This window comes from Roseateles sp. GW821-FHT09H10, assembly GCF_059415865.1.
This window is the reverse complement of sequence record NZ_JBWKOB010000001.1, coordinates 112517-227859: the sequence shown is the minus strand read 5'-3', so window position 1 is coordinate 227859 and position 115343 is coordinate 112517. Positions and strand designations below refer to the sequence as shown.

The 115343-nt window shown below is 69.8% G+C and carries 87 protein-coding genes (2 of these 87 running past the window's edge); 46 read left to right on the top strand and 41 right to left on the bottom strand.

The features are described 5' to 3' along the window. On the top strand, positions 1–850 hold the 3' portion of the coding sequence (locus AC07OY_RS00920) for a DUF1631 family protein (RefSeq protein ID WP_495040653.1). It extends 1202 nt beyond the left edge of the window; 850 of the gene's 2052 nt are visible here — the last part of the coding sequence; the start codon falls outside the window, past its left edge; its stop codon occupies positions 848–850. 4 nt (positions 851–854) lie between these two features. Here AC07OY_RS00920 and yihA read toward each other — a convergent pair whose 3' ends face one another. Next, positions 855–1613: a ribosome biogenesis GTP-binding protein YihA/YsxC gene (yihA, locus tag AC07OY_RS00915; protein ID WP_495040652.1), complete on the bottom strand. Its 759-nt coding sequence runs from the start codon at positions 1611–1613 to the stop codon at positions 855–857. Positions 1614–1683: 70 nt separating this feature from the next. Here yihA and AC07OY_RS00910 point away from each other — a divergent pair, with 70 nt between their 5' ends. The 11 genes from AC07OY_RS00910 to AC07OY_RS00860 all read left to right on the top strand — a co-directional run bounded on the left by AC07OY_RS00910 (position 1684) and on the right by AC07OY_RS00860 (position 18361). Further along, on the top strand, positions 1684–2304 hold the full coding sequence (locus AC07OY_RS00910) for a c-type cytochrome (protein ID WP_495040651.1): 621 nt from the start codon (positions 1684–1686) through the stop codon (positions 2302–2304). Between the two features lie 68 nt (positions 2305–2372). Further along, on the top strand, positions 2373–4457 hold the full coding sequence (locus AC07OY_RS00905; RefSeq protein WP_495040650.1) for a cytochrome c biogenesis protein ResB: 2085 nt from the start codon (positions 2373–2375) through the stop codon (positions 4455–4457). Beyond that, positions 4454–5803, top strand: coding sequence for a c-type cytochrome biogenesis protein CcsB (gene ccsB, locus AC07OY_RS00900; RefSeq protein WP_495040649.1), 1350 nt, complete (start codon positions 4454–4456; stop codon positions 5801–5803). The genes AC07OY_RS00905 and ccsB overlap by 4 nt, the downstream gene beginning before the upstream one ends. Before the next feature lie 3 nt (positions 5804–5806). Beyond that, positions 5807–7486 (top strand): PAS domain-containing protein, encoded by a 1680-nt coding sequence (locus AC07OY_RS00895; RefSeq protein WP_495040648.1) that lies wholly within the window; start codon positions 5807–5809, stop codon positions 7484–7486. Continuing rightward, on the top strand, positions 7483–8130 hold the full coding sequence (locus AC07OY_RS00890; protein WP_495040647.1) for a response regulator: 648 nt from the start codon (positions 7483–7485) through the stop codon (positions 8128–8130). Before AC07OY_RS00895 ends, AC07OY_RS00890 begins: the two co-directional genes overlap by 4 nt. Before the next feature lie 224 nt (positions 8131–8354). Beyond that, entirely contained in the window at positions 8355–9956 is a 1602-nt protein-coding gene (locus tag AC07OY_RS00885; protein ID WP_495040646.1) for a response regulator, read from the top strand. A gap of 25 nt (positions 9957–9981) precedes the next feature. Then, the gene (locus tag AC07OY_RS00880; RefSeq protein ID WP_495040645.1) at positions 9982–11943 is read left to right on the top strand and encodes a response regulator; all 1962 of its coding nucleotides are present in this window, start codon (positions 9982–9984) and stop codon (positions 11941–11943) included. A 37-nt stretch (positions 11944–11980) separates the two neighbouring features. Beyond that, entirely contained in the window at positions 11981–12961 is a 981-nt protein-coding gene (locus AC07OY_RS00875; protein WP_495040644.1) for a GGDEF domain-containing response regulator, read from the top strand. Next, the gene (locus tag AC07OY_RS00870) at positions 12958–13929 is read left to right on the top strand and encodes a diguanylate cyclase (RefSeq protein WP_495040643.1); all 972 of its coding nucleotides are present in this window, start codon (positions 12958–12960) and stop codon (positions 13927–13929) included. Before AC07OY_RS00875 ends, AC07OY_RS00870 begins: the two co-directional genes overlap by 4 nt. A gap of 54 nt (positions 13930–13983) precedes the next feature. After that, complete coding sequence (locus AC07OY_RS00865) at positions 13984–14964, top strand: ABC transporter substrate-binding protein (RefSeq protein WP_495040642.1); 981 nt, start codon at positions 13984–13986, stop codon at positions 14962–14964. 142 nt (positions 14965–15106) lie between these two features. Continuing rightward, positions 15107–18361: a hybrid sensor histidine kinase/response regulator gene (locus tag AC07OY_RS00860; RefSeq protein WP_495040641.1), complete on the top strand. Its 3255-nt coding sequence runs from the start codon at positions 15107–15109 to the stop codon at positions 18359–18361. Here the strand turns inward: AC07OY_RS00860 and AC07OY_RS00855 are convergent. Beyond that, entirely contained in the window at positions 18358–19368 is a 1011-nt protein-coding gene (locus AC07OY_RS00855; RefSeq protein ID WP_495040640.1) for a sensor domain-containing diguanylate cyclase, read from the bottom strand. The genes AC07OY_RS00860 and AC07OY_RS00855 overlap by 4 nt on opposite strands. Before the next feature lie 152 nt (positions 19369–19520). On the opposite strand from AC07OY_RS00855, the gene AC07OY_RS00850 reads away from it, so the two are divergent. Further along, positions 19521–20519: a hypothetical protein gene (locus tag AC07OY_RS00850; protein ID WP_495040639.1), complete on the top strand. Its 999-nt coding sequence runs from the start codon at positions 19521–19523 to the stop codon at positions 20517–20519. 15 nt (positions 20520–20534) lie between these two features. Here AC07OY_RS00850 and AC07OY_RS00845 read toward each other — a convergent pair whose 3' ends face one another. After that, entirely contained in the window at positions 20535–21005 is a 471-nt protein-coding gene (locus AC07OY_RS00845; RefSeq protein ID WP_495040638.1) for an Lrp/AsnC family transcriptional regulator, read from the bottom strand. A gap of 111 nt (positions 21006–21116) precedes the next feature. On the opposite strand from AC07OY_RS00845, the gene AC07OY_RS00840 reads away from it, so the two are divergent. The 4 genes from AC07OY_RS00840 (at position 21117) to AC07OY_RS00825 (ending at position 27597) form a co-directional block, all read left to right on the top strand. Beyond that, positions 21117–24653 (top strand): indolepyruvate ferredoxin oxidoreductase family protein, encoded by a 3537-nt coding sequence (locus AC07OY_RS00840; protein ID WP_495040637.1) that lies wholly within the window; start codon positions 21117–21119, stop codon positions 24651–24653. A 67-nt stretch (positions 24654–24720) separates the two neighbouring features. After that, complete coding sequence (locus AC07OY_RS00835; protein ID WP_495040636.1) at positions 24721–25890, top strand: GGDEF domain-containing protein; 1170 nt, start codon at positions 24721–24723, stop codon at positions 25888–25890. 17 nt (positions 25891–25907) lie between these two features. Continuing rightward, entirely contained in the window at positions 25908–26072 is a 165-nt protein-coding gene (locus tag AC07OY_RS00830) for a DUF2256 domain-containing protein (RefSeq protein WP_495040635.1), read from the top strand. Then, positions 26065–27597, top strand: a complete 1533-nt coding sequence (locus tag AC07OY_RS00825) for a cryptochrome/photolyase family protein (protein ID WP_495040634.1) — start codon at positions 26065–26067, stop codon at positions 27595–27597. Before AC07OY_RS00830 ends, AC07OY_RS00825 begins: the two co-directional genes overlap by 8 nt. Here the strand turns inward: AC07OY_RS00825 and AC07OY_RS00820 are convergent, their stop codons facing one another. Next, the gene (locus AC07OY_RS00820; protein ID WP_495040633.1) at positions 27598–28143 is read right to left on the bottom strand and encodes a DinB family protein; all 546 of its coding nucleotides are present in this window, start codon (positions 28141–28143) and stop codon (positions 27598–27600) included. It abuts the gene before it with no gap. Positions 28144–28240: 97 nt separating this feature from the next. On the opposite strand from AC07OY_RS00820, the gene AC07OY_RS00815 reads away from it, so the two are divergent. The 8 genes from AC07OY_RS00815 (at position 28241) to AC07OY_RS00780 (ending at position 37314) form a co-directional block, all read left to right on the top strand. Then, entirely contained in the window at positions 28241–30952 is a 2712-nt protein-coding gene (locus tag AC07OY_RS00815; protein ID WP_495040632.1) for a sensor domain-containing diguanylate cyclase, read from the top strand. 218 nt (positions 30953–31170) lie between these two features. Beyond that, positions 31171–31752, top strand: a complete 582-nt coding sequence (locus AC07OY_RS00810; protein WP_495040631.1) for a hypothetical protein — start codon at positions 31171–31173, stop codon at positions 31750–31752. Between the two features lie 16 nt (positions 31753–31768). Continuing rightward, positions 31769–32593 (top strand): hypothetical protein, encoded by an 825-nt coding sequence (locus AC07OY_RS00805; RefSeq protein ID WP_495040630.1) that lies wholly within the window; start codon positions 31769–31771, stop codon positions 32591–32593. Further along, positions 32590–34680 carry a protein kinase domain-containing protein gene (locus AC07OY_RS00800; RefSeq protein ID WP_495040629.1) on the top strand — a complete coding sequence of 697 codons (2091 nt, stop codon included), beginning with the start codon at positions 32590–32592 and terminating at the stop codon, positions 34678–34680. Before AC07OY_RS00805 ends, AC07OY_RS00800 begins: the two co-directional genes overlap by 4 nt. 336 nt (positions 34681–35016) lie before the next feature. Next, the gene (locus AC07OY_RS00795) at positions 35017–35322 is read left to right on the top strand and encodes a hypothetical protein (RefSeq protein ID WP_495040628.1); all 306 of its coding nucleotides are present in this window, start codon (positions 35017–35019) and stop codon (positions 35320–35322) included. 654 nt (positions 35323–35976) lie between these two features. Further along, positions 35977–36294: a DUF5076 domain-containing protein gene (locus AC07OY_RS00790; RefSeq protein ID WP_495040627.1), complete on the top strand. Its 318-nt coding sequence runs from the start codon at positions 35977–35979 to the stop codon at positions 36292–36294. 200 nt (positions 36295–36494) lie between these two features. Next, positions 36495–36881 carry a hypothetical protein gene (locus AC07OY_RS00785; protein WP_495040626.1) on the top strand — a complete coding sequence of 129 codons (387 nt, stop codon included), beginning with the start codon at positions 36495–36497 and terminating at the stop codon, positions 36879–36881. A 16-nt stretch (positions 36882–36897) separates the two neighbouring features. Further along, positions 36898–37314: a DUF4265 domain-containing protein gene (locus AC07OY_RS00780; RefSeq protein ID WP_495040625.1), complete on the top strand. Its 417-nt coding sequence runs from the start codon at positions 36898–36900 to the stop codon at positions 37312–37314. A gap of 521 nt (positions 37315–37835) precedes the next feature. On the opposite strand, the gene AC07OY_RS00775 is transcribed toward AC07OY_RS00780, so the two are convergent. Further along, positions 37836–38279, bottom strand: coding sequence for an Lrp/AsnC family transcriptional regulator (locus AC07OY_RS00775; RefSeq protein ID WP_495040624.1), 444 nt, complete (start codon positions 38277–38279; stop codon positions 37836–37838). Between the two features lie 84 nt (positions 38280–38363). Here AC07OY_RS00775 and AC07OY_RS00770 point away from each other — a divergent pair, with 84 nt between their 5' ends. Both AC07OY_RS00770 and AC07OY_RS00765 read left to right on the top strand, forming a co-directional pair. Then, the gene (locus AC07OY_RS00770) at positions 38364–38954 is read left to right on the top strand and encodes a LysE family translocator (protein ID WP_495040623.1); all 591 of its coding nucleotides are present in this window, start codon (positions 38364–38366) and stop codon (positions 38952–38954) included. Positions 38955–39137: 183 nt separating this feature from the next. Next, complete coding sequence (locus AC07OY_RS00765) at positions 39138–40454, top strand: CHASE domain-containing protein (protein WP_495040622.1); 1317 nt, start codon at positions 39138–39140, stop codon at positions 40452–40454. On the opposite strand, the gene AC07OY_RS00760 is transcribed toward AC07OY_RS00765, so the two are convergent. The 8 genes from AC07OY_RS00760 to AC07OY_RS00725 all read right to left on the bottom strand — a co-directional run bounded on the left by AC07OY_RS00760 (position 40451) and on the right by AC07OY_RS00725 (position 53314). Further along, positions 40451–41377, bottom strand: coding sequence for a transglutaminase family protein (locus AC07OY_RS00760; RefSeq protein WP_495040621.1), 927 nt, complete (start codon positions 41375–41377; stop codon positions 40451–40453). The genes AC07OY_RS00765 and AC07OY_RS00760 overlap by 4 nt on opposite strands. Next, positions 41368–44013 carry a circularly permuted type 2 ATP-grasp protein gene (locus AC07OY_RS00755; RefSeq protein WP_495040620.1) on the bottom strand — a complete coding sequence of 882 codons (2646 nt, stop codon included), beginning with the start codon at positions 44011–44013 and terminating at the stop codon, positions 41368–41370. The genes AC07OY_RS00760 and AC07OY_RS00755 overlap by 10 nt, the downstream gene beginning before the upstream one ends. A 94-nt stretch (positions 44014–44107) precedes the next feature. Beyond that, complete coding sequence (locus AC07OY_RS00750; protein WP_495040619.1) at positions 44108–44992, bottom strand: alpha/beta fold hydrolase; 885 nt, start codon at positions 44990–44992, stop codon at positions 44108–44110. A 4-nt stretch (positions 44993–44996) separates the two neighbouring features. Then, positions 44997–48413: a transglutaminase family protein gene (locus AC07OY_RS00745; RefSeq protein WP_495040618.1), complete on the bottom strand. Its 3417-nt coding sequence runs from the start codon at positions 48411–48413 to the stop codon at positions 44997–44999. 19 nt (positions 48414–48432) lie between these two features. Continuing rightward, positions 48433–49368, bottom strand: a complete 936-nt coding sequence (locus tag AC07OY_RS00740; protein ID WP_495040617.1) for an alpha-E domain-containing protein — start codon at positions 49366–49368, stop codon at positions 48433–48435. A gap of 13 nt (positions 49369–49381) precedes the next feature. Next, on the bottom strand, positions 49382–50815 hold the full coding sequence (locus AC07OY_RS00735; RefSeq protein WP_495040616.1) for a circularly permuted type 2 ATP-grasp protein: 1434 nt from the start codon (positions 50813–50815) through the stop codon (positions 49382–49384). A 138-nt stretch (positions 50816–50953) separates the two neighbouring features. Next, positions 50954–52930, bottom strand: coding sequence for a TonB-dependent receptor (locus AC07OY_RS00730; protein ID WP_495040615.1), 1977 nt, complete (start codon positions 52928–52930; stop codon positions 50954–50956). A gap of 69 nt (positions 52931–52999) precedes the next feature. Further along, positions 53000–53314 (bottom strand): hypothetical protein, encoded by a 315-nt coding sequence (locus AC07OY_RS00725; protein ID WP_495040614.1) that lies wholly within the window; start codon positions 53312–53314, stop codon positions 53000–53002. 49 nt (positions 53315–53363) lie between these two features. On the opposite strand from AC07OY_RS00725, the gene AC07OY_RS00720 reads away from it, so the two are divergent. After that, positions 53364–54557, top strand: a complete 1194-nt coding sequence (locus AC07OY_RS00720) for a M20 aminoacylase family protein (protein WP_495040613.1) — start codon at positions 53364–53366, stop codon at positions 54555–54557. Then, positions 54536–55096 carry a DUF1415 domain-containing protein gene (locus tag AC07OY_RS00715; protein WP_495040612.1) on the top strand — a complete coding sequence of 187 codons (561 nt, stop codon included), beginning with the start codon at positions 54536–54538 and terminating at the stop codon, positions 55094–55096. Before AC07OY_RS00720 ends, AC07OY_RS00715 begins: the two co-directional genes overlap by 22 nt. A gap of 3 nt (positions 55097–55099) precedes the next feature. Here AC07OY_RS00715 and AC07OY_RS00710 read toward each other — a convergent pair whose 3' ends face one another. Continuing rightward, entirely contained in the window at positions 55100–55453 is a 354-nt protein-coding gene (locus tag AC07OY_RS00710) for a hypothetical protein (protein ID WP_495040611.1), read from the bottom strand. Positions 55454–55625: 172 nt separating this feature from the next. Between AC07OY_RS00710 and AC07OY_RS00705 the strand changes: the two genes are divergently transcribed. Continuing rightward, the gene (locus tag AC07OY_RS00705; protein ID WP_495040610.1) at positions 55626–56318 is read left to right on the top strand and encodes a response regulator transcription factor; all 693 of its coding nucleotides are present in this window, start codon (positions 55626–55628) and stop codon (positions 56316–56318) included. Here AC07OY_RS00705 and AC07OY_RS00700 read toward each other — a convergent pair. From AC07OY_RS00700 to AC07OY_RS00685, 4 genes are all read right to left on the bottom strand, one after another. Further along, positions 56315–57124, bottom strand: a complete 810-nt coding sequence (locus tag AC07OY_RS00700; RefSeq protein WP_495040609.1) for a CheR family methyltransferase — start codon at positions 57122–57124, stop codon at positions 56315–56317. The two genes, AC07OY_RS00705 and AC07OY_RS00700, sit on opposite strands and share 4 nt — an antisense overlap. A gap of 14 nt (positions 57125–57138) precedes the next feature. After that, complete coding sequence (locus AC07OY_RS00695; RefSeq protein ID WP_495040608.1) at positions 57139–57480, bottom strand: STAS domain-containing protein; 342 nt, start codon at positions 57478–57480, stop codon at positions 57139–57141. Between the two features lie 105 nt (positions 57481–57585). Then, positions 57586–59301 carry a sensor domain-containing diguanylate cyclase gene (locus AC07OY_RS00690; RefSeq protein ID WP_495040607.1) on the bottom strand — a complete coding sequence of 572 codons (1716 nt, stop codon included), beginning with the start codon at positions 59299–59301 and terminating at the stop codon, positions 57586–57588. Between the two features lie 105 nt (positions 59302–59406). Continuing rightward, positions 59407–61797, bottom strand: coding sequence for a PAS domain S-box protein (locus tag AC07OY_RS00685; protein WP_495040606.1), 2391 nt, complete (start codon positions 61795–61797; stop codon positions 59407–59409). Positions 61798–61878: 81 nt separating this feature from the next. On the opposite strand from AC07OY_RS00685, the gene AC07OY_RS00680 reads away from it, so the two are divergent. The 4 genes from AC07OY_RS00680 to AC07OY_RS00665 all read left to right on the top strand — a co-directional run bounded on the left by AC07OY_RS00680 (position 61879) and on the right by AC07OY_RS00665 (position 64860). Further along, entirely contained in the window at positions 61879–63078 is a 1200-nt protein-coding gene (locus AC07OY_RS00680) for a vanadium-dependent haloperoxidase (protein WP_495040605.1), read from the top strand. A gap of 82 nt (positions 63079–63160) precedes the next feature. Then, positions 63161–63730 (top strand): TetR/AcrR family transcriptional regulator, encoded by a 570-nt coding sequence (locus tag AC07OY_RS00675; RefSeq protein ID WP_495040604.1) that lies wholly within the window; start codon positions 63161–63163, stop codon positions 63728–63730. Between the two features lie 59 nt (positions 63731–63789). Next, the gene (locus AC07OY_RS00670; protein ID WP_495040603.1) at positions 63790–63993 is read left to right on the top strand and encodes a hypothetical protein; all 204 of its coding nucleotides are present in this window, start codon (positions 63790–63792) and stop codon (positions 63991–63993) included. A 33-nt stretch (positions 63994–64026) separates the two neighbouring features. Next, positions 64027–64860 carry an SDR family NAD(P)-dependent oxidoreductase gene (locus AC07OY_RS00665; RefSeq protein ID WP_495040602.1) on the top strand — a complete coding sequence of 278 codons (834 nt, stop codon included), beginning with the start codon at positions 64027–64029 and terminating at the stop codon, positions 64858–64860. A 42-nt stretch (positions 64861–64902) separates the two neighbouring features. Here AC07OY_RS00665 and AC07OY_RS00660 read toward each other — a convergent pair whose 3' ends face one another. The 3 genes from AC07OY_RS00660 to uvrA all read right to left on the bottom strand — a co-directional run bounded on the left by AC07OY_RS00660 (position 64903) and on the right by uvrA (position 73781). Then, entirely contained in the window at positions 64903–67566 is a 2664-nt protein-coding gene (locus AC07OY_RS00660) for a S9 family peptidase (protein WP_495041951.1), read from the bottom strand. Positions 67567–67647: 81 nt separating this feature from the next. Next, positions 67648–68040, bottom strand: coding sequence for a hypothetical protein (locus AC07OY_RS00655; RefSeq protein WP_495040601.1), 393 nt, complete (start codon positions 68038–68040; stop codon positions 67648–67650). A gap of 113 nt (positions 68041–68153) precedes the next feature. Then, positions 68154–73781, bottom strand: a complete 5628-nt coding sequence (uvrA, locus tag AC07OY_RS00650) for an excinuclease ABC subunit UvrA (RefSeq protein WP_495040600.1) — start codon at positions 73779–73781, stop codon at positions 68154–68156. Positions 73782–74005: 224 nt separating this feature from the next. On the opposite strand from uvrA, the gene AC07OY_RS00645 reads away from it, so the two are divergent. Further along, positions 74006–74518, top strand: a complete 513-nt coding sequence (locus tag AC07OY_RS00645; RefSeq protein ID WP_495040599.1) for a response regulator — start codon at positions 74006–74008, stop codon at positions 74516–74518. Positions 74519–74683: 165 nt separating this feature from the next. On the opposite strand, the gene AC07OY_RS00640 is transcribed toward AC07OY_RS00645, so the two are convergent. Then, positions 74684–75415 (bottom strand): response regulator, encoded by a 732-nt coding sequence (locus tag AC07OY_RS00640; RefSeq protein WP_495040598.1) that lies wholly within the window; start codon positions 75413–75415, stop codon positions 74684–74686. A gap of 131 nt (positions 75416–75546) precedes the next feature. Between AC07OY_RS00640 and AC07OY_RS00635 the strand changes: the two genes are divergently transcribed. Genes AC07OY_RS00635 through AC07OY_RS00610 form a run of 6 tightly spaced genes read left to right on the top strand, consistent with a single transcriptional unit; the run spans position 75547 to position 83423 of the window. Then, positions 75547–75747, top strand: a complete 201-nt coding sequence (locus tag AC07OY_RS00635; RefSeq protein ID WP_495040597.1) for a hypothetical protein — start codon at positions 75547–75549, stop codon at positions 75745–75747. A 12-nt stretch (positions 75748–75759) separates the two neighbouring features. Continuing rightward, positions 75760–76185, top strand: coding sequence for a globin family protein (locus AC07OY_RS00630; protein WP_495040596.1), 426 nt, complete (start codon positions 75760–75762; stop codon positions 76183–76185). A 46-nt stretch (positions 76186–76231) separates the two neighbouring features. Next, positions 76232–78226 carry a hybrid sensor histidine kinase/response regulator gene (locus AC07OY_RS00625; protein ID WP_495040595.1) on the top strand — a complete coding sequence of 665 codons (1995 nt, stop codon included), beginning with the start codon at positions 76232–76234 and terminating at the stop codon, positions 78224–78226. A gap of 40 nt (positions 78227–78266) precedes the next feature. Further along, positions 78267–79226, top strand: coding sequence for a Bug family tripartite tricarboxylate transporter substrate binding protein (locus AC07OY_RS00620; protein ID WP_495040594.1), 960 nt, complete (start codon positions 78267–78269; stop codon positions 79224–79226). Positions 79227–79233: 7 nt separating this feature from the next. Then, positions 79234–80739, top strand: a complete 1506-nt coding sequence (locus AC07OY_RS00615) for a malonate--CoA ligase (protein ID WP_495040593.1) — start codon at positions 79234–79236, stop codon at positions 80737–80739. A 53-nt stretch (positions 80740–80792) separates the two neighbouring features. Next, positions 80793–83423 (top strand): diguanylate cyclase domain-containing protein, encoded by a 2631-nt coding sequence (locus tag AC07OY_RS00610; protein WP_495040591.1) that lies wholly within the window; start codon positions 80793–80795, stop codon positions 83421–83423. Positions 83424–83432: 9 nt separating this feature from the next. Here the strand turns inward: AC07OY_RS00610 and AC07OY_RS00605 are convergent, their stop codons facing one another. Further along, positions 83433–83927 (bottom strand): 3'-5' exonuclease, encoded by a 495-nt coding sequence (locus AC07OY_RS00605; RefSeq protein ID WP_495040589.1) that lies wholly within the window; start codon positions 83925–83927, stop codon positions 83433–83435. Between the two features lie 32 nt (positions 83928–83959). Then, the gene (locus tag AC07OY_RS00600; RefSeq protein ID WP_495040588.1) at positions 83960–84535 is read right to left on the bottom strand and encodes a hypothetical protein; all 576 of its coding nucleotides are present in this window, start codon (positions 84533–84535) and stop codon (positions 83960–83962) included. 123 nt (positions 84536–84658) lie between these two features. Between AC07OY_RS00600 and AC07OY_RS00595 the strand changes: the two genes are divergently transcribed. Together AC07OY_RS00595 and AC07OY_RS00590 are read left to right on the top strand one after the other, a co-directional pair. Further along, a complete protein-coding gene (locus tag AC07OY_RS00595; protein WP_495040586.1) occupies positions 84659–86353 on the top strand; it encodes a methyl-accepting chemotaxis protein in 1695 nt (564 codons plus the stop codon). Between the two features lie 49 nt (positions 86354–86402). Further along, the gene (locus AC07OY_RS00590; protein ID WP_495040584.1) at positions 86403–87341 is read left to right on the top strand and encodes a 4-hydroxyproline epimerase; all 939 of its coding nucleotides are present in this window, start codon (positions 86403–86405) and stop codon (positions 87339–87341) included. A 4-nt stretch (positions 87342–87345) separates the two neighbouring features. On the opposite strand, the gene AC07OY_RS00585 is transcribed toward AC07OY_RS00590, so the two are convergent. The 3 genes from AC07OY_RS00585 to AC07OY_RS00575 are packed head-to-tail and all read right to left on the bottom strand — an operon-like array spanning position 87346 to position 89208. Next, entirely contained in the window at positions 87346–88053 is a 708-nt protein-coding gene (locus AC07OY_RS00585) for an anti-sigma factor (protein WP_495040583.1), read from the bottom strand. Continuing rightward, entirely contained in the window at positions 88050–88601 is a 552-nt protein-coding gene (locus AC07OY_RS00580) for a sigma-70 family RNA polymerase sigma factor (protein WP_495040582.1), read from the bottom strand. The genes AC07OY_RS00585 and AC07OY_RS00580 overlap by 4 nt, the downstream gene beginning before the upstream one ends. Positions 88602–88656: 55 nt before the next feature. Continuing rightward, on the bottom strand, positions 88657–89208 hold the full coding sequence (locus tag AC07OY_RS00575; protein WP_495040581.1) for a DUF3455 domain-containing protein: 552 nt from the start codon (positions 89206–89208) through the stop codon (positions 88657–88659). Between the two features lie 185 nt (positions 89209–89393). Here AC07OY_RS00575 and AC07OY_RS00570 point away from each other — a divergent pair, with 185 nt between their 5' ends. After that, entirely contained in the window at positions 89394–90155 is a 762-nt protein-coding gene (locus AC07OY_RS00570) for a cytochrome P460 family protein (RefSeq protein ID WP_495040580.1), read from the top strand. On the opposite strand, the gene AC07OY_RS00565 is transcribed toward AC07OY_RS00570, so the two are convergent. Both AC07OY_RS00565 and AC07OY_RS00560 read right to left on the bottom strand, forming a co-directional pair. Then, on the bottom strand, positions 90152–90499 hold the full coding sequence (locus tag AC07OY_RS00565; RefSeq protein ID WP_495040579.1) for a nuclear transport factor 2 family protein: 348 nt from the start codon (positions 90497–90499) through the stop codon (positions 90152–90154). The two genes, AC07OY_RS00570 and AC07OY_RS00565, sit on opposite strands and share 4 nt — an antisense overlap. Beyond that, positions 90499–93645 (bottom strand): carboxyl transferase domain-containing protein, encoded by a 3147-nt coding sequence (locus AC07OY_RS00560; protein ID WP_495040578.1) that lies wholly within the window; start codon positions 93643–93645, stop codon positions 90499–90501. Before AC07OY_RS00560 ends, AC07OY_RS00565 begins: the two co-directional genes overlap by 1 nt. A 111-nt stretch (positions 93646–93756) precedes the next feature. Between AC07OY_RS00560 and AC07OY_RS00555 the strand changes: the two genes are divergently transcribed. Next, positions 93757–95217 (top strand): peptide MFS transporter, encoded by a 1461-nt coding sequence (locus tag AC07OY_RS00555; RefSeq protein ID WP_495040577.1) that lies wholly within the window; start codon positions 93757–93759, stop codon positions 95215–95217. A gap of 181 nt (positions 95218–95398) precedes the next feature. Next, on the top strand, positions 95399–98761 hold the full coding sequence (locus tag AC07OY_RS00550; protein WP_495040576.1) for an EAL domain-containing protein: 3363 nt from the start codon (positions 95399–95401) through the stop codon (positions 98759–98761). Here AC07OY_RS00550 and AC07OY_RS00545 read toward each other — a convergent pair. From AC07OY_RS00545 to AC07OY_RS00490, 12 genes are all read right to left on the bottom strand, one after another. Further along, entirely contained in the window at positions 98749–99741 is a 993-nt protein-coding gene (locus AC07OY_RS00545) for a glycoside hydrolase family protein (protein ID WP_495040575.1), read from the bottom strand. The two genes, AC07OY_RS00550 and AC07OY_RS00545, sit on opposite strands and share 13 nt — an antisense overlap. A gap of 19 nt (positions 99742–99760) precedes the next feature. Next, positions 99761–101734, bottom strand: coding sequence for an RICIN domain-containing protein (locus AC07OY_RS00540; RefSeq protein WP_495040574.1), 1974 nt, complete (start codon positions 101732–101734; stop codon positions 99761–99763). Positions 101735–101802: 68 nt separating this feature from the next. Continuing rightward, on the bottom strand, positions 101803–103599 hold the full coding sequence (locus AC07OY_RS00535; RefSeq protein ID WP_495040573.1) for a glycoside hydrolase family 2 protein: 1797 nt from the start codon (positions 103597–103599) through the stop codon (positions 101803–101805). Continuing rightward, positions 103596–104588, bottom strand: coding sequence for a galactofuranose ABC transporter, permease protein YjfF (gene yjfF / locus AC07OY_RS00530; protein ID WP_495040572.1), 993 nt, complete (start codon positions 104586–104588; stop codon positions 103596–103598). Before yjfF ends, AC07OY_RS00535 begins: the two co-directional genes overlap by 4 nt. Beyond that, positions 104585–105520 carry an ABC transporter permease gene (locus AC07OY_RS00525; RefSeq protein ID WP_495040571.1) on the bottom strand — a complete coding sequence of 312 codons (936 nt, stop codon included), beginning with the start codon at positions 105518–105520 and terminating at the stop codon, positions 104585–104587. Before AC07OY_RS00525 ends, yjfF begins: the two co-directional genes overlap by 4 nt. Next, complete coding sequence (locus tag AC07OY_RS00520; protein WP_495040570.1) at positions 105517–106998, bottom strand: sugar ABC transporter ATP-binding protein; 1482 nt, start codon at positions 106996–106998, stop codon at positions 105517–105519. The genes AC07OY_RS00525 and AC07OY_RS00520 overlap by 4 nt, the downstream gene beginning before the upstream one ends. Continuing rightward, positions 106998–107948 carry an ABC transporter substrate-binding protein gene (locus tag AC07OY_RS00515; RefSeq protein WP_495040569.1) on the bottom strand — a complete coding sequence of 317 codons (951 nt, stop codon included), beginning with the start codon at positions 107946–107948 and terminating at the stop codon, positions 106998–107000. The genes AC07OY_RS00520 and AC07OY_RS00515 overlap by 1 nt, the downstream gene beginning before the upstream one ends. Before the next feature lie 336 nt (positions 107949–108284). Beyond that, positions 108285–111020 carry a TonB-dependent receptor gene (locus AC07OY_RS00510; protein ID WP_495040568.1) on the bottom strand — a complete coding sequence of 912 codons (2736 nt, stop codon included), beginning with the start codon at positions 111018–111020 and terminating at the stop codon, positions 108285–108287. Positions 111021–111377: 357 nt separating this feature from the next. Next, positions 111378–112688 carry an ABC transporter substrate-binding protein gene (locus AC07OY_RS00505; protein ID WP_495040567.1) on the bottom strand — a complete coding sequence of 437 codons (1311 nt, stop codon included), beginning with the start codon at positions 112686–112688 and terminating at the stop codon, positions 111378–111380. Further along, the gene (locus AC07OY_RS00500) at positions 112685–113509 is read right to left on the bottom strand and encodes a carbohydrate ABC transporter permease (RefSeq protein ID WP_495040566.1); all 825 of its coding nucleotides are present in this window, start codon (positions 113507–113509) and stop codon (positions 112685–112687) included. The genes AC07OY_RS00505 and AC07OY_RS00500 overlap by 4 nt, the downstream gene beginning before the upstream one ends. Next, on the bottom strand, positions 113506–114399 hold the full coding sequence (locus AC07OY_RS00495; RefSeq protein ID WP_495040564.1) for a carbohydrate ABC transporter permease: 894 nt from the start codon (positions 114397–114399) through the stop codon (positions 113506–113508). Before AC07OY_RS00495 ends, AC07OY_RS00500 begins: the two co-directional genes overlap by 4 nt. Further along, positions 114396–115343: the 3' portion of an ABC transporter ATP-binding protein gene (locus AC07OY_RS00490; RefSeq protein WP_495040563.1), read on the bottom strand. 138 nt of this gene lie beyond the right edge of the window; 948 of the gene's 1086 nt are visible here — the last part of the coding sequence; the start codon falls outside the window, past its right edge; its stop codon occupies positions 114396–114398. The genes AC07OY_RS00495 and AC07OY_RS00490 overlap by 4 nt, the downstream gene beginning before the upstream one ends.

Genomic DNA, 115343 nt, shown 5'->3' with positions numbered 1-115343 from the left:
CAGCGAATGGCGCGACCTGATCCGCGAGCAGATCGACCACCAGATCGCCGGCGCGCCGCTGGGCCCGCGCATGCACCGCTTCCTGCAGACGTCCTGGGTCGACGTCATCGTCGCCGCCATGGTGCGCTACGGCCGCGACTCGCGCGAGGCCCACGCCGAGATGGAGATGGTCGACAGCGTGCTCGAGAGCCTCATCACGCCGCGCGACCTCGCCGACCGCGAGGCCCTGCGCATGCGCCTGCCCGTCCTCATCGAGAGCCTGGTCGCCGGCTGCGACAGCATCCAGCTGTCCGAGGCCAAGCGCGAGCCGGCCCTGACCGAGCTGATGGGCCAGCATGCCCGCCTGCTGCGCGGCCTGCCGGCCCTGGACCCGTCGGAGCGCCGTCCGACCGCGCCGCCGGCGGCCTCACCCACGCCGGGCAACGCCGCGCCGGCCTCGGCCGACGAGATCGTCAAGCGCCTGATGGAGGAGCGCGACTCCCAGGTGCCCTCGCACTGGCTGAGCGCCGACGTCGACCGCGGCGAGCTGCCGACGGTGCCGGTGCAGCTCTACAACGAACACGATTCGCCCGATGCCCGCGCCGCCCTGCAGCGCTGGATCGACGGCCTGCAGATCGGCCGCTGGTTCCATCTCTTCATCCAGGGCGACTGGCACACGGCCCAGGTGGCGTGGATCAGCGAGGGCCGCCAGTTCCTGCTCTTCGTCGGCCGCGACTCCGAGGTGCGCCTGCCGCTGACGCGGCGCGCCCTCGAGGCCCTGCTGTCCAACGGCCTCATCACGGCGCTGGAGGACGACAACGTCGTCCAGCGCGCCGTCGACACGCTGATGAGCGACCTCGACGGGGGCTGAGGCCTCAGTCCTCTTCAGGCTCCAGCGGCTCCTGCGCCGGCTGGGCCAGCACCGATTCCGGCACTTCGCCCGGCAGCTTGTGGTCCAGCACCCATTCGCGCAGGGCCAGGGCCACATCGCCGACGCCGCTCTTCTTCAGCGCGGAGAACAGCGTCACGGCCACGTCGGAGTGCTCGGTCGTCAGGCCGGCCAGGAAGTCGGTCGTCGTGCGCAGCACGGCGTCCGCCTCCTTGCGGTTGAGCTTGTCGGACTTGGTCAGCAGCACCAGCAGCCGGATCTCGCCGGTGGCCACGCGGGCGGCGACGAACTCCAGCAACTGCCGGTCCAGGTCGGTCAGGCCCAGGCGCGAGTCCGCCATCAGCACGACGCCGGACAGGCTGCGCCTGACCGCCAGGTAGTCGGCCATGACCTTCTGCCAGCGCAGCTTGGCCGACTTGTTGACGGCGGCATAGCCATAGCCGGGCAGGTCGGCCAGCAGGGCGTCGGCCGCGTCCTTGGGGCCGAGCTCGAAGAGGTTGATGTGCTGGGTGCGGCCCGGCGTCTTGGAGGCGAAGGCCAGGCGCTTCTGCTGGGCCAGGGTGTTGATGGCCGTGGATTTGCCGGCGTTGGAGCGGCCGACAAAGGCGATCTCGGGCAGCTCGGTGGCGGGCAGGTGAACCAGCTGGCTGGCGGTGGTCAGGAAGCGCGCGGTATGCGTCCAGGCCAGGGCCAGCTTCTCGGTCAGGGGTTCCGAGGCGGAGGCCTCAGGGATTTCGTTGGTCATGGCAGGGTCGGACGCTGTGATTCAGCATTGTAAAATTCTCGGGTTGCGCCCTTTGAGACCCAATAAATCCATGAAGACTGTCGCTCTCCTCCTGTCGAGTCTGATGCTGGCCGCCACGGCTCATGCGAACGAGCCCGCCGCCGCTGCGGCCAAGCCCGACCTCGGCAAGGGCGGCAGCATCTCCTCCCAGGTCTGCGCCGCCTGCCACACGGCCGACGGTTCGCGCGGCAGCCCGGCCAATCCCATCCTGCAGGGCCAGCACCCCGAATACCTGGCCAAGCAGCTGGCCGAGTTCAAGAGCGGCAAGCGCAAGAACGCCGTCATGCAGGGCATGGCCGCGCCGCTGTCGGAAGACGACATCCGCAATGTCTCGGCCTTCTACGCCTCCAAGACGGCCAAGCCCGGCTTCGCCAAGAACAAGGACAGCGTCGCCCTGGGCGAGAAGATCTACCGCGGCGGCATCGCCGAGCGCAATGTGCCGGCCTGTGCGGGCTGCCATTCGCCCACGGGTGCCGGCATGCCGGCCCAGTACCCGCGCATCGGCGGCCAGCACGGCGACTATGTGGAGGCGCAGATGGTGGCCTTCCGCAGCGGCGCGCGCGCCAACAATCCGGTCATGACCACCGTCGCCGCCAAGATGAACGACAAGGAAATCAAGGCGGTTTCCGACTACATCGCCGGCCTGCGCTGAACCTCACGCAAGCCTCGAGGAACGAAGGCCGGTGAACTCCACCGGCCTTTTTTGTTGCTGATCCCCTGATGTCCGCCACCGCCGCCCGCTCCTCGACCGCCCGCGAACTGCTGGACCTGCTCGCGTCCATGCGCTTCGCCATCACGCTGCTCAGCGTGATCTGCATCGCCTCGGTCATCGGCACCGTGCTGCGCCAGAGCGAGCCCATGGGCAACTATGTCAACCAGTTCGGCCCCTTCTGGGCCGAGGTGTTCGGCAAGCTGGGGCTGTACACGGTCTACAGCGCGCCCTGGTTCCTCGTCATCCTGGCCTTCCTGGTGCTGTCCACCAGCCTGTGCATCGCCCGCAACGCGCCCAAGATCCTCGTCGACCTGAAAAGCTACAAGGAGGGCGTGCGCGAGCAGTCCCTGCAGGCCCACCACCACAAGGCCATCGGCGAGCTGCACAGCAACCCGCAGATGGCCCTGGCCGAGATCGGCAAGGCCCTGACCGCCCTGGGCTGGAAGGCCCGCGTGCAGCAGCGCGAGAACGGCACCATGATCGCGGCGCGCCGCGGCGCGGCCAACAAGATCGGCTACCTCGCCGCGCACTCGTCCATCGTGCTCATCCTCATCGGCGGCGTGCTGGACGGCAATGCCATGGTCAAGCTGGCCATGTGGGTGCAGGGCAAGCAGCTCTACACCGGCTCGGGTTTCACGTCGGACATCAAGCCCGAACACCGCCTGTCCACCGGCAACCCGAGCTTCCGCGGCAATGTCTCGGTGCCTGAGAAGCAGCGCCAGGGCATCGCCGTGCTCAGCCTGCCCAGCGGCGTCGTGCTGCAGGACCTGCCCTTCGACATCGAGCTGAAGAAGTTCATCGTCGACTACTACCCCACCGGCATGCCCAAGAGCTTCGCCAGCGACATCGTCATCCATGACGGCGGCACGCGGCGCGAGGCCACCGTCAAGGTCAACGAGCCCGTCATCCACCAGGGCCTGGCCATCTACCAGAGCAGTTTCGAGGACGGCGGCAGCAAGCTGGAGATCCAGGCCATGCCGCTGGCCAGCACCGGCACGCCGGTCAAGATCAGCGGCCGCGTCGGCACCAAGCTGGCCTTCGGCGACCAGACGCTGGAGCTCGACGGCCTGCGCGTCATCAACGTCGAGAACCTGGCCAATGACAGCAGCAGCAGCGCCAACGCCAGCGGCGCCGACGTGCGCAAGGTCGACCTCGGCGAGCGCCTGAGCAAGCACCTGGGCAGCGGCGCCAAGACCAGCGGCGAGAAGACCCTGCACAACGTCGGCCCCAGCTTCAGCTACAAGCTGCGCGACGCCGCCGGCCAGGCCCGCGAATACAACAACTACATGCTGCCCGTGGAGCTGGACGGCAACAAGCTCTTCCTCGCCGGCGTGCGCGACACCCCGGCCGAGAACTTCCGCTATCTGCGCATGCCCGCCGACGAGAACGGCGAGCTGGCCGGCTGGCTCCGCCTGCGCCAGGCCCTGGCCGAGCCGGCCCTGCGCGAAACCGCCGCGCGCCGCTACGCCGCCGCCGCCACGCCGCCCAACCAGCCCCAGCTGACGCCGCAGCTGCAGGTCACCGCCCAGCGCGCGCTGACGCTGTTCTCGGGCGCCGCCGCCAAGCCCGGCGACGAGGTCAAGGGCGGCCTGCCGGCGCTGTCGCAGTTCATCGAGCGCGACGTGCCCGAGGCCGACCGCCAGCGCGTCTCCGAGGTGCTGCTGCGCATCCTCAACGGCAGCCTGTTCGAGCTGCACCAGCTCGCCCGCGAGCGCGCCAGGCTCCAGCCCGCCGGCACCGACGCTGCGACCCAGGGCTTCATGACCCAGGCCGTGCTGTCCCTGTCCGACAGCCTCTACTACCCCTCGCCGGCCCTGCTGCAGCTGGACAACTTCGAGCAGGTCCAGGCCAGCGTCTTCCAGGTCGCCCGTGCCCCTGGTCAGAAGCTGGTCTATCTGGGGGCTATCCTGCTCATCATCGGCGTCTTCGCCATGCTCTATATCAAGGAGAGGCGGCTGTGGGTCTGGATCGCCCCCAGCGCCGACATGGGAGGCTCTCAGGTGCGCATGGCCATGTCCAGCACCCGCGAGTCGCCCGACAACGCCACGCTGTTCGCCCAGCTCCAGGCTGCTGTGCTCAAGGATCACGCATGAACACCACCACCTTCGATCTGCCGCGCCGCCATGTCCTGCAGCGCCGCGACATCCTCGACTGGGTCTTCGCCGCCCTGGTGCTGCTCGGCGGCGGCTATGCCTTCAGCCGCTACCAGGCCAGCATGGACGGCTACGAGCAGGGCATCCTGCTGTGCGCCATGCCGGCCCTGATCGCCTTGGGCTGGTTCTGGAAGCCGCTGCGCCTGCTCAGCCTCACGGCCGGCGCGGCCACGCTGGGCGCCATCGCCCTCTACACCCAGCAGCCAGATGCCTTCGGCGCCGACCTGGCCGCCGGCGAAAAGGTCTTCTGGCTGAAGTACATGCTGTCCAGCCAGAGCGCCATCTTGTGGATGAGCCTGTGCTTCTACCTCAGCATGCTCTTCTACTGGGGTGGCTTCTTCACCGGCGCCGGCCGCGACAGCATGGCCGAGACGGTGGGCTCCAAGCTGGCCTGGGGCGGCGTGCTGATGGCTCTGATCGGCACCCTGGTGCGCTGGTACGAGAGCCACCAGATCGGCCCCGACATCGGCCACATCCCCGTCAGCAACCTCTACGAAGTCTTCGTGCTGTTCTGCTGGATGACGACGCTGTTCTATCTCTACTACGAGCAGCGTTTCGCGACGCGCTCGCTGGGCGCCTTCGTCATGCTGGTCGTCAGCGGCGCCGTCAGCTTCCTGCTCTGGTACACGGTGGCCCGCGAAGCCCAGGAGATCCAGCCCCTGGTGCCGGCCCTGCAGAGCTGGTGGATGAAGATCCATGTGCCGGCCAACTTCGTCGGCTACGGCAGCTTCGCGCTGGCGGCCATGGTGGCCCTGGCCTATCTGCTGAAGACGGCGGCGACGCGCTCGCTGTGGATTGGCCTCGTGGCCATGCCCGTCGGCATCGTCGCGCTGATCCTGGCCGTGCGCTTCGGCGCCACGCTGGAAGCCGCCACCGTCACCGGCCTGGACGCCTGGGCGCGCAAGATCGCCGGCGTCGCCGTCTTCCTGGCCATCGCCGTCGCGCTGCGCAGCCGCCTGACGGCCCGCCTGCCCGAGCTGACCCAGCTCGACGACCTGATGTACAAGGCCATCGCCCTGGGTTTTGCCTTCTTCACCATCGCCACCATCCTGGGCGCCTTCTGGGCCGCTGAGGCCTGGGGCGGCTACTGGAGCTGGGACCCCAAGGAGACCTGGGCCCTGATCGTCTGGCTGAACTACGCAGCCTGGCTGCACATGCGGCTGATGAAGGGCCTGCGCGGCGCCGTGTCGGCCTGGTGGGCGCTGGTCGGCCTGCTGGTGACGACCTTCGCCTTCCTCGGCGTGAACATGTTCCTATCTGGCCTGCACAGCTACGGTACGCTGTAGCGCATGCCTTCAGTGCCGGACCGCGAGCCCTGGAACGAGGCCGCGCCGGCCATCGCGGCGGCCCTGCCCGATCTCGCCTTCCTGATCGGGCCCGACCTGCGCTTCACAGCCTGCAACCAACCGGATCACGCTGACCTGCATGCGCCCTGGGCCACGCTGCAGGGGCGGCCGCTGCAGAGCGTCGGGCCACCGGCCCTGGCCCAGCGCTTCGCCGCAGCCTGTGGCGCCAGCCCCCAGCGCCTGCGTTACGCGTTGCGTACCCATGGCGGCCGCATCGCCCGTTTCGAGGCCAGCATCGCGCCCCTCCCCGACGGCGGCGGCTGGCTCTGCATCGCCCGCGACCTGGGCACCGCCGATGCCGACCAGGCCCGCTATGCCCGCGCCATGCAGGGCGCGGCCGACGGCCTGTGGGAATGGGACATCGCCGCCGACAGCGAATATTTCTCGCCCCGCGCCCTGGACCTGCTGGGCCGCCCGGGGCGCCTGGCTGAAATGCTGCAGGCCGACGACCAGGGCCAGTGGCGCTCCGCGCTGCAATCCCATCTGCAGCATGGCGCGCCGCTGGACATCGACCTGCGCCTGGCGGGCGCCCAGGGCCATCCCGCGCGCTGGCTGCGCTGTCGCGGCTGGACGGAGCGCGACGCGCGCGGCCAGCCGGCCCGCGTGCTGGCCACGCTGTCCGACATCACCCTGGCCAAGTTCACCGAGCAGGCCCTGACCGACAGCCAGTCCAAGTTCCGCGCCCTCTTCCACACCGTGCCGGTCGGCATCGCGCTGATCGACATCGCCAGCGAGACCGTCATCGAGTCCAACGACGAGCTCGGCCGCCTGCTCGGCTGGCCGACCCTGTCCGTCGTCGGCCAGACGGCCAAGGTGCTGGGCCTGACACCCCTGCCCGGCCTGGACGGCCGCACCGAGATCGACGACCGCGAGCTGCACCCGCACTCGGGCTGCCGCCTGCATGCCAAGCTGGTCGCCGAGCCCCTCGAACTGGGCGGCCGGGCCCTGCTGCTCTGCGTCGTCGTCGACATCTCCGTGCAGATCGACGCCGAGGCCGCGCTGTCGGCCCTGGCCGAGCAGCTGATGGACCAGGAGAGGCGCACCACCCAGCGCCTGGCCCAGGCCCTGCACGACCAGCTCGGCCAGACGCTGACGGCCCTGCGCCTGATGCTGGACCTGGGCGCGGCCGAGGCCCGCCAGCAGGCCCGCGGCCTCGTCGACCAGGCCCTGCGCGACGTGCGCCAGGTCCTCGTCGACCTGCGCCCGCCCCTGCTCGAGGACGAGGGCCTGGCCGCGGCCCTGGACAACGAGATCGCCCAGCGCCGCGCCCTGCACCCCGGCGTGCGCCTGCTGCTGGACGCCGAGGACGAGCTGCTGATGCAGCGCTGGCCCGTGCAGGTCGAGTACGCTCTGTTCATGATTGCCCGCGAAGGCCTGGAGAACGCGCTGCGCCATGCCCGCCCCACCGAGGTCAGGATCCATTTCTACGGCTGCGCCGAGGAGGTCGAGCTCGGCGTGGCCGACGATGGCAGCGGTCTGGACGCCGACTTCGAACGCCGCCCCGGCCATCTCGGCCTCATCGGCATGCGAGAGCGTGCACGGGCCATCGGCGCGCGGCTGGAACTGGGCCCGCGAGATGGTGGCGGCACGCAATTGATCATTCGCTGGCAGGCCCCTGAATGACCCAAGCGGCCCGCATCTATCTTGTCGACGACCACGCCATGGTGCGCCAGGGCCTGCGTGCCCTGCTGACCGAGGCCGGCCACGAGGTCGTCGGCGACAGCGGCGACATCACCGCCGCCCTGGCCGAGCTGCAGCAGCTGGCGCCCGACATCGTCCTCGTCGACCTGTCCATCGGCCCGCGCTCCGGCATGGAGCTGCTGACCGAACTGCAGCGCCGCCACCTGAGCGTGCGCCCCCTGGTGCTGACCATGTCGGCCCAGCCCCGCCATGTCGGCATGGCCCTCAAGCTCGGCGCCTGCGGCTATGTGCTGAAGGGCTCGCCGTCCGAGGAGCTGCTGCAGGCCATCGAGGCCCTGCGCGCCGGCCGCCGCCACCTCGGTGCCGGCGTCGCCGAACTGGCCGCCCGGGCCCTGGCCGAAGGCGCGGGCGACGATCCTTTTGCCAGCCTGTCGGTGCGCGAGCGCCAGGTCGTGACCATGGTCGTCGACGGCCATTCCAGCACCGAGATCGCCACCGCCCTGCACCTGTCGCCCAAGACGGTGGACAGCTACCGCAGCCGGCTGATGGCCAAGCTGGGCACGCCCGACGTGACCGCCCTCGTCAAACTGGCAATCCGTCACGGCCTTGTGAGCAACGACGCCTGAGTTCGCTCTTGCGGGCCGAGCGACGGGCCGCTCCCTAGCCGGCCCGCGTTGGGCGATGTGCTTGCCGGTCGATCCGGCAAGCATCGGCGTCCCCTCGGGGGACCGACCAGGCACCGCCGCGTTCAGCGGAGCGGGACTGGGCGAGGGGTCTGCTGAAACAGCCTGACAGCCGCAATCAAGAACTCCCCGCATCGTTGGGGTGGGTGGGCACCTAAATTGCCCCCATGAAAGCTGCCGAACTCCCCCTCGACGAAGCCCTGCGCCTGCAATGCCTGGCCGAGCTCGGTCTCAGCGAACCGCCAGCCCAGCCCGAGCCTGACGCCGTGCTCGATGGCCTGGTGCGCTGCGCGGCCCATCTGCTGGGCTTTCCGATTGCGCTGATCAGCCTGGTCGGCGAGCGCCGCATGTGGTTCAAGGCCCAGTACGGCACCGAGGCCCTGGACGGCGAGCGCGACCAGTCCTTCTGCGCCCACACCATCCAGGGCCAGACCTTGTTCGAGGTGCCCGACGCCGCGGCCGACCCGCGCTTTGCCACCAGCCCCTGGGTCACCGGCGACAACCGCTGCAACATCCGGCTGCGCGCCTATGCCGGCCTGCCCCTCCGCCTGGGCGGCCTGACGCTGGGCGCCCTGTGCGTCGGCGACACGGTGCCACGCCGCCTGGACGCCGTGCAGGCCACGCTGCTGGTGGACATCGCCAAGGCCGTCGAAGCCTGGTTCGCCCACCGCCGCGAGCATGTCGACCTGCTCGCCAGCCAGGCCCGCCTGCAGGCCCAGGCCGAGCTGCTGGGCCGGCTCAGCACCGAGACGCCCGGCATGCTCTTCCAGTACCGCAGCTTTGCCGGCGGCGGCGGCCACCTCGGCTTCGTCAGCGGCCAGGGCGAGCACATCTTCGGCCCGACGGCGCCGCTGCAGGCCGAGAGCCTGCGTGCCTATGCAGAGCGCATCCACCCCGAGGACCTGCCCGGCCTGCTGGCCGGCATGCGCGAGGCCGAGGCCGATCAGCAGCCCTGGCAGCGGCTGTTCCGCGTCTGCCTGCCCGGCGCCGACCGGCCGGCCTGGCGTTCCGGCCGCGCCAGCCCGTCCCTGCAGGCCGACGGCAGCGTGCTCTGGCATGGCTTCGTCGCCGACGTCGACGAGCACATCGAGATCGAGACCCTGCGCCGCGACAAGCTCGCCGCCGAAGCCGCCAGCGCGGCCAAGAGCGCCTTCCTGTCGCGCGCCAGCCATGAGCTGCGCACGCCGCTGAACGCCGTCATCGGCTTCAGCCAGCTGCTGCTGCTCAACCAGGAGGAGGAGGCGCTCACCGCGCGCCAGCAGGAGCGCATCGAATGGGTGCTGGACGCCGCCAAGCGCCTGCACCAGCTCGTCGACGGCCTGCTCGACGTGGATCGCGCCCAGCCCGGCCGGCCCTCGGGCCCCGGCCCCGAGGCCGACGCCGAGGACGCCTTCACCCTGCTCTATATCGAGGACGAGCCCCTCAACACCCTGCTCGTGCAGGAAGCCCTGCGCGACCGCCCGGACTGGCGCGTGCTGCACGCCGGCGACGGCCGCGCCGGCCTGGCCCTGGCCAAGACCCAGAAACCCGAGGTCGTGCTGACCGACATCAATCTGCCGGGCCTGTCGGGCCTGGACGTCGTCCGGGAGCTGCGCGCAGACGCGGCCCTGGCCGGCACGCTGTGCATCGCGCTGTCCGCCGACGCGACGCCGGGCCAGATCGACCGCGCCATGCAGGCCGGCTTCGATGACTACTGGACCAAGCCGCTGGACATCCTCGAGCTCGCTGGCCGCCTGGCCGACGCGCTCGCGCGCCACGGCGGCCGCTGAACTGATTGCTTCTCAGGGAGAGAACATGATGAACGCCACCACGACGAGCCGCAGGCTCTCACCCCCGCCCACCCAGCCGCGCGTGATCTGGCGGCCGGCCGCCGCCACGGCCCGCACGCCGGCCGAGCGCGCCTGCCTCATCCACCTGCTGGTCGTCGACGACGACGTCGCCGTCATCGAATACCTGGGCCAGCTGCTCAAGGGCTTCGCCCAGGTCAGCTTCGCCACCACCGGCGAGGACGCGCTGCGCCTGGCCGAACAGCACCGCCCCGACCTGGTGCTGCTGGACGTCGACCTGCCTGGCCTCGGCGGCTTCGAGGTCTGCCGCCGCCTGCGCGCCACGCCGGGCCTGGCCGAGCTGCCCATCATCTTCGCCACCAGCCATGGCGACGCCGGCACCGAGGCCAGCGCTCTGCAGCTGGGCGCCGACGACTTCCTGCGCAAACCCTTCGACGACGTGCAGGTGCTGGCCCGCCTGCGCACCCAGCTGCGCGCCGCCGCCGAGCGGCCCGACAAGACCGAAGCCACGGCCCAGACCCGCACGCGCATCCTCATCGTCGACGACGACGCCACCAGCATCCAGCTGGTGCGCAGCCTGCTGGCCGATGTCGGCGAATGCCATTTCGCGCTGAACGGCGGCCAGGCCCTGAGCCTGGTCGGCGAGCTCAAGCCCGACCTGATCCTGCTGGACATCGACCTGCCCGACAGCGACGGCTTTCGCCTGTGCAAGCGGCTGCGCGCCGACCCCGCGCTGGGCCAGGTGCCCATCATGTTCCTGACCAGCTCCAGCACCATCGGCCACGAGGCTCGCGCCCTGGCCCTGGGCGGCGACGACTTCGTGCGCAAGCCCTTCAGCGCGCCGGTGCTGTGCGCCCGCGTGCGCCGCCTCGTCGACCGCAAGCGGTCTCTCGAGCGCTATCTCGACCAGGTCGACCACCGACACCGCCAGATCAGCGACGGCCGCGTCGCCGCCGTTGTCGAGGCCTGCAAGGACGCCATCGTCGTGGCCGACACCCGGGGCCACGTCGTCATGGCCAACGCGGCCGCACGCGCCCTGCTCGACAGCAGCGCCGAGGCCCTGGACCGCGCCCGCCTGGATGAGCTGCTGGTCAGCGATGCCCACGGCCATGACTGCGTGCGCCGCGCCAGCGGCCAGCACATCCCCGTCGAGGTCAGCACCTCCACCGAGGGCGCGGGCGCCGACGCCCTGACCGTGCATGTGCTGCGCGACACCCGCGAGCGCGACCAGGCCCTGGCCGCGGCGCGCCGCCAGACCGAGGCCGCCGCCGCCCGCCGCGCCACCGCCTCCATGCTGTCCTACATCGCCCACGAGATCGGCAACCCGGTCAACGTCATCAAGGGCTTCGCCCAGCTGATGCAGGCCGAGCGCATGAGCGCCGGCCAGGCCGACAAGCTGGCCCACATCCTGGACGCCGTCGGCCGCCTGTCCGGCCTGCTGGCCGACGTCACCGACGTGGCACGCATGGAGGCGGGCCAGTTCCCCGTCGAGCTAAAGGACGTGGAGCTGCGCGCCCTGGCGGAGCAGGCCTGCGAGCCGGCCAGTGCCCAGGCCGCCAGCGTCGGCATGCTGCTCCGCGCGCCCACGCCGGGAGCGCCGTTGCAGGTGCGAGCCGATGCCCGGCGCCTGCGCCAATGCCTGGACAACCTGCTGTCCAACGCCATCAAGTACGCCGGCGACGGCCTGTGCATCGAGGTCGAGATCGAGCATCGCGGCGACACCGTCGTGCTGGCCGTGCAGGACCACGGCTGCGGCCTCAGCGAAGAGCAGCTCGCCCACCTCTACGAACCCTACAACCGCCTCGGCCGCGACGGCGGCGCCATCCCGGGCACCGGCCTGGGCCTGACGCTGACGCGCGACCTCGTGCAGGCCATGGGCGGCCGGCTGGAAGTGCAGAGCCAGCCCGGCCGCGGCTGCCGCTTCGAGATGCTGCTGGCCGCCAGCCAGCCCACAGACAACCCGGATTGACGCCGCCTCACCGCGCGGCCCCACAATGTTCCGCGCCATGCCCTTGACCCTGCCCAGCTCCATCCCACCCGCTGCGCCCAGCCCGCTGGCCAGCCGCATCGACAGCCTGCTGCCGGCGCTGTCGGATGCGCGCGTGCTGCTCGTCGATGACGATCCCGGCATGATCCAGATGCTGGGCCGGCTGCTGTCGGGCTACAGCCAGCTGCGCTTCGCGATGGATGGCGTGCAGGCCCTGGCCATCGCCCAGACCTGGCAGCCCGAGCTGGTGCTGCTGGACGCCGAGATGCCCGTCATGGACGGCTTCGAGGTCTGCCGCCGCCTCAAGGCCGACCCGCTGCTGGCCGAGGTGCCCGTCATCTTCGTCACCCAGCACACCGACGCCCGCGTCGAATCCGCCGTCTTCGAACTCGGCGCCGCCGATTTCGTCGCCAAGCCCGTCGCCGGCCCGGCCCTGCGGGCCCGCGTCGCCATGCAGCTGCGCCTGCACCGCACCGCCCAGCGTCTGCTGCGCCTGGCCCGCCGCGACGCGCTGACCGGCCTGGCCGAGCGCGCCCAGTTCGACGAGGAGCTCGAACAGGAAAGCCGCCGCGCCCGCCGCAGCGGCCAGCCGCTGGCCCTGCTGCTGGCCGGCCTGCAGGGCCTGGCCGCCTACCGCGAGCGCCATGGCGCTGGCGCCGCCGACAACGCGCTGCGCCATGTCGGCACCCTGGCCCAGCAGGTGCTGCAGCGCCCGGGCGACCTGGTCGCCCGCCATGGCGACGACGTCTTCGCCCTGCTGCTGCCCGACACCACGGCCGCCGGCGCCGCTGCGCTGGCCCAGCATCTGCAACAGGCCCTGGCCGGCCAGTCCATAGACAGCGCGCTGGGGCTGGCCATCGGCATCGGCCTGCTGTCGGCCGACGGCGAGCCGGCCGCGGCCGCCGAAGCCGCTCTCGCCGCGGCCCGCGCCGCCGGTGCGGGCCGCGTCTACGTCAGCGCCGCCACGGCCGACGGCCACGAGCCGCCGCTGGCCGTATGAAGCTGCTCGCGCCCGAGAGCTGGCCGGCCGAGCTCGGCAGGCGCCAGAACCTCCTCCTCGTCGACGACGACGCCGCCAGCGTGCAGGTGCTGGCCCGCATGCTCGGCGGCCTGGGTGAGCTGCGCTTCGCCCTGTCCGGCGAGGATGCGCTGCGCCTGGCCCGCGAGAGCCCGCCCGACCTCGTCCTCGTCGACGCCGAGATGCCCGGCCTGTCCGGCTTCGAGGTCTGCGCCGCGCTGCGCGCCGACCCGCGCCTGGCCGACGTGCCCGTCATCATCATCACCGGCCACACCGAGGTCGCCGTCGAGGTGGCCGGCTTCGCGGCTGGCGCGGCTGACTTCATCCGCAAGCCGCCGGTGGCCGAGGTCGTCGTCGCGCGGGCCGGCACCCAGCTGCGCCTGAAGGCCCTGGGCGACGCACTGCGCGCTTCCGCCCTGACCGACGGCATGACCGGCCTGGCCAACCGCCGCCGCTTCGACCAGGACCTGCGCATCGAATGCGAGCGCGCCCGCCGCGGCCACGAGAGCGTCGCGCTGCTGCTCATCGATGTCGACCACTTCAAGCGCTACAACGACCGCTACGGCCATGTCGCCGGCGATGCCTGCCTGCGCAACATCGCCGTGGCCATCCGCGCCAGCATCCGCCGCCCGGCCGACCTGGCCGCACGCTATGGCGGCGAGGAGTTCGCCGTGCTGCTGCCGCAGACCGATGCCGCCGGCGCCCAGGCCATGGCCCAGCGCATGGTCGACGCCATCGCCGCCCTGGGCCTGGTGCATGCCGATGCGCCCGATGGCGTCGTCAGCGTCTCGGTCGGCTGGGCCGCCGCCCGGCCTGACCTGGATGCCCGCCTGGTGCAGACGCGCGGCGAATCCCTCGTCGAGACGGCTGACCGCGGCCTCTATGCCGCCAAGGCGGCCGGCCGCGGCCGTGTCGGCAGCCTCATCAGCGAGGCGCATGCGGACATCTGACCCCGAGGCGCGATTTGGCGGCGAAGATCAAGCATCGCCAGACCGGGCCCGGACATGCCGCTGACCTCCCCTTTCGCATCCGTCTTGCGCCGCTGCGCGGCCGGCCTGCTGGCGGCCTGCGCCGCCGTGACCGCCCAGGCCGCACCCCTGGTCATCGCCATCGGCGAGTCGACCCTGTTCGCGCCCCTGCAGCTCGCCGCCCAGGAGGGCTATTTCGCCGCCGAAGGCCTGGACGTGCAGGTCATCAGCTGCATCAACGGCCGGCGCTGCCTCAAGCACCTGACCGATGGCGAGGCCCAGGTCGCGACGGTGGCCGACACGCCCCTGGTCTTCGCCCTGCATGCCGGCCACCGCTTCGACATCATCGCTACCTTCGGCACCTCGTCGCGCGACGCGGCCCTGGTCGCCCGCACCGACCGCGGCATCCAGAAGCCGGCCGATCTCGCCGGCAAGCGCATCGGCGTCGTGCGCGGCACCAGCGCCCATTACTTCACCAACGTCTTCCTGCTCGTCAACGGCGTGCCGCGCGATTCGGTCAGCCTGGTCTTCATCGACCCCAACCGCGGCGCCGACCCGCTGCTGCGCGGCGAAGTCGACGCGGCCAGCCTCTACCGCCCCGCCGGCCCGCAGGCCCTGCAGCAGCTGGGGCCCAAGGGCGTGCAGCTGCCGACGCTGCGGCCCTATACCGTCATGGTCAACCTCGTCGCCCAGCCCGGCTTGAGCCAGGACACGCTGCTGCGCCTGCTCAAGGCCGCGCAGCGCGGCGTCAGCCTGCTGCACAGCCAGACGGGCCGGGCCCACGAGCTGCTGGCGGCGCGCTGGAAGCTCGATGGCCGCGGCGTCGCCAACCAGCTTGACGGCTACGAGTTCCGCCTCGGCCTCGACCAGACCCTGCTGTCCCTGCTGGAGGCGGAGTCGCGCTGGGCCATGCGCGAAGGCCTGGTGGAGAGCAAGACCGTGCCTGACTATCTCGAGCTGATGCGCGTCGAGCCGCTGCGCGCGCTGGACCCGCGCGCGATGACCCTGATCAAGTAGCCGTCATGAAGCCCCTCGTCCAAGGCATACCTTGGCCGGTCCCCCGAGGGGACGGCGATGCTTGCGGCGTCGAGCCGCAAGCACATCGCCAGTGCGGGCCGGCTAGGGAGCGGCCCGGCGCTCGGCCCGCGAGGAGCAGCTGATGCGCCTGCGTCCGGCCCTGATGACCTGCGTGATCGCTGCGCTGCTGGTGGTCGGCGCGCGGCTGACCAGCATCGAGATCGAGCGCCGGGCCTCCGAGCGCAACGACGCCCAGCGCGAGACGGTGGAGGTCATCGCCCGCGACGCCGCCGGCCTGCTGGTGCTGACCCAGGACTACGGCCTCTACCGCAGCGAACGCGCCGCGCGCCAATGGAATCTCGTGCACCAGCGCCTGAGCCGGGCCCTGGCCGACTACGCCGCCGTCGACGAACCGAGCGCCGAGCGCATCGAGGACCTGCAGGACACGGCCCGCACCCTGCCGCAGATCTTCGCGGCGCTGCGCGACGTCATCCAGCTGCCGGCGGACGCGCCCGACGGCGTGGCCCGCCGCGAGACACTGACCGACCAGCTCGTCAACGAGACCCGCCGCGTCAGCGACGGCGCCTTTGAGCTGTCGCGCGAGCTGGTCGAGCGCCGCCGCCGCGATGCCGAGCAGCAGCGCTGGCTGGCCGTCGGCACGCAGATCACGCTGCTGACGCTGACCCTGCTGCTGGCCGGCCTGCTGCTGCGCCGCGTGCTGGCACCCATCGACAGGCTGCGCAGCGTGGCCCGGGCCGTCGAGGGCGGCGACCTGGCCGCCCGCACCGATCTGAAGAGCAAGGACGAGCTGGGCCAGCTGTCCCAGGCCCTGGACGCAATGACGGCGGCCCTGCAGCACCGCGACGCGGCCCTGCGCGACAGCAACCGCCAGCTGGAACGCAACGAAGCCTTCCTGGAACGCGCCGGCCAGATGGCCGGTGTCGGCGGCTGGGAGCTGGACGTGGTCAGCGGCCAGCTGAGCTGGACGGCCCAGACCCATGCCATCCACCAGCTGCCGCCAGGCGAGCCCCTCGACGCCGATGCGGTGCTGCGCAGCTTGATGCCCGAGTCCGAACAGAAGCTGCGCGAGGCCATGGCCCGCGCCACCCGCAGCGGCGAGGGCTGGGACCTGGAGCTCGAGCTGCTGGCGCCGGACGGCCAAGTGCGCTGGCTGCATTCCGTCGGCGCCACCGAGAGCGAGGCGGGCCGCCCCGATGGCAAGGTCGTGCGCCTGGTCGGCGCCGTGCAGGACATCACCGACAGCCGCGCCGCCGCCGACGCGCTGCGCCGCGCCATGCAGGCGGCCGATGCCGCCAGCGCGGCCAAGAGCGATTTCCTGGCCAATATGAGCCACGAGATCCGCACGCCGATGAACGCCGTCATGGGCCTGAGCTTCCTGCTCGAGCGCACCGAGCTGGACGCGGCGCAGCGCGACCTGCTGGCCAAGATCAGCAGCGCCAGCCGCTCGCTGCTGGACGTCATCAACGCGGTGCTCGACCTGTCCAAGATCGAGGCTGGCGAGATGGTGCTGGAGACCATGCCCTTCGACCCGCGTGCCCTGCTGCGCGACGTCGCCAGCCTCTTCCAGCCGCAGGCCGAGGCCAAGCGCATCGCGCTGGCGCTGGAGCTGGACCCCGCCCTGCCCCGGCTGCTGATGGGCGACGCGGCGCGGCTGCGCCAGGTCGTCAGCAACCTGCTCTCCAACGCGATCAAGTTCACGGCCGAAGGCGAGGTGGCCCTGAGCGCGCGCTGCGCGAATGCCCAGGCGCGGCCGCTGCAGCTCGAGATCGCCGTGCAGGACAGCGGCATCGGCATCCCGGCCGAGGCCCTGTCGCGCATCTTCACCCCCTTCACCCAGGCCGACAGCTCCACGTCGCGCCGCTATGGCGGCACGGGCCTGGGCCTGTCCATCGTCAGGCAGCTGTGCGAGCTGATGGGAGGCCAGGTCGGCGTCAGCAGCAGCCCTGGCGCCGGCACGCGCTTCGTCGTGCAGCTGCCCTTCGAAAGGGCCCAGGGCCTGGACCTCGCCGCCCGCCCGCTGACCCTGCTGCTGGCCAGCGACGACGCCACTCAGCGCGACGCCCTGCAGCGCCTGTGCGCCGATCTCGGCTGGCAGACCGAGGCTGTCGCCGGAGCCCAGACCCTGGCCCGCCGCCTGGATCGCCCGCCTCCCGACCTGGTGCTGCTCGACCACCGCCTGCTGCAGAGCCTGCCCATGGCCGAGCAGCAGGACTTGCGCGCCCGCCTGGCGGAACTGCCTTGCGTGCTGATGAGCCGCAGCGCCGGCGTCGGACAGCTGTGCCTGCCGGCCGACGTGTCCACCCTCTTCGACGCCGTGCACGCCGCGCTGGCCGGGCGCGGCCCGATCCAGGCCTTGCTGGCCGGCGCGAGCGGCGCCACGCCCGTGCAGCGCCTGCCCGGCGTGCGCGTGCTGGTGGCCGACGACAGCGCCATCAACCTCGAGGTGGCCCAACGCATCCTGGAGCAGGAAGGCGCCGTCGTCACGCTGGCCCCCGACGGCGCCGTGGCCGTGGCGCGGCTGCGCGCCGAACCGGCAGGCTTCGATGCCGTGCTGATGGATGTGCAGATGCCGGTGCTGGACGGCCTGGCCGCCGCGCGCTGCATCCGCGACGAGCTCGGCCTGCTGCAGCTGCCCATCCTCGCGCTGACGGCCGGCGCCCTGCTCAGCGAACGCCAGCGCGCGCTGGATGCCGGCATGAACGGCTTCATCAGCAAGCCCTTCGACCCGTCGGGCCTGGTGCAGCTGCTGCGCGAGCAGGTCGAAAGCGCGCAGGGCCGCCGTCTGCCGGTGGCCGCCCGCGGCGGCGAGGCCCAGGCCGGCCCCGCCTGGCCGGCGCTCGACGGCATCGACAGCGACGAGGCCAGCCAGCGCCTGCAAGGCGACGCGGACTTCTTCGCCCGGCTGCTGGAGCGCCTGCTCGACGAGTTCGAGGATCTGGCCACGGCCCCCGACCTCGACGCGACGCAGGCAGCCGCGCGCCTGCACAAGCTCGGCGGCGGTGCCGGCCTGCTCGCCGCCGGCCCCCTGCGCGAGGCGGCCCAGCGTGGCGAGACCCGGGCCCGCGCCGGCGCCGACTACAGCGCCGACCTGGCCGAGGTGGCCCGGCTGCTGACCACCCTCGGTGCCCTGGCCCGGCCCTGGCTGCAGGGCCGCAGGACCGAGGCGCAGCCCGCCGCCGCAGGACCGCTGGACGCGCAGGCCCTGCAGCGCCTGCGCCAGGCCCTGCAGTCCCATGACCTCGCGGCCCTGGACCTGTTCCAGCCTCTCGCGCCGGCGCTGCGGGCGGCTTGCGGCGAGCCCGGGTTCGAGCGCCTGCGCCGCGCGCTGGACCGGCTCGACTTCGATACGGCGCTGGAAGCCCTCAGCGGCTGCTAGCCCTGCTGGCGCCGCGCCAGCTTGACGCGGTACATCGCCGCATCGGAATCGCGCAGCACCTGCTCGATATCGGACTGGTTGGGGTCCAGGCAGGCGACGCCGACGCTGGCCCCCGCATAGTCGACGGGGGCGTCGCCGGCCGCATGCCGGCCCACGGAGGCCAGGGCCAGACGCTGCTGTAGCAGGCGTGCGGCCGCGGCGCCGTCCTCGCCGAGCTTGGGGCCCAGGCCGATGACAACGAACTCGTCGCCGCCCATGCGCGCCAGCACGTCGCCGCCGCGCAGCGAGGCCTGCAGGCTGGCGGCCACGGCGCATAGGAAGTCATCGCCGGCATCATGGCCGCGGCTGTCGTTGATCTGCTTGAAGCCGTCCAGATCGATGGCACCGGCCAGCAGCCAGCTGCCGGTGCGCTGGGCCAGGGCGCGCAGCCGCGCCAGCTCCAGCATCAGCGCGCGCCGGTTCAGCAGGCCGGTCAGCGGGTCCGTCAGGGCCTGGGTCTTGAGCTCGGCGTTCACCCGCTGCAGCTTCTCGACCAGGCGCTCGCGCTCCACATGCTGCTCGATGAGGCGTGCGAACAACTGCAGCACATGCTCGGCGGCCGGCGTCATCGGCAGGCGCTGCGAGCTGGCCGCGCACAGCGTGCCGTAGAGGCCGCCGTCCTCGGTGCGCACCGGCGTGCTGACATAGGTCTGGATGCCGAGGTCGCGCGCCGCGCCCGAGTCGCCCCAGACGCCGGCGACGTCGTCGGTATAGGGCCGGTTCTCGTCCAGGGCCCGCTTGCACAGGGTGTCGCCCCAGGGCACGGCCAGGCCCTCGGGGATCTGCAGGTCCTTGGAGTTGCGCGCGTAGACGATGTGCTGCAGGCCCTCGGACAGGTCGATGGTCGTCAGATAGGTGGATTCCAGCCCCGTGACGGCTTCCAGCATCTCCAGCAGCGGCCGGGTCAGCTCCTCCAGCGTGCGGGCACTTGAGACGGAATCGGAAAGCTGGGCGAAGAAGGAGTCCATGGCTGCAATGGCGTCGCGACGGGCCTACTGTAGGCAGGCCGGCCGGCATCTGGCTAGGCGCTCATCCTGCGGGTTAGGGGCGGGTCTTGCCAGACCGCGGCGCGGGCGGCGCTACATTGCGCCGATGGCAGCGTGCCACTGAAGGGAAGGCCTTGGTCAAGACGCTTGGACGCCGTTCGATCATCGCGGCAGGGCGGCAGCTGGCGCTGGCGGCATCCCTGCTGCTCGGCCTGGCCGCCGGCCACGCCAGCGAGATCAGGCTGCCGCTGGACTGGCGGGCCGGCGAGACGGTGAGCTACGAGATCGAGACCATCACGCCACCGGCGCCGAATCGACCGCAAGACCTGCCCAGGCAGATTCGCGTCCTGGTGACCATCCAGGTGCTCTCGACCGGCGCCGATGGTTCGGTGCACCGCTGGACCTTCCGCTCCGCCAAACCCGATCCCGTACCCGGCAACGAGCAGGAGGCGGCCCTCGTGGCCCGCTTCAAGGCGATAGGGCCGCGCCAGGTGGAATTGCAGCTGACACCCGGCGGCGAGATTGCGGGCGTACGCAATCTGGAGGCGCTGCGTCGGCACAGCCAGCAACTCAACGATCTCGATCTCTCGCTGATGGAGGGCGTCCTGACGCCACGCCAGCTGAAGGTCCTGCGGGAGAGCCATGCGCGCAGCTCCAGCGATGCGTCCCTGATCGAGCAGTCCACCACCGATGCCGCCATCCTCTACGGCGCAGCGGGCGGCAGCTTCAGACCCGGCTCCAGGAGCCGGCAGCGCCTGAGCTACCCGGCACCGGACGGCGCGGCGGCGGTGCAGACCGATGCCAGCGTCGAGGTCAGCCCGCTGGCGGCCGACGGCACGCTGACCGTGAAGACCGTCGAGCGCATCCCGCCGGAGAGTCAGGCGGCGGCGATGGCCCAGGGTATCAACCAGCTCGCGCGGACCTTGGGGGTGGACGGCATGACGATGACGGAGGAAGAGATGCGCCAGTCCATGGGGAAGTTCAACGCCGAGGTGCGCGTTGAAACCGAACAGGTGCTGAAGCGCGCGCAACGCTGGCCGCGCCTCGTGCTGCGGCGCGAGATCACCAGCGTCGACGCTGTGACCTCGCTGAAGAGCTATCGCTTCGAGTTGAAGCCCGCGCCGCTGCCCTGACCCCGCCCAACAAGCTCAAGCGACCGGCAGGGCGGTCTCGTACTTGACCTCGCGCAGCACCACATTGCTGCGCACGCTGGACACGCCGGGCAGCTTGAAGATGTGCTGCTGCAGGAAGAGGTCGTAGGCCTTCATGTCGGCCGCGACGACCTTGATGACGTAGTCGGCCTCGCCGGTGATGGCATGGCATTCGATGATCTCGCGCCGCGTGGACACCAGTTGCTCGAACTGCTCCACCGCACCCTCGCTGTGCCGCACCAGGCTGACGTTGGCCAGCACGAGGATGGACAGGCCGACCTTCTCGCGGTCCACCAGCACGACCTGGCCGCGGATGACGCCCCGCTCCTCCATGTCCTTGACACGCCGCCACACCGGCGTGGCGGACAGGCCGACCTTCTCGGCCAGGGCCTGGGTCGACAGGCGCGCGTCAAGCTGCAGGGCTTCCAGGATCTGCAGGCTGGCGCGGTCGAACTCGTTTGTTTCCATGAAACCCCTCTTTGGAGAAGAATCATCTCATTCGGCCGGCGTCGACCCGGCATTGAGGCAAGTTCTTCCGCCGCCGGGAGGGAAGAATTTCCCGCCCAAGGAGACCGACTGATGGCCGACACCCCCGCCCTGCGCCCCTACCAGCTCAGCGACAACCTCGCCGCCGACAGCGGCGCCGTCTTCCTGACCGGCACGCAGGCCCTGGTACGCCTGCTGCTGGCGCAAAAGAAGCAGGACGAGCGCATGGGCCTGAAGACGGCCGGCTTTGTCTCCGGCTACCGCGGCTCGCCGCTGGGCATGGTGGACCAGCAGCTGTGGAAGGCCAAGAAGTTCCTCGAGAAGGCCCACGTCGAGTTCCTGCCCGCCATCAACGAAGACCTGGCCGCGACGGCCTGCCTGGGGGTGCAGCGCGTGGCCCTGGACCCGCAGCGCACCGTCGATGGCGTGTTCGCCATGTGGTACGGCAAGGGCCCGGGCGTGGACCGCTCGGGCGATGCGCTCAAGCACGGCAATGTCTATGGCACCAGCACGCAGGGCGGCGTCCTTGTCGTCTGCGGTGACGACCACGGCTGCGTCTCCAGCAGCACGCCGCACCAGAGCGACCAGGCCCTGCAGGCCTGGAGCATGCCTCTCGTGCACCCGGCCAATGTCGCCGAGTACCTGGAGTTCGGCCTCTATGGCTGGGCGCTGAGCCGCTTCTCCGGCGCCTGGGTGGGTTTCAAGGCCATCTCCGAAGTCGTCGAGAGCGGCATGACGGTGGACCTGGACGCTGTCGGCCTGAACTTCGACCACGCCGTCGACTACACCGCGCCGACCAATCTGCACATCCGCTCCGTCGACCTGCCTTCACTGGAGCTGGAATCGCGCCTGGCGCACAAGCTGGAGGCGGTGAAGGCCTTCGCCAAGGTCAACAGCATCGACAAGCACATCGTCACCAGCCCGGCAGCGACGCTGGGCATCGTGACCGTGGGCAAGGCGCATTACGACTTCATGGAAGTGCTGCGCCGCCTGGACCTCGACCCCAACGCCCTGGCCGCGGCCGGCGTGCGGGTCTACAAGGTGGGCTTGGTGTTCCCGCTGGAGCCGACGCGCATCGTCGAGTTCTGCAGCAACCTGACGGACGTGCTCGTCATCGAAGAGAAGGGCCCGGTCGTCGAGCGCCAGATCAAGGAGCTGCTCTACCACCTGCCCGACTTCCAGCGCCCCCGCGTCGTCGGCAAGACGGATGAGCATGGTTGCGCGGTGTTGAGCGCCCTGGGCGAGCTGCGCCCCAGCCGCATCATGGGCACCGTGGCCGCTTGGCTGGCGCGCCTCAATCCCGCGCTGGACCGCCGCCATCTCGTCGTCGACTTCCTGACGCCCCAGTTGCTGTCCAACGCCGCCGACGCGGTGCGCCGCCAGCCCTATTTCTGCTCGGGCTGCCCGCACAACACGTCCACCAAGCTGCCCGAGGGCTCGCGGGCCCTGGCCGGCATCGGCTGCCACTTCATGGCGAGCTGGATGGAGCGCGGCACCTCCGGCCTGATCCAGATGGGCGCCGAGGGCGTGGACTGGGCGGCGCATTCGCGCTTCACCAAGGAGAAGCACGTCTTCCAGAACCTGGGCGACGGCACCTACTACCACTCGGGCTACCTGGCCATCCGCCAGGCCATCGCGGCCAAGACCAACATCACCTACAAGATCCTCTACAACGACGCCGTCGCGATGACCGGCGGCCAGCCGGTGGATGGCCAGACCAGCGTGCCGCAGATCGCCCGCCAGGTGGAGGCTGAGGGCGTGAAGAAGCTCGTCGTGGTGTCGGACGAGATCGGCAAGTACGACGGCCACCACGGCCTGTTCCCGGCCGGCACGACCTTCCACGATCGCAGCGAGATGGACGCCGTGCAGCGCGAACTGCGCGACATCGAGGGTGTCACGGTGCTGATCTACGACCAGACCTGTGCCGCCGAGAAGCGCCGCCGCCGCAAGAAGAAAGAGTTTGCCGACCCGCCGCGCCGTATCTTCATCAACGAGGCCGTCTGCGAAGGCTGCGGCGACTGCGGCGTGGCCAGCAACTGCTTGAGCGTGGTGCCGGTCGAGACCGACTGGGGCCGCAAGCGCGCCATCGAGCAGAGCAGCTGCAACAAGGACTTCTCCTGCGTGAACGGCTTCTGCCCGAGCTTCGTGTCGGTGCACGATCCCGTGTTGAAGAAGAAAGCTGGGGCGAGCTACACGGCGCAGGACCTCGCGCGCGAGATCGCAGCGATCCAGCCGCCTGCGCCTTGGGCTTGGACGGGTCCGTTTGACCTGCTGGTCACCGGCGTCGGCGGCACCGGCGTCGTCACGGTCGGCGCCCTGGTCTCCATGGCCGCCCACCTCGAAGGCAAGCAGGCCTCGGTGCTGGACTTCATGGGCTTTGCGCAGAAGGGCGGCGCGGTGCTGAGCTTCGTGCGCGTGGCGCCGACGCTGGACCTGCTCAACCAAGTGCGCATCGACACCCAGCAGGCCGACGTGCTGCTGGCCTGCGACATGGTCGTCGGCGCCTCGCCCGATGCGCTCGGCACGGTCAAGGCCGGCCGCACCGTCATCCTCGCCAACACGCATGAGCTGCCGACCGCTGGCTTCGTGCGCAACCCGGACGCGTCGCTGCAGGGCGACTCGCTGATCGCCAAGATGAAGTTCGCCGTCGGCGAGCACGGCGCGCTGGACACCATCGACGCCCAGGACATCTCGCAGCGCCTGATGGGCGACACCCTGCCCAGCAACATCATCATGCTGGGCGCCTGCTGGCAGCGCGGCATGATCCCCGTCAGCGAGTCCGCACTGATGCGCGCCATCGAGCTGAACGGCGTCGCCGCCGAGGCCAACAAGACCGCCTTCGCGCTGGGCCGCCTGGCCATCGCCGCGCCGGACGCCATCCAGCGCCTGGCCGGCGACGTCAATGTGGTGAAGTTCTTCAACTTCGACCAGCTCGACGGCCCCGACGGCCTCATCGAGCGCCGCGCCCAGTTCCTGACCGGCTACCAGGACGCCGCCTACGCCCAGCGCTACCGCGCCCTGGTCGAGCGCGTGCGTGTGGCAGAAAGCGCTCTGGGCAAGGGCCAGCGCCTGACCCAGGCCGTGGCCCGCTACTACGCCAAGCTGCTGGCCATCAAGGACGAGTACGAGGTCGCGCGCCTGTATACCGACGGACGCTTCGAGAAGGCCATGAAGGACCAGTTCGAGAACTGGGAGCGCCTGTCCTTCCACCTCGCCCCGCCGCTGATCTCCAGGCCCGGCGCCGATGGCCGCGCGAAGAAGATCGAGCTGGGCAGCTGGACCTTCACGGCCTTCAAGTGGCTGGCGAAGTTCAAGGGCCTGCGCGGCGGCATGCTGGACATCTTCGGCAAGACCGAAGAGCGCCGCATGGAGCGCCAGCTGATCGTCGATTACGAGAAGCTCGTCGACGAGGTGTTGGCTTCGCTGACGGCGGACAACCTCAACACCGCCGTCGAGCTGGCCCGCCTGCCCGAGAAGATCCGCGGCTATGGCCATGTCAAGCATGCCAACGTCGTCGCCGTGAAGAAGCAGTGGCAGGCCCTGCTGGACCGCTTCCATGGCCGCGCGGTGGAAGTGGCGGTGCAGCCCGTCGCCATGCCGGTTCGCGTGAAAGGCGTCGCGGAACTCTGAGGCCGCCCGGGCCGGGTCCTGCGGCAAAGCCTGAGAAGATTGATCGCTTCTCACCGCCCGCCTGTCCATGGCCTTTCTCGACGCCGAGCCCAGCGCCTACCCTGCCACGCACGCCGAAGACGGCCGTGCGCGGCCGCTGCCCTGGCGCTTCTGGCTGGGTGCGCAGCCCGCGCAGCGCCGGCGCATGCGCGACGCCTGGATCGGCCTGCTGATGATCGCCGGCTGCATCGTCATCGGCTGCTATGCCGGCTGGCGGGCGGGCACGCCCACGGAGCTGGTCGCCTTGTGGGCCTCGCTGTCTTTCACCGGCCAGCTGCTGATCGCGCTGGCCCTGCGCCTGGGCTGGCAGTCGCTGGGCCCCGACCCCGCGCTGCGGCTGCCGCAGATCCTGCATGTGCTGGTCTTCACCTGCCTGATGTATCCGATGGCGGGCGAGCTGCGCGTGGTGGCCCTGCCCATCCTCATCGTGCCGTTGATGTTCGCCATGTTCGAACTCAGCACGCGCATGGCCGGCCTGCTGTCCATGCTCGCCCTGGTGCTGCTGGCCCTGGCCATGCTGTTCTCGCTCTACGTGTGGCCACGGCAGGCGGCTGCGGACATGGAGCTGGCGATGTTCCTCGTCATGGTCTGCATCGTGCCCAGCGTGTGGATACTGGCCGGGCGCATGGCCCGCATCCGTGCGCGGCTGCAGGCCCAGCGCGAGGAGCTGCGCGGTGCGCTGTCCGAAAGCGTCTCGCTGGCCGGCCATGACGCGCTGACCGGCCTCGTCAACCGCCGCCGCGCCGAGATCCTGCTGGACAAGGCCATGCGCCGCCACCAGCGCTCGGGCAGCGCCTTCAGCCTGGCCATGCTGGACATCGACCACTTTAAGCAGGTCAACGACAGCCACGGCCATGCCACCGGCGACGCCCTGCTCTGCGCCTTCGCCACCACATTGCGCGAGGGCCTGCGCGACACCGACACGCTGACGCGCTGGGGTGGTGAGGAGTTCCTGCTCTTCCTGGATGACGCCAGCCCCGACAGCGCCCAGGCCGCCGTGCTGCGCCTGCGCGAGCGCGTGCACGGCCTGTCCCTGCCTCTGGCTGGCGGCGACCGGCTGGGCTGCCGCTTCTCGGCCGGCGTCGTCACACTGCAGCCGGGCGAGACGGCCCGCACGCTGCTGCACCGCGCCGACGAGGCGCTGTACCGCGCCAAGTCCCAGGGACGGGACCGCGTGGTCTGTGGCGAGGCCGCCTAGCAGGCTGGGCTCACGCCGTGCCGCCATCGACCTTCAAGGGCAACAAGGCCCACCTCCCCAGCAAGCCTTGCGCGGCCTGTGGCCGCGTCATGACCTGGCGCCGCGCCTGGGCCAGGAACTGGCCGGTGGTGAAGTTCTGCAGCGAACGCTGCCGCCGCCAAGGAGCGCCACGGGATGCGTGACCTGGTGCTGGTGCTGGGCGACCAGCTCGACCTCGAAGCGGCGGCCTTCGACGGCTTCGACGCGGCGCAGGACGCCGTGTGGATGGCCGAGGTGGCCGAGGAGTCCACGCATGTGTGGAGCAGCCAGCCGCGCATCGTGCTCTTCCTGGCCGGCATGCGCCACTTTGCCGAGGCGCTGCGTCAAGCGGGCCGCCCTCTGCATTACCGGCGGTTGGACGATCCGGCCACTCGAGACAGCCTGGCCGCCCAGCTCACTGAGGACATCCGCGCGCTGAGGCCACGCCGCCTGGTGCTGACGCAGCCGGGCGACTGGCGCGTGCTGCAGGCACTGCAGGGCGTGGCGCGCGGGGCCGGCCTGCCCCTGGACTTGCGCGACGACCGCCATTTCTTCACCACGCCGGCCGAGTTCGCCGCCCACGCGACGGCGCGCGGCGACGACGGTTTGCGCATGGAGTTCTTCTACCGTGAGCAGCGCCGCCGCTTCGGGGTGCTGATGGAGGGCGGCGAGCCCCTCGGCGGACGCTGGAACTTCGACGCCGAGAACCGTCGCGCCTTCGGGCCGGACGGACCGGGCTTCGACCTGCCTCAACCGCCGCGCTTCGAGCCGGACGCGATCACGCGCCAGGTCATCTCGCTGGTGCGCGAGCGCTTCGCTCGCCATCCTGGCCGCCTCGACAGCTTCGCCTGGCCGCTGACGCGCACGCAGGCCTTGGCTGCGCTGCGCGCCTTCGTCCAGGAGCGCCTGCCGCTCTTCGGCCACTACCAGGATGCGATGTGGCCGGGCGAGCCCTGGCTGTACCACGCCCAGCTGTCCGCAGCGCTGAACCTCAAGCTGCTGACGCCGCGGGAGGTGGTGGCCGCAGCGCAAGCCGAAGTACGCACCGGCCGCGTGCCTCTGGCCAGCGGCGAAGGCTTCATCCGACAGATCCTCGGCTGGCGGGAGTACGTGCGCGGCATCTACTGGACGCGCATGCCCGGCTATGCCGCGTTGAATGCCCTGGACGCCCATGTCCCGCTGCCGGCCTGGTACTGGACGGGCGACACGGACATGGCCTGCCTGCGCGACGCCATCACGCAGACACTGGACCATGGCTATGCCCACCATATCCAGCGTCTGATGGTCACCGGCCTGTACGCCCTGCTGCTGGGCGTGGAGCCGGCCGAGGTGCATGGCTGGTATCTGAGCGTCTATGTCGACGCGGTGGAATGGGTGGAGCTGCCCAACACCCTGGGCATGAGCCAGTACGCGGATGACGGCCTGATGGCCAGCAAGCCCTACGCGGCCAGCGGCCAGTACATTGCCCGCCAGAGCCCGCTGTGCCGGGGCTGCCGCTATCGGCCCGAGCAGCGCTGGGGCGACGACGCCTGCCCGTTCACGACGCTGTACTGGGATTTCCTGCTGCGCCACCGCGCTCGGCTGGCCGGCAATCCGCGCATGGCCGGGCCACTGCAGCAGCTGGCCCGCCTGAACGATGCAGAGGCAGGGATGATCCGCACGCAGGCAGCCGCTCGGCGCGGCAGCTGATCAGACCGGCTCCTGCCAGCCCAGCGCGGCCATGTCCGCGACCCGGTGCTTGTCGTCCCCAAGCAGGATGAAATCATCCAGCTGGGGCGGCTTCACCGAGGTACCGGCCAGCATCGCGTGGGCCTGGCCGCGGTGGTGGGTCTGGTGCATGAAGAGATGGGCCAGCACCCGCCCCACCGGCTCGCGCGGGCCATGCTCGATACCGGCGCCGCGGTCGAAGGCGACGATGCCCTCCTCGTCGCCCGGCCTCAGCCCCGCGCAGAAGGCGATCAGCTTCTCGTCGCTCTCGTCCTGCCGCGCCGCCAGCTCGGCGGCCGTCTTCGCCGGCACATAACTCGCCCAGATGTGGCGCATGGCCGCATCGCCCTGCAGGGCGGCGATGTAGTAGTGGTCGACGTTGAGCACATGGTTGAGCGTCAGCGCCAGGCTGGGAAAGAAGCTGGTGCGCGGCGCCTGGAAGTCAGCTTCGGACAGCTGGGCCACGGCTCCCAGCAGGCGGCGGTTGGCCAGACGGTTGGCGCGGGCCTGGATCAGAAACAGGTTCATGGCGGGGCATTGTGCGCGGGCGGCCCCATCGCCGGGGCTGACGGCGCGGCCCGGACATGCTTCAATGGCTCGCAACGCCGACCAAGAAGAGACAAGCTTGCGCATAGGAGACGGCTACACCGGGCCAGAGATGGTCAGCCCGACCGCGTGGGTGGCGGCCGCTGCGGTGCTGTCCATCGGCCTGGCCCTGACCGCCGCAGCGGCCATCTGGCAGCAGCAGCGCGCCAACGCCGAGGCCCGCAGCTTGCAGGAGCGCCAGGTCGAGCGCCTGCAAGCGGATATCGTCAAGCGCCTCACCATGCCCGTCTACGGCCTCAAGGGGGCTCGCGGCGCGCTCGCGGCCATGGAAGGCAAGATGAGCCCCGCCGCCTTCGACGCCTATGTCGAGTCGCGCGACCTGCCCAAGGAGTTCCCTGGCGTGCGTGGCTTCGGCTTCATCGAGCGCGTCGAGCGCAGCGAGCTGGACGCCTTCGTCGCGGCCCGCCAGCGCGAGGGGTCGACGGGTTTCCGCGTGCATGGCTCGGGCACCGACCCGACCCTCTATGTGGTCACCCAGATCTCGCCCTTCTCGCGCAATTTCGCGGCCTGGGGCATCGATTCGGGCGCCAACCCGGTGCGCCGCCAGGCCCTCGAGCAGGCCATAGACACGGGCGAGGAGACGCTGTCCAGCCCCGTGCGCCTGGTGCAGGACCCGCTGAAGGGACCGGGCTTCATGCTGCTGGTCCCCGTCTACCGGGAGGGCCACGACCCCGGCACGGCCGAGCAGCGCCGCAAGGCCCTGCTGGGCGTGCTGTACGCGCCGCTGGTGGCCAACGAGCTGCTGCGCGGCGTGGCGGAATCCTCTTCATCGCTGCTGGACCTGAAGCTGTCGGCCCAGACCCTGGAAGGCGACTTCCAGCCCCTGCTCGGCACACGCCACGGCGAACTGCTGGCGCCGGAGGAGGCGGCCGAGTACAACCTGGCCGAAGCCGCGACGGCGGACTCGCTGCGCTTCACCGTCGCCGGCCGTGAGTTCCTGCTGGAGGCCGCCCTGACCCATGAGTCGGCCATGAAGCTGCTGGGCCTGTCCGGCGTCGGGCTGGAGCTGGGCGGCGCGCTGCTGAGCATTTTGCTGGCCGTGACGGTCTATCTGCTGGCCGCCGGCCGCTCCCGCGCCGAGCAGATGGCGCGCGGCATGACGGCCGACCTGACGCGGCTGGCCCGCGTGGCCAGCCACACGACCAATGGCGTGCTGATCACCGACCCCGAGCGCCGCATCATGTGGGTCAACGACGGCTTCACGCGCCTGAGCGGCTTCACCAGCGCCGAGGCCCTGGGCAGGCGGCCCAGCGATCTGCTGCATTCCGAGCTGACCAACGAGGACACGGTGCACGGCATGCGCGAGGCCATGAACGTCGGCCTGGGCTGCAAGGTCGAACTGATGCACCGCACCAAGGACGGCCGCGACTACTGGGTGGACATCGAGATCCAGCCGCTGCGCGACGACGCCGGCGACCTGACCGGCTTCATGGTCATCGAGTCCGACATCACGGCGCGCAAGCTGCTGCAGGTGCAGGCGGACGAGGCGCGGCAGAGCCTGCAGGACCTCTACGACAACGCGCCCTGCGCCTATTACGCGCTGGACGAGAACGGCCTCTTCCTGCAGATCAACGCGCTGGGCGTGCACTGGCTGGGCCTGCGCGCCGACGAGCTGATCGGCAAGCGCAGCCCGCGCGACTTCTTCAGCGAAGAGGGCCGCGCGCTGTTCGACACCGAGTTCCCGCGCTTCAAGCGCGAGGGCCGCGTGTCGGGCCTGGAGTTCGACCTCACCAGCCGCCAGGGCCAGACCCGCCGCGTCAGCCTGTCGGCCACCGCCATCTACGGGCCCGCCGGCGACTACCTGCGCAGCCGCTCGGTGATGTTCGACATCAGCGAGACCCACCGCATCCGCCAGCAACTGCACCAGCTGACGCTGGACCAGGAAGCCATGCTGGAGAGCGACCTGGTCGGCATCGCCAAGCTGCACGAGCGCGTGACCGTCTGGCGCAACCATGCGCTGGAGCGCATGTTCGGCTATGCCGACGGCGAGCTGCTCGGCGTGCCGGCGCGCCATCTCTATGTCGACGACACCGCCTACGAGACCCTGGGCGCCCTGGCCTATCCGCAGCTGAAGGCCGGCGGGCGCTTCCGCACCCAGCTGCAGATGCGGCGCAAGGACGGCTCGCTGATCTGGGTGGACCTGGCCGGCGTCGAGCTGCCCGGCAGCGGCGGCGCCTCGCTGTGGATGATGGTGGACATCACGCAGAGCAAGGCCCACGAGGCGCGCATGGAGCGCGCCGCCCTGCACGATGCGCTGACCGGCCTGCCCAACCGCCTGCTGCTGGGCGACCGCCTCAAGCAGGCCATCGCCGGCGCCGAGCGCAGCGGCCATGTCTTTGCGCTGGCCTACCTCGACCTGAACGGCTTCAAGCAGATCAACGACAACCACGGCCACGACGCCGGCGACGAGGTGCTCAAGGCCGTGGCCGCGCGCCTGCAGGCCGGCCTGCGCGCCAGCGACACCGTGGCCCGCCTCGGCGGCGACGAGTTCGTCGTGCTGCTGACGCCGGCCCTGGCGCCGGCCGATGCCGAGCCGGTGCTCACCCGGCTGCTCGACGCGCTGAGCCAGCCCATCACGCTGAGCTCGGGCGAACAGGTCGCCGTCGGCAGCAGCCTGGGCCTGGCCCATTTCCCCGCTGACGGCCGCACGCCCGATGCGCTGATGCGGCATGCCGACGAGGCCATGTATGCCAACAAGCGGGCGGGTCGGTCACGCGCGTTGAGCCGTTAGTCCCGGTCAAAACCGCCGTCTTCTCGCGAGACAGCACAGGCGCTGAGGCCGCGCGGCCAGCCTCATCAATCGATAGGAGCACCCCCACGTTCATCGGCCCACCGGCTTTGACACGCCATGTGCCGGCGGCGCAGCATCGTCCTGCCGGCCATCACCGCCATGTCGTGCGGTTGGGTGAATGGTTCACCGGAATCGGCCGACCCCGAAAGGAGGGCTCAATGCCCAAGAGCAAGCCGTTCACGCGCAAGGACTTCCTCATCAAGGAGCTGGCAGTCAGCATCGGCGGCGGCAGCCGTGGCGGCACCTGGATGCCAGGGCCGGACGACGAGACGCCACCCAGCCCCATCTCGCCGATCGCCAGCGTGCTGGTCAACATCGGGCTCATCGAGGCGGTGCGCGGCGCCGTCCTCGAGGCGGTGAAGGCCAGGCAATTCGACGAACTGGCGCGCGCCTTCGTGCCCGGCAGCACGGCCGGCAATGCCGCCGTCCGGACCGCCATCCACGACATCGGCTCGGCCGTCGTGGCGAGCGCTGCCTACTCGGCGCTGGGGGGATCGGTGGGCATGCCGAACCCGGACTGCGGCGGCACGTCGCTCGAGACCATCCCGCCCACGCTGACCCCCATCGTCCACACCGGCTTCGCCGTGCACCGCGTCAGCGAGTTGCCGAGGCTGAGAACCCAGCTGGCCAATACCCTGGCCTTCGTCGACAAGGCCGGTGCGGCCCAGGCTCCCCGTGGAGCCACCGAGGTGGCTGCGGTGCGCGTGCAGCTCGAAGCCGCATTGAAGGCCCTGGGCTGATGGCCCGCTGCCGTCCATGACGGCGGGGCGGATCGCGCGGCTGTCGGGCGCCGCCTTGCTGATGGCGGCGCGCGCTGGCTTTCACGAGCCGGCAGCGCTGGCGAGTTGGCTGTACCGCTTCGGCAGCCTGCCGCGAACACCGGCGCATGAACGCGAATTCGGCCTCGACGACGAATCGCTGGGCGCACTGGGCCTCACGGCCGGCGCGCCGGTGAGGCGGCGGCTGGAGGCCGCCTACGAGGCGAGCACCATCCAGGGCTGGATCTCGTTCACCCGCGCCGGGCTGCCCGTGCCGCTGACCGCGGCCAGCAAGCTCTATGTGAGCCCGCGGCCGGACGCCCTGCCCGACGCCTGCGGCATCATCATCGATGCCTTCGTGCAGGCCCAGGTGCGCTCGTTCAAGATCGGCCGCGGCATCGAAGGCCTGCTGCGGCCGGACAAGCTGATGGCCTATTTCGATGCGCCGCAACAGATGGCCGAAGTGGTTCAGCGGCTGGAACAGCGCCTGGCCGGCTGTCCGCCGCAGGGCGTGCCCTTCACCACCGAGCTGGGCGGCGACGGCCTGCTGTCGGCAGGGGTCGATCCACCGCTCAGCGATGGACCGACCAGCTGGCGAGCCTGGATCACGCGCCGGCTGGCGGCGGGCCTGCTGGCGCAGAACGGGCGCGAGCCTCGGCAAGCCGTGGCCGACGTCCTTGCCGAACTCCGCTCGGCCGGCCTCGACACCGACTGCTGGCGGCCCGGACCCGACAGCTTCAGCCACCCCTGGCCCGAGCCCGGCGACAGCCTTGCGCGCAAGGCCCGCGGCGGTGCACGGACCACCAGGAGGCGTGCGCATTGAGCGCCCAGCACACCGCCGCGCCCGACCTCGCCGGCACCTGCTTCATCCTGCCGGCCGATGCCAAGGTGCTGCCGGTCGCTGAACTGTCGGCCCGGGTGCGCGCGCGCATCGGCGCGGTGGTCATGGATCAATCGGTCGTCACGCGGCAAGGATTTCGGGTCACCACGCGGCTGGTGCCGCGCCCGCTGGCCGAATTGCTCGGCGAGTTCCGCACGCCGAGCCGGCTGACCGACGGCGTGCTGCGCTTCGCCCGCGCGCAAGGCCAGGACCCGCAGGCGATGCTGGAAGCCGCCTTCGATGCGCTCGCGACGCTGGTCGAGGCGCGGCTGCTGCTGCCCGAAGACGCGCCGGAGGCCGCCGCGGGCGGCCCCAGCCTGGCACCCGGCGAAGCCTTTGCCGGCTTCGAGATCGAGGCGGGCGTGCGATCCCTGGACGATTCCGAAGTGTTCCGCGCCCGCGCCGCCGACGGGCAGCTGGTGGCGCTGAAGATTGCCCGCGAGGCCAGCTCCCGGATGGCCTCGGTGCTGGCACGCGAGGCGTCCACGCTGGCCGGCCTGGACGGTCGCGATACGCCAGGGCTCGTCTCGGCAGGCGAGCACGGCGGGCGCGCCTACCTGGCCATGACCTGGTGCGACGGCGTGTCCGTGGGCACGGCCGCGCAGGCCTTGCGCGCAGCGAGGGACCGGGCGGGCCTGCACACCCTCGTCACCGCGCTGCTGCAGGCCTATGGCCGGCTGCACGGACAGGGCGTGCTGCATGGCGACATCCATCCTGGCAACTGCCTGGTGAGCGACGATGGCCGCATCGTCATCCTCGACTTCGGCCAGGCCAGCCCCCTGGGGGCCATGCCGCCGGCATTCGATCTCGCGCGCGCCGGCATTCCGCAGTTCTACGACCCGCAGATGGCGCAGGCCCTGCTTGCCGGCACGCCGGCCCCGCCTGCCAGCGCCGCGTCGGAACAGTACGCGGTGGCCACGCTGGCCTATCTGCTGCTCACCGGACTGCATCCCATCGACGCGCCGGCGGTACAGGATGAACTGCTGCGCCGCATCGCGACGCGCCCGGCCCTGCCCTTCACCGCACGCGGCGTGCCGGCATGGCCGTCGGTCGAGCGCGTGCTGCGCAAGGCCCTGGCTCACGATCCGCAGCAGCGCTTCGAAGACGTCGCGGCCATGGCGCAAGCCTTCGCCGGCGCCGCCATCGACATCGAGACGGGCGCGCGGGCCAGGCCCGGCCCTTCCGGAATAGGCGCATCCGAGCGCGCTCTCGAGGACGCTGTCGAGGCGGTGCGGCGGCTGGAAACGCCGTCACGCCATCCGCGTGACTGGGCCTGGTTCGCGCTGCGCGTGGCCGTCGCACTGGACGACGCCGAGTTGCTCGCCGCGGCGGATCTGCTGGCGGCTCGAACGGCGCCGGGCGTCGAGGCCTGCTTCGTGCGCGTCAAGCTGGCGCAGGCCCGCTCGGACGCGCGAGCGGAAGGCCGGGCGCAGACTGCCTTCCTGGACGCGGCCCGGTCCGTCGCCGATGGCCCGCCGCTGTGGCGCGCATTGCGCCTGGCGGCTGGCCTGCTGGACGGCGCATCCCCTCAATGCGCCGAGACGGCGAAGCTGGTCGGCTGGGCGACCCGGCAGGTGCCGGCCCTGATGCGCGCGCCTGCAAGCCAGGATGCGTACGCATCGGCAGGGACGGCCGCGGCCCTGCAATCAGTCCTGGCGTTGGCGAAGACGGGCCGCATGGTCGTGCCAGCGGCTCTGGACCGCCGGCTGCGGGCGCTGCGCCGCGATGGCGGCGGGACACTGCCGCTGTGGGCCTTGGCGCACGACGTGTTCGCCGACGACGCGTCCCTCGCGCAAGCCTTGCAGGCCCGCCTGCCTCGCGCACCCTTGCTGCGCAGCTTCGACCTGCTGCGCCGCTACCAGCTGACCGGCGACACGCAGTGGCTGGCCGATGCGCGACGGGCGGCAGCCCTGGCGCTCAAGGCTGAGCTGCCGCTCGGGACGCGGGCCTTGCTGCTGGCCGAATTGCGCAGGCCCGAAACGGCTGCGCTGCCGTCTTTCGGTCGCTTGTTCGGTACGCCGCTGGGCTGAATCCCTCTTTCAGGTGCCGCGCAAAACCCGCTCCAAACCTGCGCACATCCACGGCTGGCCATCCCTGAACACACGCCACTGCCTCGCGTCCGTCAGGTTAGGCTCGAAGTGCAAAACCCAGGAAACGCCGCTACCAGTCGAATGGCTGGTGCTGGTCCTCGTGCCTCGACGGCGACACACCGACTGCAGCTTCGACGGTGGCACCTCCCAACCGCCACTCGCAGCGAGCGTCGCGCTCCGCTGACGTTGCTGGACGTTAGGGTCGCATGCTCAAATGTTAGGCAAATATCGTTAACGATTTGCCGACAACACGTTAGACCGCAAGGTCGCCCCGCAATGGCATTCGACATGTACTTTGAAGACTCTCGTGAGCGCATTGACCACCACGAAGAGTTCCTGTTTGACTTCGTTCGGTCGGATGACGAGCGGTATCCAGAGCTGTCGCGCCTTTGGCAAGCGTTTTACGACGGCCCCCGAATCTCATCTACAGCAGCTGGTGCGCTGGTGCATGAACTGCTCGAATTGATCTCGGTTCACGGTGGCGCGTCAAACCAGCACCTCTTGTCAGTTGCGGTGCGTTTGTCGGTTTTCTTTAGTCGAGCCTATCGGTGCGATGCAGAAGTAAGGTGTGTCAGTGACTAGCCTTAATGCGCTGTCAGTGCTGCGGTCTAACTGGTCGATCCAGCGGACGGCTGCGCCGCCCGCTGAGCTTCAACGTTAGACCTATAGGGAGAAACATGAGATTTCGAACGAATGGACTGGCCCTTGCCGTTTCTCTCGCTCTGGCGGGTTGCGCGAGCCCTACCAAACCTGCAGATCCGCAGACAACTGCTGCATTTGGGGAAAGTAAAGCTGCAGCGATTGAGGTTTGTAAACCTTCGGGCCAACGTGCCTACCTTGCGCGCTTGGTGTGTGCGGACGGCACTCGACCAACGTTCAGCCGCATTGGAAGCTTTGGGTCGCGAGTGGAACCTCCAGAGAACATGACTAAGGAGCAATCAAGCGCGGTGTTGGAGGCGATGATGACCGGGCGCGCGCTCAAGGCTGGTGAAGCTGATCATCATGTTGTCGATGGGTATGAGGTGTCGTGCGGCGCGGTGAAGCGGACCATCTACATGGACATGTATCACTGCCAGAGCGCGCCACCGGAGCGAGCCCCCGCTGGGTTCACGCTACAAACCAAGAACTAGCTGCGTAGAAATGCATAGGTCTAACCGGTCGCTCGAGCCGACTAGCGTCGGCAAGCCGCCGCTCGCGACTCAGCTCCAACGTTGAACGTCACTGGGAGCCCGTGTTTTGACGAGACCACTCGAGATTCCGCCCGAAACAGCGGGTGATGACGGTGCCACAGAAATGATCCGCGTTTGGCTCGCGCACTCGGACGTTCATGTCTCCCTTCTGCTCGGGATGTGGGAGGACGCGGAGGACTGCGATGTAGATGAAGGAGAAGCGTGGGGCAACCTCCTCGCTGACATCGCGCGACACGTTGCGAACGGCATGAACCAGAGTCATGCGTGGCCGCAGGCGGACACACTGAAGAGGATCAAACAGGCGTTCCTGGAGAACATGGAACTGCAGGAGCGGCGGATCGAGGGAACGTACCGTGAAAACTGAAAGTCGTGCACAAACGGCGGAGTTGACGTCTACCCGAACGACCCAGGGAGAAACTGCACTGGATATTGAAGTGAGCTGCAAGGCAGCAGCCATGGTTGAAACACTGCAGCAGGCAAGCTCCGGAGACGCCATGCCCAACCATTTGCTGCAGCGGACGGCTTACCCGTCCGCTGCGCGCGAACGTTAAGCAGCACAACAGCATGCGCGCCCGAACACATCACTTGCGCTACGTTGCCCTTTGCGCGGCCATGCTCCTGGCACTCGCGGTGGTTGCATGGCTGGACGAAGAAGTCGGCCTTCCCCTTTGGAAAGCAATGTCAGTCGCCCCCTTCGCGTTTGCCGGTACGTTCCTCTTCAACCACTTCCGAAGTGGCCGCGAAGGCACTCTCAAGGAAAAGGCCGAGCAGGACGGCGTACCTCCTGACGCAGAAACACAAGTTGCAAACGTCGTCTACCTTTGCATGCTCACGTTGGGCGTGATCAGCGTCGCTGTTGCGGCACTGGCGCCGGCGCACTTTCCAAAGATGGCTTGGGTGGTGCCAGCGCTTGCTGGATCTGCCGGCATCCACGCGCAGGCACTCACATGAGCGATCTGCGAGTGACATGAACATCAATATTCAATTCGACAATCCCGGAGACGTCCGCGTTGAGTTTCCCGATGCAGACGCAACCATGGCGCTTCCCATGGAGCGCGTCGGGTCCGATACGTATCGCATTCGCGCCGTTCCTATCGTCTCGGATTCGGTTGGCTTTGCAGATCTGGTTCGAGTCGAAGAACTTGAGGATGGAACGCTGCGCATTCTGGAGGTCGTTGAACGGGCCAACTGGCAAGTCTTCGAGTGGGCACTCTCGAGACGGTTGGCAAGCGCCCCGGAAACGCAACGCTTTCGCGAGAAGGTCGAGGAGGTCGGGGGCTATTGGGAACAGGTCTTCGGCGGCATGCTCATCGTGCGCCTACCTCCCGAGTCAACGTTTCAAGCAGAGGCTGTGTTCCAACAGCTGATTGCTTCGCAAACATGACGCCCAATCCTTCCATCGAGAGAACGCTTTCCGGCCTACGGCAAAGCAGAGCAAGTGGGAAGTCGGAGGGAATGTCGAGCGACGGCATACAGAACTGGAGCCCTAGCGTTTGATGTGAGGGGCCGCCGTAGCGGCAATGCCGCGAAGGGAACCTGCAAGCGCAGCTCTCAGGCTGTCTCTCCCGACAGAATTGCTAGAGCGTAGGGACAATGGTTTCCCCGTTGCACTCTTCGCACTCTTCAAACGCAGCGATGTGGCGGCCACCCTCGACTCGCTCAATGCAAGCGGAACCTCGCCCACCGCACTTTGGGCAAAGCTGAAACCCATGCTGCGGCTCGCGGTTGCCATTGCAAACGGCCTCAAGAAATAGTCTGCGGCGAATGGCAGTCTTTGTGTCGGGAGAGTTCAAGATGGTGCGGTCTAACGTTTTGGATCCGCGGATGGCGAAGCCGTCCGCTGCAGCGCCCGGTTAGGGCGCGGGACGGTGACGTAAAGGGCACAGCTAGCGTTGCGCGTCCTGCCTAGCCCCGCTCATCCTTGGGCGAGTCCATCACGATATAGCTGGTGATCATGCTGACCTGGGGCAGGCCGCCGAGCACGTCGGCATGGAAGCGCTTGTAGGCTGGCAGGTCTGTCACTTCCACACGCAGCAGGTACTCAAACGCGCCGGTCACGTTGTGGCATTCGCGCACGACCGGGCAGTCGCGCATGGCCTGCTCGAAGCTCAGCTGCTCGCCCAGCGTGTGGCGCGACAGGCCGATGGCCACATAGGCGACAAAGCCCAGGCCCAGGCGGGCCGGGTCCAGCACGGCCCGGTAGCCCTTGATGACGCCCAGCCTCTCCAGCTCCTGCACGCGGCGCAGGCAGGCCGATGGGCTGAGCGCGATGCGCTGGGCCAGCTCGGCATTGGTCACGCGGCCGTCCCTGACCAGTTCGCGCAATATCTTGTCGTCGATGGCATCCATGGCCGCAGATGATTGCACAGGCAAGCCACCCACCACCGCAAAACGCAAGCCCATTCGAGGCCGGCCTGCCTAGAGTTGCGGGCCATGGAAACCAGCGCCACCCTCCTCGCCCTTGCCGGCTTCGCCTTCGTCACCTCCATCACGCCCGGCCCCAACAACCTGATGCTGCTGGCCTCGGGCACCAACTTCGGCTGGCGGCGCAGCCTGCCGCATCTGCTGGGCATCAGCTTCGGCTTCGGCGTCATGCTCGCCCTGGTCGGCCTGGGCCTGGGCGAGGTCTTCACGCGCTTCCCCGGCCTGCATGACGGGCTGAAATGGGCCAGCCTGGCCTATCTGCTCTATCTGGCCTGGAAGGTCGCGACGGCGGCACCGCCCCAGGCGGACGGGGTGCAGGCTGCCGGCAAACCCATGGGCTTTGGCGCCGCGGCCCTGTTCCAGGTCGTCAACCCCAAGGCCTGGGCCATGGCGCTGACGGCCGTGACGGCCTACAGCGAACTCGGCATCGCGGCCATGACGGCCGTCTTCGTGCTCGTCAACCTGCCCTGCTGCGGCTCCTGGGCCCTGCTGGGCGAGCAGATGCGCCGCTGGCTGCACCGCCCCCGCGCGCTGCAGGCCTTCAACTGGGGCGCCGCGGCGCTGATGGTCGTGTCGGTGCTGCCGCTGCTGAAAGCTTGACGACGCCCGGCTGGCCTATCATCGGGCCACCATGCCGACCGACTGATGCGTTAGCTCGCTCGGCATGGGCTCCGTCAGCTCCGGGAGGCCACCCTGGCCCTGCACGCCGCTCGCGCCACCGCTCTTGCCCACCGGGCCCTGCCCGGGCTGCTGTTCGCGACCACGCTGGCCCTGACCCTGGCCTTGGCGGCCTGGTCGCTGCAGCGCAATGCCGACGAGCGCCGCCTGCTGCTCGAACACCGCGCCGAGGCGCTGCGTGTATCGCTGGCCAGCGCCGTGCGCGGCCAGCTCGATGTGCTGCCCGCCCTGCGCCTGGCCGCCAGCGGCCCCGTGGCCCTGGATGACGCGCGCTTCGCCCGCTATGCCGACAGCGTGCTGGGCGCGGGCCGCCATCCCGGCCTGATCCTGAGCTTTGTGGCCGACCGCGTCGGCGCCGACGGCCTGTCGGCCTATCTGCAGCGGGTGCAAGGCCATCGCAGCACCGACCCCGCCGGCCATCCGAGCTTCAGCGTCCAGCCCGCCGGCGAGCGGCCCGAGTACATGCTGCTGCGCCACCAGCATCCGGCCGACCCGACCAACGACGGCTACGACCTCTACGACCCCCGCCAGCAATACCGTGCGGCTGTCGAACGCGCCATCGCCGCCGGCGGCCTGGTCGCGACGCCCCCCTTGCTGCTGGCGCGCGACCGCCACCGGCCCGGCCATCCGGAGCTGACCAGCATCGTCGTGCGCGCCGCCTTCTACCGCGACGGCCGCCTGCCCGCCGAGGCCGAGGCCCGGCGCGCGGCGGCCCAGGGCGTGGTCGGCATTGCCTTTCGCAGCGCCGAGCTGGTGCGCAGCGCCCTGCCCGCCGAGCTGACCACGCTGGCCCGGGTGCGAGTGACCGATCCCGAGGGCAAGATGCCCGTCTACGACAGCGATCCAGCGGGCGCCGCCGAGGCCGCGCTGCCGAGCTTCGAGCTGCCCGTGGCCGACCGGCGCTGGCGGATCGAGGTGCTGCCGCGGCCTCTGGCTTGGTGGCAGCATGCCGACGAAGCCACGCTGGCCCTGTTCTTCGCCGGCCTGCTCAGCGCCCTGGCCCTCGCCGCCCTGGCAAGCCGGTTGGGCCGGACGGCATCGCCGCCGCCCGACGACAGCCGCTGGCGCCTGCTGTTCGAGCAGAGCCCTGACGCCATCCTCAACACCCGCCCCGGCGGCGGCATCGTCGCGGCCAACCCGGCGGCCTGCGCCCTGTTCGAGCGCAGCGAGGCCGAGATGCTCGCGACGGCACGGGCCGACCTCCTCGACCTCGACGACCCGCGCCTGGCCGCGCTGATGGCCGAGCGCGCCAGCCACGGGCGGGCGCGGGGCCGGCTGCGCATGCGGCGCCGCGACGGCCAGTGCTTCGAGGCCGACGTCAGCGTGGCCAGCCAGGTCGATGCCCAGGGCCGCGAACTGGCCAGCGTCATCCTGCGCCCCGTCGAGGTCGACGAGGCCCAGGTGCTGGCGGACTGGAACTAGGCTGCGGCGGGTTCGACCGTCACGCTCACGCGCAGTGTCGCCACGCCGCCGCCGCGCAGCACGCCGCGCAGCGGCGCCACGTCGGCATAGTCGCGGCCCCAGGCCAGGGTGACATGGTCCAGGCCCGCGGGCACGGCATTGGTCGGGTCCAGGGCCAGCCAGCCCTGCTCGGGGCACCACAGCTCGGCCCAGGCATGCGAGGCATCGGCGCCAACCAGCTTGGGCGCGCCTTCAGGCGGCCGCGTCAGCAGATAGCCCGACACATAGCGCGCCGCCAGGCCCAGGGAGCGGCAGGCGGCGATGAAGACATGGGCGAAGTCCTGGCAGACGCCGCTGCGCTGGGCCAGCGCAGCGGCGGCGCGGGTGGCGACCGTCGTGCTCTGCGGCAGATAGCGCAGGTCGGCGTGGATCTGCTGCATCAGCGCCAACCCGCCCGCGGCCACCCGGCGGGCCGGCGTGAAGGCGCGGCGGGCATAGGCGGCCAGCGTCGCATCCGGCGCGGCATAGGTGGAGGCGAGCGCGAACTCGTCGGCCTCCTGCAGGGCCCGGCCGGCGCGGTAGCGCAGGCTGCGCGCGGCCGACTCCCAATCCGGCCCGCGCGTGGGATCGGGCGCGGGCCGGTCCCGCAGTTCGGCGACGAAGCGGCTGTCGACGACCAGCATCTCGTGCACGCGCGCATGGCCGAAGCTCAGGTGGCGGTTGCCCCAGGGGTCGCGGCGCAGATGGCGGGCCAGCTCGGTCGCATCCAGCTCCAGGCCCTCGACGCCCCAGCCGTCGGGCAGCGGGTCGATGTTGAGCTGCCAGCCGCTGGCGTCCTGCCAGGGCGTGTCCCGCGGCGCCAGGCAGGCTGCGTGGTGGGCCCACTCCACCGAGTCCTCATAGGTGTACTCGGTGACGTGATGGACGGAGAGCTTCACTGCCATACGCGCTGCTCCGCACCGATGACGTGGGCGAAATAGCGCTGGCTGATCAGGCTGGACAGCTCGCTGGCCTGGGCCGCCGCGCGCTGCAGATGCTCGACCAGGGTCGCCGTCGGGCCGGCCAGCTCGGCAAGCGGCCAGGCCTCGGGCATGGGCAGGTCGGCGGCGATGTCGGCCGCCCAGCCCGGGTCGTGGCGGGCCAGCTTGGCGAAGCGCTCGCGCATGGTGCGCGCCACCCAGCCGAGCGAGCGTGGGTTGTCGGTGTCATGCACCAGCAGATGCAGCAGGGGCGCGGCCTCGCGCCGGGCCTGGAACTGGGCGCGGTAGGTGATGGTGGAGTCGAACACGCCCAGCAGCAGCGCGAAGCCGTCCTCGGTGAGCGCCAGGTCTTGTTCAAAGGTCTCGGCCAGCACCTCGGCATGGAAGGACAGTCGCTCGAGCTGGCGGCCGATGGACAGCAGCCGCCAGCCATCGTCGCGCGTCATGCGGTCGGTCTGGGCGCCGGTGATGGCGGCCAAGTGGGTGTCGGCACGGGCCAGCACGTTCAGCACATCGGTGACCGAGGCGCTGGGGCCGGGGCGGTCCAGCACGGCGCGCAGATGCTGCTCGAACTGGGCCGCCGTCTCGTGGATGAGGCGCCAGGCCTCGGGCGACAGGCGTTCGCGCAGCGCCTGTGCGCAGCCCTGCAGCGCGCGCAGATTCCAGCCCACGCTGTTGACGCCCGAGCCGGGCAGCAGGGCCGCCAGCAGCGCACGCTCGAAGCCGCGCGGGTCTTCCGCGGCCGGCGGCGCATCCGGCCCGACCAGGCCGTGCCGGCGCGCCAGCGCGTCCAGCAGAGGCAGCATGGGCACGGGCATGGCGCCGCGCTGCACCATGACGCTGGCCTCGATGACATGGCGGGCCAGGCGGGCGCTGTTCTCGGCGCGCTCGGTGTAGCGGCCCAGCCAGAACAGGTTCTCGGCGGCGCGGCTGGTCACCGTCCAGTGCACGTCGCGCAGGTCGGCGGCCTGCAGAGGCTGGGACAGCAGGCTGGTCGGATCGACCTCGCCATCGGTCATGACCCAGGTGTCGGCGCTCAAGCTGCCGCGCTGGATGGACAGCCAGGCGTCGGCCAGCGGGTCGCGGCGCGGCGCCACGCGGGTCAGGCCGCCGGGCAGCACCTTCCAGCCGCCCTGGCCGTCGGTCATCGCGAAGACGCGCAGCACCGCCACGCGCGGCTCCAGCGCGCCGCGCGTCCAGACCGGCTGCTTGGTGGGCTTGACGCGGGCCTGCAGCGTGTAGGCCGTGGGGTCAGCATCGATCTGCGCCGCCAGCTCGTGCAGCGCCTCGTCGCTGAGCTCGGCGGCGACGACCGGCGCGAAGCTGCGCGTCGTGCTGCTGGACGAGAAGGTCGCCACGACGATGAACTCGGCCAGCCGCGGGCGCAGGGCAGCCCAGGCGCTCTCCTCGCCGCACCACCAGCTCTGGATGGCCGGGAGCTGCAGCTCCTCGCCCAGCAGGCTCTCGGCCACGCCGGGCCAGAAGGCGGCCAGGCCCGGGCTTTCCAGCCAGCCCGAACCGGGCGCGTTGGCGATGACGACCTCGCCGGCCCGCACCGCCTGCAGCAGGCCGGGCACGCCGAGGATGGAGTCGGGGCGCAGCTCCAGCGGGTCCAGCCAGGTGTCGTCGACGCGGCGCAGCAGCACATGCACGCGCTCCAGGCCGGCCAGGGTCTTCAGATAGACCTTGTCGGCGCGCACGGTCAGGTCGGCGCCTTCCACCAGCGTGATGCCGAGATAACGCGCCAGGAAGGCCTGCTCGAAATAGGTCTCGTTGCGCGGCCCCGGCGTCAGCAGCGCGACGCGGCTGCGCTCGCCGGCGGGCGACAGCTTCGTCAATGCCTGGATGAGGTCGCGGTAGCTGGCCGCCAGGCGCTGCACGGCCATCTGGCGGAAGGCCTCGGGGAACTGCTGGGCGATGATGAGGCGGTTCTCGAGCACATAGCCCAGGCCCGATGCCGCCTGGGTGCGCTGGCCGACCACCCACCAATGGCCGTCAGCGCAGCGCGTCAGGTCGAAGGCCAGCACATGCAGATGCACGTCGCCGCGCGCGGCGCTGCCATGCATGGCACGCAGGTATTGCGGGTGGGCCAGCACCAGCGACGCCGGCAGCAGGCCCTGCTGCAGCAGGCGGCGCTCGCCATAGGTGTCGGCCATGACGGCGTTGAGCAAGCGGGCGCGCTGGATGATGCCGGCCTCGATGCCGCGCCATTCCTCGGGCTCGATCAGCATGGGCAGCAGCTCCAGCGGCCAATGGCGGGCCAGGGCGATGCCTTCGCCCTCCTGCCCCGGCAGCGGCGGGCCGTCGCTGTGCACGTTGTAGCTGGCACCGTCCTCGAGCACGCGGCGCTGCACACGCAGGGCCTTGGCGCTGAGCTCCTGCCAGCCGGCCGAGCCGCCGGCGGCGAAGAAGCGCTTCCAGCGCGCCGTCAGGCCGCCCTGCGGTTCACCGGCCTGGTTGACCTGGCCGGTCAACTCGTAGAAATGGCCGTCGCGGCTGCGCAGGGCAGCCGAGGCTGCCTGGGTCAGCGGATCGGGCGCGGCGGGCTCGTCCGGCTCGTCGGGCAGCAGGCTCCACTGGCTGGGAGTGAGCTCAGACATGGGCGAGGCGGGTCGATGCGTTCATGCGGCGCTGAAAGGGCGAAAACGCATTGTCGAGCAATGTCCGCGCCCGACGCGGCGCGGGGACCCCGCTTCAGGGTGTCGCCGGCGGCAGGTCGGTCGCCAGCTGGCCGCGGGGCGACAGGAAGGCGCGCAGCACGCGCTCGGCCGCCTCGGCATCATCGCGCCAAGCGCCGTGGCCGACCTTGGCGAAGCGCTCGAACTGCACCCACTGGGCCGGCAGCGCAGCCACGATCTCCTCGGCATCCTGGGGCGGCGTGACGGGGTCTTCCTCGCCGGCCATGACCAGCACCGGGCATTGCACCTGGGACAGGCCGGGCCGCAGGTCCATGTCGCGCAGCTCGGTGCGGGTGTGCGCGTACAGGATCTCGGGCTTGAACATCATCCAGCCGCCGGCATTCGGGTTCTTGGGCTGGGTGTTGTAGAGGTGGCGGCAGTGCTTCTCGTAGACGGCCCAGGAGGCCGGCCCGGGGTTCTCCCAGAACTCGCGCGTGGCGGCCGCGGCATCCGGCCCGCCGAGGGCGCCGAAGCGCTCGACCTTGCGCTCCAGTCCGAAGTGATGCGAGGTGCTGGACAGCACGACCTTGCTCGGATGCTCGGGGTGGCGGGCCAGGTAGCGCTGGGCGACGAAGCCGCCAAAGCTCTGGCCCAGCACGATGGGCTTGGTGACGCCCAGCGCATCGCACAGGCGCACGACGTCATCGGCGAAGACGTCCAGCACCCATTCGTCCGCCGGCCGCGGATCGCTGCGGCCATGGCCGCGCTGGTCGTAATAGACGACCTGGCAGAGATCGGTGAAGCGGCTGAAAAAGGGCCGGAAGGCCGTGTGGTCGAAACCCGGCCCGCCGTGGATGAGGATCAGCGTCGGCTTCTCGCGCAGTTCAGGGCCGACGGGCTCATGGCCCAGGCCCTCGATGTCGACGAAGAGGCGGACGCCGGGTTCGATCTCAATTCTCATCAGCCTAGTTTGCCTTGCGCAGGTCCAGCGTGAACGGGAACTCCAGACTTCGTTGCGGCTCTTTCACTTCGACTCGGCCCGGCGAATGCCCGATGGCCGCGAAGCGCGCCAGGCGGCGGCTCTCGGCCTCGTAGGCATTGACCGGCAGCGTCGCGTAGTTGCGGCCGCCCGGGTGGGCGACGAAATAGCGGCAGCCGCCCAGGGACTTCTGCTGCCAGGTGTCGACCAGGTCCACCGTCAGCGGCGCATGGATGCCGATGGTGGGATGCAGGGCCGACGGCGGCAGCCAGGCGCGGTAGCGCACGCCGCAGACGAACTCGCCGACGCGGCCGGTGGGCTGCAGGGGCACGGGCCGGCCATTGACGGTGATGCGGTGGCGCGGATCGACCAGGCCGCTGACATGCAGCTCCAGCCTCTCCAGCGAAGCATCCACATAGCGCACCGTGCCGCCGGACGAACCCTCCTCGCCCATCACATGCCAGGGCTCCAGCGCGCCGCGCAGCGTCACATGCACGCCGCGCGAGGCGAATTCGCCGTACTTGGGGAAGCGGAACTCGTAATGGGGCGCGAACCAGGCGGCGTCCATGGCATAGCCCGCCTCCTTCATGTCCTGCATGACGTCGGCGAAGTCGTCGCGGATGAAGTGGGGCAGCAGCCAGCGGTCGTGCAGCTCCGTGCCCCAGCGCACCAGCGGCGCGCGATAGGGCTTCTTCCAGAAGCGCGCCACCAAAGCCCGCAGCAGCAGCTGCTGCACGATGCTCATGCGCGCATGGGGCGGCATCTCGAAGGCGCGCAGTTCCAGCAGGCCCAGCCGGCCGGTGGCCGAATCGGGCGAGTAGAGCTTGTCGATGCAGAACTCGCTGCGGTGGGTGTTGCCCGTCACGTCGACCAGCACATTGCGCAGCGTGCGGTCGATGAGCCAGGGCACGACGCTGTCCCCGAGCTTGTGGATCTCGTCCAGCGCGATCTCCAGCTCGCGCAGCTGGTCGTTGCGGGCCTCGTCCACGCGCGGCGCCTGGCTGGTCGGGCCGATGAAGAGGCCGCTGAACAGATAGCTCAGGCTCGGATGGTTGTGCCAATAGGCCAGCAGGGAGGCCAGCAGCGCGGGCCGGCGCAGGAAGGGCGAGTCGGCCGGCGTGGCGCCGCCCAGCACGAAATGGTTGCCGCCGCCGGTGCCGCTGTGGCGGCCGTCGATCATGAACTTCTCGCTGGACAGCCGCGTCAGGCGCGCCGCCTCGTAGAGGAATTCGGTGTGCTGGACCAGCTCGCCCCAGTTGTGGGCCGGGTGGATGTTGACCTCGATGACGCCGGGATCGGGCGTGACCTGCAGCAGCTTGAGGCGCGGGTCGCGCGGCGGCGGATAGCCCTCCAGCACGATCTTGTAGCCGGTGTCCTCGCAGGCGGCCTCCACCGCCGTCAGCAGCTCGAGATAGTGCTCGAGCTTCTCCAGCGGCGGCATGAAGACATAGAGCACGCCGCTGGCCTGGCCCTTGGCCTCGGCCGACGGGCCGTTGGCGCGGCGCGGGTCGCGGGCCTCGACGCACAGGGCCGTGCGCGTGATGCCATGGGCGCTCTCGAAACGGGCTGGCGTGGCTTGCGCTGATGGAACGCCACCGCGCAACGCGCCAGGCCCGACATCCACGCCGCCGCCTCGCAGCAGGCCCGGCGTCGGCCCGCTGGACGTGACGCCCTGCACCTGGGCCCGCAGCGTCGCAGTCGCCGGCAGCATGCCGCGCGGCGCAAACGGGTCCTGCTCGATCAGATAGGGGAAGTCGCCCTTGCTGACCCAGGGCAGGGAATCCAGCGGCAGGCGCCAGCCCATGGGCGAGTCGCCCGGGTGGAGGTAGAGACGCTCGTCGCGCAGGAACCAGGGCCCCGTCTGCCAGCGCGGGCCGGCCAGGGCCGGCGAGTCGCCGCTGTGGCGGATGGGCAGCACCAGGCCGACCACATGCGAGAGGCCCTGGTCGAAGACGCGGCGCAGGCGCACGCGCTCCATCTCGTCGTCCACGCGCGAGTCGAAGGGGTCGACATTGACCGGCAGGCGGCGCTCGCGCCACAGGTAGTAGAAGGTGTCTTCAAAGGCCGGCCGCACATGGGCGTCGGTCAGGCCCAGGCGCCGGGTGAGCGCGCCCATGAACTTGCCGGCGTGCTCGCTGGTGTAGGCATGGCCCTCGCGCTCGTCGGCGAACCAGTCCGGATTGCGCCAGCAGGCCTGGCCATCGGCCCGCCAGTAGATGGACAGGGCCCAGCGCGGCAGCTGCTCGCCCGGGTACCACTTGCCCTGGCCGAAATGCAGGAAGCCGCCCTGGCCGTATTCGTCACGCAGCCTGTGGGTCAGCTGCTGGGCGTAGAGGCGCTTGGTGGGGCCCAGGGCCTCGGTATTCCATTCCGCCGCGTCGCGGTCGTCGATGGAGACGAAGGTGGGCTCGCCGCCCATGGTCAGGCGCACGTCGCCGGCCTGCAGTTCACGGTCGACCTGCTCGCCCAGCTTCAGCACCTCGGCCCATTGCTCCTCGCTGTAGGGCTTGGTGACGCGCGGCGACTCGTAGATGCGCGTGACGCTCATCTCGTGCTCGAACTCGACCTCGCTCTTGTCGACGCCGCCGCTGATGGGCGCGGCGCTGCCGGGCGTGGGCGTGGCCGCCAGAGGGATGTGACCCTCGCCGGCCATCAGGCCCGAGGTCGGGTCCAGGCCCACCCAGCCGGCGCCCGGCAGGTAGACCTCGCACCAGGCATGCAGGTCGGTGAAGTCGATCTCGGTGCCGCTGGGGCCGTCCAGGGCCTTCTCGTCGGGCGTCAGCTGGATCAGGTAGCCCGACACGAAACGCGCGGCCAGGCCCAGGTGGCGCATCAGCTGCACCAGCAGCCAGCCGGAGTCGCGACAGGAGCCGGACGCCTTCTCCAGCGTCTCCTCGGGCGTCTGCACACCCGGCTCCATGCGGATCAGGTAGGAGACGCTGTTCTGCACGCGCTGGTTCAGCTCGACGAGGAAGTCGATGGTGGCGCGCTCGGTGCGGGGGATGTCCTTCAGATAGGCGGCCAGCAGCGGCGTGGGCGCCTCGACCTGCAGATAGGGCGCCAGCTCGATCTGCTGGGCCTCGTCATAGACGAAGGGGAATTTCTGCGCGTGCGGCTCGAGGAAGAAGTCGAAGGGGTTGTAGACCGCCATCTCCGCGACCAGGTCCACCGTGACGGTGAACTCGGTCGTCCTCTCCGGAAAGACCAGCCGCGCCAGGTAGTTGGCGAAGGGATCCTGCTGCCAGTTGATGAAGTGGTTCTCGGGCTCGATGCGCAGCGAGTAGGACAGCACCGGGGTGCGGCAATGCGGCGCTGGCCGCAGGCGCACGACCTGGGGGCCCAGGTTGACCGGGCGGTCGTATTTATAGCGGGTGACGTGCTTGAGGGCAACGTGGATGGCCATGCGTGGTCCTCAGGGTCTCTTAGACAAGAAAATCTTTGCTGATGCGGTCGCCCAGGTCCGACACCTCGGCGAGGAAGCCGTCCAGGAAGGGGTGCAGGCCCTCGGCCAGGATCTCGTCGATGCTGCCGAAGGCCAGCTTGGCCTCGAGCCGGCCGACGCGCCTCAGCGTCTCGCCCGACTGCGGGTTGGCCACGCGCTTGAGGTTGGCCTGCATGCGCGTGATGCAGTGGGACAGCGAGCGCGGCATGTCGGGGCGCAGGATCAGCAGCTCGGCGACCTTGTCGGGCTGGATGACATTGCTGTAGACCTTGCGGTAGATCTCGAAGCCCGACACCGAGCGCAGCACGGCCGACCAGTAGTAGAAGTCGCGCGCCGCGTCATGTTCGCCCTGGGTCTGCTCCTGGCGATAGAACTTCACGTCCAGCAGGCGTGCCGTGTTGTCGGACCGCTCCAGGAAGGAGCCGATGCGGATGAAGTGGAAAGCCTCGTCCTGCAGCATGGTGCCCACAGTGACGCCCCGCGACAGATGGCTGCGGTACTTGACCCATTCGAAGAACTGCGAGGGGTCGCGCGCCAGCGCGCCTTCGCGCAGCAGGCGGCGGAACTCCAGCCAGGTCTGGTTCATGGTCTCCCAGACCTCGGTCGTCAGCGCGCCGCGCACGGCCCGCGCGTTCTCGCGCGCGGCCCGCAGGCAGTTGAAGATGGACGAGAGATTGCTCTCGTCGGCCACCATGAACTCCATGACATTGCGGCCGTTGATGGACGAATACTTGCCGCCATAGAGGCTGTTCAGCTCGGAGATGGACACCAGGCTGCGCCAGGTCTGCTCGGACTCGTCCGCAGCCTGGGGCTGGAGGGAGGTCTGGTAGGCGATATCCAGAAGACGAGCCGTGTTCTCGGCCCGCTCGATATAGCGGGACATCCAATAGAGATGGTCAGCGGTTCTAGAAAGCATCTTCTTGTCTCCCTCAGTCTTCCAGCACCCAGGTGTCCTTGGTCCCGCCGCCTTGGCTGCTGTTGACCACGAGTGAGCCCTCCTTCAGTGCCACCCGGGTCAGCCCGCCCGGCACCATGCGCACCGACGAGCCCGACAGCACAAAGGGTCGCAGATCGATATGACGCGGCGCCACGCCGCTCTCGACAAAGGTCGGGCAGGTCGACAGCGACAGCGTCGGCTGGGCGATGTAGTTGCCCGGGTTGGCGACGAGGCGGGCACGGAAGGCCTCGACCTCGTCCTTGGTGGCCGCCGGCCCGACCAGCATGCCGTAGCCGCCCGCGCCATGGACCTCCTTCACCACCAGCTCGGACAGATGGGCGAGCGTGTAGGCCAGGCCCTCCTTCTCGCGGCAGACATAGGTCGGCACGTTCTGCAGGATGGGTTTCTCGCCGAGATAGAACTCGATCATCTTCGGCACATAGGGGTAGATGGACTTGTCGTCCGCGATGCCCGTGCCGATGGCGTTGGACAGCGTCACCTTGCCGGCCTTGTAGGCGCCCACCAGGCCGGCGCAGCCCAGCTGCGAGTCGGCGCGGAACACCGTCGGGTCGAGGAAGTCGTCGTCCAGGCGGCGGTAGATGACATCCACGCGCCTGGGGCCGCGCGTCGTGCGCATGTACACAAAGCCGCCGTCGACGAACAAGTCCTGACCCTCGACCAGCTCCACGCCCATCTGCTGGGCCAGGAAGGCATGCTCGAAGTAGGCCGAGTTGTACATGCCCGGCGTCAGCACGACGACGGTCGGGTCGGACACGCCCGAGGGCGCGACGCTGCGCAGCGTGTCCAGCAGCAGGTCGGGGTAGTGGGCCACCGGCGCGATGCGGTGCTGCACGAAGAGATCCGGGAAGAGCCGCATCATCATCTTGCGGTTCTCGAGCATGTAGCTCACGCCACTGGGCACGCGCAGGTTGTCTTCCAGCACGTAGTAGTCGCCCGAGCCGTCGGCATTGCCGGCGCGCACGATGTCGACGCCGGCGATATGGCTGTAGACATTGCCCGGCACGTCCACACCCATCATCTCGGGGCGGAACTGGGCGTTCTTGACGATCTCGTCGGCGGGCACGATGCCGGCCTTCAGGATCTCCTGGTCGTGATAGACGTCGTGGATGAAGCGGTTCAGCGCCGTCACGCGCTGGGCCAGGCCGGCCTGCATGGACGTCCATTCGGACGCCGGGATGACGCGCGGGATCAGGTCGAAGGGGATGAGCCTCTCGGTGCCCTCGCCCGAATCCTTGTCGCCATAGACCGCGAAGGTGATGCCGACGCGGCGGAAGATCAGCTCGGCCTGTTCGCGCCGCTCCCGCATCAGGGATTCGGGCTGGTCGGCCAGCCAGCGGGCATAGGACTCGTAATGCGCGCGGGTCGTCGACCCCGCTGAGTTCATCTCATCAAAGGCGGTCTGCATCGTCGCTCCTGTTCCCTGGCGTGCGACGCAAGTTCCGCGCCCGCGCAAGAAGGAAGCTCCTGGTGCGTGCACGCACGACTTGCGTGCATACCGCCCGGTGCGTGGGCGGCATGCACGGTTGTACACCGGCTTTGAGCGTCAGAAACGCAGTTGCAACCCTGTACTGGCCGATCGGCCGGCCTGGGGGGACAGGCCGCGGATGGTCGGCACGGCGGTGGCGTTGTAGGCCAGCTTGTTGGCCAGGTTGTCCAGCTTCAGATACCAGAGGGCGTCCGTCTGGCCCCAGCGCAGCTGGCGGGCGAGCGACAGGCGCAGCGTGCCGTAGCCCGGCGTCGGCGTGTCGAACTCGGCGACGCGGGTCTGGCGGGCGGCGCCGCGCCATTCCAGCTTGCCCGACCAATCGGCCCACTTGCCTTCCAGGCCCAGCATGGCCCGCAGCGGCGCCAGGCGCGGCAGGGGCTCGCCGGTGTTGCGGTTGTCGCCGCGCACGGCGTCCAGCTGGCTCAGGAAAGCGATGGCCGGATGGACCTGCCAACGGCCTTCGAACTCCACGCCGCGCAGGCGTGCCGGCACGGCCTGGAAGGCGTAGACGGGCACGGTCTCGCCGTCGTTGCCGGCCGTCTCGCCGGTGGCCTGCAGGGCGATGTAGTTGGCGAAGCGCGTCTCGTAGACGTTGACGTGGACATGGCTGCCGTCGCCCTCCCACTTCAGGCCGAGGTCGGCGCCCTTGGAGCGCTCCAGGCCCAGGTTGGCGTCGCCGCGCTCATAGGCCGCGCTGGCCACGTGCAGGCCGTTGGCGAACAGCTCGTAATAGGCCGGCGCGCGCTGGGTGCGGTTCAGGTTGGCGCTCAGGCTCCAGGCGGGGCTCAGCGGCAGCACGCCGCTGAGGGCCAGGCTGCTCGGACGGAAGCGCCGCGACTGGGCGGCGCCGAAACGGTCGCCGCCGCTCGAATCGACCGTCACGCGCTCGGTGCGAGCGCCGGCCGACCAGTCCACGCCGCCGAGGCGGGCTTGCTCGAGCAGGAAGACGCCGGTGTTGCGCGTCTTGGTGCTCGGCACGAAGGCCTCCTCGCCGAGGGCCGAGAAGTCCAGGGACTCGGTCTGCAGGCCGACCAGGCCCTTCAGCGGGCCCAGCGCCGCATGCTCGATCTCGACGCGGCCGTCGCTGCCGGTGCTCTTGAAGGTCGTGCCGACTTCGGCACCTTCCATCTCGGTGTGCTCGTAGCGGTTGCGGCTGAGCTGCCAGCTGACGCGGTGCACCGGCCCGGCGGCCGTGGCCCATTCGCCGGCCGTGGCGACGCGCTGGCGCTGCATGCGGATGGTCACGTCCTCCTCGGCCGTGGTGCCGTAGTTGGTGTGGAAGTCGTCCACGGACACGCCGGCAAAGCCGCCCTGGAAGAACACCGAGCCGCCGACGGCGCCGCCATGGCTGCGCGCGGCGGAGTTGCGCACGCTGCTGCGGCTTTCGCCCTCGCTGTCGAAACGCGGCGTGCGCTGGTCATCGGCGTCGCGTCCGGCCAGGTCGACATGCCAGCCAAAGCCCGAATGGGCCTGGCCGCCGCCGCCATCCAGCACGACGGCGCCGCTCTTGTCGCGCGAGGCACCGCCCAGGCGCACCTCGGCCGCGCCGCTGAGGCCCTTGAGCAGGGTGCGCGGGATGCGGTTGTCCAGCGTGTTGACGACACCTCCGACGGCATTGCCGCCATAGAGCAGGGCCGCGGCGCCGCGCAGCACCTCGACCTTGTCGATGACGAGAGGGTCGATGGCCACGCCATGGTCGAAGCTGAGGTTGGACGCGTCCACCGACGCGCCCGAGTTGTTCAGGATGCGCACCCGGTCGCCGTCCAGGCCACGGATGCTGGGCCGGCTGGCGTTGGGTCCGAAGTTGGTGGCGGCCACGCCGGGCAGACCCTGCAGGGTGTCGCCGAGGTTGGCGGCGCGGGTCAGCACGAGCTGGTCGCCGGACAGGGAGTCGCTGGGCTGGGCCAGCACCTGGCTTTTCAGCGGGTTGCCGGTGACGACGACCTTGTCGAGGGATTCAGCCGGCTCGGCGTGGACCGCGAAGGAAACGAGAACGCAGGCGGCCGCAATGGGCGCCAGGGCAAAGGAACGCATGGGGATTCAACTTCCGCAACAGGAAAACGCAAACGCCCGCGTCGATCTGGACGCGGGAAGGCTTGGAGTTCAGGCGGAAGCGGGAGGCGCCCTGGCGGGCGGCAGGCCGAGGCTGACGGCGCGCGGGGCCGTGCCGCGCGCCACCAGCGGCACAGCATGGCTGCCCGCACCGTCAACCGCAGCCACCGGCTCGGCGGCCGGCGCACCCGTGCCGAGGTCGGCGGCGGTCAGGCAGAGGTCGCAATGAACCAGGTGGGCGAAGCCATCGTCCTGGCGGTCGGCACTGACGTGCGACAGCGCGTGCACGCCCGCCATTGCCTGGGCAATGGGCAGGAGCAGGGCCAGCCAAAGAAGCCAGCCGCGGGTAACACGGCGCAAGTTCACGGCCGCAATCCTAAACTCCGGCCCTTACAGAGCCTGAAGTCACCCTCTCATGAAGCTCATCGACAACATCCTGGCCGACGCGGCCGAGATCACGGCCATCCGCCGCGACCTGCACAAGCACCCCGAACTCTGCTTCCACGAGGAGCGCACCGCCGACGTCATCGCCAAGGCGCTGACCGACTGGGGCATCCCCATCCACCGCGGCCTGGGCACCACCGGCGTGGTGGGCATCGTCAAGAACGGCACCTCCGACCGCGCCGTCGGCCTGCGCGCCGACATCGACGCCCTGCCGATGACGGAGCGCAACCAGTTCCCCCACGCCAGCTCCTACCTGGGCCGCATGCATGCCTGCGGCCACGACGGCCACACCGCCATGCTGCTGGCCGCGGCCAAGCATCTGGCGACGAACCGCAACTTCGACGGCACGGTCTACCTCGTCTTCCAGCCCGCCGAGGAAGGCGGCGGCGGCGCCCGCGAGATGATCAAGGACGGCCTGTTCGACAAGTTCCCCATGGAGGCCATGTTCGGCGCCCACAACTGGCCCGGCATGAAGGCCGGCCAGTTCGCGCTGAAGACCGGCCCGGTGTTCGCGAGCAGCAACGAGTTCAAGATCACGCTCAAGGGCAAGGGATCACATGCAGCCATGCCGCACCTGGGCTTCGACCCCGTGCCTGCGGCCTGCCAACTCGTGACGGCCTTCCAGACCATCATCAGCCGCAACAAGCGGCCCATCGACCCCGGCGTCATCTCCGTGACCATGATCCACGCCGGCGAGGCCACCAATGTCGTGCCCGACACCGTCGTCATGGAAGGCACGGTGCGCACCTTCACGCTGGAGCTGCTGGACCTGCTGGAGCGCCGCATGAAGGCCATGACCGAGCAGCTCGCCGGCGCCTTCGAGCTGACGGCCGAGTTCGAGTTCCGCCGCAACTACCCGCCCACCATCAACCACCCCGCCGAGACCGAGTTCGCGCGCCGCGTGCTGGCCGACATGGTCGGTGCCGACAATGTGCAGGAGTTCGAGCCGACGATGGGCGCCGAGGACTTCAGCTACTACCTGCTGGAGAAGCCCGGCTGCTATTTCCTGATCGGCAACGGCGAAGGCGAGCACCGCATCGGCGGCCACGGCATGGGGCCGTGCACCCTGCACAACCCCAGCTACGACTTCAACGATGACCTCATTCCGCTTGGCGGTTCCATGTGGGTCAGGATGGCCGAGCAATGGCTGAACACGCCGCGATGAATTCCGAACAGATCATTGCCGACACCCGCGACTGGGTCGTCAAGGCCGTCATCGGCCTCAACCTCTGCCCGTTCGCCAAGGCCGTGCACGTCAACGAGCGCATCCGCTATGTCGTCAGCGAGGCGACGGAGCCGGAGCAGTTGCTGAAGGACCTGGCCCGCGAGCTGCTGGCGCTGAACCGCGCCGATCCGGAAGAGGTGGACACGACGCTGGTCATCCACCCCAACGTGCTGACCGACTTCCTGGACTTCAACGACTTCCTCGACGCGGCCGATGCGCTGGTGGAGGACCTCAAGCTCGACGGCATCCTGCAGATCGCCGACTTCCATCCCGCCTACCAGTTCGACGGCAGCGAGCCCGACGACATCGCCAACTACAGCAACCGCTCGCCCTACCCCACGCTGCACATCCTGCGCGAAGAGAGCATCGAGCGCGCCGTCGAGTCCATGCCCGACACGGCCTCCATCTACGAGAACAACCTCGAGACGCTGGACAAGCTGGGGCATGAGGGCTGGGAAGCCCTGGGCTTGAAGAAGTAAGCCCTACTCCTTGACCCAGGAGAAAGCGCCGCCGCCCTTCTTGGGCGAATTGGCGCGTGTGCGCAACACGGCGTCGAAGCCGCTCTTGCCGCCGTTCCAGATAGCTGTCAGCAAGCTGACGACATCGTCGCGGGTGTAGGCATCGAGGTCGGCGCGGAACTGCTTGATGGCCGCGGCCAGCATGTCGCGCGGCAGCTCCTGGTGGCTCGCCAGCACCAGGAACATCGCGGCATAGAGATCCGGCCAGGCCCCACACAAGGCCTGTATGCGGCGTAGCGCCTGAGCCGGCGCGCCGCGGTGGCCCGGCAGCAGCCAGTCCAACTCGTCGGGGCCTTCGTCTTGCACGTCATCGGCCATCGCGGTCTCCTCGTGCCGCTCGCTGGCGGCTTGATTTATCACAGCGCCCGCCTAGTGTCAGTCATTTATCACCCAAAGCGTGCAGCAAACCACGCAATGAGTGCTTTTGGAGCGGACCTGACGCCTCAGTCATGCGGCAAACTCCGCGGTTGCTTTCGTGCCCGCTGCCAACATGCAACCCAAGACCCTCGCCCTCATCGACGACGACGCTGAGTACTCCGAGTTCCTGTCCCAGCATCTGCAGGAGCAGCAGGGCATTGCGGTCAGCCGCTTCGACGACAGCAACGCGCTGCTGGCCTCGCCCGACGCCTTCTCCTTCGACTTCTACCTCGTCGACCTGATGCTGCCCGGCGTCAACGGCGTGGAGCTGATCAAGATCCTGCGCCGGCGCAGCGATGCCGGCGTCGTCGTCGTGTCCGGCCGCCTCGGCCCCGAGGTCTTCCGCGAAGTCATCACGGCCGGTGCCGACATGTATCTCGTCAAGCCGGTGCAGTTCGAACAGGTGTCGCTGGCGATTGCCGCCGTGCAGCGCCGCGTGGCCAAGCCTTCGGCGGCCGATGCCGTCTGGAAGCTGGACCGTGCCAGCGGCGAACTCGTCGTGCCCGACGGCACGCGCATCCAGCTGAGCGAGGCCGACCGCCAGCTGCTGGAATGCTTTGCCCAGGCCAATGGCGAACCGGTCACGCGCGAAGCCCTGCTGAACAAGCTCGGCCGCGAGGTGCCCGACGGCGAGGCCGATGACGGCCTGTCCGCCACCATCTACCGCCTGCGCCGCCGCATCGAACGCGCCACGCCCACGCTGGTGCCGCTGCAGAGCAAGTCGCGCGTCGGCTATGTCTTCCGCGCGCCGCTGCAGCTGATCTAGACCGTCTTCCGATAGGCGCCTGGCGCCAGCGGCTCCAGGCTGACATGGCCGAAGGCCTCGCTGGCGCCGGTGAAGAACAGCCCGCCCGGGCGCAGCCGCGCCAGCAGCCGCTCGGCGATGAGCTGCGCGGTGCGCGCATCGAAGTAGGGCAGCACATGGCGCAGCAGGATGAGGTCGAAGGGGCCCATCCCGTCGACGTCGCCGCGCAGGTCCAGGCGCTGGAATTCGACGCGCTCACGCAACCCGGCCTGCATCTGCACGAGACCGGCGGAGCCCGCGCTGCCGCGCAGGCCATAGCGCCTGAGCCGCTCGGCCGTCACATGGCGCAGCCTGTCCTCGGGATAGAGGGCCTCGACGGCCGCGCGCAGCGCGCGCTCGCTGACGTCGGTGCCCAGCACCGCCCAGTCGGCGCCGATGCGGCCGGCCTGCTGAAGGTCGGCCAGCAGCATGGCCAGGCTGTAGGCCTCCTCGCCGGAGGCCGCGGCGGCGCTCCACACCCGCAGACGCTGCGGGCGCAGCCGGCTCAGCTCGGACTCGATCAGCTCGAAATGCGCCGGCTCGCGGAAGAACAGCCCCTCGGGCGTGGTCAGCAGGTCGACGGCGATCTGCAGTTCCGCGGCGCCATCGGCACTGCCGAGCAGGTCGACATAGGCCTCGTAGCTGTCCAGGCCCAGGCGCTGCAGCCGCGGCAGCAGGCGCGCCGTGATGCCGGCCCTGCCGGCGCTCGGCAAGCCCAGCCCGGCCGACGCCTGCAGCAGCGTCGCGAGCTTCACATGGGTGGACTCCTGCAGCGCCAGCAAGATCATCGGTCGCCCGGCCCTCAAGCTTGCTCGCGCGCGCTGGACACGATGAGGTCGGCCAGGCCCAGGGCCCGGCAGGCATGGACCAGGACCTCGCTGGCCCGGGTCAGCTGCAGGCGCTGGCCGCGGGCACTGAGCGCATGGGCCAGGGCCAGCAGGCTCTGGGCCCCGGCAGCATCGAATTGCTCGACGGCCGAGCCATCCAGCTCGATGGCCTCGGCGTCGCCGGCTTGGTGTTCCAGTTGGGCCAGCCAATGCGAACGCAACTCGGCGGCGGTATAGAGGCTGACCTCCATCGGCAGGCTGCCCCAGCGGCTGATGCGCGGGCTCGTGGAGGGGTCGAAAACTGCAAGAGACGGCATGGTTCCCAGCCTAGGAGCCAGCCGCGCAAGCCGCTGCGGGGAGTTCTTGACCTCGGATGTCGGGCGGCCTCCAGACCGCTGCCGCGGCCGCCGCCCGGGCGTGACTTAGGCCACGGCCTCGGCCGTCTTCAGCACGACGGCATTGCGCCCACCCCGCTTGGCCTCGTACAGGGCCGCATCGGCACGGGCGATCAGCGGGCCGACGTACTCGTCATCCGGCGATGCCAGGCTGACACCAACGCTGATGGTCAGCTTGCCGACCTCGGGGAAGCTCGCGGCCTCGACGGCAGCGCGGATCTTCTCGGCCGTCATGACGGCCTCCAGCGGCCCCGCCAGCTCCGGCAGCAGCACGGCGAACTCCTCGCCGCCAAAGCGGGCCGCAACATCGCTGACGCGCAGCGAGGCCTGCAGCATGGCGGCGAGCTGGCGCAGCACGGCGTCGCCGGCCGGATGGCCATGGACGTCGTTGACGCGCTTGAAATGGTCCACGTCCACCAGCAGCAGGCCGTGCACGCGGCCGTTGGCGACGCCGTAGCGGCGGTCCAGGGCCTGGGCCTCGGCGAGGCGGGCGTCGAGGCTGCGGCGGTTGTGCAGGCCGGTCAGCGGGTCGCGCGTGGCCAGATGCTCCAGCGCCGCATTGGCCGTCTTCAACTCGGCGGTGCGCTGCTCGACCTGGGCCTCCAGCGTGGCATTGCTCTTCTGCAGCTGCTGTTCGGTGTCGAGCAGGGAGCGCGCCATCGACTGCATCGCGTCGCTGAGCTGGGCCAACTCCCTGGCGGCAGGCTTGTCGGGGAAGGCCGGGATACGGCGCTCGGCCTCCACGCGCCCGGCGATGCCGGCCAGCTGCTCCACCGGGCGGCTGATGCGGCGGGCCAGCAGCAGGGTCGCCAGCGTCAGCACGGCCGCCACCATCAGGCCCAGCAGCACGAGATCGCGCCGCAGTTCCATGACGGGCCGCATGGCCAGCTCCATCGGCTGGCGGGCCACGATGCGCCAACCCAGCTCGGCGTTGGTGCGGGCCAGCAGCGGCGCTTCGCTGGTCAGGTAGTCCTTGCCGTCGCCAAAGCGCAGCGCGCCTTCGATGCGGCCATTGGCAAGCTGGGTCGGAAGAACGGCCTGGCCCTGGGTCTGGGCGACCTTCATCGCCTCCGGATAGAGGACGCGTCCCTGGCGATCGAGGATGAGGGCGTCGATGCCGCTGCCGGGGTGCTGGCGGCGCGCCGTGCCATCGACGATGCCGGTGACCCAGCGCCAATGCGCATGGGCGCCGACGACGCCGAGCAGCCGGCCCTCGGCATCCTTGATGGGCGCGGCGAAGTCGATGAAGCGCGTCGGCTCGCCGTTGGGCAGCGAAGGCAGCATCGTCGCCAGCAGCTTGGCCTCGTGCACGTCGCCCACGTAGATGCGCTCGCGCGCGGCGATGAACCAGTCGCGCTGAGCGACGGAGCGGCCGGTCAGCATGCCACCCGAGGCCTGCAGCACCGTGCCATCGGGTGCGACGACGCCCAGCCAGGCAAATTCCTCGTGCAATGCCTGACGCTTGTCCAGCGAGTCGCGCACGCGGGCCGAATCGAGCGGGCCTTCGACGAGATGGGGCGCGAGGCTGAGCAGCTCGATCTCGCGCTCGCGGTCGCGCAACTGGATCGCCAGCAGTTCGGCCGCGGCCTGGGCCGTCGCCCGCACGGCGGACTGCTGGGCCATGTAGAGCTCGCTGGTGGCCAGGTTGCCGAGATAACCCCCGACGGCGGCGAGGATGGCCAGGGCCAGGCCGCCCAGCACGAGGCTGAGCTGGCTGCGCAGGCTGAGGGGGCCTTTCTTCATGGCGCAGGCAGCGTAGCGGCAGCGCCGCACGGTGTGGCCTGAACTGGAAGCCTGTCGGGGCACAAAGTTGTGTCAGTCATCACGGTTTGTGTCGGGTGAGCGCAATCAATGGTCCTGCGGCAGGCTCAGCCGCATGACCGTGCCCAGCGGCCCGGTACGCAGCAGCTCGGCGGTGCCGCCATGCATGTCCATCACGCGGCGCACGATGTAGAGCCCGAGTCCATGGGCCGACTCAGTGCCGCCGCTGCCGCGTGCGCCGCGGGTGAAGAGGCGGTGCAGCAGTTCGCGCGGGATGCCGGGTCCGGCATCGGCCACCTCGAACTGCAGCACGGCGGGCTCGTCGAAGTCGATGACATGCAGGGTCACGGGGCTGAGGCCGGGTGCGTACTTCAGCGCGTTGGACAGCAGGTTGCGCAGGGCCAGGCGCAGCAGGCTCATGTCCATCAGCGCCGTGCGCGTGGCCGTGTGGCGGTGCACGACGATGCGGTCGCGCTGCTCGCGCGGCAGGTCGGCAATAGTGACGGCGATCAGCGTGTCGATGTCGGTGTCCTCGCGCGCGACGCGGCCGCCGCCGGCCAGCAGGCTGGCCGCGGCCAGCGTGTTGTCGACCCCGGCCAGCACCGTGCCCAGCACGGCCTGGGCGCGCGTCAGCCTCTCCTGGGCCTGGCGTTCGCCGCGGCCGGCCAGGCTGGCGGCGGCGCTCTGCAGGGCGGCGCTGGCGTTGTTCAGCGGCTGGCGCACCTCGTGGGCCAGCACGTCCAGCATCTCGGAGCGCTCGTGCAGCAGCTGGTCCAGCTCCTGCACATGGCGCTCGGTCTGGCGGCGCATCTGCTGCTCGTGCGCGAGTTCGGCGCGACGCTGCAGGTCCTCGGTGATGTCGTCCACCAGAGCCAGAGCCCGCAGCGGACGACCCTCGGCCGTGTACTCGGCAACGGCCGAGACCAGCACGTCGCGCAGCCGGCCATCGGCGCAGATCAGCTGCACGGGGCAGTCGCTGACGTGGCCATCGCGCCACATCGCCGGCCGGAAGACCTCGCGCACCTGCTGGGAGGATTCGGGGGTCATGAAGTCGTCCATGGCACGGCCGATGACCTGCTGGCGCTTGTAGCCCAGGCGCTCCAGCCAGCGGTCGGACACGCTGAGCAGGCGGCCGGCCGCGTCCACCGAATGCATCAGGGCCGGCGTGGACTCGTACAGCGCGCGCAGGCGCTGGCGGTTGTGCTCCAGCTCGACGGCGGCGCGGTGGTGCTCGGTGACGTCCTGGAAGGCGCCGACCAAGCGCACCGGCACGCCGTCCTGCCAGTCCACCTGCCCCTGGGACAGCACCCAGATCTCGCGCCCCTTGGCCGTCACCAGCGGCAGCTCCAGGCTCCAGGGGTCGCCATGCTGCATGCCGCGCTGCACGGCCGCCTGGATGACGACGCGGGCCTCCGGCTTGTAGTAGTTGATCGCCTCCTCCAGCGTCGGCGCATGGCCGGGCTCGCGATCGTGGATGCGGCAGGTCTGGTCGCTCCAGACGATGGCCTCGGTCTGCAGGTCCAGGCTCCAGCCGCCGATGCCGGCGACGCGGCCGGTGCGGTCCAGCAGGGCCTTGCTGTCGCGCAGCTCGCGCTCGGCGCTGATGCGATCGGTGACGTCCTCGGTGATGCCGACATAGCCGCGCAACTCGCCCTCGGGCGCCAGCAGCGGCCGGGCGCGCGCCCAGACCTGGCGCACGCCATGGCCGTTGCCGCCACGGCGCAGCCGGTAGCGCATCTCGAAGGGCTGGTGCTGGGCCACGCAGCGCTGCCAGTGGTCCAGCACCGAGGCCCTGTCCTCGGTCGTCAGCGTCGCCGACCAGCCCTCGCCGAGGGCGGCGCGCGCCGACAGGCCGCAGATGCGCTGCCAGCTGGCATTGGTGAAGATGAAGTGCCCCGCTGCGTCGGTGCGGAAGATGCCGAACTGAGTCGTCTCGGCCAGCACCTGGAAGGGCTGCTCGGCCGCCTCCCCCGGGGCCAGGCCCAGGGCCCGCTCGCGCATCATCAGCGCCTCGGCGGCCGCATCGGCCAGGCGGGTCAGCGCCTCGCGCTGTGCCTCGCTCAGTTCGCGCGGCTTGAAGTCGACGACGCACAGCGTGCCCGGGTGGCTGCCGTCGTCCAGGCGGATGGGCACGCCGGCATAAAAGCGCAGCGCCGGCTGGGCCAGCACGTCGGGATGGTCGACGAAGCGTGCGTCCAGGCGGGCGTCGCGCACCTCGAAGAGCCCGTCCGCCAGCAGGGTGTGGGCGCAGAAGGTCAGGGCCCGCGGCGTCTCGCTGCGGCCGAAACCGACGGCGGCCTTGAACCACTGGCGCCTCTCGTCCAGCAGGCCGAGCAGGGCGACGGGCGTGCCGCAGATCTGGGCTGCCAGGGCGGTCAGGTGGTCGAACAGGGGCTCGGGCTCGCTGTCCATGACCGCCAGCCGGGCCAGTCGGGCCAGGCGGCGGTCTTCATCGGGCGGCGGGGGCGGGTTCACCATGGCCGACAGCTTAGGGCAGGTCTTGCCCTGGAAGGCCGTGGGGCGTAGCGTCGCCGCTTCGCCATATCGGGGAGGAAGGCCATGTTCAAGCTCTGTGTGCTGCTGTTGTCGACCCTGCTGATCGCGCCGGCCAGCGCCGACGTCGTCAGCGACTGGGCCGAGGCCACGCCCAAGGTGCTGCAGAAGTCGCCGCGCGGCCAGGTGCAGCCGGCCACGCTGCTGACCGACCTGGCCATGTTCAATGCGCTGAATGCCATCACGCCGCGCTACCAGGCCTATGGGCCCACGCCGGCGCCGGTGCCGGACGCCTCGCCCGACGCGGCCGTGGCGTCCGCCGCCCGTACTGTGCTCGGCAGCGTGCAGGGCGCCGACCAGGCCCTGCTCGACAAGACCTACGAGGCCTCGCTGAAGGCCGCCACCGACGCCGCGGCACGCGCCAAGGGCGTGGCCCTGGGACGGCGCGTCGCCCTGGCCCTGCTGGCCCTGCGCGCCGACGACAGCCATGCGCGCGTCGAGCCGCCCAAGGTCGAGCCGGCGCCCGGCATCCATGTGCTGACGCCGGAGTACAAGCAGGAATCGGGCGTCGGGCTGGCCAGGCTCAGGCCCTTCGGCATCAAGGACGTCGCCGTCTACGACCCGGGCCCGCCGCCGGCCCTCGGCAGCGCCGTTGCCCTGCGCGACCTGGCCGAGGTCAAGGCCGTCGGCGGGCGCGTCAGCACGCAACGCACCGGCGAGCAGTCGGTCATCGCGCTGTTCTGGAATTCCGGCGAGGGCGAGGACGCCGTGGCCATGCTCAAGAAGCTGGCCGACGCGAACAACGCGACACCGCTGGAGTTCGCACGCATGCTGGCCCTGATGGACATGGCGGACCTGGACTCGCGCATCGTCTACGTCGGGCTGAAGACCAAATACCGCCACTGGCGGCCCTACAACGCGCTGCGCGGCGCCTTCGCCGATGCGAAGCTGCGCGACGCGACCTGGGAGCCGCTGATCCACACGCCGCCCAACAGCGACTACCCGTCGGGCGGCGCCGTCGGCGGCGGCAATCTGCAGACGCTGCTGGCCGCCTTCCGCGGCGACAGCAAGGCGCCGCTGGTGTGGGTCAATTCGAGCCTGGCCATGACGCGCAGCTGGACCACCCCCGAGGCCATGGGCCAGGAGCTGGCCAATTCACGCGTCTGGAGCGGCGTGCACTTCCGCAACTCCATCGACGTCGGCTACCGCCTCGGGCAGAAGGTGGCCGAGGAAGTGCTGGCGACGCAGCTGCGCCCCCTGCCCTGAGTTCGCCACCCTCTGCCCGCCAGGGGCTTGCAAGTGCGGCTGGCCGCGCCTATGATTGAGTACACACTCAATAATCAAAACCATGGCCAGGCCCAAGACCGGAAACAAGCGCGAAGCCATCCTGAACGCCGCTGCGGAAGCGCTGGCCGAGCAGGGCCTGAGCGCCTCCACCGCCTCCATCTCCAGGCGCGCCGGCATCGCCGAGGGCACGCTGTTCACCTATTTCCCGACCAAGGACGAACTCTTCCTGGCGCTCTTCTTCGAGCTCAAGCGCGAGGCCTATGCCTCCATCGAACCCGACTTTCCCGTGCAGGCCCAGCCCAAGGTCCAGGCCCGCCACTTCTTCGACCGCTATGTCGATTGGGGCGTCGCCCATCGCGGCAAGCGCCACGCCCTGGCCCATCTGGTGCTGTCCGAGAAGATCAGCGACGAGGCCAAGATCCAGGCCGACCAGGCCTCGGCCGGCTATGTCGCTGTGCTGAAGGACAGGCTGGCCGCCGGCCCGCTGCAGCACGGCCACCCCGATTTCGGCACGGCCGTCATGCACGGCATCGCCGAAGCCACGATGGAATTCATGACGCGCTGCCCCGACGAGGCCGAGCACTACCGCACGGCCGGCTTCGAGGCCTTCTGGCGCGCCATCGGCAAATAGGCCGCTTTTTTTTGGCTCTATTAATGAGTGAGTAGGCATTTATTAAAGGGGAAGCCCGAATGAAATCCTTGTTCACCGCCCTGCCCGCCTCGCTGCGCGGCCTCGTCCTCGACACGCTGGCCCCGGGCTGGGCACCGCTTCTCCCCCGAGTTCTGAGCCTGGCGCCGCATGCGCAGCAGCTGGAGGGCGCCTTGCTGAAGGCCGTTGGCTCTGCCGTCGACGCGCTGGCGCAGATGGCCATGCCCCTGTCGGGCTGGCTGTGATTCCCCCGTCCCCCCAACCCTGAAGGAACCCCCATGAGCACGAACCGCAAGACCTTTTTCCTGACCGGCAGCGCCCGCGGCCTGGGCCGCTGCATCGCCGAGGCCATCCTCGCGGCCGGCCACAACCTGGTGGCCACGGCGCGCCGTCCGGCGCAGCTGGACGCCCTCGTCGCCCGCCATGGCGAGCGCGTCCTGCCGCTGGCCCTGGACGTCACCGACTTCGACGCCGCCAGCGCGGCGATGAAGGCCGGCGTCCAGGCCTTCGGCCGCATCGACGTGGTCATCAACAACGCCGGCTACGGCAGCATCGGCTCGGTGGAGGACACGCCGGTGCAGGCCATCGCTGACCTGATGCACACCAATTTCCTCGGCAGCGTCAACGTCATCAAGGCGGCCCTGCCCGCACTGCGCGAGCAGCAGGCCGGACGCATCATCCAGGTGTCCTCCATCGGCGCCCGTGTCGGCGTGCCCGGCGCGGCCGCCTATTTCGCGTCCAAATGGGCCATCTCCGGCTTCCTCGAATCGCTCGCCATGGAAGTGGCGCCGCTGGGCATCCACGTCACGGCCGTGGAGCCCGCCGGCATGAAGACCGACTTCGCCGACGACAGCTCGCTGATCCTGCATCCCAGCCAACCCGCCTATGACGCGACGGCGGGCGCCGTCGCGGCCATGATGAAGGCGCCGGGCTATGGCGAAGACTATGCGGAGCCGGCCGACATCGCCGCCGTCATCCTGAAGCTGGCGTCCCTCGAGCAGCCGCCGGTGCGCATGCTGCTGAGCCGCAGCAGCTGGGACTTGGCCAAGGCGGCCGAGGTCGCACGCATCGCCGCCGACGAACGCTGGCAGGCACTTTCGACCTCGGTGTGAGGCTGCAAGAAAAAGGGCACCGCGAGGTGCCCTTGGTCAGCTTCAGGGGGCCGCGCGCCCCAGGTTGCGCACCCAGAAAGCCTCGTACTTGCGGTGCCAGCCGGCGGGCTTCACGACGCCGCCCATGGCGTGCACACCGTCCGGATCGAGGAAGAGTTCGACCAGGGACTCCTTGCCCGAGTCCAGCAGCTCGCGGTAGACGTTGACCGTGTCCTGGTAGAGCACGTTCGGGTCCTGCATGCCGTGCACCAGCATCAGCGGCTTCTTCAGGCCCTTGGCCAGCGGCAGCAGCGAATACTTGCGCAGCACGGGCTTGGTGCGGTCGGTGGCCTTGCCGATGGTGCGGCCGCTGTACCAGCTGTTGTAGTTCTCCCATTCCGTCGGGCCGGCACCGGCGATGCCGGCGGCGAAGACGTCGGGGCGGGTGTACAGCGTGTACTGGGTCTGGAAGCCGCCGAAGCTCCAGCCGTTCAGGCCGATGCGGCGGGCGTCCACGCCGAACTGAGCGGGCATCAGCTTGGCCAGGTCCTCCAGGTCCTCGGCCTGGGGCTCGCCGGGGCGCTCCCAGTTGGCGTCGGAGAACTTGCGGCCGTAGTTGCTGTGGCCGCGCGGGTCGACGGCGATGGTCACATAGCCATGCTTGGCAGCCATGTACTGGCCGAACAGATAGGCCGTGTTCTGGAAGCTGTCGACCTCGACGATGTGGCGGTCGTTCAGCGGGCCGCCATAGACGTAGACGATGGCCGGGCGCTTGTCGGCCGCGGTCCAGCCGGCCGGCTTGAAGACATAGGCCTCGATGCGGTCGCCATGGCGGTTCGTGTAGTTGAAGCGCTCGGGGCGCAGCAGCTTGAGTTCGGCCCAGGCCTTGTCATTGCTGTCGGTCAGCGTGCGCGAGGCCGTCTTGCCATCGGTGGACAGCAGCTTGAGCTCCGGGCGCTGGGCCCAGTTGCCGGCCACGGCGGCGACCCAGCGGCCGTCCTCCGACGACGCGGCCGCGCGGTGGTACTCGCCCGCCGCACCCAGGGCCTGGGTGGCGCCGCTGGCCAGGTCGACGCGCAGCACATTCATCGCCGCGGCATCGCCCTGGTTGGCCAGCACGAACAGGGCCTTGCTGTCGGCCGTGAAGCCGATGACCTGGTGGGCCTCGAACTCGCCCTTGACCAGCGGGCGCAGCGCCTTGCTGGCGACGTCGATGGCATAGGGCTGGCGCCAGCCGGCTTCGTCCAGGGCCAGCACCAGGGTCTTGCCGTCGGGCGTGAAGCGGGGCTTGATGACGTTGACGACCTCGTGGCCGACATCGCCGCGGCGCTCCAGCACCATCTCGGGCTTGGCTTCTTCATTGGCCGAGCCGATGTAGACGCGCAGCAGCTCCTTGTCGCGCTCCCAGGTCGTGAAGGCGTAGCGGCTGCCGTCGCGGGCCCAGGCCACGTCGCTCATCTCGAACCAGACATCGCCGCCGTTGTTCGTGAACACCGGTGCCGGCTGCTTGCGCGGCGCCTCGTTGGCGGCCCCGGGCAGCTGGCGGATGTAGAGGGCCAGGGGCTGGAGCTGGCGCTTGTCGTCGGACACCTCGCGGTTGACCTTCTTGGCCGTTGCCCAGCGCTCGCTGTAATTCATGATCTCGACCTGCTTGGGCGGCGGCGCCGGCTTGTCGTCGGCCGTCTTCAGCGGCGCCTTGGCCAGCAGCGACATCCAGCGGCCGTCCTCGCTGATGGCCGTGTCGGCGATCTTGTACTTCTTCTGCTCGTCGTCCGGGTGGATGAGCTCGCGGTTGACGACCTGCACGCCGGCCTGCTTGAAGGAGGTGCGCAGCACGCGGGTCTCGTCGGTGTAGATGACGCCACCGTCGTCGGCCGTGTAGGCCACGAGCTTCAGCTCGCGCTGGGTGGCCACCAGGGCCTGGACGGCCGGGATCTTGTCGTCGGCCTTCCAGCGGTAGAGGCCGCCGCGGTATTGGAAGACCAGCTCGTCGGCCTTGTGGGCCCAGGCGAACTGCGTCGGGCCGGGGTAGAGGTCGGCAGGCTTGAGCTTGTCGCGGGCCAGCTTCTTCTTCAGCTCGTCGCGCAGCTCCCAGGTCTCCTTCTCCTTGTCGTCCTTCTTGTCGGACGCGGAGGCGGCGGCAGCGGGCGATGCGGCCGGTGCAGGCTTGCCGGCACGCTTGGCAGCCAGGGCGGCCATGGCCTGCTTCTCGGCGTCGGCCTCGGCCTTGTCGGCGGCCTTTTGGGCGTCGTCCTTGGCCTTCTTCTCGGCCAGCTCCTTCTTCAGCACGGCCAGCTGGGCGGCTTCCCACTGCGCCAGGTCGACCTTGTCGCCGCGCAGATAGGCCTGCTGCGCGATCTCGCGGGCCTGGCGTTCGGCGAATTCGGTGTTGCGCTGCTTGAGCTTCCTGTCGAAGCGCTCCATGTCCTCGGGCGCCTCGAAGGCGGCCATGACCTGGGGCGAGGTGATGCGCTGGGTCTTGCCCGTCTTGGTGTCATGCACCCAGAGATCGGTGCCGGGCTCGCCGAAGGGGCTCCACAGCCAGGCCAGGTAGCGGCCGCTGCGGCTGAACTCGGCCTCCTTGGCCGGCTCGCTGCGGTAGGGCTCGGCGCGGAAGATCTGCTCGAGGGTCGGAACAGTCTTGGGCGGCGCGGTCTGCGCCTGCAGGGGGGTGGCGCCTGCAAAGGCCAAGGCGAGGGCCAGGCTGCTCACGGCAGCAAAGGTCACGGGCTTCAAGGGATCTCCTGAATCTGCCCCCTAGGGTTAGGGGCGACGGATTTTAGGGAGGCGCCGCCGCGGCCCCATTCGTCACGGGGCCATGGCGGCAGGCGGCGGCGTGGAATCCTTGGACTTGCGCCACAGCGCGATGCCCACATGGATGGCCACGCCAAGCACGAACAGCATCAAGGCGCCCAGCGTCCACACCACCCAGGCCAGCACCGTGACGCCACCCGACAGCCAGGGCAGCGCACCGGCGAGGGCCTGCAACTGGGGCGTCAGCGTCTCCAGCGTAGACACCAGCCAATCGGCCACCACCGTTGGCAGCCAGTCTCTCAGCGACTCCGGCAAATTCCATTCCACCGCGCCGGCCTTGCCGACATGGGCCAGCAGGCCGGCAAGGAAAGACTCGGTGGCCCAGACCAGGCTGGACCACAGGGCCAGCAGCAACAAAACCAGAACCCAGCCCACCAGATAAGCCATCGCAACACCTCGAATCCACGGATCGCGGCAGTCTGCCCGCCCGCAGATGCAGGAAGAAGCTGAGCGGACCTCAGCCCATCTTCCGGAAAACCAGCGGTTTCAGTGTCAGCGGCTCAGGCCTTTCGTGCCAACACCGGCTTCAGCGCCACGCCCGTATGGCTGCCACTCGCCACCACCTGCTCCGGCGTGCCCTCGATGACGACACGCCCACCCGCGTCGCCGCCCTCCGGCCCCAGGTCCAGCACCCAGTCGGCCTCGGCGATGACGTCGAGGTCATGCTCGATGACGACCACCGAATGCCCGCCCGCCACCAGGCGGTGCAGCACGCGGATCAGCTTCTCGACGTCGGCCATGTGCAGGCCCACCGTCGGCTCGTCCAGCACATACAGCGTGTGCGGCGCCTTCTGGCCACGGCGCGTGACGTCGTCGCGCACCTTGACCAGCTCGCTCACCAGCTTGATGCGCTGGGCCTCGCCGCCGGACAGCGTCGGCGAGGGCTGGCCCAGGGTCAGATAGCCCAGGCCGACGTCCTTCAGCAATTGCAGCGGATGGGCGATGGACGGCATGGAGGCGAAGAACTCGACCGCCTCGTCGACCTCCATGGCCAGCACGTCGCCGATGCTCTTGCCGCGCCAGCTGACGCCGAGCGTTTCGGGATTGAAGCGCTGGCCATGGCATTGGTCGCAGGGCACCTTCACGTCCGGCAGGAAGCTCATCTCGATGGTCTTCATGCCCTGGCCTTCGCAGCCGGGGCAGCGGCCCGCGCCGGTGTTGAAGCTGAAGCGCGCCGGCGCATAGCCGCGCGCCTTGGACTCCAGCGTCTCGGCGAACAGCTTGCGGATGGCGTCCCAGAAGCCGATATAGGTCGCCGGGCAGGAACGCGGCGTCTTGCCGATGGGGGTCTGGTCGACCTCCAACACCCGGTCGACCTGCTCGTGGCCCGTGATGCCATTGCAACCCGTCCACTTGCCAGGCGCCTTGCGCAGCGGCACCGCCACGGCCATGTTCGCAAGCAGCACGTCGCGGGCCAGCGTGGACTTGCCGGAGCCCGACACGCCGGTCACGGCCACCAGGCGATGCAGCGGCACGTCCACCGTGACGTCCTTGAGGTTGTGCAGGGCCGCATTCAGCACAGTCAGCTTGGGCGCTTGCGCGTCGATGGCACGGCGTTCCTGGATCGGATGGATCAGCGGCCGGGCCAGCATGCGGCCCGTCGTCGAATCCGCCACCAGGGCCAGCTCGGCCGCGGTGCCTTGCGCCACCACGCGGCCGCCGCGCTTGCCGGCACCTGGGCCGATGTCGATGATGTGGTCGGCGCGGCGGATGGTGTCCTCGTCATGCTCGACGACGACCAGGGTGTTGCCCTTGTCGCCCAGCGTTCCCAGGGCCTTCAGCAGGATCTGGTTGTCGCGCGGATGCAGGCCGATGGTGGGCTCGTCCAGCACATAGCAGACGCCCTGCAGATTGCTGCCGAGCTGGGCCGCCAGGCGGATGCGCTGGGCCTCGCCGCCCGACAGCGTCGGCGCGGCGCGGTCCAGGGTCAGATAGCCCAGGCCCACTTCCTCGAGGAACTCCAGGCGGCCCAAGATCTCACTGACGACGTCGCGGGCGATGTCGGCATCGCGACCCTCGAGCTGCAGGCCCTCGACCCATGCGCGGGCTTCGCCCACGCTCCAGGCGGCGACGTCGCCAATGCCCTTGTCCTCGAACTCCACCGAGCGCGCCGTCGCGTTCAGCCGCGTGCCATGGCATTCCGCGCAAGGCGCATCGGTCAGGCCCTCGACCTCGGCCTCCTCGGCCGGGAAGCTCTGCTCGCGGCCGCGGTTGTCGTCGGCCTGCACGCTGTCGTCCAGGGCTTTGCGCTGCTCGCGAGTCAGCTGCAGTCCGGTGCCGACGCAGCTGCCGCACCAGCCATGCTTGGAGTTGTAGGAGAACAGCCGCGGGTCCAGCTCGGGATAGCTGGTGCCGCAGACCGGGCAGGCGCGCTTGGTGGAGAAGACCTTGATGCTGCCGATGCCCGCGCCGGTCGCGCCGCCTTCCACGCTGAGGCCGTCCAGGGGGCTGAGCAGATGCAGCACGCCCTTGCCGGCGTCCAGGGCCTTGGCCAGCAGCTCGCGCAGCTCGGCCTCATGCTCGGGCGCGATGACGAGGTCGCCCACCGGCAGCTCGAGCGTGTGCTCCTTGAAGCGGTCCAGGCGCGGCCAGGGCGAGGTGGGCAGGAATTCGCCGTCCACGCGCAGATGGGTGTGGCCGCGGCCCTTGGCCCATTTGGCGAGGTCGGTGTAGACGCCCTTGCGGTTGACCACCAGCGGCGCCAGCAGACCGACATGCTGGCCGCGGTAGTCGCGCATCAGCTGGGCGGCGATGGACTCGACGCTCTGCGGCCGCACCGGCGCGCCGTCGTTGACGCAGTGCTGCACGCCCAGCTTCACATAGAGCAGGCGCAGGAAATGCCAGACCTCGGTCGTCGTCGCCACCGTGCTCTTGCGGCCGCCGCGCGACAGGCGCTGCTCGATGGCCACCGTCGGCGGGATGCCCCAGACGGCGTCCACCTCGGGCCGGCCGGCCGGCTGCACGATGGAGCGGGCATAGGCGTTCAGCGATTCGAGGTAGCGGCGCTGGCCTTCGTTGAAGAGGATGTCGAAGGCCAGGGTCGACTTGCCCGAGCCCGATACGCCGGTCACGACATTGAACTTGCCGCGCGGGATGTCGACGTTGACACCCTTGAGGTTGTGCTCGCGGGCGTTGACGATGCGGATGGCCTCGTCGGCCACGCGGCGTGCCTTGATCAGGGCCTGCAGCGGACGGCCCTCCTCCACGGCGACCGCGGGGCGGTCCATGTGCAGGGCGTAGTCGCGCAGCGCGGCAGCGGTGTGCGAGGCGGCGTGCCGGGCGACGTCTTCCGGCGTGCCGACGCAGATGACCTCGCCGCCATCCTCGCCGCCTTCGGGGCCGAGGTCGATGAGCCAGTCGGCGGCGCGGATGACGTCGAGGTTGTGCTCGATGAGGATGATGGAATGGCCGGCGGTGAGCAGCTTGCGCATGGCGCGCATCAGCTTGGCGATGTCGTCGAAGTGCAGGCCGGTGGTCGGCTCGTCGAACAGGAAGAGCGTGCCCTTCTTGGCGACGCCAAAGCGCGGACTGCTCGCGGCCTCGGCCAGGAAGCCGGCCAGCTTCAGGCGCTGGGCCTCGCCGCCCGACAGCGTCGGCACCGGCTGGCCCAGCTTCACATACTCCAGGCCCACGTCGACGATGGGCTGCAGCTTGGCGACGACGGCGCGGCTGTCGCCGAACAGATGGACGGCCTCGGCGACGGTCAGCTCCAGCACGTCCGACACGCTGAGGTCGCGGCCTTTCAGCGCCAGCTTGACATCCAGCATCTCGGCGCGGAAGCGCTTGCCGTCGCAGTCCGGGCAGCGCAGATAGACGTCGCTGAGGAACTGCATCTCCACATGCTCGAAGCCCGATCCGCCGCAGGTCGGGCAGCGGCCGTCGCCGGCATTGAAGCTGAACATGCTGGCCGTGTAGCTGCGCTCGCGGGCCAGCGGCGTATCCGCCATCAGCTTGCGAATCTCGTCCCAGGCACCCACATAGCTGGCCGGGTTGGAGCGGGCCGTCTTGCCGATGGGCGACTGGTCGACGAAGACGGCGTCGGCCAGGTGGTCGGCGCCCAGCAGGCGATCGTGGGCGCCCGGCGTCTCGGTGGCCTTGCCGAACTGGCGGGCCAGGGCCGGGTAGAGCACGTCCTGCATCAGTGTGCTCTTGCCCGAGCCGCTGACGCCGGTGACGACCACCATGCGCTGCAGCGGGAACTCGACGCTGACCTCCTTCAGGTTGTGCTCGCGCACGCCTTCGAGGATGAGCCGGGGCGTGTTCTCCTCGACGAGGCGCTTGAGCCCCATGCCGACATGCTTGCGCCCGCCCAGGTAGGCGCCGGTCAGCGTGTCGGCGGTGCGGATGCTCTCGGGCGTGCCGTCGAAGACGATCTCGCCGCCGCGCTCGCCGGGACCGGGGCCCATGTCGATGAGGCGGTCGGCCGCCAGCATGACGGCCGGGTCGTGCTCGACGACGACCAGGGTGTTGCCGGCATCGCGCAGGCGCTGCATGGCCTGCACGATGCGGCCCATGTCGCGCGGATGCAGGCCGATGCTGGGCTCGTCCAGCACGAACAGCGTGTTGACCAGCGAGGTGCCCAGGGCCGTGGTCAGGTTGATGCGCTGCACCTCGCCGCCAGACAGGGTGCGGCTCTGGCGGTCCAGGGTCAGATAGCCCAGGCCGACGTCGCAGAGATAGCGGCTGCGATGGCGGATCTCGTCCAGCAGCAGCTTCAGCGCCTCGTCCAGCATGGAGCTGGGCAGTTGCAGCGCGTCGACGAAGTCGCGCAGCCTCTGGATGGGCAGCTGCATCAGGTCGTGCAGGGACAGGCCCGGCAGCGACTCCAGCTGCTCACGCGACCAGTCCACGCCCACCGGCAGGAAGCGCTGCGCCGCCGGCAGGGCCACATCGGCCAGGGCCTTGGAGCCGACGCGCCACAGCAGGGCCTCGGTCTTCAGCCGCGCGCCGCGGCAGCTCGGGCATTCGGTGTAGCTGCGGTACTTGGACAAGAGCACGCGGATGTGCATCTTGTAGGCCTTGCTCTCCAGATAGTCGAAGAAGCGCTTGACCCCGTACCACTGCTTGTTCCAGTTGCCGTTCCAGTTGGGCGTGCCGTTGATGACCCAATCGCGGTGGGCCGGGCTCAGCTCCTTCCACGGCGTGTCGCGCGGGATGCCGGCCTCGCCGGAATACTTCAGCAGGTCGTCCTGGCAGTCCTTCCAGGCCGGCGTCTGCATGGGCTTGATGGCGCCGTTGCGCAGGGTCTTGCGCTCGTCCGGGATGACGAGGCCGAGGTCGACGCCGATGACGCGGCCGAAGCCGCGGCAGCTGTCGCAGGCGCCGAAAGCCGAGTTGAAGGAGAACAGCGCCGGCTGCGGGTCGGCATAGCGGATGTCGCTTTCGGGACAGTGCAGCCCGGTCGAAAAACGCCAGAGTGTTGCGCCATCGTCACCGACGTGAACATTCACCCGGCCCATGCCGCGCTTCAAGCAGAGCTCGATGGCCTCCATCGCGCGCTGCTTGTCGGCACCCTGGATGCGGAAGCGGTCGGCGACCACGTCCAGCAGCTTCTTGCCCTCGACCTCGCGCTCGCCCTGCACCCGCGTGAAACCGCTGGCGGACAGCCATTGCTGCACCTGCTCGGCCGACGTGTTGCCCGGCAGCTCGACCGGGAAGGTCAGCACCATCCTGGGGTCGCCTTCCGCCGCGGAACGGGCCATCAGCTCCACATAAATGCTCTGCGCCGTGTCATGCCTGACCGGCAGGGCCGTCTTGCGATCAAAAAGCTCGGCCGCGCGGGCGAAAAGCAGCTTCAGATGGTCGTTCAGCTCCGTCATGGTGCCCACCGTCGAGCGGCTGGTGCGCACCGGATTGGTCTGGTCGATGGCGATGGCGGGGGGCACGCCGTCCACCTTGTCGACGGCCGGACGGTCCATGCGGTCCAGGAATTGGCGCGCGTAGGCGGAGAAAGTCTCCACATAGCGGCGCTGGCCCTCGGCGTAGAGGGTGTCGAACACCAGACTGGACTTGCCCGAGCCGCTGGGCCCGGTGACGACGGTCAGCTCGGCGGTGCGCAGGTCGAGGTCGAGATTCTTGAGGTTGTGCTGGCGGGCACCCCGGATGCGGATCAGACCTTCAGACGACATGGGAGGGGGTCAAAACGACAAAGGCGAGCAGTGTAGGGACGCGCTTTGTCGAAAACTGTCAGCACTCGCAGCCGATCGGCGGTCGATTCAGGTGACATGAGCGGCCCAAATCGCACCGCATTCATGGGGCAAGCGGTTGCGCGGCTGCGCCGGCTGAGGCAACAATGGCTCACGGCCTCCTGAAGGCCGCATAAGAAAAGAACAAGCTGACACAAGGAATGGGGATGGACAAGTCGTGGTTGACCGAGCCGGCGCAGGCGCTGGTTCCGATCTGGCTCAATGCTGCCAATACCGGTGCGGGTGTCGGCGCGCCAGAATCCGCTGACGGCGGCGCCGCCCAGGGCCAACGCCAGGCCCAGGTCCTGCTCGTCGAGGACAACCACATCAACCAGGTCGTCGCGCTGGAGTTCCTCGCGCTGATGGGCGTGCAGGCCCGCCTGGCCAAGAACGGCCTGGAAGCCCTGGCCGCCTGCGCAGAATCCGCCCCCGACCTCGTGCTGATGGACATCCAGATGCCCGGCATGGACGGCCTGGAATGCGCCCGCCGCCTGCGCGCCCAGCAGCGCGAAGGCAAGCTGCCCAATTTCCCCATCCTCGCCCTGACCGCCCATGCGCTGGACGCCGACGTCGCCGCCAGCCTCGAGGCCGGCATGGACGAGCACCTGACCAAGCCGCTGGACTTCGTGGCGCTGCGCACCCGCCTGCAGCGTTGGTTGAAGCTGCCCGAGGCCAGTTGACGTAGGCCCCTCGCCCAGCCTTGCCCTGCTGAACGCGGGCAGGCCTGATCGGTCCCCCGAGGGGACGGCGATGCTTGCGGCATCGAGCCGCAAGCACATCGCCATACGCGGGCCGGCTAGGGAGCGGCCCGGCGCTCGGCCCGCAAACCCAAATAACCCACTGCCTCAGCCTGCGGGAACGTAGACGTAGCCGACATTGCGCACGGTCTTGATGACCTCCGGCTTGTCGGGATTGCGCTCTACCTTGCGGCGCAGGCGCATGACGCGCAGGTCGATGCTGCGGTCGAAGACGTCCCAGCCGCGGTTGTGGGCCTGTTCCATGATCTGGTCGCGGTTGAGCGGCCGGTTGGGATGGCGGGAGAACAGGGCCAGCAGGTCGAATTCGGCGGCCGTGATGTCGATCTCGGCGCCGTCCGTGCCGAAGAGCTTGCGCTGGGCCATGTCGAGCTCGCACAGGCCGAAGGCGATGCGCTCCGGATGCTCGGGCGCAGCCGCCACCACCGGCGCTGGCGCGGCCGTGACCTGCAGGCGGCGCAACACGGCACGCACGCGGGCCAGCAGCTCGCGCAGCTCGAAGGGCTTGGCGACGTAGTCATCGGCGCCCACCTCCAGGCCGACGATGCGGTCGATGGCCTCGCCGGCCGTCGTCAGCATCAGCACGCCCAGGCGGGGGTGGGCCTCGCGCAGGGCCCGGGCCAGCGACAGGCCGTTCTCGCCCGGCATGTTGACGTCCAGCACCGCCACGTCCGGAACCCGCTCGGCCACCCGGGCGCGCGCCGCGGCGGCGTCCTCAGCCTGCAGGACCTCGAAGCCGTTGCGGCCGAAATACTCGCTCAGCAGGGATCGCAGTTCGGGCTCGTCATCGACGAGCAGCACGGTGGGCAGGGTGTCTGGCATGGCGACGAATCATAGGCAGGGCGGCGCCCGGCGGCGCGAAGCTGAAACAAACGCAACACGAGCGGGCATGGCCTGAAGCCGGACTGAAACGGCGGCGCCCGACAGTGCGGTCACCGACAAGGAGCACCGCCATGAACTACCGCAGCGACAACCCCGACACCGACTGGCCCGAGACCATGGCCGTCACCTACCGCAGCGAGGCCTTCGCCGAGGACCTCGAGGATCTCGACACGCCGGCCCCCACCGGCTGGCGTCCGCTCGAGGTGCTGCTCGCCGCCCTGCCCCTGCTCTGCGTCTTCGCCCCCGTGGCCGACGCCTGGCGCCAGCTCTGAAAGGCCATCACCATGACCCCGCACCAGATCGACCTGATCCGCAGCAGCTTCGCGCCGCTCAAGCCTCTGGCACCGACGGTGGCCGAGGCCTTCTACGCCCAGCTGTTCGCCCGTGATCCCGCCCTGCGCGCGCTGTTCCGCGGCGGCGACATGGGTGAGCAGGGCGCGCGGCTGATGCAGATGATCGGCGCCGCCATCGACCTGCTGGACCGCCCGGCGTCGCTGACTCCGGTGCTGCTCAAGCTCGGCCAGCGCCATGCCGGCTACGGCGTCCTCGAGGCCCATTACGCCAGCGTCGGCGCGGCCCTGCTGGACACACTCGCCGCCGGCCTGGGCGACGGCTTCACCGCCGAAGTGCGCGAGGCCTGGACGGCGATGTACGGCCACGTCGCGCTCACCATGCAGCGGGGCGCGGCCGCCGAGGCCCTCGCTGCCTGAGGCCCGCGGCATCCTTATCATCCGCAGCGCCCAGGAGAGCGCCGCGATGACCGATGACTTCAACTTCCACCCCGCGCCGGATGCCGGCGTCGGCGAGCTCGGCGGCGTCCTCAAGGCGACGCTGCCGCTGCTCGGCCAGCTGCTGGAAGCCGTGCCGGCCCGCGTCGTCGTCATCGACGTCAACGAGCGCCTGGTCTGGGCCAATCACGAGTTCTTCAAGTTCACCGGCCTGCACCCCAAGCAGGTGCTGAGCCAGCCCATCGGCCGCATCCTGGGGGACATCGCCTATGCCGGCTACACCGCCGTGCGCGAGCGCCTGGCCACCGGCGAGACCGTGGCCTGGGAGGGCTGGACCCAGTTGGCCGGCGTTGGGCGGCGCTATATGCGCGAGCACCTGGTCCCCGTGGACGTGCAGGGCGGCGTGCCCCAGGCCACCGTCGCCATCAGCCTGGACCTGACCGAGCTCAAGGTGCGCGACGCCCAGCTGTCGTCCAAGGTCGCCGAGCTGGAGGCCACCGAGGCGCTGAAGTCCTCCATCTTCGACAACGCCATGGCCGCCCTGGTCTCCACCGACGAGACCGGCCACATCGTCGAGTTCAACCCGGCGGCGGCGGCCATGTTCGGCATCGCCCGCGAGCAGGCCATCGGCCGCTCGGTGGCCGACGTGATGATCCCGCCCCGGCTGCGCGCCGCCCACGACGCCGGCATGGCCCGCGTGACGGCCGGCGGCGAGCAGCGCGTCATGGGCCGGCGCGTCGAAATGCCGGCCCTGCGCGCCGACGGCAGCGAGTTCCCCGTCGAGATGCTGCTGTGGCGCACGGCCGTCGGCAACGAGACCTTCTACACCGCGTCGCTGTTCGACCTGTCCGAGCGCCAGACGGCCCAGAGCGAGATCGAGCGCCAGCGCGAAGCCCTGCGCCAGAGCGAGAAGCTGACCGCCATGGGCAGCCTGCTGGCCGGCGTTGCCCATGAGCTGAACAACCCGCTGTCCATCGTCATGGGCCGCGCGGCCCTGCTGGCCGAGAAGATGAGCGACAGCCCGCTGGCCGCCGACGCCCAGCGCATCCACGAGGCCGCCGAGCGCTGCGGCCGCATCGTGCGCACCTTCCTGAACATGGCGCGCAGCCGGCCGGCCAACCGCAGCGAGGTGGCCCTGAACGACCTGGCCACGGCCGCCATCGACATGCTGGCCTATGTGCTGCGCAGCCACGGCATCACCGTCAACCTGGACCTGCTGCCTGGCCTGCCGCCCGTCAAGGCCGATGCCGACCAGATCGGCCAGATCGTGCTCAACCTCATCGTCAACGCCCAGCAGGCCCTGGGCGCGCGCGACATCGGCCGCCGCCTGACCGTCTCCACCGGCCTGGCGCCCATGACCGACGGCGACCGCCGCCGCGTGCCGCGCGTCTGGCTGCGCGTGCGCGACAACGGCCCCGGCATCGAGGCGGAGCTGCGCGAGCGCATCTTCGAGCCCTTCTTCACGACCAAGGTCGAGGGCGTGGGCACCGGCCTGGGCCTGGCCGTGTCGCGCTCCATCGCGCGCGACCACGGCGGCGAGCTGACGCTGCAGGACGAGGACGGCGCGGGCGCCTGCTTCTGCCTGCAGCTGCCCGTCAGCGGCGAGCCCGAGGCCAGCGAGACCGAACCGGTCCCTCTGCCCGAGACCGACGAGTGCAATGCCCGCCTGCTCGTCGTCGACGACGAGGCCGAGATCGCCGAGCTGATCGGCGAGATGCTGGGCGGCGCCGGCTACGAGGTCATGACGGCCGAGTCCGGCGCTGTCGCCCTGGCCATGCTGGAAGAGGCCCGCTTCGACGCCGTCGTCAGCGACCTGCACATGCCCGACATCGATGGCGCCCAGCTGTGGCGCGAGATCAAGGCCCGCCATCCGGCGCTGGCGCGGCGCATGCTGTTCGTCACCGGCGACACCCTGTCGCCGGTCGCGCGCCAGTTCCTGCAGGAGGCGCGCTGCGACAGCCTCAACAAGCCCTTCTCCAAGCCCGAGCTGCTGGCCCGCGTGACCGCATTGCTGCAGTCCTAGGCGCCCATAATCGCCGTACAACCCGGACGGAGACAAGTCGATGAAGCGTCGCACGCTGCTGCCTGCCATTCCCGCGCTGCTGAGCCCCTGGTCGGTGCAGGCCCAGGGCAACAAGCCCTACACCTGGATCGTGCCCTTCCCCGCCGGCGGCGGCACCGACGCCTTCGCGCGGCCGCTGACGGCCCTGCTGACCAAGCAGATGGGCCGTCAGGTGCTGATCGACAACAAGGGCGGCGCCGGCGGCACCGTGGGCGCCAGCATCGCGGCCAAGCTGGCCGCGGACGGCAGCAACTTCTTCATGGGCGCCGTGCACCACACCATCGCGCCCTCCATGTATCCCAAGCTGGACTACAAGCTCGAGGACGACTTCATTCCCGTGGCCCTGCTGGCCAGCGTGCCCCAGGTCATCGTCGTGCACCCCGGCCAGGTGCCGGTGACCGACCTCAAGGGCCTGCTCGCCACCGTGCGCGCCAAGCCCGGCCGGCTGAACTACGGCTCGGCCGGCAACGGCACCTCCCACCACCTGGCCGGCGAGCTCTTCAAGCTCAACACCAAGACCTTCATCACCCACATCCCCTACCGCGGCGCCGGCCCGGCCCTGCAGGACCTGATCGCCGGCCAGGTGGACCTGATGTTCGACGGCCTGGGCTCCTCGGCCGCCCACATCAAGGGCGGGCGCATCAAGGCCCTGGCCGTGGCGTCGCCCAAGCGCGCCGTCGGCTTCCCCGATGTGCCCACCGCCGCAGAAGCCGGCGTGCCCGGCTATGAGGTGTCGACCTGGTACGGCCTGTGGGCGCCCAAGGGCACGCCCAAGGAAGCCATCGCCAGCATGCAGGCCGACCTGCGCAAGGCCTTCGCAACCGACGAGATCCGCAACATCTGGCACGGCCTGGGCGCCGAGACGCCCAATCTGTATGGCGACGCCTTCGGCCAGTTCGTCAGCTCGGAGATCAAGCGCTGGGCCAGCGTCGTGAAGGCCTCCGGCGCAAAAATGGACTGAGCCGGCCATGAATCTGTATTCGGCCCTGCGCGCCGGCTTCCCGGCGGACCTGGACTCGACCGCCATCGACAACGATGGCCTGCTCTACAGCTGGCGCGACCTGGACAACGGCAGCGCCATGCTGGCCAACTGGCTGGGCCGGCTGGACCTGCCCGCCGGCAGCCGCGTCGCCGTGCACACGGACAAGAGCGTCGAGGCCCTGATGCTCTACCTGGCCGTGCTGCGTGCCGGCTTCGTCTACCTGCCGCTCAACCCCGCCTATCACGCGGCCGAGCTGGAGCATTTCATCGCCGACGCGGCGCCGGGCGCCGTCATCTGCGCCGGCAAGAACTTCGGCTGGGTCAGCAAGCTGGCCTTCCAGCGCGGCGTGCGCTGGGTGTTCACGCTGAACGACGACCGCAGCGGCACCCTGCTGGACCGCGCCGCCCAGATGCCGCTGGCCCATGAACCGGTGGAGCGCGCCGATGCCGACCTGGCGGCCATCCTCTACACCAGCGGCACGACGGGGCGCAGCAAGGGCGCCATGCTCAGCCACGGCAATCTGCTGAGCAACGCCCGCGAGCTGAAGGCCTTCTGGGACTGGCGGCCGGACGATGTGCTGCTGCACGCCCTGCCCATCTTCCACGTCCACGGCCTCTTCGTCGCCTCGCATGGCGCCCTGCTGAACGGCAGCAAGATGCTGTGGTTCAACAAGTTCGAGGCCGGCGCGGTGGCGCGCCGCCTGCCCGAGGCCACCGTCTTCATGGGCGTGCCGACCCTCTATGTGCGGCTGCTGCAGGAGAAGCAGCTGGACACGCGCAACATCCGCCTCTTCATCAGCGGCTCGGCGCCCCTGTTGATCGAGACCTGGCGCGAGTGGCAGGACCGCACCGGCCATCTGATCCTGGAGCGCTACGGCATGAGCGAGACGCTGATGCTGACCTCCAACCCCTGCAAGCCGCAGGACGGTGAACGCGTCGGCGGCACCGTCGGCCCGGCCCTGCCCGGCGTCGGCCTGCGCATCCTCGACGACGAGGGCCGGCCCTGCGCCGCCGACGAGATCGGCCATGTGCAGGTGCGCGGCCCCAATGTCTTCAGCGGCTACTGGCAGATGCCCGAGAAGACGGCCGAGGAGTTCACGGCCGACGGCTGGTTCAAGACCGGCGACGTTGGCCGCGTCGGCAGCAACGGCTATCTGACCCTGATCGGCCGCAGCAAGGACCTCATCATCAGCGGCGGCTTCAATGTCTATCCGGCCGAGATCGAGGGATTCCTGAATGAGCTGCCCGGCGTCGGCGAGTCGGCCGTCATCGGCGTGCCCCATCCGGACTTCGGCGAGGCCGTCGTCGCCGTCATCACGCCGGCCGGCCAGCCGGACCCGGAAGCCCTCATCAAGGCCCTGAAGGACCGCATCGCCGGCTTCAAGGTGCCCAAGCGCGTCATCGTGGCCGCCGAGCTGCCCCGCAACGCCATGGGCAAGGTGCAGAAGAAGCTGCTGCGCGAACAGCACGCCGGGCTGTTCTGCGAGAAATAGCACCGCACGCGGGCGGGCCTGCGGCGCAAAATGCCCCGCAACCCCTGCCCCCGATGAGCGACGCCATCCCGCCCGCTGATCCGCCGCCCACGGCTGAGCCGCCGCGGCTGGCCCGTCGTCGCCGCTGGCGCGAACGCGCCCTGCTGCTCGCCCCGACGCTGGCCTTCGGTTCCGTCGTGCTGACCATCTGGGCCGTGGTGGGCTGGTATGCCATCGAGAAGCCGCGCGAACTGCTGGCCGAGCAGCGCCAGGAGCTGGCCACCGGCGTGCGTGCCGTCGCCCTGCAGACCGAGCCGGTGCTGCGCCAGGCCGAGAGCGCGCTGCGCGTCGTCGACCTGTGGCTGCTGACCCGGCGCGGCGACCGGCCGCAGGCCGACGCCATGCTGCGCCAGTTCGTCGACAGCGTGCGCAGCGGCTCACGCCAGCTGGTCGACATCGTCCTGGTCTCGCCCACCGGCCAGGTGCGCCGGCTGCAGGCGGGCGCCGAGGACGACGGCGCCAGCATCGCCGGCACGGCCGCCTTCAGCGAGATCGCCGGCCTGGTGCCCGAGGGCATTGTGCTGGGCCTGCCGCTGCGCCTGGGCGGCCGCGCCGACGACGGCCGCCTGCGCCTGCCGCTGCTGATGCGGCTGTCGCGGCCGCTGGACGACTACGAGTTCGTCGTGGCCACCGTCGACCTGGAGCGCCTGCAGGATGCCCAGACCCTGTTCGTGCCGCTGCAGCCCTCGTCCCTGGTCATGCTGCGCACCGACGGCCTGGCCCTGTCGCGCCGGCCCGAGGCGCCGGGCTTCGTCGGCCGCAATCTCTTCGAGCAGTTCCCGGCCGCGCGTCGCGAGCTCAGCGGCGGCGAGGGCTTCTTTGCCAGCAGCGGCGCGGCCACCGACGGCCGCCCCCGCGTCGGCGCCTTCGTCACCCTGCCCGACTACGGCCTCAAGCTGATGCTGTCCGGCGCCGAGGAGGACGTCCTCGTGCCCTTCTGGCGCCAGCGCGCCGTGCTGCTGGGCGCGGCCGCCCTGGTGACGCTCGGCCTGGTGCTGCTGGCGCGCTGGCTGGGGCAGCTGCAGCGCGCGGCGCGGCTGCGCGAGGCCACGCTGCAGGCCACCAGCAATGCCATGCCGCTGGGCCTGTTCCGCACCGACGAGACCGGCCGCATCGTCTATGTGAACGACAGCTATCTGCGCGTGCACGGCCTCAGGCGCGAGGACATCGAGTGGGGCTGGACGACGCTGGTGCACCCCGAGTCGCGCGACATGCTGATCCAGCGCTGGAAGCACCAGATGGCGACCGGCGAGCCCATCGACATGGTGCGCAAGATGAAGCGCGGCGACGACGGCCGCATCCGCTGGATCGCCGTGCGCACCGCGCCGCTCTACTTCGACGGCAAGGTGGCCGGCCAGGCCGGCACGGTGGAGGATGTGACCGAGCGCGGCGAGCAGGAGAAGGCGCGCCAGACGCTGGCGGCCATCTTCGACATGACGCCCGACTTCGTCTGCCAGGCCACCGAGCAGGGCGTCGTGACCTATCTGAATCCGACCGCCCGCGCCCGCATGGGCATGGCCGCGGATGCGCCTCTGGACGACGCCCACATCGCCGACTACTTCTCGGCCGAGCAGCTCGACCTCTACGAGAAGTTCGTGCTGCCCGAGGCCATGCGCCAGGGCCACTGGCGCGGCCGCGTCAGCATGCAGCTCGGCAGCACGCGGGTGCCGATGGACTGCCTCATCATCATGCACCGCGACGTGCGCGGACGCATCGAGACCATCTCCGTCATCCTGCGCGACATGTCCGAACAGCTGCGCGCCCAGCGCGAACGCGAGCGCAGCGAAGCCATGCTGCTGGCCGTCGCGCACACGGCGCGGGCCCAGTTCCTCGTCGGCGACACCGAGGGCCGCGTGATCTTCTTCAACGCGGCCTTCGAGCAGCAGCGCCGCGTCGAGCTGAAGGACTGGGTGGGCCGGCCGCTGGCCGAGCTGTTCGGCCCGCAGGGGCATGCCCGCCGCGCGCCGCTGATCGCCGCCGCCCTGGCCGGCGAGACGCGCCGCCTGGACATCGCCGACGGCAGCGATCGCGACGGCCGCAGCTTCGACGTGCAGTACGCGCCGCTGCGCGTGCAGAGCGGCGAGATCGAGGGCCTGATCGCCATCGAGGTCGACGTGACCGAGGCGCGCCGCGAGGAGGCGCGGCTGCGCCTGGCTTCCCAGACCGATGCCCTGACCCAGCTGCTGAACCGCGCCGGCTTCGAGGAAGGCGCCCGCGAGCAGTTGGCCGGCGTCGAGGGCCAGCGCCTGGCCCTGCTTTACCTCGACCTGGACAAGTTCAAGCCCGTCAACGACCAGCACGGCCACCCGACCGGCGACGCGCTGCTGAAGGCCGTCGCCCTGCGCCTGCGCCATGCCCTGCGGCCCAACGATCTGGTCGCCCGCCTGGGCGGCGACGAGTTCGCCGTGCTGCTGCCCCAGATCCACGAGGCCCAGGCGGCGGCAGCCGTCTCGGCCAAGCTGCTGCAGGCCATCAGCGCGCCGTATCACATCGGCGAGCTGGAGCTGGAGATCGGTGTCAGCGTGGGCTATTGCGTCGCCAGCACGGGGCAGGTCACGCTGGAACAGCTGGTGGAGAAGGCCGATGCCAGCCTGTACGAGGCCAAGCGCGCGGGACGCGCCTGCTCCCGTGGCAGTGAGATCTAGGCCCGGACTTCAGGCAGCGACGCCGTTCTTGATCTCGCCCAGGGCCAGCTGCAGCACGCGGGCATCGCTGCTGGCGCGATGCCGGGTCAGGCGTTGCCGCTGGCGCACGACGTCGACGACGCCGCGCCAGCGCAGGGCCTCGGCCTCGTTGAGCAGGCCACGCAGGTCATCCAGCTTGAAGCGCAGCCCCAGGCCCGCGGCGTCGAACAGGCGCGCCAGCCAGGGGTAGTCCTGACCCCAGCCGTCGCAGTAGACCGTCTGCCCGGCCAGGCGGGCATTGAGCTGCTCGGCCATCCAGCGCACCGGCCGGCCGTGGCGGCGCAGCAGCTCGCGGCTGATGCCGTGCAGGGCCTCGGCGCTGGCGTCCCAGTGTTGCCACTCGGGCTCGGGCACGATGAGGGCACAGAAGAGCGCGCCCTCACCGCTGCAGAAGCCGATCTCGATGGGATAGCTGCCGCGGCCGAAACCCGAGGCTTCGATATCGAGGATGGCCGGCAGCTGCATGCGGCCAAGTATGTCGCCGACGGATGCAGGAGTTACACAGGGTTGTCGATGACCTGTTCCTGTTCGAACAGCTTGATCGCCGCCCGGCCGACCTGGCGCGTGTCCCAGTAGGCATAGGCGCCCACGCCGGCCGCACCGACCAGGGGCACCCAGCGCGACAGCATGCGGCTGGCGGCCTTCTTGCCCAGGTGCATGCCGACGGCCTCGGCCACGCGCCGCAGCAAGGCCTGGGCGGCCGGGCGCACGATGACGCGCTCGCCGACCCGCACGCCCAGGTCGCGCAGGGCCTGTGCCGCCGTGTGGCGGAACAGGCACCACAGCATCTGCGTCGGCCCCAGGTCGGCGCTGCGGCCATAGAGGGCGGCGATGTCGGCGACGAGCTGGCGCTGGATCTGCCAGACGGCGAGCATCTCCGGCGCGATGGTGGCCCAGCCCAGCGGCCCGGGCGGCAGGGCCAGGGTGCCGGCGGCCAGGCCGGCCTTGGCGGCGGCCGCCTCGATGGCCTTGGCCGCCGCATCGCTGGGCCGGGGGCTGGGCACGCAGCCCGGCTCGGGCGGCTGCGTCACCAGCGCCAGCACCTTGTCACCCAGACCCGTGTCGCTTCCCATGCGCGTACTCCATCTCTCATGCATCCGCAGCTTGCGCTGCACCGACAGAATGACACAGACTCGCACTCAGCGCGCCTGCGCGGTTAGAAGTTGTCCATCGGCCCCTGACCCGGAGTGAACCGAATGAACCTGCTCACCCATCTGCGCATCGGCCGCCGTCTCGGCCTCGCTTTCGCGATCTCCATCGCCTTCAGCCTGCTGCTGGCCGCCTATGCGCGCAACGCGCTGATGCGCATCAACGACGACCTGACCCTGATGGTCGACGACCGCATGGTCAAGGTGCACCAGCTCGAGGACATCAAGGACAACGTCAACCTGGTGGCCCAGGCGGTGCGCAATGTGCTGCTGCTGCCGGACGCCGAGGCCAGGAAGAAGCAGTTGGGCGAGGTCGAGTCCGTGGCCAAGGCCAACGCGGCGCTGTTCGACAAGCTGGACGCCAGCATCAAGTCCGACCGCGGCCGCCAGCTGATGGCGGCGGCCGTGCAGGCCCGCGGCCAGTTCAACGCCTCGGTGCGCAAGGTCATCGAGCTGGCCAGCAGGGACGACACGACGACGGCCCGCGAGCAGCTGCTCGGCGAGACCGCGGCCCTGCAGGTCCAGTACTTCAAGGCGCTGGAGGCCCTGATCGATTTCCAGACCGAGCTGATGCACAACGCCGCCAAGTCGACCGACTCGACGGTGGACTTCGCCGCCATCGCCGTCGTCGTCGCCGCCGCGGCGGCCCTGGCCATCGGCGCCGCGATGGCGCTGCTGATCACCCGCTCCGTCGTGACCCCCATCCAGCAGGCCGTCACCGCCGCCGAGACCGTGGCCGCTGGCGACCTGCGCATGCGCCTGGACACCGCCCGCCGCGACGAGGCCGGCCAGCTGCTGGGTGCCCTGCAGCGCATGAACGACGCCCTGGTCGGCATCGTCGGCGCGGTGCGCGGCAATGCCGACAGCGTCGCCACGGCCAGCGGCCAGATCGCCCAGGGCAATGCCGACCTCAGCCAGCGCACCGAGCAGCAGGCCAGCAATCTGCAGGAAACCGCAGCCTCGATGGAGGAGCTGAGCGCCACCGTCAACCACAACACAGACACGGCCCGCCAGGCCGCCCAGTTGGCCGACAGTGCCGCCCGCGTGGCCGAGAGCGGCGGCCAGGTCATGGGCCAGGTCGTCGACACCATGGAGCAGATCACGACCAGCTCCAAGAAGATCGCCGACATCATCGGCACCATCGACGGCATCGCCTTCCAGACCAATATCCTGGCCCTGAACGCCGCCGTCGAAGCGGCGCGGGCCGGTGAGCAGGGCCGCGGCTTTGCCGTCGTGGCCGGCGAGGTGAGGCTGCTGGCCCAGCGCAGCGCCGAGGCGGCGCGCGAGATCAAGGCCCTGATCGGCGCCAGCGTCGAGCGCGTGGAGGCCGGCAACACGCTGGTCGGCGAGGCCGGGCGCACCATGAACGACGTCGTCGGCCAGGTCAGGCGCGTGGCCGACCTGATCAGCGAGATCAGTGCCGCCAGCAGCGAGCAAAGCAAGGGCATAGGCCAGATCGGCGAGGCCGTCAGCCAGCTCGACCAGGTCACCCAGCAGAACGCCGCCCTCGTCGAGGAGAGCGCCGCGGCCGCCGAAAGCCTGCGCGTGCAGGCCAGCCAGCTGGCCGAGACGGTGTCGGCCTTCAAGCTCGACGCGGTGGCCGCGCCCACGGTGGCCAGGCCGGCCAAGCCCAGGCCCGCCCTCAAGGCCGCGCCGGCCAAGGCGAGGCCGGCACCGGCCATCGCTCCCGTGGCCGCCACCGCGGCAGCGGCCAAGGCGGACGACGACTGGACCAGCTTCTAGCTGAGACACTGGCGCTGCTGCCCTGCCCCACGCATGGCAGCGCCCAGCCATGACGCAGCGCATCCAGATCATCGATTCCCACACCGGCGGCGAACCCACGCGCGTCGTCACGGCCGGCTTCCCCGACCTCGGTTCAGGCAGCATGGCCGAGCGCCGCGAGCGCCTGGCCCGCGAGCACGATGCCTGGCGCCGCGCCACGCTGCTGGAGCCGCGCGGCAGCGAAGTCCTGGTCGGCGCCCTGCTCTGCCCGCCGCAGGACCCGGCCCACACGGCCGGCGTCATCTTCTTCAACAACGCCGGCTATCTCGGCATGTGCGGCCACGGCAGCATCGGCCTCATCGCGACGCTGGCCCACCTGGGCCGCATAGCGGCGGGCGAGCATGTCCTCGAGACGCCGGTGGGCCAGGTGCTGGCCACGCTGCATGCGGACGGCCGCGTCAGCGTGCGCAATGTGCCGGCCTACCGGCTGGCGGCCGGCGTCAGCGTCGCGCTGCCGACGGGCCAGACCGTCACCGGCGACATCGCCTGGGGCGGCAACTGGTTCTTCCTGTGCGCCGACCACGGCCAGGCCGTGGCGCCGGCCCATGTTGCCGCGCTGACCGACTACGCCGCGATGGTGGGCGAAGCCCTGTACGCGCAAGGCCACCGCGGCGCGGAGGGCGCCGTCATCGACCACATCGAGCTGTTCGCCGACGTCGACCCGCAGCTCGCCGACTCGCGCAGCTTCGTGCTCTGCCCCGGCCGGCAGTACGACCGCTCGCCCTGCGGCACCGGCACCAGCGCCAAGCTGGCCTGCCTGGCCGCGTCGGGCAAGCTGGCGGCCGGCGAGGTCTGGCGCCAGGCCAGCGTCATCGGCAGCGTCTTCGAGGGCTGGTACGAAAGGGAGGGCACCAGCATCGTGCCCACCATCCGCGGCCGGGCGTTCATCAGCGCCGAAGCGACGCTGATCATCGACGCGGACGATCCCTTCGGCTGGGGCCTGCCCTAGGTCCTTATAGCGCGACGGTCCGGCCCACGAACAGGATGGGGCCGGTGGGTCTGCCGATTGGCGAGCCGGCCTCGGGCTCCAGCGTGATCTCGAACAGCTGCTGCGCCTCGACGGCGGGCAGGCGGCTCGCCGGCATCTCCAGCGTCTGGCCGGCCCGCACGAGGCCCAGCGACGTGGGGCCAGCGGCGCCCTGCGGCTTGGTCCAGAACTGCAGTGCGCGGCCGGCCGGCACCGGCGGCGTGTCGCCCACAGGGACCAGGCGCAGCGTGCCGCCGGCCTTCAGCTCCACCACCCAGCCGGCGGCGTGACGCTCGTCCGGGCTCTCCAGCACGGCGAGATAGCGCGGCCCGTCGGGCGCGGCCGTGAAGAGGCGCAGGGCCAGCACCAGCGTGGCCACCAGGGCCGCGCCGCTGAGGCCCTGCCAGAAGCGCAGGCCCTGCCACCATGGCGTGCGGCTCGGCGCGGGGCGCCGCGGCGCGCGCGCGTCGAGCGCGAGGTCGACGCGCGTCCAAAGCGAGGGCGCGGGAGCGACGGCGGGTGCCTGGGCACTGAGCGAGAGCAGCCGATCCTGCCAGGCATAGACAGCGGCGCGCAGGGCCGCATCCCGGGGCAGCTCAGCCGCCACGGCGGCATGGTCTTCGGCACCCAGCGTGCCCAGCACGTACTCGCCGGCCGCGGCATCGCGCTCCTCGGGGTCGCGCAGGTCGATCACGACAGGCACTCCTTCAGGCTCGCCAGGCTGCGCTTGATCCATGACTTGACCGTGCCCAGCGGCGTGTTCAGGCGCGCGGCGATCTGCTCATGCGTGTAGCCGTCGACAAAGGCATGCACCACGCAGGCCCGGCGCGCCTCGTCCAGGCGCTGCAGGCAACGCTCCAGGCTGTCGGCGTCGAGGCCGCGGTCATCGTCGGCGCCTGGCTGCTGCCGGGCGTCGGACAGGGCGGTCAGCTCGGCGGCATCCATCATCTGCAGGCGGCCCGGCTCGCGCACGGCCTTCAGCGCCGCGTGGCGCACGACGGTGTAGATCCAGCCACGCGCTGATCCCAGGGCCGGCTCGAAGGTGGAGGCATGGTCCCAGACCTGCATGAAGGCGTCGTGCAGCACGTCCTCGGCCCGCTCGCGATCCCGCACGATGCGCTGAGCCACGCCGAGCAGCCAGCGCGCCTCGCGCTCGTACAGGGCGCGCAGCGCAAAGCGCTCGCCCCGCGCGCAGGCCAGCAGCGCGGCTTCATAGTCGAACGTCGATGTCGGGTGGGGCAAGGCGGCTCGGGTGGGCGTCAAGTCCGCGTGGACTCTAGCCCACCGCGGACTGCGGTCAGGCGGCCTTCCAGAAGATGTAGTCGGCCTGGTACTTGACGATTTCCTTGCGGCCCATGCCGCCAGCATCGCAGGCCATGGCCGGCGCCACGCCGCCCTGGGTGGCCACGCGCTGGATGTAGCTGACGTCCATCATCGCGCCGGGGCCGGAGGCCGGAGCTGCCTTGACGAGCTGCAACGGGATATTGCCCGCGCTGCTCGGCGACACTGCCACCTGGCTGCCGGTGATCCTGGAGCCGTCGTTGGAAACCCAGGTGGCCGGGGGACCGTAGTAGCTGCCCAGCTTGGCGCCTGCACGGCTGTTCAAGTCCGCCTTGGGCCCGACGAAAACCCATTCGAAGGCGCCGGCGGTGTTGGCCTTGGCGCGGCACTCATAGGTGATCTCGCCCACGCCCACGGTCTCCAGCACCACGCGGTGGCCGGCCGGCACCTTGACGGCATCGGGCAGCGCGGCCTGGCTGAAGACGGGGGCCGGGGGAGCCATGCCGGCGCAGGCCGCCAGGCCGAGGACGCTGGCGAGGACCAGGACGGAAGAGGACATCTTGTGCATGCTGAATCTCCAAGAAGAGGGAAGGGAACACGGTGTGGCCGCAGCTCACCCCTTCACTAGCCGGCAGGACGGTGTTTGGATGCAGGGCTGAAGAAAAATATTCCGCCACCCGGCCTGGGGCTTTCCAGATGACCCGTGCCCCCGGTTTGCGCGCAGCATGGGTGTCACGCCGACAAGGAGCCGCCATGCCCCGCATCCGCCTGCTGCTGCCCGCCCTGGCCCTGGCGGGGTCGGCCGTGCTGGCCGAAGCCCCGCCCGCCAAGGTCGCCACCTGCCAGGCCTGCCATGGCGTGGCCGGCGTCAGCATCGCGCCGGACATCCCCAACCTCGCCGGCCAGAAGGCCACCTACCTGGCCCGCCAGCTCGAGGCCTTCAAGGCCGGCACGCGCAAGAACGACCTGATGGCAGCCATGGCCGCGCAGTTGAGCGCTGATGACATCAAGGCCCTGTCGGCCTACTGGAGCAGCCTGCCGCCTGCACCGGCCGATGCCAGCGCCACGGCGCCGCATGCGGCCACGGTTTCGGCCATGAGCCTGCCCAAGGACTTCCCGCAGGCCTATGTGGAATACAAGCGCGAGCAGGACGAGGCCAGCAAGACGCTGACCGTCCGCTACGGCAACCGCCTGGCGGTGGAAGCCGCGCGCGCCGGCAAGCCGCTGCCCGAAGGCTCCATCCTGCTGACGGTGAACTACACGCCGCAGATCGGCGCCGACGGCCGCTGGACGCCGGGGGCAGTCAAGAACTACGTCGGCATGGAGACCCGCACCGGCTGGGGCGACGCCATCCCGCCGCTGCTGCGCAATGGCAACTGGAACTACGGCGTCTGGGGCGCCGACGGCACGCCACGGCTGGCCCTTCAACAGCCGCGCTGCCTGGCCTGCCACCAGCCCAAGGCGGCGGACAGCTATGTGTTCACGCTAGAGGCGCTCAAGGGCGCAAAGCTCTAATCATCACCGCGGCCGATGAAGGCGCGGATGGCGGAGATGCGGCCGTCCGCATCGAACTCGAACACATCAACGACGTAGAGCGTGTCGCTGCCGTTGACGATGATCTTCAGCTCGGCAGCTGCACCGCCTTCACGTTCGTAGGCAGCCAGCACGTCGATAGCCAGGCTCTCCACCGATTCAAAGTTCTTGCGCGTCTCCGCCAGCGCCGCTTCCTTGCCGACGACGCGGATCTTCCAGTCGCGCAGCGTGATCGTGTCGGCAAACATCGCCGCCACGGCCGTGAGGTCGCGGGCGGCATAGGCGGCGAGGTAGGCGCGAACGCAGTCGAGTTTCTCTTTCGTCATCACCAGGTGTCCACGAAGCGGTGGTTGTCGAGGGGCCGGATGATCGCCGAGGCCAGGCCGCGCGCCAGCCAGGCCCGCGTCTCGGCGGGGTCGATGACCGCATCGATCTCCAGCGTCGCCGCGAGGTTGATGGCCTCGCCATTCGCATATTGCTGGGCGACCAGGCGCTGGAACAGGGCCTCACGTTCAGGGCCGGCCGGCAGGGCTTCGAGCTCCTTGCGGAAGCCAAGGCGCACCGCCCCTTCCAGGCCCATGGCGCCGAACTCGCCGGTCGGCCAGGCGATGGTGAACACCGGCCGGTGCAGGCCGCCAGCGGCCAGGGCCATGGCACCCAGGCCATAGCTCTTGCGCAGCACGACGGCGAAGAAGGGCACGCGCAGCGCGCCGGCCGTGACGAAGAGTCGGCTGACATGGCGCACCTGGGCCCGGGCCTCGATGTCAGGCCCGACCATGAAGCCCGGCGTGTCGATGAGGCTGATGAGGGGCAGGCCATGCGCGTTGCACAGCTGCATGAAGCGGGCCGCCTTGTCAGCCGCATCGGCGTCGATGGCGCCTCCCAGGTGCAGCGGGTTGCTGGCCAGCACGCCGACCGGGCGCCCTTCGAGGCGTGCCAGGGCCGTGTGGATGCCGGCGCCGAAGCCGCTGCGCAGGACGAGGACGCTGCCGGCGTCGAACAGGGCCGGCAGGGCGGCGCGGCTGTCGTAGACGCGCAGCCGGTTCTCCGGCACGACCTGGCGCAGCTGGCGCGCGTCGGGCGCCGTCCATTGCGCCACGCGGCCCTGGAAGAAGGACAGATAGTGCCCGGCGGCGGCCACCGCGGCAGCTTCGTCGTCGACCAGCACATCGATGACGCCGTTGGCATGCTGCAGGCTCGCCGGGCCGATCTGCTCGGCCTTGAACACCCCCAGGCCACCGCCCTCCACCATGGCCGGGCCGCCCATGCCGATATTGCTGGCGCGCGTGGCGATGATGACGTCGCTGCAGCCCAGCAGGGCGGCATTGCCGGCAAAGCAGCGCCCGGCCGCGATGCCGACGACAGGCACCCGGCCGCTCAGCGCCGCATGGCTGGCAAAGGTCGGCACATGCAGGCCGGCGACTACGGCCAAGTCGGTGTCGCCGGGCCGGCCGCCACCGCCTTCGGCGAACAGCACCAGGGGCAGCCGCTGCTCGGCGGCAATGCCCAGCATGCGGTCGGTCTTGGCATGGTTGCGAGCGCCCTGGGTGCCGGCCAGCACGGTGGCGTCATAGGCCATGACGACGGTGCGCGATTTCTCCTCGCCGAACTCGCGGCCGTTGACCGCGCCTATGCCGGTCACGATGCCGTCGGCCGGCGTGTTGGCGATCAGGTCCTGCGCGCTGCGGCGGCGCGACTGGGCGGCAACGGCCAGGGCGCCGTACTCGATGAAGGAATCCGCGTCACAGAGATCGGCAATGTTCTCGCGCGCCGAGCGCAGGCCCTGGGCGTGGCGTTTGGCGATGGCGTCGGGGCGAGCGGCGTCCAGCGTGAAGGCGCTGCGGTCTTGCAGGCGCTGCAGGTCGGGGCGGATGCGATCGGGATCGGGCGCCTTGGCTTCAACAGCGGTCGCGACGGCACCTTCGGCAGGCTCCAGCGTCACCAGCAACTGACCAGCATCGACGAACTGCCCCGACGTGACGGCCAGTGCCGCAACGCGGCCGGCTTGCGATGCAGTCAACACATGCTCCATCTTCATCGCCTCCAGCACCGCCAGTTCGGCACCAGCAGCGACGAGGTCGCCGACCGCCACGCTGAACTGCAGCAGTCGACCGGCGGTCGGCGCGCGCAGCTGCTGGGGATCCGCTTCGACGGCGGACGGCTGCAACCCGGCCAGATGCTGCTCCAGCCAGCCCGTATGCAACTCGGCCGGCGCCAGCCCCTCGGCCAGGCGACGCAGAAGGCCCAGATTGGTCGCGACGCCCTCGATGCGGGTCTCGGCCAGGGCGCGCTGCGAACGCCGCAGCGCGTCTTCGAATCGGGTGCCGCGCACGATGAGCTTGGCCAGCAGCGGGTCGTACAGCGGCGACGGCGCCATGCCCGCCAGGCCATGCGTGTCGACGCGCACACCGGGGCCGGCGGGCAGGTCGAAGCGACCCAGCCGGCCAGCGCCCTCGGCATTGAGGCGCCATTGGATGGCCATGCCCTGCACGGCGGGCGGCTTGTCCAGCCCCAGCTCGGACAGGTGCCGGCCGGCGGCGACCTCGATCTGCAACTGCACCAGGTCCAGGCCCGTGACCTCCTCGGTGACGGTGTGCTCGACCTGCAGCCGCGGGTTGGTCTCGATGAAGACGAAACCGCCGCCCGCCACATCGACCAGGAACTCAAAGGTGCCCAGGCCCAGATAGCTCACGGCCCTGGCCATGCGCAGGGCGGCGTCGACAAGGCGCGCACGCAGGGCTTCATCCAAGGCCGGGCTGGGCGCCATCTCGACCAGCTTCTGGAAGCGCCGCTGCAGCGTGCAGTCGCGCTCGCCCAGGGCGACGGCGTGCTGGCCGTCGCCGATGACCTGCACCTCGATGTGCCGCGCGCCGCGCATCAGCCGTTCGACATAAAGGCCGTCGACGCCGAAGGCCGACTGCGCCTCGGAGCGGCAGCGCTCGAAGGCGGCCGGCAGCTCAGCCTCGTTCAACACGGCGCGCATGCCACGTCCGCCGCCACCGCCGACAGCCTTCAGCATCAGGGCACCGTGCTCCGCCATGAAGGCTCGCGCCTCGTCCGGCGTGACCGCGCCCTTGCTGCCGGCCAGCACCGGCACACCGCAGTCCTCGGCCAGTCCACGGGCGCGCGCCTTGTCGCCAAACAGCTCGAGTTGTTCCGGCGTTGCGCCAATGAACGTCAGCCCAGCCGCCGCGCAGGCGCGCGCGAAATCGGCGCGCTCGCTCAAGAAGCCGTAGCCGGGATGCACGGCGTCGCAACCCGTCCGCTTCGCGATCGCCACCAGGCCGTCGACATCGAGATAGGCCGCCGGCCCGCGTTCCGGCAGTACAAGGACTTCATCGGCCACGAGCGGCGGCGCGTCATCCGCCGCGTGCACGGCAACACTGGCGATGCCGAGATCGCGCAAGGCCCGCAGCACGCGCAGCGCGACCTCCCCGCGGTTGGCGACGAAAACTTTTGTGAAGGCAGGCATAGGCGTGCAGCTGACAGGGCCGCTGCATCCTATGCGTCAGCCTGACCCTGCCCTGTCCGCGGGATGACACCCAGGCGAAACCTCGCTTCGCGCCTGGACAATCCCGGCCCCATGAACAGACTCCAACAACTGACGGCCCGCATCCCCGAAGGCGCGGCCGTCCTCTTCCTGATCCAGGTCTTCTCGACGCTGGGCTTCGCCGTCCTGCAGTTCACGTTGACGCTGTACACGACCCGCCACCACGGCTTCACGAGCGAGCAGGCCGCCCTCATCACCGGCGTCTTCGGCGCCTTCAACTACGGCCTGCACCTGTTCGGCGGCTATCTGGGTGGGCGCTTCCTCAGCAACCGCAACCTGTTCGTCGGCGGCATGCTGCTTCAGGTGCTGGGCTGCGCCACCGTGGCCGGCGGCAGCCTGGAAGGCCTGTACTGGGGCATGGCCCTGTTCCTGGCCGGCTGCGGCCTCAACGTGACCTGCGTGAACATGATGCTGACGCAGCGCTTCACGCCCGAGGACAACCGCCGCGAGGCCGCCTTCCTGTGGAACTACGCCGGCATGAACGTGGGCTTCTTCATCGGCTTCACGGTGTCGGGCGTGTTCCAGCTCAGCGAGGACTATCCGTCGCTGTTCTGGTTCGCGACGCTGGGCAATGCCGGCGCCATCGCCGTGGCGCTGATCTTCTGGCGAACGCTGGCCGACCGCAGCACACCTCTCGTGCAGCGCCGCGGCGCCGACTTCTGGGTCCGCTTCGCCGTTGGTTGCGCCGTGATGGTGGGCCTGGTGCCGGTGCTGGTCTGGCTGCTGAAGCGGCCCGGCGACACCTCCATCGGCATGAAGGCCTTCTGCGCCGTCGTCGCCCTGGTGCTGATCGTCATGACGCTGCGCCATCCGGTGCTGGCCGAGAAGCAGCGCATGCAGGCCTATCTGGTGCTGACGGCGGGCTCGCTGGTGTTCTGGTCGCTCTACCAGATGGCGCCCAACGGCCTGCAGCTGTATGCGGTGGGCAATGTGCTGATGAACGTCTGGGGCGTGGCCGTGGCGCCGCAATGGGTGCAGAACATCAACACCGTCACCATCGTCATCGGCGGCCCGCTGCTGGCCGCGCTGTTCGCCCGCTGGCGCGAGCGCGGCTGGCCGGTCGACATCCCCGTGCAGTTCTCGGCCTCGCTGCTGCTGATGGGTCTGGGCTTCCTGGTGCTGCCCATCGGCATCCACTTTGCCGACGGCACGGGCAAGTCGGACTTCTCCTGGCTCTTCCTCAGCTATCTGCTGCAGGCCGTGGCAGAGCTGCTGATCTCGCCCATCGGCTACGCCATGATCGGCCGGCTGGCGCCCAGGCAATACCAGGGCGTCATGATGGGCAGCTGGATGCTGGTGACGGGCCTGGCCTCGCTGTTCGCCGGCGACTTCTCCGGCGTGGTGTCCCAGCCGGTGGACGGCTCGCCGCTGACGACGAATCCGCAGTACGCGACGCTCTTCACGCAGCTGGCGGTCGGCAGTCTGGTGACGGGCGCGGTGATGTTCGCGCTGCGGCCGTGGCTGAGGCGGCTGATCGACGGCCCCAGCACCTGACCTGACGCCACCAGGCGCACTAGCTGTCTTTGAGCTGTCCGGCGCACTTGCGTCGCCGCGGCAGAGGTGTAACGTCACCCTGTGGCGCCGTTAGGTCCGGGCGCGGGCCTGTTGCGGCCGGACGACGAAGTGCTTTGCACGACGCGGCCCGGCCGGGCACGGCGGGAGGAGGCCCCACGCAGTGCGCTTGCGCCACCGCTTCGAAGCCAAGGTGCTGCTGGCATTCGGCACGGCGATGCTCGTCGTGCTGGTGCTCTGCGCCATCACATGGGGCCTCGCCAGCGACGCCGCCGATGCCGTGCGTCAGGTCGAGGGCACGCAAGCCATGCTGCACGCACTGGCCGAGGCGCGCTCTGCCACGCTGCAGGCGGAACTCAGCACGCAGAGCTACCGGATGTCCGGCGAAGAGCAGCATCTGGTTGAGCGCGACGCCGCAATGGCCCGGCGCGAGACGCTGCTGCAGGACATGCAAAGGCTGACAAAGGACAACCCGACCCAGCAGGCGCGCTGGGCGGAACTGCGCGCCGTGGTGGACCAGCGCAAGGCGCTCTCCCGGCAGATCGAGGCCGTGCGCAGGACGGAGGGTGCGGCTGCGGCGGCCGCCCTGGTCGCCGGCGCACCACTGAAGGAGACGCGTGTGCGCACGCACCGCCTGCTGGACGCGATGGAGCAGGACGAGCGCGAGCGGCTGGCGCAACGCAGCACCGAGCGCGAGAGCAGCGGCCAGCGCATGCGGCTGGTCGGGGCGCTGGGGACGGCGATGCTGGCGGTGCAGCTGGTCTCGACCTATCTGCTGATGCGCCGCCAATGGCGCGCCGCGGAACACAGCCGTCGCCAGCTGGAAGACAGCGAGGAGCGCCTGGCCATCACGCTGCGCTCCATCGGCGAGGCCGTGTTGGCGACGGACATGGACGGTCTCGTCACCCGCATGAACCCGCTGGCAGAGCGCCTGACGGGCTGGCCCATGGCGCAGGCGCTGGGCCGCCATGTCGAGGAGGTGGTCCGCATCACTGACGATGCCGGCAGCCCGCTCGCCGCCAGCCCGGTGGGCATCGTGCTGAGCAACGGCGAGGCGCAGACCCGCGAGCGCGACGTCATGCTGCTCGCGCGCGACGACAGCAGCTGCCCCATTGCCATCAGTGCCACGCCCAAACGCGACCTGGCCGGGCGGCTGCGCGGCGCCGTGCTGGTGTTCCGCGACGTCACGCTCGAGCGCCAGGCCCAGCGCAGCATCGAGGCGCAGAACGAATGGCTGGCCGAGCGCGTGCAGGAGCGCACCGCCCAGCTGCGCGAAAGCGAGGCGCACCTGCGCAGCGTGACGACCAATGTGCCGGCGCTGATTGCCTATGTGGACGACACGCAGCGCTATGTCTACGCCAACCAGCATTACCGCGAGCGCTTTGCGCCGGACCGCATCGACATCGTCGGTTGCACGGTGGCGGAAATCCTGGGCAGCGCCCGCTATGCGATCGCCGCGCCGCTGATCGATCGGGTGCTGCAGGGCGAGGCCCAGACCTATGACTGGGAGCCTTTCCCGGGTGTCTGGCAGGTCATCGGCTATGTACCGCAGCGCGACGCGGCCGAGCGCGTCATCGGCTACTACGTGCTGGGCACCGACATCACCGAACGCAAGCATGCGGAGGAGAGGATCCGCGCCCTCAACGGCGAACTGGAACTGCGGGTGCGTGAGCTGGAGCGCGTCAGCCGCGCGCTGCGCACGCTCAGCGCCGGCAACCGCACCATGCTGCGCGCCCGCGAGGAGCAGGCCCTGCTGCACAGCATGTGCGAGGCCATCGTCACCACCGGCGGCTACGGGTTGGCCATCATCTGGTACCGCGCCGACGAGGCCTCGAATGCCCTGCTGCCCATGGCAGAGCATGGCTATCCCGGCGGGCTGGCGGCGCTGCGGCTGCTGAAGGTGACCTGGGCCGAAGGCGAGTTCGGCGCCGGCGTGGCCGGCGTGGCCGCGCGGACCGGCCAGGCCAGCACCGTGTCAGACATGGCCAGCGACCCGGCCTATGCGAGCTGGCGCCAGCATCTGGCCGGCCACCGCTCCGCGCTGGGCTGCCCGCTGCGCGTCGGCGAAGAGGTCATCGGCGCGCTGGCCGTCTATGACGCCGAGCCCGACACCTTCGACGCCGACGAGGTCATGCTGCTGACCGAGTCCGCCGACGACCTCGCCTTCGGCATCACGACGCTGCGCACCCGCGCCGAGCAGGAGCGCGCGCGCGTGGCCATGCACCGGCTGACACATTTCGACGCGCTGACCGGCCTGCCCAACCAGGCCGAGTTTGCCGCGGCACTGGAGATCGCTGTCGACCTGGGCCAGCGCGAAGGCCGGCCGTTTGCGGCATTGCAGACCAATATCGACAGGCTGCGTGAGGTCAACGACGCACTGGGCTTTGCGCATGGCGACGCGATGCTGCGCGAGTTCGCCGCGCGGCTGCGGGCCGCCGCCCCGGCCCATGCCGTGGTCGCACGGCTGCGCGGCGACGAGTTCGCCATCCTGGTCCCGGGCGGCGACCGGCAGGCCGCGACCACGCTGGCCGAGCAGCTGGACGAGTGCCTGGCCCTGCCCTTCCAGGTGGCCGACATTCCGCTCGACGTGTCCTTCAAGACCGGCATCGTGCTGTTTCCCGAGCACGGCCTGACGCCGCACGACGTCTTCAGGCATATGGACATCGCGCTGCACCAGGCCAAGCAGCGCGGCGCCCGGCATGGCTTCTTCGATGCGCGGCGCCACAACGCGCAGCCCATCCGCCTGAGCCTGGCCTCCGAGCTCAAGCGCGCCATCGACGGCGATCAGTTGCGCGTCTACCTGCAGCCCAAGATCGACATGGGCAGCGGCCGCGTCTGCGGTGCCGAGGCCCTGGTGCGCTGGCAGCATCCGCAGCGCGGCCTGGTGCCGCCGGCCGAGTTCATCGAACTCGCGGAGCACACCGGGCTGATCAAGCGGCTGACGGAATGGATGCTGGAGACGGTGCTGGCGCTGAGCCGCGACTGGGCCCATGAGGGGCGGGCGTTGCCGATCGCCGTCAACCTGTCGGCCCGCAACCTGCGCGACGAAGATCTGCTCGAGCGGATTCGCCAGCTGCTGGTCCGGTTCGGCACCACGCCCGGCCTGCTGGAGCTGGAGATCACCGAGAGCACGGTGATGGACGACGCCGAGTTCGCGCTGGGCGTGCTGCATGGCCTGCGCGCCCTGGGCATCCCGCCGCACATCGACGACTTCGGCACCGGCTATTCATCACTGAGCTATCTGCAGCGCCTGCCCGTTGACTACATCAAGATCGACCAGTCCTTCGTCCGCGACATGTCGCGCAGCAAGGACTCGGCCGCCATCGTGCGATCCACCATCGACCTGGTGCACGACCTGGGCCGGCGCATCGTCGCCGAGGGTGTCGAGACCCAGGCCGATTGGGAGCAGCTCGCCCGCCTGGGCTGCGACGTGGCCCAGGGTTATTTCATGGCGCGGCCGATGCCGGCGGGCGATTTCATGGCCTGGTGGCAGGGCTACACGCCGCCGCCAGTTCACTCCGGATAGGCCTTCACCAAAGCGTCGAGCTGGGCCTTGGACACGGCCATCATGAAGCCGTGCCTGAGGCTGGCCGGCATCTCGAAGCGGTTCCACTCCTTGACGCCCGAGTTCCCCCAGACCTCGATCCACGGCCCCTCCAGCCGCGGCGCCATCGACAGGCCATAGCTGGTACCGGCGTACTGCTCGTAGTACATCAGCCAGTCCTGGCCGTTGGGCGCGCGGATCAGCGTGGGCGCCTCGCGGAAGGCGGGGCTGAGCGGCGGGCCGGGGTTGGGATAGGGGCCGAGCAGATTCGCCGCGCAGCTCATGCGGATGGTCTTGCCCGTCGTCCAGATGTAAGACGGGAAGCGCTCGTCCTTCACCACGGCGCAGTAGCCGCCAGCCGGGTTGTCGACCAGGAAGACGTCGATGGTGGCCATGTCCCAGTCGAACAGACGCTTCGGAGGCCCCTTGAACTCGCGCAGGTCGGGCGAGGTCACGTACAGCGTGCGCTGGCTGGACCAGTAGCGCTCGGGGTCGTCAGTCGAGCCCGGCACATTGGGCGTGTGCCACATCAGCACGAACTGCTTGCTGGCCTTGTCGAAGAAAAGCTTGGGTGCGCCGATGCGCTGCATCGGGTGGGGCTGGCCCACCGCGGTGGAGAGATCGGGCTTGTAGGTGCCGAACTTTGTCCACCTGACCAGGTCGTCGGACACCCAGAAGCGGATCTCCTGGTCGTCGTCGCTCTGGTTGCCGACCAGGTAGTAGCGGCCATCGCCGCCCTGCACGATGAAGGGGTGGCCGTGGTAGTCCTCGTTGACGGCCTTGCCCTTGTTGAGGCGTTTCCAGTGCAGGCCATCGGTGCTGACGGCGTAGTGCAGCACGCCGTAGCGGGCATGCGTCATGTGGGCGAACAGATAGCCGCCAGCGGATGGTGCCGGTTCCGCGGCGGGCGCCATGCCCGCCGCGGCCAGCAGCAACCCGGCGAGCCAGGTTTGCAACTTCATTGTTCAGATCTCCTTGAGTTCACGGGGGCAGGAGCTGCCAACGCTGGCAATCACCGCCCAGCCATTCCCACTGCGCGACATCCGCGCCATTGGCTGTTGAACAACCGGCCACATCCAGCACGCGGCCGCTGTTCTTGCTGACGATGCGCACATAGCCCGAGCCGACGTTCTCTATGCCCCAGCGCTGGGCCGGCGCGTTGTTGGCCGTCCACTGGCGCACGTCGGCGCCCATGCGCAGCGAGGCGTCCTGCACGTCCATCTTCAGTCCGCTGTTGACGGAGGTGAACTCGTAGAAGCCGTCGCTGGTCTGCGTGACATTCCAGCGCTGGCAGTTGGCGCCGCTGTAGGGCCATTGCTGGATATTGCCGCCGGCGGCGGGCGAGCAGGCGTTCACGTCAAGCGCCTGGCCGCTGTGCTTGGCGATGACCTTGTAGGTGGCGTTGGCCACCGAGTTGGGGCTGACGCGCTCGAAGCGCCAGCGCTGGCAGTCGCCGCCCACCCACGTCCATTGCTGCACATTGGCGCCGGTCGCGGTCGAGCAGGCATTCACATCCAGCACGAGATTGCTGTTGTGGTTGATGACCCGATAGTGGCCGTCACCCACCGGTTCGATGCGCCACTTCTGGCAGTTCAGACCGTTCACCGTCTGCTGGCGCACGTCGCCGCCGGCGGCGGTGGAGCAGCCATTCACATCGAGCGCCTGGCCGCTGTGCTGGGCGGTGATGGTGTAGACGCCGTTGGCCGCGTTGGTCACCTTCCAGCGCTGGCAGTCGCCGCCGATCCAGGTGTACTGGGCCACGTCGGCACCCACCGTCGTCGAGCAGCCGGCCACATCCAGCACCTGGTTGCTGTGCTTGGCGACGATGCGATAGACGCCATCAGCCACCGGATGGTTCAGCGGCGCGCTGGCGAACTGCATGCGGCAGCCCATGCCGGCCAGTTGCAGCACGCGCTGGTTGTCACTGGAGGCCAGCAGCTGGCTGCTGTAGTTGGTGCAGGCATCGCCACCGGTGTTGACCGGTGTGGCCAGCGGCGTGGCAGCCTCGGTCCAGGCACCCGTGCCGCCATTGGTGTTGAACATGTAGACGCGGCCGTTGGCGTCCTCGTTCAGCGCATTCGTGCCATTGCGGCGCAGCAGCTGGCCGATCAGCAGGATGCGGCCCTGCGGGCTGCCGTCGTTCATCCAGGTGATGGTGGGCGTGTGGCTGAAGTGGTTGCCCGCCGTGGACTCGACGCGCGTGCCCATATTGCTGGCCGTGCCCCAGCTGCTGCCGTTGCTGGAGGTGCGCACATAGACGTCGCAGGCGCGCGAGCCACAGATCTCGTAGCTCATCACATACGTACCGTTGGGCAGCTTGCGCACGATGGGCATGCCGGGTCGCAGGTCGCCGCCGTCGCTGATGCCGACGTCGACGACATCGGCGCCCCAGGTCAGGCCGCCGTTGGTGGAGACCTTGTGGGCGATCAGCTGGTTGAAGCCGCCGGACTTGTACTCCTCGCTGGAATAGAACATCAGCAACCGGCCAGCGCTGTCGATGGCGAACTCGGGCTCCCAGATGCCGGTGTTGCCGACGGCGGGCACCGACAGCTGCGTCCAGGTGCGGCCCACGTCGGTGCTGCGGTACAGGCGGATGGTGTGGGTCGTGCCGTTGCGGCCGGTGGTGGCCCAGAACAGCGTGCCCGCCGTGGTCGAGCCCAGCGTCTGCGGCACCTCCCACAGACCGCTGCAGCAATGCCAGGGCTCGGGCACGGTGATGCTGCCGACCTGGGTCCAGCTCGCCCCCTGGTTGGTGCTCTCGTAGATCAGCGACTGGCTGCCGCCGAGGTCGTGGGAGGCGATCAGCCGCCCGTTGGCGCCGCCACTGGCGGCGAGCCTGATCATGCGCGGGTAGAAGCTGTCCTGCGTGGTGTTGAGCACCACATCGGCCGCGCGGGCCGCGGTACCGGTCAGCAGCGCGCACAGCGCCGCCATCAAGATGAACAAAACTCTCATGCCTGTCTCCTGGTGGATGGAAGAACGCGGCTCTGGCGGCCGCTCAGGATGGAACCCCCGGGGAAAATTCAGCGGCCGAACTGGATCAGCTCGCGGTTGGCCTTCTTCACGCGCTCGAAGTCCAGCTTCTGCACACGGCGGTCGTAGGTGAAGAAGCCGTTGAGCTCCTCCTCGACATCGGTCGTCTCGGTGTAGACCGCCGCACTCAAGCCCTGTGTCGCGGCGTACTCGCGCAGCTTGGCGGCCTGCTCGACATAGACCTTGGTGACCGCCTCCTTGCTCTCGTAGAGCAGGTAGCAGCACTTGGAGTCGGGCCGGAACATATGGCCGGGCGTGCGCAGGCTGTTGCCGCCGTACTCGCCGAGGACGGCGATGCGGCCGGGCTGCCAATTGACCGGCTGCGGGCCAGGGTAGTCGTGCAGGTCGATGACATCGCCGCCGCCCTGGTCGTGGGGATCGAAGTTGATGCCGGAGTGGGTGTTGATGAGGCGGGTCGTATCCAGGGCCTTGAAGGCATCGGACATGCGGCGGTGGTCGAAGTCGCCCCAGCTCTCATTGAAGATGACCCACGAGACGATGGACGGCACGCTGCGCAGCTGATCGACGATCTCGCGCATCTGGCCCTCGGTGCGGCTGCGGATCGCCAGGTCCTTCTCGGCATCCCAGGCCTGGGGCATGTCCTGCCACACCAAGAGGCCCAGCCTGTCGGCCCAGTAGAACCAGCGCGCCGGCTCCACCTTGATGTGCTTGCGGACCATGTTGAAGCCCAGGTCCTTGGTGGCCTGCAGATCGAACTTCAGCGCCTCGTCGGTCGGCGCCGTGTAGAGGCCATCCGGCCAGAAGCCCTGGTCCAGCGGGCCGAACTGGAAGACGAACCTGCCGTTGAGCAGCGGGCGCGGCACGCCGGCGACAACGCCGATGCTCATCGAGCGCATGCCGAAATAGCTGTCGACCTGGTCGACGACCTTGTCGTTGCGGCGCAGCGTGACCTTGAGGTCGTAGAGGAAGGGATCGTCCGGCGACCACAGGCGCGGCTTGGGCACGGGGATGTGCAGCTCGGTGCCGGGGCGGCCCGTGACGCGGCCGACCGGCTTGCCGTCACGATAGGCGACGGCCTCGACTTCAGCATCCGCGTCGGCGCGCACGATGACTTGCAGGCGCTGCTTGGCGACGTCGGGCGTCAGGTCCAGCCGCGCCACATGGGCCGCGCCGACCGGCTCCAGCCACACCGTCTGCCAGATGCCGGAGCTGGGCGTGTAGAAGATGCCGCCGGGTTTCAATGACTGCTTGCCCAGCATGCCGTCGCCGGTGCTGGGATCGAAGGCGGAGACGACCAGCTCGTTGTGGCCCGCTTTCAGGTGATCGGTGATGTCGAAGCTGAAGGACGCATAGCCGCCGTCGTGGAAGCCGACGCGCGTGCCGTTGACATAGACATTGGCGACGCGGTCCACCGCGCCGAAATTGACGCGCACGCGCTGGCCCGCCCAGGCGGCAGGGATCTCGAACGAGCGGCGATACCAGAGGTTGACCTCACCGAGTCGCTCGATGCCGGAGAGGCGCGACTCGACCGGATAGGGCACCCTCACCTGCTCCAGCTTGGCCGGGAAGGCCGGCGCCGTGGACGGCACATGGCGGGCATCGGGCGCTCCCTTGCCGCCCCAGTAATCCCAAGGGCCGTTCAGGTTCAGCCAGGCCTTGCGCACGAGCTGGGGGCGCGGGTACTCGGGCAGGGGCACGGCGGCCTTCTCGGCCTCGGCGGTCCAGGGCGTGGTCAGGCGCACGCCGGGGACGACGGGCTTCTCGGGCTCCTGCGCGTGGGTGGCGCTCGCGAACGCGAGGACAAGAGCGGATATCAGCAGTCTCATGACAACCTCGTGGATGAATCAGGGGAGGTGCGGCGGCCGTGCCACCACACGAGCAGGCGCTGCAGCCCGCAGAACAACCCCAGCAGCGCGCCGACGACGATGCGCGTCCACCAGGAGCTCAAGCTGCCGTCGAACAGGATCAGCGTCTGGATCAGGCCGAGCATCAGAACGCCGGTCAGCGCGCCCAGCACATGGCCGGTGCCGCCGCTGAGCAACGCGCCGCCGATGACGACGGCGGCGATCGCGTCCAGCTCCAGCCCCTGAGCATGCAGGCCGTAGCCGGACAGCGTGTAGATGCCGAACAGCACGCCGCCCAGCGCCGCGCACAGGCCGCTGACGGCATAGACGGCGATGCGCGTGGCGGCCACGGGCAGGCCCATCAGGCGTGCGGACGATTCCTGCCCGCCCAGTGCATAGACCGCACGGCCAAATCCGGTCGAGCGCGCCACCCACACGGCCAGCGCCAGCAGGGCCAGCGCGGCAACGGCGCCCGGCGTGATCTCACCCAGCGGGCCCAGCGACCAGCGCGCCTGCGACCAGGCGGCCAGCGTCTCGTTGGCGATGGGGATGGCATCGACGCTGAGCACATAGCAAAGCCCGCGCGCCAGGAAGAGGCCGGCCAGCGTGACGATGAAGGCCGGCACCGCAAAGGCCTGGATGACCCAGCCCATGGCCGCGCCAAAGGCCGCGCCGCCCAGCAGCAGCAGCGGGATCAACAGCCCGGGCGCCAGCTGCGCGCGCTCCGCGCCCAGGGCCAGGCCCATCGTCGTCAGCGCGACGACCGCGCCCACCGACAGGTCGATGCCGCCGGACAGGATGACGAAGCTCATGCCGACGGCGACGACGAGCAGGAAGGCGTTGTCGATCAGCAGGTTCAGCAACACCTGTCCCGACAGCAGACCCGGGTACGCGGCCGCACCCCCGAGCGTGGCGACAACGAGCAGCGCCAGCGAGGCCCAGCTCGGCAGGTCTTGTGCGCTGAACTTCATGCGCGCCTCCACACGGCCGACTGGCTGATGGACACCGCGAACACCACCGCCGCCTTGACGACCAGCGTGACCTCGGGCGCGATGCCGAGGGCATAGATGCTGGTCGTCAACGTCTGGATGATGAGCGCGCCCAGCAGGCTGCCACGCAGGCTGAAGCGCCCACCCAGCAGCGAGGTGCCACCCAGCGTGACGGCCAGGATCGCGTCCAGCTCCAGCATCAGGCCGGCGTTGTTGGCGTCCGCGCTCCTGATGTTGGCGCTGATCATCAAACCGCCCAAGCCGGCGCACAGGCCGCAGGCGATGTAGACGGCCAGGATCAACAGCGCCGCGTTCACGCCGGCCAGGCGCGCGGCGGCCGGGTTGGCGCCGCTGGCCTGCAGGAACAGGCCCAGGGCCGTGCGGTGCTTGAGCCCGCCCAGCAGCAAGGCGAGGCCCAGGGCCAGCCAGGGCGCAAAGGGCAGGCCGAACAGGAAGCCGCTGCCGAGAAGGGCATAGCCGGCGTCGTCAATGCTGAGCACCTGGCCGTCGGTGATGAGCTGGGCGATGCCGCGGCCGGCCGTCATCAGGATCAGCGTCGCGATGATGGGCTGGATGCCGCCGGCGACGACCAGCAGGCCGTTGAACAGGCCGCACAGCGCCGCGGCACCCAGGCCGGCAACGATGGCCAAAGCCAGAGAGCCGCTGCTGTTGATCAGATCGGCCGCGACGGCGGCTGTGATGGCGACGACGGCGCCGACCGAGATGTCGATGCCGCGCACGGCGATGACCAGGGTCATGCCCATGGCGACGACCATCAGCGGCGCGGCGCGGTTGGCGATGTCGATCAGCGCACCATAGACATGGCCGTCCTGCCAGCGGACGTGGATGAAGCCGGGGTTCAGCAGCGCATTGAGGGTCAACAGCGCGGCGAGGACAAAGGCGGCGTGCTTCATGCCGCCATGCGCTCCAGCAACTGCGCTTCGCTCAGGCCGCGCGCATCCAGCTCGGCCACCTGGCGGCGCTCGCGCATGACGACGACGCGGTCGCTGGCGCGCAGCACCTCGGGCAGCTCGGAGGAGATGAAGACCAGGGCCATGCCGCTACGGCACAGCGTCAGCACCCGCTCCATCAGGTCCTGCTTGGCAGCGATGTCGATGCCGCGCGTCGGCTCGTCGAGGATGAGCAGGCGCGGCTCGGTGGCCAGCCAACGGGCCAGGATGGCTTTCTGCTGGTTGCCGCCGGAGAGCAGGCCGATGGGGGTTTCGGCGTCGGCCGTCTTGATGCCCAGCCGCTGGATGAAGGTCTCGGCCAGTTCACGCTGGGCAGCGCGGGACATGAAGGGCCAGACGCCGCGGCGAGCCTGCAGCGCGAGCACGATGTTCTCGCGCACGCTCAGGGCCGCGACGATGCCGTCGACCTTGCGCTCCTCGGGGCAGAAGGCCAGGCCGGCGCGCACGGCGTCGCGCGGGCTGTGGAAGGCGACGGGCCGACCGTCGACACGCAGTTCGCCTCGATCGGCACGGTCGGCTCCGAACAGCAGGCGGGCGACCTCCGTGCGGCCCGCGCCGAGCAGGCCGGCCAGGCCCAGCACTTCACCGGCTGCAACGCCGAAGCTCACGCCGGCGACCGCGCTGCCGCGGCCGAGCTGTTTCGCTTCGAGCAAAGGCGTGCCGGCGGCGGCGCGCTCCTCGCGTGCCGAGGTCGTGGCCGACAGCTCGCGGCCGATCATCAGCTGCACCAGCTTCATGCGCGGCAGCTCGGCCGGGTACTCGCCGACGAACTCGCCGTTGCGCAGCACCGTGAAGCGGTCGGCCACGGCATAGGCCTGGTCGAGAAAGTGGGTGACCAACAGGATGGCGACGCCCTCCCCGCGCAGCTGGTGCAGCAGCGCGAGCAGGCGGGCCGTCTCGGCCTCGTCGAGGCTGGAAGTGGGCTCGTCGAGGATGAGGACGCGGGCCTGCTGGTGCAGGGCGCGGGCGATGGCCACGAGCTGCTGCACCGCCACCCGCAGCTCGCCGAGCGGGCGGTCCACGTTGACGTCCAGGCCCAGCCGCTGGACTGCCGCCTTCGCCTCGCTTCGCATCTGGCGCCAGTCGATGCCCCACCAGCGGCGCGGGAAGCGCCCCGCCAGGATGTTCTCGGCCACCGACAGATTGGGGCAGAGCTGCACCTCCTGGTGCACCACGGCCACGCCGGCGCGCTGCATGGCTGCGGGCGTGCGGCCCTGCAGCGGCGCGCCGTCAAGATGGATGTCGCCGGCGTCGCGGCCCTGCACGCCGGCCAGGATCTTGATCAGCGTGGACTTGCCCGCGCCGTTCTGGCCCATCAGCACATGGACCTCGCCGGCGCGCAGCGTCAGCGCGGCGTCCACGAGGGCGCGCACGCCACTGAAGGCCTTGGCCACGCCATGAGCCTGCAGGACCACCGACATCAGTATTGGCGCCTGGGCAGCTCGCGCGCGGCGACTTCGGCCGGGAAGACGCCTTCCTCGGTGATGAGGCGGCGCGGCAGGGGCTTGCCGGCCTTCAGGTCCTTGACGGCCTGCATCAGCGGCGGGCCGAGCAGCGGGCTGCATTCGACCGTCACGTTGAGCTTGCCGGCCACCATGGCCTGGAAGGCCGCCTTCACGCCGTCGATGGAGACGACGAGGAGGTCCTGGCCCGGCTTGAGGCCGGCCTCCTCGATGGCCTGGATGGCGCCCAGAGCCATGTCGTCGTTGTGGGCGTAGAGGACATGGATCTTCCTGCCGGCTTCCGCCTTCAGGAAGGCCTCCATGACTTCCTTGCCCTTGGCGCGGCTGAAGTCGGCCGTCTGGGTGCGCACGATCTTGAGTCGCGTGTCGGCCTTGATGGCCTCCTCAAAGCCCTTCTTGCGGTCCAAGGCGGGTGCCGCGCCGACGGTGCCCTGCAGCTCGACGATGCGAATCTCGCCCTTGCCGCCCTTGGTCCTGTCCAGCAGCCAGCGGCCGGCGCGGCGGCCTTCCTCGACGAAGTCCGAGCCCATGAAGCTGGCCCACAGGCTCTCGTCGGCCTCTTTCACCAGGCGGTCGGTGAGGATGACCGGAATGCCCGCGGCCTTGGCCTCGCGCAGCACGGTGCCCCAGCCGGTCTCGACGACGGGCGACAGCGCGATGACGTCGACCTTCTGCGCGATGAAGGCACGCAGGGCCTTGATCTGGTTCTCCTGCTTCTGCTGGGCATCCGCGAACTTCAGCTCGATGCCGGCATCCTTGGCCGCCTGCTTGATCGAGGCCGTGTTGGCCGTGCGCCAGGCCGATTCGGCACCGATCTGCGAGAAGCCGAGGACGATCTTCTTGCCGTCGGCGGCCCAGGCGGGCAGGCCGGCTGCGACAAGGGTGGCGAGGGCGAGGCGTCGTTGCATATGCGCTTTGAGAAGAAAAAGCGCCGCCCCGACACGCGCCGGAATGGCGCGTGCACGAAGGCTGGCTGAAAAGGCGGCGCCGAACCTTGCGCCGCACGGAGATCAACGAAAGCCCCTGGTCTTCCGGGCCGAGCGCCGGGGCGCTCCCAAGCCGGCCCGTCTGGCGATGTGCGTGGCGGTCAATCCGCCACGCATCGCCGTCCCCTCGGGGGCTTCGGCCGGACACATTGCGCCCAGTGGGCGCGATGTGCCTGCCGAAGCGCTGCGGCACTGGCGCAGCGCGGTCCCGCTGGACTTGCCGCGTTCAGCAGGCAAGGCCAGACGAGGGGCCAACAATCACAATTTGAAGTTGAAGCTCAGCCCATAGAACTTGTCGTCCGACCGGATGTCGTGCGGGAAGCTCTGGTTCTGGAAGTAGCTGTAGTACTTGGCGCCGGTCAGGTTGTTGGCGTTGAGGCTGACGCTGAGCTGCTCGCTGACCTGGTAGCCGATGGCGAAGTCCAGCCGGCCGTAGGCCTTGACGCGGTTGTAGTAGGGCGCGTTGTTGTTGCCGCAGATGCCGGTGGCCAGGCCGTTCTCGGCCGGCGAGGCGACCAGGCAGTCGATCTGGCCTTCGTTGAACTTGTCGCGCCAGGTGTAGGTCAGGCGGCTGGTGATGCCGTACTTCTCGTACAGCAGGCCGGCGTTGTAGCTGTGCTTGGACACGCCCAGCAGCGGCTTGCCGAAGAGCTTGTCGCCGACGGTGTCGACCTTGCTGTCCGCCATCGTGTAGTTGCCGAACACGCCGACGCCGCTCAAGGCGCCGGGCAGCATGTCCAGGAAGTACTGGCCGCTCAGCTCCAGGCCCTTCAGCGTGGCCTTGCCGAGGTTGCGCGGGCGGCTCATGTCGTAGGTGACGCCGCCGATGACCTCGCGGGCCACGGAGCGCACGACGCGGTCCTTCAACGTGCGGTGGTAGATGGCCGCCTGCAGATAGCTGCCCTTGCCGAAGTACTTCTCGATGGACAGGTCATAGGCCGTGCTCATCTGATCCTTGAGCTCGGGGTTGCCGCCGCTGCCGCCGGGGATGACGTTGGCGTTCAAGGGCACCGAATAGTTCAGCGTCGGGTTCAGGTCGCCCAGGCCCGGGCGCGCCATCGTGACGCCGCCAGTGGCACGCACGATGAGGTTGGGCTGCACCTCCAGCTTGGCGCTGGCATTGGGCAGGAAATGGTTGGTCGTGGACGAGGCCGTCTGCGGCGTGACGACGCCGCTGATGCGGCCCGCGCCGGAGATGGTGCGCTCCGAGCGCACGAAGCGGCCGCCGAAGACGCCATCCAGGCGCATGCCGCCGATGCTGGTCTCGTAGTGCGGCTGCACATAGAGGGCGTAGGTCTTCTCGCTGGCGTCGTAGTTGTTGACCGGTGCATAGGCCGGGTCGCCCGGCTGGCTGCCGTAGAGCACGCGCAGCACGTCGGTGTTGCTGCGCAGGTAGTCGGGGTTGGGCGTCATCCAGGGCTGGCAGCCGTTGATCTGCGGGATGCAGTTGGGCGACTGGATCAGGAAGTCGGCCGGCAGCTGGGTGGCCGAGCTGACCAGGGTGACGCGGTTGCCGCCCGGGGCGCCAGGGCCGCCGGCTTCGTTGGCGCGCCACTGCGAATCGCGATCGGCGGCGCGGGCGCCGAAGTCGATGCTGGTGATGAAGCCGCTCAGCTCGTAGCTGCCTTTCAGCGCCACGGCGTTCTGCTCGCTCTTGGCCCAGTTCAGGTCCTGGAACAGGCCGTTGGCGAAGCGGAAGTCGGTCTTGCTGCCCAGCGGGTTGCCGGGCATGTTGGTGGTGCCGTTGCCGCCGTCGTTGACGACGATGTCGACGGCCGCGATCTGCTTGCCGATGTCGACGATGATGTTGCGGTTGCGGTTGTCCGACGCCATGTGCGAGAGGTCGACGTTCATGGACAGCGGGCCGCTGTTGTACTTCCAGCCGCCAGCCAGCACGCGCTGGTCGGTCGCGCCGGTCTTGGCCTGGGTGCTGGTCAGGCCGGGCACGTTGTTGAACGTGGCCGAGACGCCGTTGCACAGGTGCTGGATGCCGGCGTTGGCGTCGCCGAGGAAGCCGGCGCCGTTGATGCGGGCGTCGAAGCAGTCGGTGCTGGCCTTGGCGTTGGTGATGTTGGCCGCGGCGAAGATGTCCGAGAAGATGAAGTAGGTGCCGAACTTGCCGCGGTAGCCGGCGTACAGCGCGTCGGCGTAGAACTCGTTCTCCTTGTTGGGGCGCCACTGGATGGACGCATTGGCCTGCGGGCGCTGGTAGCCGCCGGTGTCGGTCAGGCCGCCGACGCAAGTGGGCAGCACGATGCCGGCCGCACCCGCGGGCCCATTGGTGCCGGAGCGCGGATCGCAGTTGAAGGAGATGGGGCGGTTGAACTTGTGGTCGGCGTAGGAGATGTCGGCCAGGAAGCCGATCTCGCCGGCATCCGTCTGGGTGCGGTAGGAACCGAGCACGCCGAGCTTGGTGCTGGGCTTGGTGGCGAACTCGCCCGCATTGGCGCGGCCGTTGACGACCAGGGTCAGCCCCTTGCGGAACTCCATGGGCTTGCGCAGCTTCAGGTCGATGGCGCCGGCCACGCCGCCTTCCAGCACATTGGCACCGGCCGACTTGTAGACGTCGGCGCGCGAGATGGCCTCGGCCGGCAGGTCCTGGAAGGCGAAGCCGCGGCCCACGCCGGTGAACATCTCGCGGCCGTCGACGGTCGTGATGATGTCGCCGATGCCGCGGATCAGCGGGTTGACGATTTCGTTGTTGAAGCCGACGACCGTCTGCACGCCGGGCACGCGCTGCAGGGCTTCCGCCACGGTGTTGTCGGGGAACTTGCCGATGTCGTCGGCGACGATGGACTCGACGACCTGGTCGGCATCGCGCTTGGCCTGCACGGCGGCATTGCGGCTGGCACGCTGGCCGATGATGACCACCTGGTCCAGCTTGTTGTCGGCGGCCGGCTTGGCGGCTTCCTGGGCGACGGCCTGCTGGCCGCTGAGGGCCAGGGCCAGCATGGCGGCGGCCGAGACCGGCGAGAGAGTGAATCGCTGTGTCATTGGTTTTGTCTCCTGAGGCTTGGACGACGCTGCGTGGCGCCGCCTTGGGCCGGTTTTTGAATGAAATCTTGAGCGCCGCTATGGACGCGTCCCCTTCAGTCCTGAGCCGCGGCGTGTTTGGCGCCTCGGCAAGCAGCCATTACAAACAACTTTTCTTGCAACATTAGGCGCACCGACACCCTTGTCGGGAGGCTGGCGCCACCCGGCCATGGGGATTCCCTCCGTGGCCGGCCTTCAGAACCTGCTCATTCAGCGATCGGTCTGCACCGCTTCGACGGGCTTTTCCGATCATTGAATTGATTATTCACCAATTTACTTGTTATAAAACTAGCGCAAACCATGAGTGGCGCCCCTGCATCACTGCCCGAGGAAGCGGGCTTCGCGCTCCAGCAGGCGATTGATGCGCTGCTGGCCCTTGGCCAGCGTGGACTCCATGGGCTCGCCCGACACGACGACGGCCGACACCGTTTCGCCCAGCAGACCCATCACGCGTGCCTGGCGGGCGACGGTGGTGGGCAGGCCGGCGCCGATCTGCGCGACGGGTCCGAGGGCGGCGCGCATGGGCAAGGCCTTGAAGGCCGGGTTGTCGACCGCGGACTGACGCGCGGGCAGCTGGCCGGTGCGGGCCCAGGCCAGGCTCTCGTCGTTCAAGAAGCGCAGGAAAGCATGGGCCGCTTCGCGCTCGGTCGCGGTCTGGCGCGGATTGCGCAGCATGACCCAGACATGGCTGTCGGCCCAGGTGGCAGGCTTGGCATAGAGCTGGGGCTCCGGCAGGGCCTCATAGGCGCGGCTCAGCGGGTTGCCGGCCTGGGCGGCGCGGTCGTTCAGCTGGCCGAGCAGCCAGGTGCCGTTGAGCATCACGCCCCCGGAGCCCGCCATGAAGGCCTGCAGGGCGGCGCTGTAGTCCATGTAGCGGGTGGACAGGCCTTCGGCGTAGATCGTGCGCATCAGCGTCACCGCCGCCTTCACCTCCGGCGTGCCGAGATCGATGGCGCGGTCCGTCCTGGGAAAGAGGCTGCCGCCCTGCTGGTTGACAAGGCCGAGCACGCTGCGCGCGAAGAAGCTGGGGTCGTTCAGCGTCAGCCAGACGAAGTAGGGCTTGCCCGTCGCGCGCTTGAAAGCGCGGGCCTGGTCGAGCAGTTGCTGCGGTGACGTCGGCAGCTTGGCGTGGCCTGCAGCATCGACCAGGCCGGCCTGCTTCATCAGGCCGAGGTTGATATGCCACAGCATGGCGTGGCTGTCGTAGGGCAGGGCCAGCACACGGCCGCCCAGCGTCACGCCATGACGGGCATGGGGCGTGAAGTCGGCGCCGTCGAGCGCGGCGTCCAGCGGCTGCAGCAGGTCGCGCTTGGCGAAGTCGCCCAGCACCGAGCTGTGCATGATGGCGATGGTCGGCAGGTCGCCGCCGACGATACGCGCCCCCAGCTGCGGGTAGTAGGCCGAGTGCTCCACCACCTGCGTGTTGACGCGGATGCGGCCGGCGTTCTGTGCGTTGAACTTGTTGGTCAGCACCGTCACGATGCCGCATTCGCTGCTGACCTGGGACGGGTCGGTGACCTGGCCGAACTCGGCATCGCAGCTGCCGAAGAAGCGGGCCAATGTGATCTCGACCGGCGCGGCCTGAGCGGCGCCGGCAAGCAACGCGGCCATGAAGACGAGGCGCTTCATGCCGGCTTGCCTCCCGCCACGGCGGCGACGATATGGCGCTGGAAGAAGGCGTAGAGCACCAGCACCGGCAGGGCGGCGAACACGGCTTGCGCCATCAGAAAGCCCAGGCCTTCGGACTGCGCGAAATTGGTCTGCGTGGCCGCCAGGCCCAGGGTCAGCGTGTACATCTCGGGCCGGGTCGCAGAGATCAGCGGCCACAGATAGTCGTTCCACGCCGCCAGGAAGCTGAAGATGCCCAGGGTCGCCTGCGCCGGCAGCGTCAGCGGCAGCACGACACGCCAGAAGATGGTCCAGCGCGAGGCGTTGTCCATCAGCGCCGCCTCCTCCAGCTCACGCGGGATGGCCTTGAAGAACTGCGTCATCAAGAAGACGCCGAAGGGCGCGGCCAGGCGCGGCAGGATCAACCCCGCATAGCTGTTGTGCAGCCCCAGCTCGGCAAAGAAGCGGTGCAGCGGGATGACGACGGCCGGCTCGGGCACGGCCAGGCCCGCCAGCACCGCGGCGAAGACGAAGCGCTTGCCGCGGAAGTCGCAGCGGGCGAAGCCATAGCCGGCCAGGGACGACAGCAGCAGCACCAGCAGCGTCTGCACGCCGGCGACGACGCAGCTGTTCAGCACCCAGCGGAAGACGGCGGAGTTGGACAGGATGTCGGCGTAGTTGCGCAGCGTGAAGGGCGTCGAGAACAACGCATCGGTACGCTCCATCAGCACCGCGTTGGACTTCAAGGACAGCACGAGCACCCAGGCCAGAGGCAGCACCCACAGCACGGCCAGCAGCACGGCGGCCGCCAGCAGCAGTCGGTCGAAGAGAGACGTCCTCATGCGCCCTCCTCCCTCTTGTCACGTCCTTCGGCCCAGCGCTGCACCGACACGCCCAGCACCAGCAGCACGAAGAGCAGCTGCGCCGCCGCGGCCGAGTAGCCCAGCGCCCATTGGTCGAACAGCGCCTCGTAGATGAACATCACCAGGGTGCGCGTGCTGTTGTTGGGCCCGCCATTGGTCAGCAGCTGGGCCTGGCCGAAGACCTGCAGCTGGCCCAGCAGCTGCACGATGGCGACGAGGATCAGCGTGCGGCGCAGCGCCGGCAGCGTGATGAAGCGCAAGGAGCGCCAGCGGCTGGTGTTGTCCAGGGCCGCGGCTTCGTAGAGGTCGCGCGGCACCTGCTGCAGGGCCGCGAGGATGAGGGTCATCGGCAGGCCTATGCCCCACCACAGCGTGACGAGGGCGATGAAGGGCAGGGCCAGGTGCTCGTCGGTCAGCGGCGCGAAGCCGGGCACAGCCAGGCTCAGCAGGCCGCGGTCAGGCAGCAGCACCAGGCGCCAGATCAGCGTGACCACCGTCACCGACAGCACATTGGACGCAAAGAAGATGCCGCGCAGCCAGGCGCCGAGCCTGCCGGGCCGGTTCAGCACCAGCGCCAGCGCAAGCCCCAGGCCGACAAAGGCCGGCGTGCACAGGGCCGCGAACAGCACCGTGTTGGCGGCGCTGCGCAGGAAGATCTCGTCCTTGACCAGGTCGATGAAATTGGCGAGGCCGACGAACTGGCCCTTGCCGGTCAGCAGGTCCACGGCGTTCAGCGACAGCCAGAAGCCTTCCAGCACCGGCGCGACGAGCAGGCCGAAGTAGCAGAGCAGGAAGGGCGCGACGAAGGCCCAGCCGACCCATGCGGGCGTGGCCATGCCGGAGCGCTGGAGGGTCGCGCTGCTGCTCATGGCGTTGCCGCGTGATAGGCCAGGCCGGCCGCATCGAAGACGTGGACTTGATCCAGCTCGGGCTGCAGGCTGACGACGTCGCCGATGGCCAGTGGACGCTGCACCGGCACCTCGGCGACAACGACGGTGCCGTCCCCCAGCCCGACGTGGGCCAGGCTGCGTTCGCCCAGGCGCTCGATCAGCTCGACGCTGCCGGCTACTGAGCCGCCCTCGGCCAGCTTCAAGCCTTCGGGCCGCACGCCGATGCAGAGTTCACGCGATGCGATGTCCGCCCTCACCTGCGTGTGCAGCACCGCGCCATTGGCCAGGCGCACCGTGACAAATCCCTGCACATCCGCCACGCGTTCGGCGGGCAGGAAATTCATGGCCGGGCTGCCGACAAAGCCGGCGACAAACTTCGTCCGCGGCCGCTGGTAGATCTCCATCGGCTGGCCGACCTGCTCGATGCGGCCGCCGTTCATGACGACGATGCGGTCGGCCAGCGTCATGGCCTCGACCTGGTCGTGGGTGACGAAGACCATGGTCGAACCGAGGCGCTTGTGCAGGCGGGCAATCTCGATGCGGGTGCGAGCGCGCAGCTTGGCATCGAGGTTGGACAGGGGCTCGTCGAACAGGAAGGCCTTGGGCTCCTTGACGACGGCGCGGCCGATGGCGACGCGCTGGCGCTGGCCGCCCGAGAGCTGGCCGGGCTTGCGGTCCAGCAGGGCGTCCAGCTCGAGCATCTGCGCCGCCGCCCTGACGCGCTGGTCGACCTCCGCCGAGGCCATGCCGATATTGCGCAGGCCGAAGGCCATGTTGTCGAACACGCTCATGTGGGGATACAGCGCGTACTGCTGAAAGACCATGGCCAGGCCGCGCTTGCCGGGCGGCAGGGCGGTCACGTCCTGGCCGCCGAGCAAGATGCGGCCGCCCGACACGCTCTCCAGGCCCGCCAGCATGCGCAA

Bases quoted from the DNA above. Each gene is read 5' to 3' on its own strand.
- AC07OY_RS00525 (WP_495040571.1), bottom strand. From the start codon at position 105,520: ATGAAGCACGCCGCCTTTGTCCTCGCCGCGCTGTTGACCCTCAATGCG.
- AC07OY_RS00565 (WP_495040579.1), bottom strand. From the start codon at position 90,499: ATGACGAAAGAGAAACTCGACTGCGTTCGCGCCTACCTCGCCGCCTAT.
- AC07OY_RS00605 (WP_495040589.1), bottom strand. From the start codon at position 83,927: ATGCAGCTGCCGGCCATCCTCGATATCGAAGCCTCGGGTTTCGGCCGC.
- AC07OY_RS00570 (WP_495040580.1), top strand. From the start codon at position 89,394: ATGCCCCGCATCCGCCTGCTGCTGCCCGCCCTGGCCCTGGCGGGGTCG.
- AC07OY_RS00540 (WP_495040574.1), bottom strand. From the start codon at position 101,734: ATGAGAGTTTTGTTCATCTTGATGGCGGCGCTGTGCGCGCTGCTGACC.
- AC07OY_RS00845 (WP_495040638.1), bottom strand. From the start codon at position 21,005: ATGGAAACAAACGAGTTCGACCGCGCCAGCCTGCAGATCCTGGAAGCC.
- AC07OY_RS00840 (WP_495040637.1), top strand. From the start codon at position 21,117: ATGGCCGACACCCCCGCCCTGCGCCCCTACCAGCTCAGCGACAACCTC.
- AC07OY_RS00635 (WP_495040597.1), top strand. From the start codon at position 75,547: ATGAACTACCGCAGCGACAACCCCGACACCGACTGGCCCGAGACCATG.
- AC07OY_RS00740 (WP_495040617.1), bottom strand. From the start codon at position 49,368: ATGCTTTCTAGAACCGCTGACCATCTCTATTGGATGTCCCGCTATATC.
- AC07OY_RS00865 (WP_495040642.1), top strand. From the start codon at position 13,984: ATGCCGCTGACCTCCCCTTTCGCATCCGTCTTGCGCCGCTGCGCGGCC.
- AC07OY_RS00625 (WP_495040595.1), top strand. From the start codon at position 76,232: ATGACCGATGACTTCAACTTCCACCCCGCGCCGGATGCCGGCGTCGGC.
- AC07OY_RS00860 (WP_495040641.1), top strand. From the start codon at position 15,107: ATGCGCCTGCGTCCGGCCCTGATGACCTGCGTGATCGCTGCGCTGCTG.
- AC07OY_RS00745 (WP_495040618.1), bottom strand. From the start codon at position 48,413: ATGGCCATCCACGTTGCCCTCAAGCACGTCACCCGCTATAAATACGAC.
- yjfF (WP_495040572.1), bottom strand. From the start codon at position 104,588: ATGAAGTTCAGCGCACAAGACCTGCCGAGCTGGGCCTCGCTGGCGCTG.
- AC07OY_RS00675 (WP_495040604.1), top strand. From the start codon at position 63,161: ATGGCCAGGCCCAAGACCGGAAACAAGCGCGAAGCCATCCTGAACGCC.
- AC07OY_RS00615 (WP_495040593.1), top strand. From the start codon at position 79,234: ATGAATCTGTATTCGGCCCTGCGCGCCGGCTTCCCGGCGGACCTGGAC.
- AC07OY_RS00720 (WP_495040613.1), top strand. From the start codon at position 53,364: ATGAAGCTCATCGACAACATCCTGGCCGACGCGGCCGAGATCACGGCC.
- ccsB (WP_495040649.1), top strand. From the start codon at position 4,454: ATGAACACCACCACCTTCGATCTGCCGCGCCGCCATGTCCTGCAGCGC.
- AC07OY_RS00885 (WP_495040646.1), top strand. From the start codon at position 8,355: ATGAAAGCTGCCGAACTCCCCCTCGACGAAGCCCTGCGCCTGCAATGC.
- AC07OY_RS00835 (WP_495040636.1), top strand. From the start codon at position 24,721: ATGGCCTTTCTCGACGCCGAGCCCAGCGCCTACCCTGCCACGCACGCC.
- AC07OY_RS00510 (WP_495040568.1), bottom strand. From the start codon at position 111,020: ATGACACAGCGATTCACTCTCTCGCCGGTCTCGGCCGCCGCCATGCTG.
- AC07OY_RS00825 (WP_495040634.1), top strand. From the start codon at position 26,065: ATGCGTGACCTGGTGCTGGTGCTGGGCGACCAGCTCGACCTCGAAGCG.
- AC07OY_RS00695 (WP_495040608.1), bottom strand. From the start codon at position 57,480: ATGCCGTCTCTTGCAGTTTTCGACCCCTCCACGAGCCCGCGCATCAGC.
- AC07OY_RS00810 (WP_495040631.1), top strand. From the start codon at position 31,171: ATGCCCAAGAGCAAGCCGTTCACGCGCAAGGACTTCCTCATCAAGGAG.
- AC07OY_RS00630 (WP_495040596.1), top strand. From the start codon at position 75,760: ATGACCCCGCACCAGATCGACCTGATCCGCAGCAGCTTCGCGCCGCTC.
- AC07OY_RS00575 (WP_495040581.1), bottom strand. From the start codon at position 89,208: ATGCACAAGATGTCCTCTTCCGTCCTGGTCCTCGCCAGCGTCCTCGGC.
- AC07OY_RS00795 (WP_495040628.1), top strand. From the start codon at position 35,017: ATGGCATTCGACATGTACTTTGAAGACTCTCGTGAGCGCATTGACCAC.
- AC07OY_RS00655 (WP_495040601.1), bottom strand. From the start codon at position 68,040: ATGGCTTATCTGGTGGGCTGGGTTCTGGTTTTGTTGCTGCTGGCCCTG.
- AC07OY_RS00775 (WP_495040624.1), bottom strand. From the start codon at position 38,279: ATGGATGCCATCGACGACAAGATATTGCGCGAACTGGTCAGGGACGGC.
- AC07OY_RS00890 (WP_495040647.1), top strand. From the start codon at position 7,483: ATGACCCAAGCGGCCCGCATCTATCTTGTCGACGACCACGCCATGGTG.
- AC07OY_RS00515 (WP_495040569.1), bottom strand. From the start codon at position 107,948: ATGCAACGACGCCTCGCCCTCGCCACCCTTGTCGCAGCCGGCCTGCCC.
- AC07OY_RS00895 (WP_495040648.1), top strand. From the start codon at position 5,807: ATGCCTTCAGTGCCGGACCGCGAGCCCTGGAACGAGGCCGCGCCGGCC.
- AC07OY_RS00880 (WP_495040645.1), top strand. From the start codon at position 9,982: ATGATGAACGCCACCACGACGAGCCGCAGGCTCTCACCCCCGCCCACC.
- AC07OY_RS00905 (WP_495040650.1), top strand. From the start codon at position 2,373: ATGTCCGCCACCGCCGCCCGCTCCTCGACCGCCCGCGAACTGCTGGAC.
- AC07OY_RS00770 (WP_495040623.1), top strand. From the start codon at position 38,364: ATGGAAACCAGCGCCACCCTCCTCGCCCTTGCCGGCTTCGCCTTCGTC.
- AC07OY_RS00685 (WP_495040606.1), bottom strand. From the start codon at position 61,797: ATGGTGAACCCGCCCCCGCCGCCCGATGAAGACCGCCGCCTGGCCCGA.
- AC07OY_RS00590 (WP_495040584.1), top strand. From the start codon at position 86,403: ATGACGCAGCGCATCCAGATCATCGATTCCCACACCGGCGGCGAACCC.
- AC07OY_RS00690 (WP_495040607.1), bottom strand. From the start codon at position 59,301: ATGAAGAAAGGCCCCCTCAGCCTGCGCAGCCAGCTCAGCCTCGTGCTG.
- AC07OY_RS00520 (WP_495040570.1), bottom strand. From the start codon at position 106,998: ATGTCGGTGGTCCTGCAGGCTCATGGCGTGGCCAAGGCCTTCAGTGGC.
- AC07OY_RS00805 (WP_495040630.1), top strand. From the start codon at position 31,769: ATGACGGCGGGGCGGATCGCGCGGCTGTCGGGCGCCGCCTTGCTGATG.
- AC07OY_RS00505 (WP_495040567.1), bottom strand. From the start codon at position 112,688: ATGAAGCGCCTCGTCTTCATGGCCGCGTTGCTTGCCGGCGCCGCTCAG.
- AC07OY_RS00715 (WP_495040612.1), top strand. From the start codon at position 54,536: ATGGCTGAACACGCCGCGATGAATTCCGAACAGATCATTGCCGACACC.
- yihA (WP_495040652.1), bottom strand. From the start codon at position 1,613: ATGACCAACGAAATCCCTGAGGCCTCCGCCTCGGAACCCCTGACCGAG.
- AC07OY_RS00750 (WP_495040619.1), bottom strand. From the start codon at position 44,992: ATGAGAATTGAGATCGAACCCGGCGTCCGCCTCTTCGTCGACATCGAG.
- AC07OY_RS00600 (WP_495040588.1), bottom strand. From the start codon at position 84,535: ATGGGAAGCGACACGGGTCTGGGTGACAAGGTGCTGGCGCTGGTGACG.
- AC07OY_RS00545 (WP_495040575.1), bottom strand. From the start codon at position 99,741: ATGAAGTTGCAAACCTGGCTCGCCGGGTTGCTGCTGGCCGCGGCGGGC.
- AC07OY_RS00670 (WP_495040603.1), top strand. From the start codon at position 63,790: ATGAAATCCTTGTTCACCGCCCTGCCCGCCTCGCTGCGCGGCCTCGTC.
- AC07OY_RS00610 (WP_495040591.1), top strand. From the start codon at position 80,793: ATGAGCGACGCCATCCCGCCCGCTGATCCGCCGCCCACGGCTGAGCCG.
- AC07OY_RS00780 (WP_495040625.1), top strand. From the start codon at position 36,898: ATGAACATCAATATTCAATTCGACAATCCCGGAGACGTCCGCGTTGAG.
- AC07OY_RS00735 (WP_495040616.1), bottom strand. From the start codon at position 50,815: ATGCAGACCGCCTTTGATGAGATGAACTCAGCGGGGTCGACGACCCGC.
- AC07OY_RS00555 (WP_495040577.1), top strand. From the start codon at position 93,757: ATGAACAGACTCCAACAACTGACGGCCCGCATCCCCGAAGGCGCGGCC.
- AC07OY_RS00620 (WP_495040594.1), top strand. From the start codon at position 78,267: ATGAAGCGTCGCACGCTGCTGCCTGCCATTCCCGCGCTGCTGAGCCCC.
- AC07OY_RS00500 (WP_495040566.1), bottom strand. From the start codon at position 113,509: ATGAGGACGTCTCTCTTCGACCGACTGCTGCTGGCGGCCGCCGTGCTG.
- AC07OY_RS00595 (WP_495040586.1), top strand. From the start codon at position 84,659: ATGAACCTGCTCACCCATCTGCGCATCGGCCGCCGTCTCGGCCTCGCT.
- AC07OY_RS00560 (WP_495040578.1), bottom strand. From the start codon at position 93,645: ATGCCTGCCTTCACAAAAGTTTTCGTCGCCAACCGCGGGGAGGTCGCG.
- AC07OY_RS00820 (WP_495040633.1), bottom strand. From the start codon at position 28,143: ATGAACCTGTTTCTGATCCAGGCCCGCGCCAACCGTCTGGCCAACCGC.
- AC07OY_RS00710 (WP_495040611.1), bottom strand. From the start codon at position 55,453: ATGGCCGATGACGTGCAAGACGAAGGCCCCGACGAGTTGGACTGGCTG.
- AC07OY_RS00870 (WP_495040643.1), top strand. From the start codon at position 12,958: ATGAAGCTGCTCGCGCCCGAGAGCTGGCCGGCCGAGCTCGGCAGGCGC.
- AC07OY_RS00730 (WP_495040615.1), bottom strand. From the start codon at position 52,930: ATGCGTTCCTTTGCCCTGGCGCCCATTGCGGCCGCCTGCGTTCTCGTT.
- AC07OY_RS00705 (WP_495040610.1), top strand. From the start codon at position 55,626: ATGCAACCCAAGACCCTCGCCCTCATCGACGACGACGCTGAGTACTCC.
- AC07OY_RS00875 (WP_495040644.1), top strand. From the start codon at position 11,981: ATGCCCTTGACCCTGCCCAGCTCCATCCCACCCGCTGCGCCCAGCCCG.
- AC07OY_RS00535 (WP_495040573.1), bottom strand. From the start codon at position 103,599: ATGAGACTGCTGATATCCGCTCTTGTCCTCGCGTTCGCGAGCGCCACC.
- AC07OY_RS00680 (WP_495040605.1), top strand. From the start codon at position 61,879: ATGTTCAAGCTCTGTGTGCTGCTGTTGTCGACCCTGCTGATCGCGCCG.
- AC07OY_RS00640 (WP_495040598.1), bottom strand. From the start codon at position 75,415: ATGCCAGACACCCTGCCCACCGTGCTGCTCGTCGATGACGAGCCCGAA.
- AC07OY_RS00700 (WP_495040609.1), bottom strand. From the start codon at position 57,124: ATGATCTTGCTGGCGCTGCAGGAGTCCACCCATGTGAAGCTCGCGACG.
- AC07OY_RS00665 (WP_495040602.1), top strand. From the start codon at position 64,027: ATGAGCACGAACCGCAAGACCTTTTTCCTGACCGGCAGCGCCCGCGGC.
- AC07OY_RS00495 (WP_495040564.1), bottom strand. From the start codon at position 114,399: ATGAGCAGCAGCGCGACCCTCCAGCGCTCCGGCATGGCCACGCCCGCA.
- AC07OY_RS00855 (WP_495040640.1), bottom strand. From the start codon at position 19,368: ATGGACTCCTTCTTCGCCCAGCTTTCCGATTCCGTCTCAAGTGCCCGC.
- uvrA (WP_495040600.1), bottom strand. From the start codon at position 73,781: ATGTCGTCTGAAGGTCTGATCCGCATCCGGGGTGCCCGCCAGCACAAC.
- AC07OY_RS00760 (WP_495040621.1), bottom strand. From the start codon at position 41,377: ATGGCAGTGAAGCTCTCCGTCCATCACGTCACCGAGTACACCTATGAG.
- AC07OY_RS00645 (WP_495040599.1), top strand. From the start codon at position 74,006: ATGGACAAGTCGTGGTTGACCGAGCCGGCGCAGGCGCTGGTTCCGATC.
- AC07OY_RS00755 (WP_495040620.1), bottom strand. From the start codon at position 44,013: ATGTCTGAGCTCACTCCCAGCCAGTGGAGCCTGCTGCCCGACGAGCCG.
- AC07OY_RS00785 (WP_495040626.1), top strand. From the start codon at position 36,495: ATGCGCGCCCGAACACATCACTTGCGCTACGTTGCCCTTTGCGCGGCC.
- AC07OY_RS00910 (WP_495040651.1), top strand. From the start codon at position 1,684: ATGAAGACTGTCGCTCTCCTCCTGTCGAGTCTGATGCTGGCCGCCACG.